Source organism: Fusicatenibacter sp. (assembly GCF_977045365.1).
This window is the reverse complement of sequence record NZ_CDRRUH010000004.1, coordinates 1-85,168: the sequence shown is the minus strand read 5'-3', so window position 1 is coordinate 85,168 and position 85,168 is coordinate 1. Positions and strand designations below refer to the sequence as shown.

Here is an 85,168-nt window from a genome sequence, read left to right as displayed (position 1 = left end):
TTCTTGTGCTGGGCTGCCTTTTCTGTGGGCAGATCATGACGAAGGATCCCTCGTATATGGATCTGAAAAACTGTTCCGTCATGCCGTGCCGGGAATTTCTGTTTGGAACCGATACGATGGGAAGAGATATTTTCTCGATGATCTGGTACGGCGGCAGAATATCGCTGGCGATCGGTCTGCTTTCTACGCTGATTTCCACCGTGATTGCCGTTCTTTTCGGCGCAGTCAGCGGATGTGCACCGGCGTGGCTGGACGCGCTTCTGATGCGGCTGACCGAGATCTTTTTGTCGGTGCCGAATCTTCTTCTTGTCATTTTTCTTCTGGCCGCTGCGGGAAAATCCAATGTGATTACGATTTCTGCCGTGATCGGAATGACAAGCTGGACAAGCATTGCAAAGGTTGTGCGGACCGAAGTACGGCAGATCCGGAACAGTGAATACGTGATTGCGTCGCGCTGTATGGGAGGCAGTTTTTTCTATATTTTATGGCACCATCTGGCACCGAACTTTTTTTCGTCTATTATGTTTATGGTGGTTATGAACATCCGAAGTGCGATTGCAGCAGAATCCACACTGAGTTTTATGGGAATCGGTCTTCCTCTGGAGGTGATTTCCTGGGGCAGCATGCTGTCGCTTTCGGAAAAAGCGCTGATGACAAAGGCATGGTGGATCATTCTGATCCCGGGTGTTTTTCTGATTGTGACGCTGCTTAGTTTTACAAGCATTGGAAATTATCTGCGGAAGCAGGCAAACAGAAAACAGAGAAATCTGTGAGCTGTTCAGAGAGGCTGCGGTCTGTGGGGAATCCCTGCAGACTGCAGCTTTTTTCTGCCGTCTCCATTGACAGAAAATATCCGTGAAAGACAGTCACAGAAATACATAATTATAGTAGACACTTTTCGACATAAGAGATATAATTTGTTATATATGGCTAAAAATTACAAGGGTTTTTACGGTTAGGGAAAAGGACTTCCGCGCTTGCAGGTTCCATTATTCCGGCCAACAGAAAGGCAAAATGATGATAAAAGAAATAACGGATCTTCTGGCTGTGTTCGGCGGAAATCTGCCGCTGATTGCAGTCGGCTGTGTGGAAGGAATTGCCGCAGTCGTACTGCTTGGAACGGGACTGCAGCGGAAACGGAAAAAAGAAAAGCGGCCATCCTTTGGCGGAGCCGAGCGCGTTTTCCTCGATGAAATCGGAAAAGAAGAGGGGGAGGCATGGCTGATGCTGCGCACCGCGGATAAGATGCCGGTTTACCTGACCGAAAATATCGAAGAGATGATCGGCGTAAACCTGCAGAAACTTCAGGAGGATGTGACCTGCCTTCGGAACATGGCAATGGATATCCGCGAAGCAAACCATCTGTGGAGTAAATATCTTGCATGGGACGGGGCAGAGCCATTTACCTTTGAGATTCTGCATAAAAACGGCAACCGCTTCCAGACACGGATCACACGCTGCGGAAATGGAAAATACGATCTGTTTTCCTTCCAGGATATTACCGCGCACTATGAGAAAGAAAAAGAATACCAGAGAAAACTCCTTCTGGCACAGGAGGAAAGCCGTTCAAAAACAACGTTCCTCTCCCAGATGTCGCATGAAATCCGTACCCCGATGAACGGTATCATGGGTATGCTGGCATTAGCGCGCGGAAAGCTGGATCCGCAGAATCCGGCGATGCAGTATCTGACAAAGGCCGGAGAGCTTTCCGACCACCTGCTTTCCCTCATCAACGACATTCTCGATATGTCGAGGATCGAGGCTGGAAAAGTGGAACTGGAGTGCAAAGCGTTCAGCCTCAAAAAACTGGGTGAGCATCTCTACGACATGTTTGCCAAAACGCTGGAGGCACGCAGCGTTCACTACGAAGTCAAATTTGAGGATATGACCGTTGATTACGTCAAGGGCGATGAACTCCGCCTGAGCCAGGTTATCATCAACTTTCTGTCCAATGCCGTGAAATTTACAAAAGAGGGCGAAATCACCGTAACCTTCCGCCAGATGATGCTCCAGAATGGAAAAGCCGATCTGATGATCTGCGTGCACGACACCGGAATCGGTATGAAAACCGAATTCATCAGCCGCATTTTCCGGCCGTTTGAGCAGGAGGGTGAGCACATCACCAAGGAGTACGGCGGAAGCGGCCTTGGTATGGCAATCACCGACAATCTTGTGCGGCTGATGGGCGGCGAGATTATCGTAAAGAGCAAGCAGGGCGAGGGTTCCGACTTTACCGTCTTTATCAGTCTGCCGGTCGCTGAGCCGGAGGAGGCAGCAGCGCCTGCAGCGGTTGCCGCAGGAAACGGCGAAAATGCATTCCGCGGCCGCCGCATCCTGATGGCAGAGGACAACGAGATCAATGCCATCGTTGCTGTGGAATTTTTAAATGAGATGGGAGCCGAGGTCGATGTGGCAGAAAACGGCCAGATTGCTGTCGACAAATTTGCATCCCATCCGGAAAACTATTACGACTTTATCCTGATGGATGTGCAGATGCCGGTGATGGACGGCCGGAAGGCAGCCAGAACGATCCGTGCACTGGACCGGCCGGATGCCGGAAGCATCCTGATCTTTGCGCTCTCCGCCGATGCGTTCACCGAGGACGAACGGCTTTCCATCGAGAGCGGCATGAATGGACATTATACAAAACCGGTTGACTTTGAAGCACTGCAGCGCAGTGTAGGAGGTTTTCTCAGAGAAAAGCATGGGTAGATAATGAAAAAGATTGATAAGAAAAAAGCAGGAATCGCCATTGCGGCGGTTCCGGTGATTGCGGCAGGAACGGTAGCCATGGTTTCTGCCTATAAACAGGGGATGGAATTTACACCGACCGACGGAAGAAAGGATTTCCAGGCAAATAAGGTCGTGTTTGAGAACGATGAAAATGCGCTGGAGCACCAGGATTCCGCTTCCGATGAGGAGAGCCGTCTGCTGCAGCAGAAAAACAGCGAACAGAATCAGGGAGCCGATCTGCAGAACCAGGCGGATTATCTCTTTGAAGATCAGAAAGTTCAGCAGGAGACAGGGAACGAGACGACTGTCGGAATCGATGAGGAGCAGAACGGAGAGGAAACAAAGAAATCCGATGGTGCACCGACGACGGAACTGCAGAATCCGCAGCAGAATCAGCCGGATGAGACGTACCATGTGACAGAAAATCCAAGTGATGCGGACGTGACGATCCGCGGAAACGATGGAACGATCCCGGCGGGAAACAATAATGGAAACACAGATGGAGACAGGAATGGAACCACAACACCGTCCAGCAGCGGAACGCAGGATCCGCTCACGCCGTCAGTGACACCGGCGCCGAGTGTAACGCCGGGAATTCTCCCGAATCCGACCGAGACACCGGAAGAACCGATCATCACGCCGGCACCGACTGAGACACCGGTGCAGCCGACGCGGCCTTCCAACACGGTAAAGGATCCGACGACCTCGAAGGGGCAGCCAAGCGACGGCCTCATCACCGGAACAACGACAAAGCCGTATCAGGACGGTGTCACGCCTTCCAAGCAGCCAAATGAAGCAGAAGCTGACGGCGGCAGTGTTCTGATCAATCAGCAGATCGGAAGAGGCGCAGGCACGTTCTACTGCGGTCAGACCGTTGACCAGGAGCAGATTTACAACGGACTGGATACGTATGTGATTGGAAGCGATGGAACACGGTATGTCTGGGGTGCAGACGATCTGGACAAATATATCCGCATCGATGCCCTTTCCTTTGACGGCGGCGAGACCTGGACCAGCGATTTCCCAGTTACCATTCCGTCCGGCGATGCGAGCATTGCGCAGATGATGATCCGGGTACAGTATCGTTTTTCCACGGAGGATGAGAAGTGGAGTGAGAGAAAAATTAAATATTTTGTCGCGCCAAACCGCGTTTTCATTCTTTCTGAGACAGTGCAGGAGGGAGAAACGGTTCTTGATACGAGCAAAATTCTGAATGAGGAACAGCATCCGGAGAGCGGACAGAAGATGAATCTGTTTCTGTATCAGTTGTATCTGCTTGGAAATGATACGCAGCTTACGAGCCTGTTTCCAGGCTGGGCGGAGGACGGCGAGCTTGTTCCGTGGTTTTATTATCCCACAGACGGACGCCATATTCTCGAGCCGGAAAAGATGGTTTCTCTGGATTCCCACTATACGGTACAGATGCAGCATTTCTGGATGTCGGAGGATATGGAAGTCGGCGATGATTACAGCAATCTTGCCTACCTGCAGACGCTGACCGATTATCAGGAAAGTGGCTTTTCTTCCCTGGCGGCAGTTTCCGGAAGCGGCTGGAAAGAGAAGCACCGCTGCGAGACCCTGACGGTTCCGGAATACGTGCAGGCGATCAACATCGACCCGGATTCCGGTCTTGCCGCCGACTATCTGGCTGTGCCGGATACCGTGTACTACATCGAGACGCTGAATGACGGACTCCGTGTGGACAAGGGATATCAGGTGGATGAAAACAATCCGGTATATGCGTCGAATGAAGCAGGCATTCTGACCAATAAAGCAGGCACAGAGCTGATCGGAATCCCGTATGACGCAGAAAAAGTGACCGCTGCGAAAGAGGTCACGAAAATCCGCATCAGCGCCGAGAATCAGATTAAGGAGCTGCATCTGGAAGCAGATGAGATTGAGGATCTTCCGAGTGCCAATTACGAATACCTGAATCACTGCAAAATCATTGTAAAGGATGAGATGCTGGAGGAATTTCTGCAGACGTACAGCGCCGTACTTGCAAAAAGCGTGGACAACTGCGTGGCATCCGAGGAAGAGCCGGATGTGACTTATACTGTAAAAGACGATACGATCGTCAGCAGCGATGGAGTGCTGCGCCGCGTATTAAAGGCAGACAGAACGAGCATCCAGCTCTCGAATGATGTTAATGTGATTGGTGATTTTGCCTTTGCCAATACCCCGAATATTACCACGCTGATTCTGCCGCAGAGCGGTACAGCGGTATCCCTGGAAGCAGATGCACTGGCAAAGAGCGGCATCGAGACGGTGCGCTGTTATACGATGACACAGTACCGCGTGCTGAAAGAACAGCTCCGGGCGGCCGGCGCAGAAAAAGAGATTACGCTGGAACTCGTCGGCATCTCGAAAGAGGGATACCATTATGCGAGAACGGAGCAGGACGGCATTGTGACCGGCGAGCTGATCAGCGCACCTTCAGATGTGACAGCGTTTGACGGTGCTGTGACGGCGGAGGACGGCACGGAAGTGCAGATTACCGCGATCGGCGATGCAGCGTTTGCAAACTGCACGGGTCTGCAGTGGGTTACGCTGCCGGAGAGCGTAAAATCGATCGGCTATCAGGCATTTTACAACTGTACGTCGCTGCAGGGCATCTTAAGCCGGAGCACCGATACGATTTCGATCGGAAACCAGGCGCTGGACGGCTGTACATCAATCCGTTTTGCCGCATTCAATGCCATGGAGTGTACGACGGCAGAGGGATACAGCCCGGAGATTGTCGATTCGTATGGAACCTCGTATTTCTATGTGCCGACAAATTCCGAAGGCTATCCGGATACGGCGCTCAGCTTTACGGAGGATTCGAACGTAACAGGCTACGATGTGGCGACAGTCGGGGAAAATACCCGTGTTCTTTACGGAACCAATGAAGAGTCCGGCATGTGGCTGGCACTCCGTTCCGGTTTGATTCTGTCGGATACGCTGGAGCTGCCGGATACAACGATTGAGATTTTCCGCCGCGCGTTTGCGGAAACCTTCGCTTACCATGGTTCCTACAGCGTCAACTGGGCAGCGAGCCCGAATCTCTGGGCTATCGATGCGGGAGCGTTCCAGGCTTCCGAGATCGGCGGAGATCTTGTACTGAATGAGAATTCTTATATTGGATCGTATGCATTTGCCGGATGCACAAAACTGGAAAGTGTGGAAGCACCTGGCGTGTCGGTTTGCCTCGACGAGGCAGCATTTGAAAACTGCAGCAGCCTGCGCAGTGCTTCGTTTGGAAATATGGGAGAAACATCGACCATCTTTGCAGGAATGTTTACGGGTTGTGATGAACTTTCTGAAATTACGCTTTCTGATTACTATGCACCGCAGACCGGTATCTACGGCAGTATGGGATTCCAGTTCAACTATAACTGGACGCAGGAAGAAGAGTCCGAACGGCTACGGCTCAATGTGCCGGAGGGCTCTGAGGAAAACTATATCAAAGAGTGGCGTTATCTGTATGCGGGCTATTACGATTTCGGGGATGATTCCGCTTATCAGAACATGTGGACTGATATTCAGTGGAACAACATGAACTGGGAGACCTGGGAGTTTCCGGCGGATGAAACGGTCGATCAGATTCTGAAGGAAACCCTGACGGAGAAAGAAAACTGCATCCGCAGAACGCTCGGTATCGAGACGGTTTCCGAGCCGACCGGTTTTTATCCGTACCGCGTGGATTACGATATGATCACGATGATCGGTGCACCGTCCTCTACGGAATTTGTTTACCTGTCCGGACCGGATCTGGATCTGCCGGACGGCTGGTACCCGGATTACATTGGAACAGGAATGTTCCGTTCCTGCGCAGACCTGCAGGGTGTGATTGTGCCGGATTACATTGCCGGTCTTTCGACCAATGCATTTAACGGAGCGAAAAACAATCGTTTCTATATCTATTTTGAGAGCGGCACACCGATGGAGCTGATGGGATGGTCGAAAGAAGAACCGTTCCGCTTCGGCGATGATGAGAGTAAGATTCAGATTATGGTGGCATTCGGTGCCGAGAATGATTATATCAACGCCTGGATGTATCCGATGGCAGGCTATGCTAATCTGGATGAGATGCTGGCGGATATCCGTGCGGAGCTTTCCGTGGACGGCAAAGAGCCGACAGATCTGGAAGTGTATGAGGAGACCGGAAAACGGCTGCTTGCCGTGGAAAACCGCCTGCGTGCGATGATGGATCTCGCCCCGATTTCGGATGCCTCCGAGCTGGCCGGAGAACTGCCGGGCCTGTTGGAGACTGCAAAGACGGCAGAAGAAAAGACGCAGAAAATCGAAGAGCAAAAAGCAGCAGAAGCACAGCAGAGCGCTGCTGTTGAGATCGAGAATAAGACAGAAGAAAACGGCGGCGCAGATTCCGCGGTTTCGGGATCGGAAGAGCCGGATCAGACACCGGAATCAGAAGAAAAAACAGAGAGCGCATCGGAGGCAGCGTCTGCGGAAACAGAAACAGAAGCAGAGACGGCAGTGCAGTCCGAACCAGAAAGCGCAGATGAGGAGGAAGCACAGGAATGATAGTGGAGCAGTCCAGACAGATTATTGCAGAGGTCAACAAGGCCTTTATCGGAAAAAATGAAATTGTAGAAAAGGTACTGATGACCATCTACGCCGGCGGACACGTCCTTTTGGAGGACTGCCCGGGCGTCGGAAAAACGACACTGGCTGTCACCTTTTCCAAAGTGCTGGGACTTTCCCACAAACGAATCCAGTTCACCACCGACACGCTTCCGTCAGACATCACCGGTTTTAACATGTTCAACCGCGAGACAAACCAGTTCGAGTACCGCGACGGAGCTGCCAACTGCCAGCTTCTTCTGGCGGATGAGATCAACCGTACCTCACCGAAAACACAGTCGGCGCTTCTTGAGGTGCTTGAGGAGCATACGATCAGTGTGGACGGCGTAACGCATATGCTGCCGGAACCGTTCATCTGCATCGCAACACAGAACCCGCTCGGTTTTGCCGGAACACAGCCGCTGCCGGAATCCCAGCTGGACCGTTTCATGGTCTGCCTTTCCATCGGCTATCCGAGCCTGGAAAACCAGATGAAGATCATTCACTCTCAGAAGTACAGCAATCCGCTTGCCGATCTGCGCGAGGTAACGACAGCGCAGAATATTATGGAAGTAAGAGATTACCTGAGTTCTGTCAAGATGACGGACGCTGTTTTAAGCTATGCGATCCGTCTCTGTGAAGCGACGAGAAACCATCCGCTGATCGAGCTTGGTATTTCTCCGCGAGGCGTCCAGGCGCTGGTGCGTATGGCATGTGCGGGAGCGGTTCTTCGGGAGCGCAACTACGTCGTGCCGGAGGATGTTCAGAGAATCTTCTGTGATGTCTGCGCACACCGTCTGGTACTCCGGCCGCAGGCGCAGGTCGACGGACTGACTGCGAGAGCACTTCTCGAGGAGATCATGATGAAGGTAAGACCGGAAGCAGAGAGGTAAACCGCTATGTGGAAAAATCGACTGGGGTATATCCTCACGGCGGGTGCGATGTTCCTGCTTGTCTTTTTCTTCAGTGAGCCGTTCCTTCTTTATGCGGGCACTGCCCTGATCCTGATTGCACTTGTCGTCGGTATCGGCATGCATCAGGAATGCCGGGATCTGGAAGTGAAGCTGAAGGTCGGAAAAGGTGTGCGCGGAGGCGAAGAGCTTCCGCTTGAAATTACGGTCAGAACGCAGAAGAGTCCGTGGTTTCTGCGCTGTATCCAGATGGACCTCACCATCCAGAATGAAATGTTCCAGACGACAGAGCAGACGAGACTGATCCTGCCGCTGTCGGGCCGGGCGAATTGTTTTACCATGAAAGAGACGATTCCGGTCTGCGGAGAAATTGAGGTTACATGCAGCCAGATCCGGGCGTATGACTTCTTAAGACTGTTCTGTACGGAGATTGATACGCTGGAACTTGCGAGTACGGTCGTTTATCCGAAACGCCGCCGGCTTCAGGTGCAGCTTTCCCGCACGGCTGCCGGTATTCCAAAGTACACCGGAATGGTTCAGAACCGCAAGGGAAGTGATCCAAGTGAAATGTTTGATATCCGGGATTATACGCCTGGGGATGACATTCGATCCATTCACTGGAAACTGTCAAGTAAGACGGACAATCTGATTCTGCGCCAGGCGAGCGATCCGGCGCACTACAACACGGTGCTGCTGCCGGATTTTGGACGAAATCAGCTGGAACAGGAGCATGCGGCAGAGCAGATTAATGCGGCGATCGGCTATGCCGTTGCACTCGGAGAAGAACTGCTGCGGCAGAATGCGGCCTTCGGCTTTGCTTTTCCGACGCCGCAGGGCCTGAAAATAGAGGAAGTCAGAAACCGCAGTGCATTTCAGCAGCTTATCGCACTGTGGCTCAGTGTGCCGGTACAGGAAATGAGCGGCACGGGACTCCGCTATTTTGAAATGAATCATATGGAAGAGCGCTTCACAAAACTGATTCTGTTTGCAGCCGGTGATGATATGCCGAATCCTGGCGCACTGAACGGAAAAATCGATGTTACAGTGCTTGCGGCAACGGAAACGGAACACATCAAAACCAGCACGGCCGGAACGTGCGAGCGTCTGGAACTCCCAAGCAGATGGGAGGCCGGGGAATGCGAGAGAATCATATGCTAGGAGCCAGTATGAAGAATTGGAACAATCAAAAACAACAGATTCCCACACTGGAAATCCTTCCGGAGGGAACAAAACTGACCGGTGTCACAGCAGCCATTCCGGTATTTTTTATCGCATTTGGAATCATGGAAATGCTGCAGAACATCTGGGGCGATGCAGCGCCGGGACACCTGGTACTGCTGATCGGACTTGCGTTCGGCATTTTCTGCTGCTGTGCGGCAGAGGTCTTAAAACAGAAAAAGAAAAAAAGTAATGGAATCCAGATCATTTCCTTTGCGGTGGTGTGGCTGCTGGCCGGAATCCCGCAGAGCATCCGCGGCCTGCAGGGCTTCTGGCGGATTACGGCGGAACGGTGGAGTGCAGCGCGTGACGGCGGTACGGCAGCGTACACGGCTATCGCAGGAATCCGTGAAATCCGGGCGGTCACACTTGTTGTATCCGTGCTTGTGATGGAAGTTCTCTGGATGCTGCTGCTGAAAAGAAAGCACCGCACCCTGGGTTCTCTGATCTGTGCAGCCGGCATTCTGATTCCGCTTCTCTTAGATGTATTCCATCCGGTATCGGCAGCATTCTTAAGTGCAGGAATGATCGGCCTCAGGCTTGGAAGCAAGTCACATGCGCAGTGGAAGAGCAACTGTGCAGGACTGCTGGCCTGCCTTCTGGTTTTCCTGCTTCCGGCAATACTGCTGCCGCAGGAAAAAATTCCGTTTTTCACACAGCTTCTGGGCGATACGAAACAGAAGATCTATGAGATTCGATATGGAAAGGACGGGCTGCCGGAAGGAAATCTGTATGAAGCAGACACGCTCCATGCGGGAGAAGAACCGGTGCTGGCGATCCGTTCCGAACAGAAGAAAAATCTGTATTTTAAGGGTTATGTCGGCGGAACGTATGCGAATGGCGTATGGGAGCCGCTTTCCGGCGAATCGTACCGCGGTACATCGTCGGGCATGCTGGAATGGCTGGCGAAAAAGAACTTTGATCCGCTGACACAGACGGCGCAGTATTATGCACTCGGGGATGAGGAAGATAAGCCGGAAGCGAACCGGGTTTATGTGGAAAATACGGGAGCATCGCGCTACTACATTTATGCGCCTGCTTCGCTGGAAAAGATCACAACCCGCGGTGCGGCATCAGAGAAAAAAGATCAGTTTCTGGCCGCAAAAGGCCTGTTTGGAAAACAGAACTACGGTATGACAGAGGTGTCATCCTCCCGTCCGGCGGAGCTTGTTGTGGCCGGTTCCTGGGTGGAAAACCCGGAAACGGAGGAGCAGAAAACGTACAGCGAGGCGGAGTCCGTTTACCGTACGTTTGTTTACGACCATTACACGGCAGTTGACCAGACGATGTACGATAAAATGCAGGAAGTTTTCTGGGAAGAGGATCCATCGGAAACGGACGGCATCTACAGTGCGCTTGGCCGGATCCGAAAGGTGCTGGAGAGCCGCGTAACGTACAGCGAAAATCCGGGAGCGATTCCGGAAGACGAGGATCCGGTATTCTGGTTCCTGGATGAGTCAAAGGAAGGAAATGCGATGCTGTATGCGTCGACCGCAGTGGAGGCGCTTCGTGCGAAGGGCATTCCGGCACGGTATGTGGAAGGATATTTTCTTTCGGAATCGGCTCCGACAGGGGAAAAAGGCCAGGCGGAGCTGACCGGAAACGATGCCCATGCGTGGGTGGAGATTTACTTCGACGGCATCGGATGGCTTCCGGCGGATGTGACACCGGGGTACTATTATAATGTTGCATCTCTTCAGAAAATGGTTGGAAGTCCGGATTCTGTACAGAAGAATGTGGCGCTGGAGAACAATTCGCTGTCGGCGGAGCAGATTACCGGCGTGGAAAACCGGAAGAGCAAGGCAGGAGAAGCCGTTCTTCCAGTACTGCGCAGTGTTTCGCTGTTTCTTCTCGGGCTGCTCGGCGTGCTTCTGATTCTGCTGACGCTGCTTGTGATTGCGGCGGAGGCGGCACGGATCATCTGCCTTGGACCGGCGGCAAAGAAACAGCAGAAGGAGCGGCCGGGCAGGCGGATCCGAAGAACGGAAGCAAGAATTTACCAGTATCTTTGTCTGTGGGGCATAGATGCCGGTCTTGGATGGGAAACGGCAGCAACCGATGCAGAACTCGCCCGCAGGTTTCCGGCGGTCGAGCCAGGCGAATATACGCGTGTCTGCCATCTGATCGAGAAACATATCTACGGCGAGATTCTGCTGTCTCCTTATGAGGAGCGTACGCTGAACCATTTTCTGGAAAAGCTGACGGAGCCGGTACCGGGCTGCAGATGGAAAATGCGGCTGAAGCTTCGCTATGCGTGTCTGCGCCGTGTAAATACAAAGAAAAAGAAGAGAAAGCACAGCGCTTTCCAACAAAAATAAGGGTTAGAAAAACAAACGAAAAGAGGGGTTTTACGATGAAATATGTAACATTCAATATCCGCTGTGATTACGGCGAGGACGGGGACAACAATTTTGTTTACCGCAAACCGCTGATTCTGGAAAAAATCAGCCAGGAGAAACCGGACATCATCGGCTTTCAGGAGGTACGGCCGCATGTGGCTGTCTGGCTGAAGGAAAATCTGCCGGAGTATTACGTTGTCGGCTGCGGAAGAGGAGAGGATCTGGCCGATGAGGCGATGGTGATCGCGTACCGGAAAAACCGCTATCAGATCGTGAGCCTCGAAACCTTCTGGCTGTCGCCGACTCCGTACGTGCCGGGGTCCCGTTATGCGGTGCAGAGCGTGTGCCCGCGCACTGCGACGGACGCCTTATTCCAGGATCTGGAGAGCGGCAAGGTGTTCCGCGTGATCAACACCCATCTGGATCACGAGGGTTCCGAGGCGAGAAAACTTGGGCTGGAACAGATTCTGGCGCATCTGGATGAGGAAAAACTCTTTGGTGATGTGCCGGTGATTTTCGGCGGAGACTTCAATGCCGAGCCGGACAGCGAGGAGATGAAACCGCTGAAGGAGACCGATGGTCTTGTGAATGCGACGGAGGGAATCGGCATTACGTTCCACAATTTCCACAGAGACGATCCGAACGATCCGCAGTGCTCGATTGATTACATCATTCTCAAAGGGGACTGGGAACTGAAAAAGGTGGAAAAATGGACGGAGCAGAAGGACGGTGTGTGCCTTTCCGATCATTATCCGATCTGTGCGGAGTTTATTTAAAAACAGAAAACAGTTATTTGGGAGGCGGCAGCCGGGAGAAAAATCTTTCGGCTGCCGCTTCTTTTCTGTGATCAAGGTATGCGCTATAGGAAAAACTTATAACAAGTCAAAGAAAAAAGGGAATATACAAATGCCGCATTTTCTGTTATGATAGGTTACGTTATAAAACCTATCAGATTAGTATAGAAAAGAAATTTACGAAATAACAGGAGATTATTCATATGGCAAGAGGAATTGACACAAAATGTATCCATTTAGAAGAAGACGAGGGACAGTGCAGCCACTACGGCGCACTCAGCTACCCGATCTATCAGACCGCAACGTATGCGCATCCGGGCGTAGGACAGAGCACCGGATTTGATTACAGCAGACTGCAGAACCCGACCAGAGAGCATCTGGAGAAGATGGTGGCTGCACTGGAAAACGGTATTGACGCATTCGCGTTAAGCTCCGGCGTGGCAGCGATCTCTCTTCTGATGGAAATGTTCCGCCCGGGCGACCACATCATTGCGGACTCCGACCTGTACGGCGGCAGCATTCGTCTGTTCCACAACGTCAACGAGAAAAACGGCGTCGAGTTTTCCAGCGTCGACTGCTGCCGTGATGACGTGGAGAGCTATGTGAAAGAAAATACAAAAGCAATCTACATCGAAACTCCGACGAACCCGATGATGAACGTAACCGACATCCGGAAAATGGCGGATATTGCAAAACGCCACAACCTGATTCTGATCGTGGACAACACCTTTATGTCCCCATATTTCCAGAACCCGCTCGATCTCGGTGCAGATGTTGTCATCCACAGCGGCACGAAATACTTAAGCGGCCACAACGATACGCTGGCAGGCTTTATCGTGACAAACCGTGAAGATATTCAGGAAAAACTGCGTTTCCTGATTAAGACAACAGGTGCAGGTCTTGCTCCGTTTGACTGCTGGCTGGTACTGCGCGGTATGAAAACCTTAGGCATCCGCATGGAACGCTCCCAGGAGAATGCAGAGCAGATCGCCGCATGGCTGCAGCAACAGAAGGCTGTTACGAAAGTGATCTATCCGGGACTGCTGGATCACCCGGGCCACGAGATCATGAAAAAACAGGCGAGAGGCTTCGGCGCAATGCTGACGATCCAGCTCGAGAGCAAAGAGTTTGCCCTTGCCATTCTGGAAAAAGTAAGAATGATCCGTTTTGCCGAGAGCCTCGGCGGCGTGGAGACACTCGTGACGTATCCGACAACACAGACCCATGCCGATGTGCCGAAAGAAATCCGCGAGCGGAACGGAATTACGGAGAGCACCCTTCGCTTCTCCGTCGGAATTGAAAATATCGAGGACCTGATCGGCGAGCTTACGAAGGTCTTTGCAGAAATCGAGGAAGAGAAAAATGGCGGAAAGAAATCTTGATTTTGACAGAATCATCAATCGGAGAAATACGGACTGTTTAAAATATGACTTCGCAGTAAAACGCGGTATGCCAGCCGACGTGCTGCCGCTGTGGGTGGCGGATATGGATTTTGAGACATCCTCCTACATCGAGGATGCTCTGGTGGAGCGTGCGAAAATGGGCATTTACGGATACAGCGATGCGCAGACTCCGTATTTTGGGGCCGTTGCGGGATGGATGAAACGCCATCACAACTGGGAGCCGAAAGAGGAGTGGCTGATCAAAACGCCGGGTGTTGTGTTTGCACTCGCGATGGCAGTCAAGGCCTACACTGAGCCAGGCGATGCTGTGCTGATTCAGTCGCCGGTTTACTATCCATTTTCCGAGGTCATTGCAGATAACGGCAGAAGAGTCGTCAGCAGCACGCTGGTGCTCGGCGACGACAACCGCTATCACATGGATGTGGCTGATTTTGAGGAGAAGCTGAAATCCGAAAACGTGAAGCTTTTCTTCCTCTGCAACCCGCACAACCCGGTCGGAAGAGTCTGGACGAAAGAGGAGCTGACTGTGATCGGCGATCTCTGCGTGCAGTACGGCGTGACCGTTGTAAGTGATGAGATCCATGGAGATTTCATTTTCAAAGGCGAGCATCAGGTGTTTGCCGGAATCAAAAAAGAGTACGAGGATATCACCATTACCTGCACCGCGCCGAGCAAGACGTTCAACCTGGCGAGCATGATGATGTCGAATATCTTTATCGCCAACCCAGAACTCCGCGCAAAATTCCAGAAACAGCTCGATGCTGCCGGAACGAGCCAGCTTGGCGTGATGGGTCTTGTGGCCTGCCAGACAGCGTACAACAAGGGCGAAGAGTGGTATCAGGCGATGCTTTCCTATGTGAAGGCAAATGCGGAATTCACAAAACAGTATGTGGAGGAGCAGCTTCCGGGCGTGAAGATGATCGACCTGGAAGGAACGTACCTTGTATGGCTTGATTTCCGCGGGACGGGGCTTTCGGTCGATGAACTGGAAGACCTGATCATCAACAAGGCGAAGCTGTGGCTTGACAGCGGCAAGATTTTCGGGGACTGCGGACGCGGCTTCCAGCGGATCAACATCGCCTGCCCGCGCGCAACCCTGACCGAGGCACTCGACCGGATCCGGGACGCATTAAAGAACAGATAAAATACGATAATAAACCGCCTTTTGCCGGAAGAAAAGGATTCCGGGAAGGCGGTTTTGCTGTAAAAGTGATCAAATTTGGTGTTATTTTTACATACAATAGAAATTGCAGAGATGCACATTCTGTGATATAGTGTGGTAAAGTGATGCTGTGAAAAACAAAAATCCCGTCGGCAAACGAGACGGGCAGCGCAGGAAAGGGGATCATAACAATGTATATTACATGCCTGGATGTAGAAGGAGTACTGGTACCGGAGATCTGGATCGCATTTGCAGAGGCAAGCGGAATCCCGGAACTCAAAAAAACGACACGCGACGAACCGGATTACGATAAACTGATGAGATGGAGACTTGGAATCTTAAAAGAGCACGGCCTGGGACTGAAAGAGATTCAGGCTACGATTGAGAAGATCGATCCACTGCCGGGCGCAAGAGAGTTCCTCGACGAGCTGCGCACCTTCTCCCAGGTGATCCTGATCAGCGACACCTTCACGGAGTTTGCCGCACCGCTGATGAAAAAACTCGGCTATCCGACCCTGTTCTGCAACTCCCTGGAAGTCGCAGACGACGGAGAGATCACCGGCTTTAAGATGAGAGTCGAGCAGTCGAAGCTCACCACGGTCAAAGCACTGCAGTCTATCGGATTCGAAACGATCGCAAGCGGCGATTCCTATAATGACCTCGGCATGATTCAGGCAAGTAAGGCAGGCTTCCTGTTCCGCTCGACCGATAAAATCAAAGCCGACTATCCGCAGATTCCGGCGTATGAGACGTATGAGGAGCTGCTTGGAGCAATCAAAAAGGCAATGGAGAAATAAGTATAAATACGTTTATAAAAAATGCAGAGAACCGAAAAAACAGGTTCTCTGCATTTTTTAATTATTTTTTTGATTCCGCAGACCGCTGCCCGCTGAGCTTGATGCATTCCTGAATCCACTGCAGCGCAGCTTCTTCCCGGTACACCGCGCCGCGCAGGACGAGATAATCCGAAAACGCGCGGTCATCCGCAGGCGGGATTTCATCAAATTTTTTCTGGTTTTCCAGCAGATGTTCCAGATGCTTCTGATGCTGGGAAAGCTGGTCGGCAAGAAATCGCTGCTGGAAATCCGGTGAGGCGCCGTCGAGGAAGAAGAGCCGCAAACGGGATTCATCCTTGGATGCCGTCTGGATCGGGCAGAGCGTTTCCTCCCATTCCGAAAAATCGCGCCGTCCTTCATCGGTGATCGTATAGACCTTCTTTTCCAGCACATTTCCTGTAATTTCCACCCGATACTGGATCAGCCCCTCGGCGTTCAGTGATTTCAGTTCCGGATAAATCTGGCTGTGTTTCGCATTCCAGAATTCAAATAAGGTTGTCTCAAATTCTTTCGACAGTTCATAGCCTGTCATTTCACTTCGGTTCAAAAGTCCGAGAATCGCATATTTCAAAGTTCCCATTCGCATGAAACTCCTTTATCCAAATAATTTTTCAAAACCGTTTTGCTTTTGTGTTTTTGAGTATAGCACAGCTTCACCGGAAAATCCACAGAAAAAATAAGTAAAATAAAACATGTAAAAGTTGACATGTTTTGCGGTTGGTGATAAGATAACAAAGAATTACAATTATGAGGAAAGGATTTGAACTGCACCTATGACAAACAACAAAAAAGACCTTCTGAAACGTTACCTGATTTTTCTTGCGGGACTGTTTGTAAACTCCCTCGGGGTTGCACTCATCACCAAAGCAAATCTCGGAACGTCTCCGATCTCTTCGATCCCTTACGTATTAAGTCTTAACTTTGCATTATCTCTCGGAAACTTTACGATCATCTTCAGCATCCTGCTGATCGTTCTCCAGATTGTGATTCTCGGAAAGAATTTCAAACCGGAATCCCTTCTTCAGATCCCGGTATCCATTGCCTTTGGATTTTTCATTGATTTCAGTATGATTCTGTTAAACGCACTGAATCCGCAGATGTATGCGGCAAAAGTTGCTTATCTTCTGATCGGATGTCTGATCCTCGGCGTCGGTGTTTACATGGAAGTGCTCGCTGATGTTGTCATGCTGCCGGGCGAATCCTTTGTCCGCGCGGTTGTTGCCAGATGGGAAACGGAGTTCGGTGTGACGAAAATCGCATTCGATGTTTCGATGGCCGTCATTGCCGCTGCCGCTTCGTTCTTCCTGGCGCGTGAGCTGAACGGTGTCCGCGAGGGAACCATCGTAGCAGCCCTTCTGGTCGGATTCATTGCCAGAACGATTGGCAAAAAACTGCATTTCCTTCCGGGGATGCTGTTTGAATAAAAAAAAATGGGGTATTTTACAGATTTAAAAAAGAGGAGGAAGCAAAAATGAAATACGATTACCCACACCTTTGCAGCCCGATTACCATTGCAGGAAAGACCTTCCCGCACCGCATGTTTTCCGCACCGATGGGCGGAACTGATATCACGAACGACGGATGTATCGGACCGAAGTCCGCAGCATTCTATGAGCTTCGCGCAAAGGGCGGAGCAGCAGCTGTCACCGTCAGCGAGTGCATGGTACACCCGGTAACCGATGGTTCCCATGCGTATCATCTGGATACCGCAGTCTTAAATTCCCTGGCATCTGCAACGTACGCTGCCGATGCAATTTCCCGCCACGGCGCTGTGCCGAGCCTGGAGCTGTCCCATTCCGGTATGTATGCCGGAACTTACATGACCGATAAAACGAGACAGCACGAAATGTGCCAGTGGGGCCCGTCCGACACGACACGCCCGGACGGCGTACCGGTCCGCGCACTGTCGAAAGAGCAGATTGATGAGATCGTACAGGCATACGGAACGGTAGCAGGCCTTGCCAAACGCGCCGGTTTCGAGATGATCATGATCCACGGCGGCCACGGCTGGCTGATCAACCAGTTCCTCTCCCCGTATTTCAACCACAGAACCGATGAGTACGGCGGAAGCCTGGAAAACCGCTGCCGCTTTGCCTGTCAGGTACTCGATGCCGTCCGCGCCGCTGTCGGCCCGATGTTCCCGATCGAGTTCCGTTTCAGCGGTTCCGAGCTGTTCGAGGGCGGCTATGATCTGGAAGAAGGTGTCCGCATCGCACAGACATTGGAGTCCCGCATCGATCTGCTTCACGTTTCCGCCGGAACGTATCAGAGAGGCTTCGGCGATACGCATCCGTCGATGTTCAAAGACCACGGATGCAACGTTTACCTCGCAGCCGAGATCAAAAAACACGTTTCCATTCCGGTCGCAACGATCGGCGGTCTGAATGATCCGGCGCAGATGGAAGAGATCATCGCATCCGGAAAAGCCGATGTTGTTTACATGGCAAGAGCCCTTCTCGCAGATCCATTCCTGCCGCGCAAAGTCATGGAAAACCGTTCCGAAGATATCGTGCACTGCCTGCGGTGCTTCACCTGTATGGCAGAGCGTGCGGCAACCGGCACGAGACGATGCACCGTCAATCCGCTGATCGGAAGAGAGATGGAGGGCGATGAAGTACAGCCGGCTCTGGTGAAGAAAAAAGTCCTCATCGCAGGAGGAGGCCCTGGAGGACTGTATGCGGCATGGACTGCAGCAAGAAGAGGCCACAGCGTGGTGCTCTGCGAGAAAGAAGTAGCGCTCGGCGGTATCTTAAAGAGCGAAATTGCCCTGCCGTTTAAACGGGAAATGTTCGCGCTGACCGAGACCTACGAGCGTTTCGCAAGAAATGCAGGTGTGGAAATCCGCTTCAACACCGAGGTAACACCGGAGTACGTCGAGAAAGAAGCACCGGATGCCCTCATCATCGCCGCAGGCTCCCGTCCGCTTGTTCCGCCGATCAAAGGCATGGATGGAGAGCAGGTTGTCGTTGTCAATGAGCTGTACCGCAATCTCGACAAGATTTCCGACAAAGTCGTTGTCATGGGCGGCGGCCTCGCCGGATGCGAGTGTGCGATCTCTCTTGGCATGGAAGGAAAAGAAGTTCAGCTCGTCGAAATGCGCGACGCCCTCGCCCCGGATGCAAACGTCCGCCACCGCCCGCTGCTCTTAAAAGAAATCGAAAAACAGGTCAAAGCCGTCCACACCGGTTACCGCGCCGAGGAGATCACCCCGGAAGGCGTATGGTGCACCGATGCGAATGGGGAGCGCCACCTCGTAGAAGGAACCACCGTCATCTGCGCCCTCGGCCAGAGAGCAAGAACCGACGTTGTAGAGCAGCTCCGTAATACCGCGCCGTTTGTACGCGTGATCGGAGACGCAAGACGTGTATCTACCATCACCAATGCCGTATATCAGGGGTATCATGCGGCGCTGGATATTTAATCAAGAATAGAAATTTTGGAAATGCTGTACCATGGAAAAAGAATCCGTGGTGCAGCATTTTTTAAAAGATAAAGTCTACCAATCCGCGTTTTTTCCGTGTATAATGAATGTATCAGTCAGAAAAAATGTGAACAGGAGGACGCCATGGGAAGATTTTTAAATCCGGGAAATGAAGCATTTTCGGAAGTCATTCATTCGGAAATTTATGTAGATAAAACACCGCTTCTGGAATACACCAATAAAGTAATCAGTACGACATCAAAATTTATCTGCAGCAGCCGTCCCAGACGTTTTGGAAAGTCGATTACAGCGGAGATGCTGTCAGCATACTACAGCAAGGGCTGTGATTCCAGAGCACTGTTTGCAGATTATGCGATTTGCAAGGCTTCGTCTTTTGAAAAACATCTGAATCAGTACGATGTCATTCATTTTGATGTACAATGGTGCATGATGGACGCCGGGAATGCGGATCAGGTTGTGGAATATATCAATCATGGAATACTGCAGGAACTGAAGGAAAAATACGGAGAGTTGATTCCGGATACGGTAAAAACTGCTTATGGTGCGATGTCTTATATCAAGGCTGCCAGCGGAAACAAATTTGTTGTCATCATCGATGAATGGGATGTACTGATCCGTGATGAGGCACAGAATCATAAAGTACAGGAAAAGTATATTGATTTTCTGCGTGGCATGTTTAAAGGGTCAGAACCGTCAAAATATATTGCATTGGCGTATCTGACAGGAATTCTGCCGATCAAGAAATTAAAGACACAGTCCGCTCTCAACAATTTTGAAGAATTTACCATGCTGGATGCAGGAAGAATGGCACCGTATGTTGGCTTTACAGAAGAGGAAGTGCATGATTTATGCGACAGGTACGGACAGATCTATGAGCAGGTGAAATTATGGTATGATGGATATTCTCTGGAAGGGTATCAGGTATATAATCCAAAAGCCGTTGTCAGCCTGATGCTGAATGGAAAATATAAAAGCTACTGGTCCAATACCGGCAGCTATGAAGCAATCGTGCCACTGATTAACATGAATTTCGACGGACTGCGGGCGGCAATTATAGAAATGATGTCGGGGGCCGCCGTGGATGTGGATGTGACATCTTTCCAGAATGATACCGTAAGCTTCGCCAACCGGGATGATGTACTGACGTATCTGATCCACTTGGGATATCTGGCTTACGATCAGGACAGGGAGCAGGTTTTTATTCCAAATGAGGAAATCAGACATGAATTAAACAATGCGGTGAAACGCAATAAATGGAATGAAATGATTACTTTTCAGAAGGAATCCGCAGATTTGCTGGATGCAACCCTGGATATGGATGAAAAAGCGGTAGCAGATGGGATAGAGCGAATTCATCAGGAGTACAGTTCGGTGATCCAATATAATGATGAAAATTCCCTGAGCAGCGTGCTTACGATAGCATATTTAAGCTCTATGCAGTATTATTTCCAACCCGTAAGAGAGCTACCGACCGGACGCGGTTTTGCAGATTTTGTTTATCTTCCGAAACCGGAATACAGAACAAGTTATCCGGCGCTGCTGGTAGAACTTAAGTGGAACAAAAGCACAGATACTGCCATAGAGCAGATCTGGGATAAAAAATATCCGGATTCTATTCTGGAATATACAGGAAATATTCTTCTGGTGGGAATTAACTACAATAAAAAGACGAAAGAACATGAGTGCAGGATTGAAAAGATAAAAAGATAGAAAACCGAATGCTGAGAGGAAAAACGTCATATCATGGACAACGGAATTCATGATATGACGTTTTTGTAAATATTTCAGTCGATACGAAATAGGAATGAACGATTAGATTTTAGAAATTTTTTTAAAAAAGTCCTTGACCGGTAGCAACTCCCGGGTGATAAGCTAAAGCTACAAAGACAGGGAAATAACAAAATATCACACATCAAAATAAAACAGGGAGGTTATGATGATGAACTTTACATTAAGCAATCAGGTGCAGATTCCGGCAGTGGGAATCGGAACCTTTATGATGACACCAGATCAGGCAGAGCAGGCGGTTGTGGACGCATTAGCCTGCGGATACCGCATGATCGACACTGCACAGGCTTACATGAATGAGCGCGCGGTCGGACGCGGAATCAAAAGATCCGGTGTGGCAAGAGAGGACATTTTCATCTCCACCAAAATCTGGGCAAGCCAGTATCTGACAGAAGGAACCGTAGAAAAGAGTCTGGAACTGCTTGGAACCGACTACATCGATCTGATGTTTATCCATCAGCCTGCAGGTGATTTCATGGCAGGATACCGTAAACTGGAAACGGTAGCGATCCGTCCGATGGTAAACCAGATTGAAATGCATCCGTACTTCGCACAGGAGTCTGCATTAAAAGTCATGGAAGAGTACCAGATCGTGCCGGAGGCATGGGCACCGCTCGGCGGAGGACGCCACAATCCGTTTGACAACGAGATGGTAAAAGAAATCGCTGCCGCACACGGAAAGACCGTAGGACAGGTTGTTCTGCGCTGGAATGTGCAGCGCGGCGTTGTGGTCATTCCGAAATCGGTTCACAAAGCGAGAATCGAAGAGAATTTCCAGATATGGGATTTTACACTGACTGAAGAGGAGATGCAGAAAATCAGTTCACTGGATCTTGGCTATCAGGGAACTGCGGTCAAGCATTTTGATCCGGAATTTGTTAAAATGTGCAATATCAGAAAGATCCACGAATAAAACAGGGCGGTTTGGTTTCCAACTGCTGTAAGATCATTTTTGCACAGGCAGACGTTGCGTTCCTGGATCCAGAATATTCGATGTCTGTACCATTCCAGTAGGTCATTTCCGGTGCGTTTGATACCTTAAGCCGTGCAATGGAAACATATTTCGGCAAACCGGAGGAAAACAATCTGTCCGATGATATCAATGAGGCACTTGCGGCAGAACTGCTGAAAGGAAAAACATATAACTCTTAAAATTTCTTGCAGGATTTCACCCTGTGTGGTACATTATAGTTATGAATTGCGGTGGCCGTCTTCGGACAACACCTTGAAAGAGCCTGATGCGTCGGGCTCTTTTTATTATAGGTTTTAGCTTGCTTATTTAATTGAAGTGGCTAACATGGGGCTGCCCTTGGTGTGCAAGAAGTAGAAAGCAATAAAATAAAAACAATAATGACAATATCTAAGCCAGAGGCCTAGGTGTTATTTTTAGCAAGTATTATTGCAGAATATCAGGTGCTTATTATAACAAATAGAAAGAGGAAATGAGACAGGGGAAAAGAATGAAGAAAAAAACAACAATATTATTACTGGCAGGGAGTCTGATGATAGCTGGAATAGCTGCTCTCCTGTACCAGAGCCAGAACAGCAGAAATCAGATCCGTCATTATACGGCCTTTTTTTCAACAACAGGGGAAGAGATCACTTCGGATAATGATATGAAAAAGAAGATCGCTGAACAGATCGGAGCCGATTGTGAAGAAACATGGCTGAAAGGACAGACAAAGGATAATGCACTGAATGCTTATATTGCAGCCGGCGAGTATCCGGATTTTATTTCCGGCGAAAGTAAATTATATGATGCAGGAGCACTGATTCCCATTGACGAATACTGGGACAATTATCCCAATATAAAAAATTATCTGACAGAGGAACAGTGGGACCTGTTTCGGCAGGCAGACGGACATATCTACTGGATTCCACAATTCGGAGTTTCACAGGGACAGGACACGGAAGTAATCCACAGCGGAGAAGCTTTCTGGATTCAGACAAGAGTTTTGAAATGGGCAGACTATCCGGAAATCACGACGGTGGATGAATATTTTGATCTTCTGGAACGGTATCAGGAAGCAAATCCCTGCCTGGAAAATGGAACACCGAATATTCCGTTTGCTATTTTATGCGATGACTGGAGATACTTTTGTCTGGAGAATGTTCCTCAATTTCTGGATGGATATCCGAATGATGGGAGCTGCATCGTAGATCCAGATACACTGCAGGTCATTGACTATAATACAACACCGACAGCCAAAAGATACTATCAGAAATTAAATGAAGAATACAAAAAAGGAATGATCAGCCCGGAAACATTTCTGGATACTTATGAAGAATATCTGGACAAACTATCCACAGGTGCTGTTCTTGGCATGGTAGATCAAAGATGGCAGTTTTATTATGCCATACAGACAGCGTATGATTCCGGAAATCTGCGCAGTTATGGATGTGATTATGTGCCACTTCCGATAACAATAGACAAAAAAGTAAAGAATCAGTGGCATACGGCAAGATCAGCAGAGCTGGATACCGCGTCAGGACTTTCTATTACCATTTCCTGTGAAGACCCGGAAGGGGCAATGCAGTTTGTAAATAACCTCCTTGATCCGGAGATTACGAAATTACGTTTCTGGGGAGAAGAAAATCTGGATTATTCGATAGACGAAAACGGAATATTTTATCTGAATGAGGAGCAGGGCGTAAGGGTAAATGATCAGAAACTGAAAAAGACGCATTTTTGTACATATTCCTATTTTCCAAGGAGTGAAGGAATGCTGTCAGATGGAATCAATGCATTTTCGCCGGAAAATCAACCGGCAGAATTCTGGAAAAGCCAGCCCTGGGATATACAGGAATGTTTTGAGGCGTATGGAGTAACAAACTATGTAGATATGCTTGGGAGAAATGATGCGCCGGGAGTGTGGTATCCCATGTATTCGTATACCAATTCACTGACATCAAATACACAGGCAGGACAGACACTGGAACGGATGGATGAAGTAAAACACCGGTGGCTTCCGCAGGTGATTCTGGCACAGAATTTTGAAGAAACATGGAATTCCTATATGGAAGCATACAACGCATGCGATCCACAGAGCTATTTTGAGGATTTACAGAAAGAGCTCAATCAACGAATGAACAAAAAGAATAGCAATTTTTGCATATTGAATGACAAGAACTAAATAGTCCGAAGGCCCCTATTTGTTTACAATGGTGATAACCAGTAAACAGATGGGGGCTTTTTATAAAATACGGGAGGGAATCCTATGAGAATTTGTCTGGAGCAAAGTGCCTTTCCGGGCGTAATCAGAGTTACGGAAAAGGTAGCACACGATGTGGAACTTGTATCGGGAAAGAAACCGCAGATTCTGGTAGAAAAAGAGATACCGGAAACACTGGAAAGCAGCGGGGAGGACTGGACGATCATTGCCGCGACGAAAGGAAAAAGCAGCTTCCTGAAAAAGCTGGAAGAAGCCGGGAGTGCGGAATTAAAAGAGCTGGAACAAAAGAGAGAATGCTATGCATGGATTTTTCCTGAAATAAAAAACAGGACAAAATCGAACCTTCTTGTAATTGCCGGGAGCGACAAAAGAGGAACGATTTATGGCCTTTTTCATTTATCGGAAATGCTGGGAGTCTCACCGTTTGTCGACTGGTGCGGACTGATGCCGCCAAAGCAGGAAAAGATAGAACTGAGGGAAGACATGGCCTGTATCAGCAAAGAGCCATCCGTCAGATACCGGGGATTTTTTATTAATGATGAATGGCCGGCATTTGGAAACTGGTGCAATCATAATTTTGGCGGCTTTAATGCAAAAGCTTATGATCATGTATTTGAACTTTTACTCAGATTAAAAGGAAATTATCTCTGGCCGGCTATGTGGAGCGCAAGATTTGCAGATGATGGACCGGGTCTCTTAAACGCAGAGCTTGCAGATGAATACGGAATTATTATGGGAATGTCACATCATGAGCCGTGCTTAAGGCAGGGGGAAGAATACAAATATCTTAGGGGAAAGAATTCTGTTTACGGAGATGCCTGGAATTTCAGAACAAACAGAGAGGGGATTACAAAATTCTGGGAAGATGGACTGAAAAGAAGCGGAAAGTTTGAAAATGTGATCACCGTCGGCATGCGTGGAGAAGCGGATACTGCGATCATGGGAAAGAATGCAACACTGGAAGATAATATTCAATTGCTGCGGGATGTACTGAAAACGCAGAAAAAACTGATTCAGGAACATGTCAATCCTGATCTGACCAGGGTTCCGCGTATGATAGCCTTATACAAAGAAGTAGAAGAATTTTTCTATGGAGATGAAAAAACAAAGGGACTGATGGGAGCAGAGGAGTTAGAGGATGTGATTCTGATGCTCTGTGATGATAACTATGGAAATCTCCGGACACTTCCAACAGAAGAGATGCGAAAACACGCAGGCGGCTATGGTATGTATTATCATCTGGACTACCACGGATGGCCGGTTTCCTATGAGTGGATCAACAGTTCTTATCTGCCGAAAATCTGGGAGCAGATGAGTATGGCATACGATTTTGGTGTGCGGGAACTCTGGATGGTAAATGTCGGAGACATCGCCACACAGGAATTTCCACTGAGCTTTTTTCTGGACATGGCGTATGACTTTGATCGCTGGGGAAGCAGGGCGCTTAACTGCACGCAGGAGTACACCAGAAAGTGGGTGAGACAGCAATTCGGTTCTGTGGAAGAAGAGACACAGGACACTATTGCAGACATTTTAGAGCAGTACACAAAAATCATCCACAGAAGAAGGCCGGAAGCACTGAACCCGGAGACGTATCATCCGGTGCAGGAAAAGGAAAGCAGCAGGATCTTCGAAGAAGCAGAGCAGCTTTTGAAAAAACTGCAGGACGTATATGAAACAATTGAAAAAACGAATCCGCAGAATCTGTCCGCATTTATCGCGCTTGTATATTATCCGGCATTTGGGACAATGAATCTTGTGAAGATGCAGATTCTTGCAGGCTGGAATCATTATTATGCTAATCTTGGTGCGGTCTGTGCCAATGATTATGTGGATGAAGTGGAAAGATGCATGGAACAGGATCGAAAAGCTGTGGAAATGTATCATCAGATGGATCAGGGAAGATGGTATGGAATGGGAATGTCACAGCATATTGGATTTACACACTGGAATGAAGATGAATGCAGGAATCCAGTCGTTATGCGGGTCATACCATTAAAGAAAAGATCCATCCTTGTGGCAGCAGACGGCACGGCGCAGCATGCGGAAGGAAGCCCGTGGCTGGATAACACGATGAAATTAAAGGATTTCTTAAATCCGGACTGTACCAGAGCATCCGTCACCCTATATAGCCGGAGTGATTTAAAGGCAGAGTACAAAGTTCTGAAAAAACCGGGCTGGCTGTCTGTGGAGCCGATGGAAGGATGGCTGGATGGCGTGAGCCAGAAGAAAGTGCGGCTGAATCTTACCTCGATAAAACAGAGATTACCGGAAACGAACCAGGATACTATTCAGGATTCGCTCGAGATTGCAACACCGGAAGGAAAATGTGAGATTACAGTGCCGGTTTATACAGGAAATCTACAGGATAAGAAAAATGTATTTGTGGATACAATGGGGTATCTCAGCATCGAAGCGGCACATTATGTAAATTCTGTTCCTGGAAATTACAAAGACAGACAGGTAAAATTTGAAAATCTGCAGGGATATGGAAAGACGAATTCAGCGATGAAGGCATTTCCATCCGATGCCTGCACAGTTCCGGGACAGGATGCGCCGTATCTGGAGTATCAATTTGTTTTGGAAGAAAGCGGAACATATGAAGCAGAATTCTATATGCAGCCATCCAATCCGGTTACCAGAGAGAATCAACTTCTTTATGCGGTCAGGATAAATGAAGAGATGACAGAAACCGTAAACGCAGTGGAGAAAGATTATCAGGTCGGTGATCAGGCAGAGAAATGGGCAGAAGGTGTTCTGAGTCAGATTCGAAGACAAACAGTTTCGATAAAATGCAGAGCAGGGTTCAATACACTTCGGGTCTATCATGTGACACCCGGCTTCGTTCTCGAAAAAATCGTGATTTATCCGATGGGGGAAAAGCCGGAAGAAAGTTATCTTGGACCGGCAGAAACGTATCACGGCAGACAGGAGGAAAAATAAAATATGGCAGGAGCATATGAAACAGGAGTATACCGCAATATTTTTAAAGAGTGTGGATATTCCGAAGAGGAAATTGAAAAAAGAGTGAAAGAAACATTTGAAACAATCTTTTATGGGAGTGAAGAAGAGCGTTTCTATCATGAAGCAGGTGCGGACATGGGATACATGGAGGACACCGGAAATCATGATGTCAGAACGGAGGGCATGTCATATGGAATGATGGTGTGCGTCCAGATGAACCGGAAAAAAGAATTTGACCGTTTATGGAAATGGGTACGGACGTATATGTATATCGAGGATGGTCCGGGAAAAAATTATTTTGCCTGGTCGTGTGCTGTCGATGGTACAAGAAACGCGGACGGACCGGCACCGGATGGAGAAGAATATTTTGCAATGGCGCTCTTTTTTGCTTCAAAGAGATGGGGAGATGGAGAAGGCATTTTCGATTACAGCAGCGAGGCAAGAGCAATTTTACGGGAATGTGTCCATAAGGGAGAGCCAGGGCATCCAGGAGAGCCGATGTGGAATCCGGAAAATCATCTGATCAAATTTGTTACCTCTTTTGAGTTCAGTGATCCATCCTATCATCTGCCGCACTTTTATGAGCTGTTTGCGTTGTGGGCAGATCCCTGCGATCATGAATTCTGGAAAAAGGCAGCGGACGCAAGCCGAAAATATCTTCACACGGCATGTCACTTCCGAACCGGATTATCTGCGGAATATGCAGATTATGACGGAACACCGCATGCACAGCATCAGGAGATTTTCGGCCGTCATGACTGGTACTACAGCGATGCGTATCGTACGATTGCCAATATCGGAATGGATCATCTCTGGTTTGACGCGGATCCCTGGCAGACGGAAAATGCCAATAAGCTGCAGCAATTTTACTGTGAAGAACAGGCGGAACACTGGGATGGGGTATTTCTGACTGACGGCACCAGGCTGGAAGAAAAAGCACTTCATCCGACGGCAATTATTGCGGTAAATGCACAGGCCTCACTTGCCGCAGACGGACCGTATGCAGAGAAATGTGTAAGACGTTTCTGGAATACACCGCTTCGGACAGGCGAGAGACGGTATTATGATAATTTTCTGTATCTTTTTGCAATGCTTGCTTTGTCAGGAAATTACCGGATCTATCGGTAATAAAATCATATATTTTGCAGGAAGGTTTCCTATAGTTTCTCCCGGTGTACAGCACCTGGAGTTCTGTTACAATGGAGTTATCTTGAGTTAACATAGGAAAAGCAGGAGGAATAATAAGGATGGAAGGACCGAAGGCGCCAAGAGATCCGGAAAAAATGAGACCCTATTTTTATATTTTAAAGGACAAAGAAATTTTTGGATCAAAACAGGAAGATGGAACCGGAATCCAGTTCGTGTATGAGAGTGACGGAAGACTGATCAACAGTGCACAGATTGCCGGAAATATCACAGATCAGGAGGAACTGGCCTTACTGGAGAACGTAGAAGGATTTCGAAAACTGGTACACAGCATCGGAATCTCTGTGGAACTGGATGATCCCAGAGAGTCTGTTGAATTTGTGTTTCAGATGTATGGAAAAAAGGATCTCTATGGAGGGGGAACGAATCTGAAAACCAAACTGCCCGGAGATGGAATGGAGAGAAAAATAGATCTGTCCGATTATACATGGACAGAAGATGATGATATTCCGGGGCAGATAAAATTTATCTTTCAGATACCGGAATTGCTGGGAAAAGCAAGTGTAAGACTTTATTTAAATGATGGATATGATGCACCGAAAGAAACCGCAGAAGAAAAAATAGATGTCCGTTCGGAAGAATACAGGGAAATGATACAAAGATCTCTGATGAATTTCGGAAATACCTGCCGGATACAGAGAGTAATTGAAAAAGCCAGAGACGGAAAAGAAGTTACGCTTGCATATATCGGCGGATCTATCACGCAGGGGGCGGGAGCAATTCCGATCCATACAAAATGTTACGCCTATCAGTCCTGCAAATTATTTCAGAAGCGCTTTGCAGCACAGGATAATGTCAGATTGATAAAAGCAGGAGTGGGAGGCACCCCTTCGGAACTGGGAATGATCCGTTTTGACAGAGATGTTCTGCGCAGAGAGGAACAGCCGGATCTTGTAGTGATCGAATTTGCTGTTAATGATGAAGGGGATGAAACAAAGGGGGACTGCTATGAAAGCCTTGTACGTAAAGTGCTGAATCTTCCCTGGAAGCCTGCTGTAGTGCTTCTGTTTTCTGTTTTTGCAAATGACTGGAATCTTCAGGAACGCCTGAAACCGGTGGGATACCGCTATGATCTTCCGATGGTCAGTATACGGGATGCCGTAAGCCCGCAGTTTCAGATGCCAAAAGGACGGGGACGGGTTCTGACAAAAAATCAGTTTTTTTATGATATGTTTCATCCAAACAATATGGGGCACACGATTATGGCGGACTGTCTGCAGTATTTGTTTGAACAATGCGATCTCAGGAATCAATGTGGGGTTGAAACACTGGAAAGACAGATGAAGGCGGAAGAACGACTGAAAGAATGCATGAGCGAGCCACCCGCAATCGGAAAGAGTTTTGAAACAGTTCGTCTGCTGGATCGAAAAGATGGATACAGAGGAGCCGAAATTGATGAAGGTGGATTTACAGCCGTGGACAGGGAACTGCAGAGTGTCGAAATGGATGCAGAACTTACACCTGTGCCGCAGTTCCCGTATAACTGGATGTATGATGGCACCAATTCCGATAAAAACTATTTCGAAATGACGATAACCTGCAGAAGTCTGCTTCTTGTTTTTAAAGATTCCGGTGAAATTTATACGGGAAAAGCAGAGATTTCCGTAGATGGAGGATACTGTATGACAGCGGATCCGCATATCAATAACTGGCTGCATTGCAATGCGGTCATTCTTTTCCAGGAGGAAGAGAGTAAGAAACATATCGTGAGAATTACAATACCAGAAGAAGACAGGAATAAACAGTTTACGATTCTTGGATTCGGGTATGTACAGTAAAGGAGAAAGTTATGGTAACGGCAAATAATCCAATTTTATCCGGTTTTTATCCGGATCCGTCGATTTGCAGGGCGGGGGATGATTACTATATTGTAAATTCAAGTTTTGTTTATGCCCCGGGAGTTCCGATTTTTCGCAGCAGAGATCTGGCACACTGGGAACAGATCGGAAATATTCTGAACCGGAAGGAGCAGCTTCCAGTAGAGGGAAGTGAAATCTCAAGAGGTATTTTTGCACCGACGATTCGTTATCATGAAGGATTATTTTATATGATAACAACAAATGTAAGCTACGGTGGAAATTTTATCGTTACAGCGAAAAATCCGGAAGGCCCGTGGTCAGATCCATATTACCTTGGTGAAGAAGCAGCAGGAATTGATCCAAGCCTGTTTTTTGATGAAGATGGAAAGTGCTATTACTGCGGAACAAGACCAAACCCGGAAGGTGTGCGATATAATGGGGACTGGGAAATCTGGGTACAGGAACTTGATCTGAACACCATGAAACTGACAGGAGAAAGCATGGCAATCTGGAAAGGTGCGGTAAAAGACTGCATCTGGCCGGAAGGGCCGCATATTTACAAAATCGGAGAATATTATTACCTGATGCATGCAGAGGGCGGTACAGGTCCGGAACACAGTATCTCAGTTGCCAGAAGCAGAAAACTGTTTCAGTGGTTTGAAGGATGCCCGAGGAACCCCATTTTTACACATCGCAATCTGGGAATGGATTATCCGGTGATTTATGCAGGCCATGGAGATCTTGTAGATGATGGACATGGAAACTGGTATGTAGTAATGCTTGCTTCACGGCCGTGCAGAAAACACAGCAGTATGGGCAGAGAGACATTTCTTGCTAAAGTGATATGGGAAAATGGATGGCCGGTCATTGCGCCTGGAGTGGGACATCTGGAAGAACAGGTGGAAATCCCAATGGAAGAATATCGCTTTGCACAGGAAGTTACAAAATGTGATCAGATTCATTTCTGGGATAAAGAGTTGGATCAGAGACTGATTGGAATTGGCGGGTGTGATGAAACCATTTATTCGCTGAAAGAAAAAGAGGGAATGCTGCGGTTGTATCCCCGAAAAGAAAGTATTGCAGAAGCAGCCTATTGCTCCTATCTTGGATTACGGCAGAAAAGCTATCGCTTTGAAGCGGAAACAGGAGTTTTCTTTGTGCCGGAAAACGAGAAGGAAACGGCAGGTCTGGTTCTTTACCAGAATCATGAGAATCATCTGAGGATGGAAATCGCAAAAAAGCAGGAACAGAAAGTTTTTCGTGTTGTAACGTGTATCAAAGGAACAGAAACGAAAGCAGCAGAAGTTTTACTGCCAGGAGAGACGGAACAACTGCTGAAAATACGCCTGCAATGCCATGATCAGACGGCAAAAGTATGGATTGCGTCAGAAAATGGCTGGGAATGTGCGGCAGAGGAAATCAGTCTTCTTCCGTACACAACAGAAGAGGCAGGTGGTTTTGTCGGATGTACCATCGGCATGTATGCTTCTTCTAATGGAATGGAAAGCAAAAACCATGCAGACTTTGCATGGTTTACCTGTAGCAGCAGGAATTAGGGATTTTTCTGCAATTTTTCCGGATAAATATACATATCGCGGAATTCCGTAGGCGTACATTGTTTGACAGAACGGAAGACGCGAAGAAAGGTGGAAAGACTGGAGAAACCAGACTGAAGTGCTGCTTCCGTGACAGGAATATCGGGATCGGATAAGAGCAGCATGGCATGATCAATTCTTTTGCGATTAAGGTATTTGTAATAGGTGGTATTTGTAAACTGCTTAAACAGTCTGGTAAAGTGGTATTTGCTGAAGCCTGCTGTTTTTGCAACCTGGTCAAGGGAAAGATCTTCCGTGCAGTGTTCATCAATATAATTGCAGATGGAAAGAAAACGATCCAGATATTCTTTCTGCTTTTGCGGTCCGGCATCAAAACGGCAGGATGCAAAGGCCTGGTATCTGCCGATCAGAGAAAGAATATCAAGCATGCGCGCATAGATAACAGCTTCCGAAAGAAAGGAATCCTCTTCATATTCCGAAAGAATCTGGCAGATAAGATGATAAATATCGGAATAGATGTCAGGAGCGGTCTGAGGAGTAAGAGTGAGAACCGGGGAAATCAGCGCGAGGATGGAATTGAGATCGCGGATTTTTGACACAACCGACCATTCAATCTGCAGAATAATTCGTTTTCCGTTTTCCGGTGCCACAAGAGAGTGAAGGATCCCAGGGCAGATGAAAATAATGTCGCCCTCCTGAAGAAGAACAGGTTTATCCCCGAGGAAAACCGTATAAGTCCCTTCCAGAGGCATAATGATTTCCATGGGAGTATGCCAGTGAATGGGATAGTCCTCGCAGTCTGTGTTTACAAAAAGCCGCAGACTGCTGTTCTCTTTATACGTTACGGTTTCGTGAATCCCGTCTAAATGTTCAATCATAATATTGCCTCCGGAGGACTGCTGTAAATTTGATATTATCATAATACAGTAAAACAGAGATCACAAGAGAAAAAATTGAAAGAAGAGAACTGAAAACAGAATTCCAATCTAAATCTGGATATGATAAGATAACTGTGTGAAAGATGACATTGGAAAATCCAGAAGGGAGCAGGCAGTGTCTGCTCCCTGATTCACGTGAGAGGTTCTGAGAATGAAAGAGTTGCTTCAAAAAATTGAAAAACGGATGGATGACTTTACGGTCAAAAAGAAATTATACATTTTATATATTTTTTGCGTACTGCTTCCGCTGATCATTACGGACAGCGTGGTTTTTTTAATCATAAGAAATTCCGAGATGGAAAAGCAGAAACATGATATGACCAACATTGCAAATGCGGTAAGCTACAACATCAGCAGCGTGGTAAATAATGCAGGAGAAATGGCAAAAACGATCTATACCAGCAGATATATTGATGATTTTCTATCCAGAAAATATGATACCTCTGCTCAGTATATCATGGAATACCAGGAGTTTTTCAAGGATACTTTGTTAGAAAATCTGCTGGGAATGGATCAGATTGTATTTACGATGTATACGAACAATGACACCATTGTGAAGGGAGGAAAAGTAGGTAATATAGAGGATCTGAAAGAAACGCAGGCGTATCAGAAACTGAACCAGAGTGGGGAAACAAAAGGTTTTTTCTTTGTCTATGACAAAAACAGATCCGGAACGGCAGAGGAACGCAAGGTGGTATTTCTTCAAAAACTCGATTTTTTTTCAGGAGATCAGGAAAAAATGCTGCAGTTGGAATTTGACTATGGGAACATGATGCGTACGCTTCAGAAAATGAATTTTGACAACGAAGTTTTGATCTGTGAGGAGAATCAGATTGTACTTTCCAATACGAAACATGGAAGCACAGGTTCAGACTTTGAAGAACTGGATGATAAAATAAAGAAGGGATATCATCAGACGGTCAATCTGTATGGTACGGAACTTGAGGTGTATGTCAGACGTACGGGGGAGAACGCGATTGCGAATATTGCTCATAATTTACCGAGTATTCTGCTTCTGATCCTGATTAATGCGATTCTGCCATTCTTTTTTGTACATATCCTGAATCATTCGTTCACAAAACGTATTACGGAGCTGAATGAAGTGTTTACAAGCGTGGATTCCGAACAGCTTGTACCGATGCGTCATGAAGGCGGAAAAGATGAAATCGGAAGTATGATTCGAAGCTACAATCGAATGGCGGCCAGGACAAATGAGCTGATTCAGACAGTTTATAAAAACAAACTCGTAGAGCAGGATATGCTTGTCAGCCGCAAAAATGCAGAACTTCTTGCCCTTCACAGCCAGATTAATCCTCATTTTCTGTTTAATGCACTTGAGAGCATCCGCATGCACAGCATTTTGAAAAACGAGAATGAAACAGCGGATATGGTTGAAAAACTGGCTGTCATGCAAAGACAGTATGTCGAATGGGGCGAGGACTCTGTGACGATTGAACAGGAAGTGGAATTTGTAAAGGCGTATCTGGCACTCCAGAAATATCGTTTCGGAGAAAGACTGAGTTATCAGATTGAGATTGATGAAGAATGCAGAAAAAGAAAGGTTCCAAAACTTACGCTGGTAACATTCGTAGAAAATGCATGTGTGCATGGAATTGAAAGTAAAGCGTCTCCAGGCTGGATTTTTGTAAGAGTATATGAACAAAACGAGCTGATCTGCATGGAAATAGAAGATACTGGGAACGGAATGGAAGAAGGCAAAAGGCAGGAACTTCTGGAAAACATGAGAAACGCAGACATTGAGATGCTGAAAAAGAAAGGAAGGGTAGGAATTGTCAATGCATGTTTAAGATTGAAAATGGTATCGGAAAATAAAGTGAAGATCGATCTGGATGGAGAAGAAGGGGTGGGTACACTGATAACAATCTGGATGCCCCTGGAGTATATGTAGTGTAGAGCAGGGAGGAGAAAAATGTTAAAAGTACTGTTGGTTGATGATGAACCCTTTATCCTGCAGGGAATTAAGGTCATCATAGACTGGGAAAAAGAAGGATTTGAAATTGCTGCGACGGCAGAAAACGGTCTGGAAGCACTGGAATATTTGAAAAAAGAAAAAGTGGATCTTATCATAGCAGATATCCGGATGCCTGGTATGACAGGTCTGGAATTACTGGAGCAGATACGAAGGGAAGAAATATCGGATGCGTATTTTGTTATTCTGAGCGGTTATGCGGAGTTTGATTACGCAAGGCGTGCCATGCAGAATAAATGTACGGAATATCTGTTAAAACCTGTTGACCGGGAAATCCTGTTAAAACTGTTGCATAAGGTTCGTGCATTATCAGACCGGGAGAGACAGGAATCAAAGGCACATGAGGAAATGGAACATGCCTATTTTTCGAGACATCTGATCTCTTTAATCCATGGAAAATACGATGATGTCAATCTTAATTACGTAAAAAAACACATGAAAGATACGCAGGGAATCCGTTATGTGGAGATTCAGAAAGAACAGCCGAACAATCTGGAAGAACAGAGCGATAAAGACCTGCGGAATTTTCAAAGAGAGCTGTATGACTGCTGCAGAGAATTTTTGAAAGAAGATGCCAAGCACTGTGTATTTGATGTTTCTGCGGATGAAAAAATATATGATATTGGTTTTGTATATTCTGAAAACCTTGCGGAGCGTCTGGGAATGGATGATAAAACATACCTTTCTGCATTCCGGCAATATCTTGTCAATAATACGAAACAGCCGGTTATTATGCTGGTTGGGAAAAAAGTACCAGATATCAGCAATGTGGCAAGATCGTATGGTAATGCCTGTATGATCCGCTCTTTTCAGGGGTTCCGGGCACGAAAAGAAATCTATTATTATGAGGATGAAGTGCAGGTTACAGGGGCTGGAATGGTCTTATGCAAACAGGGGCTGGATCAGCTTCTTACCACCATTGAACAGAATAACCACATGGAGATCCGGAAAGCAGTAGAACAGTTTTATGAAGAAATGAGTCAGATGGGAATGAATGCTGAGAGCATGAATCTGAATATCAATTATCTGCTTTTCCAACTGATCCATCTGGCGAGTGAGCAGGATAATGACGTAAACCAGGAAGAAATCCTGCGGCTGATCAGTGAAAGCAGCTTTGAGAATGGTATTCTGCGTGGCAGTAAGGCGCATATGGCGCGCTTTGCATGTGAATACGGCGATTATCTTTCTCAGCTTCGAAAAAACGTTTCCAGGGGCGTTCTCGGCATGGTAGAAAAAGAAATCAAAGAGAATTATGCCGCCAACCTCACGCTGAAGGGTCTCAGTGAAAAATACTATGTCAACAGTGCCTATCTCGGGCAGCTGTTTCGGAAAAAATATGGTCTTTCCTTCAAGGACTATCTGAACAATTTCCGGATGGAGCAGGCCGCAGGCCTTCTGATCCGCACGGATAAAAAAATTGTGCAGATTGCAGAAGAAGTAGGATATCATGATCTGGATTATTTTGTAAACCGTTTTATTCAGGTGAAAGGGTGCACACCGGCCAGATTCCGAAAACAGATGCAGCAGGGAAGTTAAAGAAAACAGGAAGTAAGAAACAGGGTAAATTATAGTGCGTATCTACGATCTATAATTTACCCTGTTTCTTACTATAGTTCATCCGATTGTTTCAAACCTGCAAACTGATAAAATAAATACTATCAAAGGGAGGTATTACAAGATGAAGAGAAAAAAAATTGTAAGCATGCTGCTTGCCTCGGCAATGGCAGCAACCCTGCTCGCAGGATGTGGAGCAGGAGGAAAGAGTTCCTCTAAGGGAGATTCTGACGGAGAGATAAAAGAATTTACCGCATTTTTTGCAGTCCCGGGATCCGAAATCAATGATGATAATGAGGTTCAGCAGATCATTGCAGAAAAAACAGGCGCAAAGGTAAAAGAAACCTGGCTGACGGGTCAGACGGATGTTGAGGCTATTGGCACCATGATCGCAGGAGGAGAGTATCCGGACTTTATTGAGGGCGGAAACGGACAGATGCAGTTATATGATGCCGATGCACTGGTTGCACTGGATGACTATCTGGATGATTATCCTAATATTAAAAATCTGTTCTCTGATCTTGAGTGGGAAAAATTAAGACAGGATGATGGCCATATTTACTGGATTCCACAGTTTAGCTGCATTAAAAATGAAGAAAAAGTATGTACACATAATGATGAAGCATTCTGGATTCAGGCCAGAGTCTTAAAATGGGCGGGTTATCCGGAAATTAAAACAATGGATGATTACTTTAATCTGATTGAATCCTACAACGAAGCGAATCCGACTATGGAAGACGGAACGGAAAATATTCCATACACCATCCTCTGTGACGACTGGAGATATTTCTGTCTGGAGAATGCCCCGCAGTTCCTCGACGGATATCCAAATGATGGATCCTGTATGGTAGATCCGGATACACTGACCGTTTTAGATTATAACACTTCGGATACAGCGGTTGCCTACTTCCGAAAACTGAATGAAGAGTATCAGAAGGGAATTGTAGATCCGGAATCCTTTACACAGAGTTACGATGAATATATTTCCAAACTTTCTACCGGACGTGTACTTGGAATGATTGATCAGTGGTGGGATTTCTCGAATGCAAATGATGCAATCAAACAGGCTGGACTGGATGAGCAGGGCTGCGATTATATTCCTGTTCCGGTTACGATTGATGGCCGTGACAATCAGTGGCACAATTCAGGCGGGGCATTTAATGAGTCGAGCGGTCTTGCAATTACAACAAGCTGTGAAGATGTGGAAGGAGCATTACAGTTTGTAAATGATCTTCTGGATCAGGATATTCACAATCTCAGATTTTGGGGTGTAGAGGGTACCGATTATGAGGTGGATGAAAACGGAGAATTCTACCGAACAGAGGAAGAGCGGACGAAACAGTCTGATACCGCGTACAAAGCATCTCATACCTGCCCATATTCCTACTTCCCACAGTACACTGGAACCAGTGATGATGGAATTAACGCCAATAAACCGGATGGACAGGCAAGTGAGTTCTTTGACGGATTAAATCAGGATGTAAAAGAAACCTTTGAGGCTTATGGTGTTGAGACTTATGTTGAGATGCTTGGAACAAATGAGGCACCTGGAGACTGGTATCCGATGTGGTCCTTCTCTAACAATTTCACAACAGATACACCTGGCGGAGTTGCATGGAACAAAATTGCAGATGTAAAACATGAGCAGCTTCCGCAGGTTGTTATGGCAAAAGATTTTGACGCGGCATGGGATACCTACATGGATGCTTACAATGCATGCCACCCGGAAGACTTTATCAGTGAACTGCAGACTGAATTAGACACAAGAATGGAGCAGGCAGCGAAGTTCAAATAAAAAATGAAATTTTGAAGCGGGCAGATGTGAAAAATTTCATCTGCCCGTTTTTTTAAGGAGTGAGGTCATGTCTTTAGCGAGAACAAAATCAAAAACAAAAGAGCCCAGAACAAAAATCACATGGAAAGAAATCAAAAGACAGAAAGTCCTGCTTTTCTGGGCAGCAATTATCGTAGCATATGGTGTGATTTTCTATTACCTTCCGCTTGCTGGCTGGGCAATGGCATTTCAGAACTACAAACCGAAACTAGGAATCCTGCATTCAGAGTTTGTAGGATTAGAAAAATTCCGGACACTGTTCTCAGATATGACGTTTATCCGTGTTATCCGGAATACTCTGGCAATGGGAGTTATCAATCTTGTTGTAACTTTCGTAACGGCAATTGCGTTTGCAATTTTATTAAATGAAATCAGAAGCCATATAGGAAAAAAAGTGGTTCAGACCATTTCCTATCTGCCGCATTTCCTTTCGTGGATTATTGTAACCGGTATTCTGCATGATATGCTTTCCGGAACTGGTATTGTAAATGAAGTTCTGGTGAATCTGCATATCATCAAACAGCCAATTAACTTTTTTGCACATACGAGCTACTTCTGGCCTATTGTTGCTTTTGCAAATGTGTGGAAGGAAACCGGCTGGAATGCCATTATTTATCTGGCAGCAATCACAGCAATTGATCCATCTTTATATGAGGCGGCATCCATAGACGGCGCCGGAAGGTGGAATAAAATTAAGTACGTGACACTTCCTGGAATCAAACCGACCATTATGATTCTTCTCCTGATGAACGTAGGCAACGTTTTGAATGCCGGATTTGAAATTCAGTATCTTTTAGGAAACGGCCTGGTACAGAGAGTATCACAGACCATTGATATCTACGTATTGAAATGGGGTATCAGCCAGGGCGATTATGCAATCGGTACGGCAGCAGGTATTTTCAAGAGTGCAGTCAGCATTATACTGATTATGATCGCAAACCAGATTGCAAAACGCAATGGCGAAGAGCGATTGTTCTAAGGAGGTTCATCATGGCAAAAAAAACTGGAAAAAAGACCGGAAAATTGGATCTGTTTCCGATAATAAATGGTATTATCATGGTACTGTTTATAGTCATTACACTGTATCCGGTATTAAATACACTGGCAATATCATTAAACGATGGTACAGATGCCCTTCGCGGAGGAATTTATCTGCTGCCAAGAAAATTCACATGGAAAAACTATATCACCGTTCTTCAGAAGGATAACCTGATCACGGGCGCATATATCACAGTGGCGCGAACCATCATCGGAACGCTGCTGTCACTGGTAGCAAATGCAATCCTGGCGTTTATTGTAAGCAGAAAACGCTTTCTGTTTAAAAAAGAATTATCCTTATTCTGGGTTATCACCATGTATGTCAACGGTGGAATGATTCCTACATTCCTGCTGTACAAACAACTTGGCCTGACAAACAGTTTCGGGGTATATGTAATTCCTGGAATGGTCAGTGCGTTCAATATGCTGGTAATCCGTACCTATATGAACGGAATTTCCGACAGTCTGGAAGAGTCCGCGCAGCTTGACGGTGCAGGATATACCACGATTTTTCTGAAGATTTATTCACCGCTCTGTAAGCCGGTATATGCAACCGTAGCATTATTTGTGGCGGTAGGACAGTGGAACTCCTGGTTTGATGCGATGCTGTACAACAGAATGAACAGCAATCTGACGACCCTTCAGTATGAGCTTATGAAACTCTTATCATCGGTTACGAATCAGGGAACCTCTGTGGAAGCAATGAAAAATGCAGCCGGTTCGGTCACACCGACGTCGGTCCGTGCAGCAGCAACCATTATTACCATGCTTCCAATTATTTGTATTTATCCATTTTTACAGAAATACTTTGTTGCCGGGCTTACTCTTGGCGGAGTAAAAGAATAAAGATACTGCATTTTATCCAGGGTCATGCTGCTTTGGCATGACCCTGAAATATTATATGAGGAGAGAGCATATGAAGATAGCAGGAAAAAATCCAATTACAGAACTGGATTATCCGGATCCAGATGTCATCCGGGTAGATGATACGTATTACATGGTAAGCACTACAATGCACTTTATGCCGGGGTGTGAGATTCTGCGGTCGTATGACCTCATTCACTGGGAACATCTGAGCTATGTGTATGAAAGACTGGACAGCACAGAGGAACAGAGGCTTGTTGGTGAGAAAAACTGCTATGGAAAAGGCATGTGGGCCGCATCGCTCCGATACCATAAAGGGATGTATTATATTTGCTTTGTGGCGAATGATACCGGAAAAACATACCTTTATACTGCTGATGATATCGAAGGACCATGGGAAAAACGCATCATAGAAGGCTTTTATCATGACTGCTCACTTTTGTTTGAGGATGATCATGTTTATATTGTTTCCGGCAATAGAAATATTCGTCTGCAGGAATTGAAAAAAGATCTGGGCGGTCCAAAGGAAGGCGGACTGGATCGGATTCTGGTCAGTGATAGTCGGAATCCGGGGCTTGGTTTTGAAGGAAGTCATTTTTATAAAATCAATGGAATGTATTATTTATTCCTGATTCATTCCCTTCCGGACAGGTGGATGCGGACGCAGGCATGCTATGTATCAGACAGCCTGACGGGAGAATTTAGAGGCGGAGATGTGTTGTGTGATACCATGGGGTATTGCGGCCAGGGCGTTGCGCAGGGAGGAATTGTGGATACGCCGGATCATAAATGGTACGCCGTACTTTTCCAGGACAGAGGTGCTGTCGGCAGAATCCCGGTTCTTGTGCCAGTAAAATGGGAGAAAAATGTCAGAGTTACCTATATGCCGGCGCCGGGCGAACAAAAAGAGCAGATCATAAAAGAAAATTATCCGGTATTGGGTGATTCGGGAAGGGCACTCTGTGAAGTGGAAACAAAAAGCACAAGACCGGAGGAACAGTATCATTCGCTTGTGGAGAGTGATGATTTTTCAGAATGGAATCCGGACCAGAAACGGCTGTTTGGAACGTTTGGATGGAAGAGCTGCTGGCAGTTCAATCACGAACCGGAACTTTCCTGGATTGAGAATGATGCAGAAAAAGGGTGCCTCCGAATGAGCTGTAAAAAGCAGTGCAAAAATGTCACGCAGGCAGTAAATACGATCACCCAGAGGATGAAGTTTCCGATGTGCATAACAGAAGTAACCGTTGATGCGGAAAGACTGAAGGACGGAGATTATGCAGGTATGTGTGCATTACAGGGATGTTACGGCATGGCGGCAGTTACAAAGCGTGATGGACGGATGTTTCTGGTTATGAGATCTCTCGAAGCGGAAAATGACAGCCTGGAAGGAAATCAGGGCAACAGCGAAGAAATCGAATGGGAAGCAGTGTCGGTTGAATCATCGAGAATAAGAATCCGGCTGGAAGCAGATTTCCAGAACCAGCACGATAAAGTCCGGTTTTTATATTGGAGCGATGAAAAATGGAAACAGATCGGACCATGGCATCAGCTCTATTTCAAAATGGATCATTTCACAGGATGCAGAGTTGGACTGTTTGCCTATGCAACGAAAGAAGCAGGGGGAATCGCAGAATTCGGCAGATTCCGATATTTTTAACAAAAAGTTCCCGCCCCGGCATTTATGGTACTGGAGTGGGAACTTTTTTGCAGAATTTTCAGCAAGCGTTATTGTAAAAATATCAGGTAGTTATTATAATAAAGTTAAAAGAAAAGAGGTGAAGGATTCGTGAATGATAAAGGATTAGAAAATCTGGAAATGGCGAAAAAACGCGATCATAAAATTATGATCACAGAAGAAGCAATTAAGAAAGTACCCTATATTCGATATCGTGAAATTCCAGAAGAAGAATATGAGATTATACACCGGCTGGTACAACAAGTGCTGAAGATTTCAAAAGAGGAGAATGATTCCAATGAGGTGGCGATCACATACAGCTTTGATCCTGAAAAAACTCTTGCAAATGAGGATGTGGTAGGAATTCAATTTGGAGATGAACATTCGGTGAATCCTTTGGCAGATGCATTGACGTATCACCTGATTATGTCATCAAGGGAATGCATGGTGGTGTCGATGCATAATCATCCGTCGCTATCTCTGATATCTGCAACAGATATTCGTTTTTTTCTACAATATGGAAGTATTCGATTACTGGTGGTGGTAACAAATCTTGGAAGTATTTCTTATATGGTAAAAGGTAAAAACTTTGATTATGTGAAAGGCGTAAAATTACTAAACGAGACAATTCGAAGATATAATGAGGCGTCGGAATTAAAAGGCTATCAGGATGCAACAAAATTTTTTATCAGCAACTGTTACCAGGCCGGAATTATATACGAGGACAGATAGGAGGAATGCTTTATGTTCTTTGGTCAGGCAATGTTGGGAGAAACTCCTGAATTATTTAAGGAAACGGAAGAATGGACAAAATCAGAAATGAAAAGAATTGAAAAAAATGAAAAAGCCAGAAAACAGGTTATGGAAAGCATTCGACCGTTGCTTGAAAAGAAAAAAGAAAAATTGATTTTGGGTCAGGAATAAAAGTCTAAAATAAGAAAAGCCAGAAACGCTGCATATCGTTCGTTTCTGGCTTTTTTGTATAGAAACAGTTTTACGTCCGAAACACCTGCACCGATATCTTCGTCACGTATTCTTTCGCCGACGCCGTAGCCAGTTCATCAATCACTGCTTCTTTATAGGAATACTGCCCCGTCGAAAAGTGGTTCTGGTCGATCCAGGCGAAGAGCGTTTTGTAGGTGTCTTTGGAATCATAGTAGTCCCCCATCAGATAAGCGACAGCGTAATCCCCGGCTGGTTTGATATGAAAAGGGTGATGCTCCGGCTTTTGAATTACTTTTGTAAAAAAGCAGGCATACGTATCCAGAAGATTTGCCCTGAGATCTGCGACATCGAGCATGGCGCCGTAAGGGTGGCCGGCGTTTAAATCGTGTTTGTTGCAGTATCCGACATGGCGGCAGAGGGTCTGGATGATTTTTTCGTGTTCATTTGTATGCAGCGGATCGCTGACAATCAGATACTCCTCCGGCGTTTTTTCGAGAAAAATATGACCGGCCGGACTTCCGGAGCGGAAGAAAAGTTCGTCATCGGCCAGAGACGACTGGCGGTTTTCAAGTGATTCCTGAAGCGATACGAGAGATAATTTCGTTTCCACCACTTCTTTAATTTTCCGAAGATGTTCTTCCTCTCTTCGAATCTTCTCCTGCTGTTCCAGAAGCAGCGTTTTCAAAGACTGCGGACTTCGCTGCTCCAGAAACGCCCCAATCTCCTTCAACGGCATGCCAAGCTCCTTCAGACACGTGATCGTAAAAAAAACATCAAACTGATTTTCACTGTAATACCGATACCCTTTCTCGTCCGTGCGGGCCGGTTTGAAGAGTCCGATCTCATCATAATGAATCAGCGTTCTCTTATTTGTTCCGCATAATTTCGCAAAATCCCCCGTTTTTATGCATGCATTACTAAATTTTTGCATAAATATCCAATCCTTTCTTGACTATACCGTTACGGTATACCTTATTATATAGATGTTTTAAAAAAAAGACAAGAACAGACAACCTTTTCATAGAAAAAAAGAAAGGAAGTATCACAACAGATGCCGAAATTAAGCGACCGCGTCAACACCTTTACCGACTCCGTCATCCGGCGCATGACAAGAATCAGCGATGAATACGGGGCAATTAACCTGTCCCAGGGATTTCCGGATTTCGATCCGCCGAAAGAAATGATGGATGCACTGGCAAAAGCAGCCTACGAAGGACCGCACCAGTATTCCATCACGTTCGGAGCAGAAAATTTCCGGGAGGCTCTTGCAAGAAAGCAGGGAAAGGCCATCGGAAGAACCATCAATCCGGATACCGAGATTGTTGTAACCTGCGGCGGAACAGAGGCCATGATGTGCGCCATGATGACGATCTGCAATCCGGGCGACAAAGTCATGGTATTCTCCCCGTTTTATGAAAACTACGGAGCCGATGCCATTTTATCCGGAGCCGAGCCAATCTACATCCCGCTTGTGCCTCCGACCTATACCTTTGACATTGATCTGGTGGAAAAAGGATTTCAGGCAGGTGCGAAAGCAATCATTGTCTGCAACCCGTCCAACCCGTGCGGAAAGGTCTTCACAAGAGAAGAGCTGACCCGGATCGGAGAGCTTGCCGTAAAATATGATGGCTTTGTGGTAACGGATGAAGTCTATGAGCACATGGTTTATGCTCCCAACCAGCATGTCTGCATGGCATCCCTCCCGGGAATGTACGAGCACACCATCACCTGCAATTCTCTGTCCAAGACGTATTCCATTACGGGATGGCGGCTGGGCTATCTGATCGGACCGGAAGAAGTGATCGAGGCGGCGAAAAAGGTACACGATTTCCTGACCGTCGGAGCAGCAGCACCGCTTCAGGAAGCAGCCGTTGTGGGCCTGAACTTCCCGGAGTCCTACTATGAAGATCTGCTGGCGCTTTACACAAAGAAAAGAGAGCATTTCTTAAAAGGGCTCGATGAAATCGGCCTGAAGCATAACGTGCCGCAGGGAACCTATTTTGTCATGATTGACATTCAGGAATTCCTGGATCTTCCGCAGTTCGCAGGCTTTACCGATCTGGAATTCTGTGAATGGATGATTAAAAATATCGGAGTGGCAGCCGTACCGGGTTCAAGCTTCTTCCGGGAAGAAGTAAACCATCTGATCCGTCTGCATTTTGCCCGTGAAGAGAAGACAATTGACGAGGCGCTCGCCCGCCTGAAAAAACTGAAGGAGCTGTTGTAAGATGACATATTCGGTGAATTTTGCAAACTACACGATTGGCAAGGATGCGTATCAGCAGGTAACGGAAGTGTGCAGCAGATTCGGAACGAAAGCGCTTCTGATCGGCGGAAAGCTTGCACTGAAGGCAGGAAAAGAAAAGCTGTTACAGGCGATTTCTGCCGGCGATCCAAAGATCACGATTGTGGACACCGTTTTATTCGGATCGGACTGCACCTATGAGAAAATGGAGGAACTGGCCGTATACGCAAAAAGCTGCGGAGCCGAGATGATTTTCGGAATGGGAGGCGGCAAAGCGCTGGATACAGCGAAGGGAACGGCAGAAAAAGCCGGTCTTCCGGTCTTTACCTTCCCTACCATTGCGGCAACGTGCGCGGCAACAACGGCGCTTTCCGTTGTGTACCGGGAGGATGGAAATTTTGACAGCTTCTATTTCTACGACAAACCGGCGCGCCACAGCTTTATCGACACGGAGATTATCGCCGAGGCACCGGAGCGCTATTTAAGAGCCGGAATCGGTGATACGCTGGGAAAATATTTTGAGTGCCATTTTGCGGCAAGAGGAGACAGACTCCTGCACAGCTCCGCGCTTGGCCGGGAAATCAGCAATATGTGTTATCTTCCACTTCGGGAATACGCCGAAGAGGCCTTAAAGGAATGCCGGGAAAACCAGGCAGGAGAAGCGCTCGAGCAGGCAGTTCTGGCCAATATCGTAAGTACCGGCCTGGTATCCCTTCTTGTCCTGGATGAATATAACTGTGCGATCGCACATTCGGTTTATTATGGGCTTGTGCTTCTGCCGGGATTCGAGGAAGAGAATCTTCACGGTGATGTTGTCGCGTATGGCGTTCTTGTCCAGCTGATGGTGGACGGAGAAAAAGACAAAGCCGGAGAAATGAAGGACTTTCTGCAGAAACTCGGAATCCGCACGACACTGGCCGAGATGGGAGCGCCGACCGGGCGGGAGGCACTGTCTGCCGTACTGAAAGAAACCGTAACCGGTCCGGATATGGAACACATTCCATACGAGGTGACGGAAGACATGATCTACGAGGCTATGTGCCGGGTAGAAGCATTATAGAACTGTCCGCGCAGCAGGGAAAACGCTTGCTGTTTCGACACGTAAGAAAGTAATGCGCGCTTTATCATAAACATGAGGAGAGAAGAAATGGAAAAATCACATATCACCACCGGGAATCTTTTAAAATTCCTGCTGGGCTCTGCGTTCGGTATTCTGATGTTTCTCGTACCGATTCCGCAGGGAGAATCGTTTACGACGCTACTCGATTTCCTGAAGAGCTGGATCAAAGGACTCTTCGGAGGCAGCCTGCCATACCTGATTATGGTGATCCTGATTGTATCAGCGATCATGAGTCTTTATGACTATGTTGCAAAGCCGGACTGGATCCGGAAGAACCACTACCTGTCCAGAGCATTTTCTACAACTCCGCTGTATCTGGTATCCAAAGTCATCGGAGCCATTTTCGTCGTGATGGTCGTATTTAAGATCGGACCGGAGCAGGTCATTTCCGCAGACACCGGCGCAACGATGGTGGATCTCTGCGGAACCCTGTTCAGCATTGTCATTGCATTCAGCTTTATTATGCCGTTTCTGACCGACTGCGGAATTATGGAATTCTTAGGTGTCCTTGCAAGACCGGTTGTCCGCCCGCTGTTCCATGTGCCGGGCAGAGCATCTGTGGATCTGATTGCATCCTGGTTCGGCGCATCGAATGCAGCCGTTATCCTGACACGCGAGCAGTACATGAAAGGATATTATACGAAACGGGAAGCCGGATACATCATGACAAACTTCTCACTCGTATCTATTCCGTTCTGTCTGATGGTCGCAGACACGATGGGAATTGCCAACCTGTTCCCGTCCTTTTATCTCTGCATCTGCCTGCTCGGAATCATTCTGGCAGTCATCATCGCACGGATTCCGCCGATCCGTCTGATCCCGGATACGTATCGGGAAAGTGTCGGAAAACAGATCAATGAGGACATCCCGCAGGAAAAAGGAATGCTCTCTTATGCGCTGGAAATGAGCTGCAGACGTGCGGAAAAATTCACGGCAAAAACGGTCTGCGAGGGCGGCTTTGAGGTTATGGTCGGCATGTTCTTCGACCTGATCCCGATCGTTGTTTCCTGGGGAACCATCGCGCTGATGATTGCGACCTATACCCCGTTTTTCAAATGGATTTCCTATCCGATGGGACTGTACTTAAATGCCCTCGGTGTTCCGGAAGCCTTTGCGGCAGCACCGGCAACTCTCGTCGGCTTCACCGATATGTTTATCCCGGCGCTTCTGTCGGTCGGACTTGTATCCGTAAAGACCAAATTTGTCATCGGTGTTTTATCCCTGATTCAGATTATCTATCTGACCGAGGTCGGAACGATTATCATCAAAAGTGAAATTCCGTTGAATTTCTGGAAACTTCTGGTAATCTTTTTAGAGAGAACCATCATTGCAATTCCGCTGATCGTATTGTTTGCAAATATGATCGGGCTGTAAATACAGAAAAATAACAGATCCCCGATTTGGCATTTTCGTGCTGAATCGGGGATTTTTTCGCGTAAAAACGCAGGTAAAGGATTCGTAGATTGACAAAACAGCCTATTTTCCCCTATTCTGAGACTGTAAAAACGCTCCGCTGGGCAACATGAGGCGGGCGGGAACAGCAGGAGGAAGGGACACGACGTGGAAGCGAAAGAGTTCGGGCAGTTCATTGCCGGAATACGAAAAGAGAAAAAGATGACGCAGGCAGAGCTTGCGGAACAGATTCATGTGACGGATAAAGCCGTCAGCCGGTGGGAGCGGGGACTTGGATTTCCCGATATCCAGACGCTTGAGCCGCTGGCTCAGGCACTCGGGATTTCCGTGCTGGAGCTGATGCGCTCCGAACGGCAGGGGCAGACGAAGGAAGAGGCGGCGCCGGAAATTCAGTATACTCAGAAGGAGGTGGCAGAGATGCTGCAGAACGCAGGTGACATTTCAAGGCAGCAGAAAAAACAGGACCGGAACGCAAACGTGATCGCGGGATTTCTGGTGATCGGTGTGGCAGCGGCAGCGTGGGCGGCAAAGATCGTAAACGTGGGCGGCGGCCTGATTCTAGGCGGTCTGGTGGCAGCAGCGTTTGTATCGCTGTGGTATTTTTTCCAGAATATGGATGATGAAGAAAGCCGGAAAGTCTATGGGGCAGCATCCATTCTGTCTATCGGCATTCTGGCATCCCTGGTAAATTTCGTCTGGGGTGATCAGCTGGCAGAATTCATTCCCGGCGGCCTGGAACGAAAAGAGCAGATCTTCTGGACCCTGTGGTATCTGTTTGTTCTGGTAATGATGATGATCGGAACCATTCGATGTATCCGCCGGCAGAGACAGAAAAAAGAAAAGAAATACAAAACCGTTCTTTTCACGGCAATTATGGCGTCAATCATGTTTGTAACACTGTGGCAGTATCAGAACACCATGCAGAACCGGTACAAAAACACAGGAATCTGGAGCGGAGCACAGCAGTACGCCGAGGTGCTGCTGAAAAAAGAAAAAAACCTTGAAAACGACTGGCTGATCGGCGATGAGTCCTGGCGCGAAGGAAACAAAAACACGTTCGAGATTCGCCTTACCTACTACGCTGATGCCGATGCCGCAAAAGAGGGACGCGAAAGCGAATATCAGTACAAGATTCATTTTGATGATGTTGACGGCTACGTCATCAAATCCGAAGGCATACCGGAGAAAGAGATTGTTTTCCCGGAAAATAAATGAGAAGTCACAAAATCAAGCACAGAAAGATTCTGAGAGAACATTGTATGGAAACGATGAAATAAAAATAGTAATCCTTACTATTTTCTCTTGCTTTTTCCCCCATCATAGGATAATATAAGAATATACGGTTCGGAGCAGGTTCCGGGCAGGAAAAACAAGATGGAAAGGATATGGATTTTTATGAAGATTACAGAGGATATTATCTACGCGGGAGTCAATGATCATCAGGTAGACCTGTTTGAAGGTCAGTACAGAGTGCCGAACGGCATGGCATACAATTCTTACGTAATTCTCGATGAGAAAACGGCAGTTATGGATACTGTAGATGCAAATTTTGCGGATGAATGGCTGGCAAATGTTGCGAAAGCACTGGATGGCAGAAAACCGGATTATCTGATCGTGCAGCATATGGAGCCGGATCACTCTGCGAATATTGAAAACTTCGTAAAAGCATATCCGGAAGCAACTGTTGTTGCAAACACAAAAACCTTTGCCATGATGAAAAATTTCTTCCCAAAGATGGATCTCGCCGGAAAGAAACTGGAAGTAAAGGATGGTGAGTCCCTGACGCTTGGAAAACACGTTCTGACCTTCGTGTTCGCTCCGATGGTACACTGGCCGGAGGTTATGGTTACATACGACAGTACCGACAAGGTTCTGTTTGCAGCAGACGGCTTCGGAAAATTCGGCGCACTCGACCGCGAGGAACCATGGGATGATGAGGCACGCCGTTACTTCATCGGCATTGTCGGAAAATACGGTTTACAGGTACAGAAGCTTCTGAAAGTGGCAGGTACGCTGGATATCCAGAAAATCTGTTCCCTGCACGGCCCGGTTCTGACGGAAAATCTTGGCCACTACATTGAAAAATACGATATCTGGTCTTCCTACCGCCCGGAAGAAGAAGGCGTTGTGGTTGCCTACACATCTGTTTACGGCAATACAAAAAAAGCTGCCGAATTGCTTGCAGATAAGCTGAAAGAAAAAGGATGCCCGAATGTCGTTGTTTACGATCTGGCAAGAGACGATATGTCCGCTGCCGTAGCGGATGCGTTCCGTTACAGTAAGCTGGTTCTCGCAACCCTGACCTACAACGCAGGCATTTACCCGTTCATGCAGGATTTCATCAACCGTCTGACAGAGCGCAGCTTTCAGAACCGCACCATCGGTCTGATCGAAAACGGAAGCTGGGCACCGACCGCAGCGAAAGTGATGAAAGGCATGTTTGAGAAGAGCAAAAACATCACCTGGACAGAGAATAATGTAAAAGTAATGTCCGCTGTGAAGGAAGAGAACGTAAAAGAGATCGAGGCACTGGCCGAAGAACTTTGCAAATAAGAAATCAAGAAGAGAAGAAAGAATACGAGAAAAATGCTCCGCTGGACTTTGCGAAAGGCAAAGACAGCGGAGTCTTTCGTTCTCCTCTTTTGGAAAGAAGATTCTGTGGAGTTCCGGAGGGAGCAGGATCGCCCTGCGGTGGGTCACAAAGAGTCAGAGGTTGAATTTTGCGAAAGCCTGCGGATGCTTCTTTGTAGTGAGCCTGCATCAGGTTTCTGATCTTTCGGCTTTAATGTCATAATATTCTGAAAATAATAAAATACAAAATAAATTAAAAGAAAGTATTGACAAAATATAGAAGATGAGTTAATATAAGATCAACAAAAGAAAAGAGAACAAAAACAAGAAAGAAACATCAAAACGAAAAAGAAACATCAAGACGAAATCTAAGAAAGTAAGAGGTACAGTCCAATGGCATAGTTAATCTGAACATCAAAAAAATCTCTGAAGAGTTTATATATAGAACCTAAAGGAGATGATTCCAATGAAAGGCAGAGGCCCATAGGGAAAAAATAAAAAACAAAAAATCCAGGAGGTACGGTCCAAAAGGAACATAACGAAATACCCCGAAATCAATGAAAGCAGCAGGTGTATAAAATGAAATTACTGGAAATTCATTAAAAGCCCGGTCGAGAGAAAAAAGAATCGATCGGGCTTAATTTATGTCTGAAAAAGCAAAAATTCGCGCCTCCTGGTTTCGGATGCAATATCCTGAGAAATTCACAAAGCAAAAAGATAAATTGTATTTTGAAAAGGCTTTTTTCTTTTAAGAATCAGTGTAATACTTGTACGCATGTGTTTACGAGTTGCTTTTTACAAAAACGATTCTTTTCCGGATGTCTGGTTTTGGCAAGGTAAGTATGGTAGAATAATAAAAAATGGAACTGCTGATGAAAAGACAGACTGGAAGGGAAGTGATCAGAATATGGGAAGATTTGTTAATCCGGACAACAGTGCTTTTCAGATTATTGTAAATTCAGATATTTATGTAGATAAAACAGAATTGCTGGAATATACCAACAAAGCAATGAATACGGACCGCGCCATGATCTGCAACAGCCGTCCGCGCAGATTTGGGAAATCCATTACGGCCAATATGCTGGCAGCGTATTACAGCAGAGGCTGCGACTCCGAAGCGATGTTTCAGAACTATGCAATCGGAAAAAATAAAGATTTCAAAAAGCATCTGAACCAATATGATGTGATCCATTTGGATGTGCAGTGGTGTATGATGGATGCGGGAAAACCGGAACTGACGGTAAGCTATATGAATCGACAGGTATTAAAAGAACTGCGGGAGCTCTATCCTGAGGTGGATCTGCAGGAGGCGGAAACGATTTATAGTGCATTGTCCTGTATCAATGCGGCAGTCGGGAAAAAATTTATTGTGATTATTGATGAATGGGATGTTTTAATCCGTGAAGAGGCGGAGAACCAGTTCGTACAGGAAGCGTATATTCAGTTTCTGCGCGGCATGTTCAAAGGCAGTGAACCCACCCGTTTTATTCAGCTTGCGTATTTAACGGGAATTCTCCCGATCAAAAAGCTGAAAACCCAGTCGGCGTTGAATAATTTCGATGAGTTCACGATGCTCGATGCCAAAATATTTGCACCCTATATTGGTTTTACGGAAGAGGAAGTAAAATCACTTTGCAAAACGTATGAACAGGATTTTGAAGAAGTCAAGCGGTGGTATGACGGCTATCTGTTGGGGGATTACCATGTATACAATCCAAAAGCGGTTGTCAGCGTGATGACCTGGGGAGATTTTCAGAGCTACTGGTCCAATACGGGAACTTATGAATCCATCCTGCCGTTAATTAATATGAATTTCGATGGACTTAAAACAGACATTATTACCATGATGTCCGGGGAACGAGTGAAAGTAAAAACGAAATCATATCAGAATGATATGGTGACATTTAAAAATAAAGATGATGTTTTAACTGCGTTGATTCACTTAGGGTATCTGGCGTACGATCGAAGAGAACAGATGGCGTATATTCCCAATGAGGAAATCCGCAGTGAGTTCACGGATGCGGTAGAAGAACACCAGTGTATCATTGAAAAATATCAGAAATAAAAGGAGTATGAAAAAATGTATTACGTACCAGACGGAACCAAAACATGTGGTTATTATGAATGCAAGAAATGCGGCAACCGCTTTTTGTCTCTCCAGACGATGGAAAAAATCCCATGCCCGGACTGCGAGGCGGAGGTGGATTATGAAATCGGACCTGGTGAATCGCTGGAGGATGTGCTGGATACCGCAGTGCTGCTGCAAAGAATTGAGGGCGAAGAGGAAGTGGAGAAGATGGATGCACTTTTAAGCCTTGCAATTACCGGCGGGGATTTTGACTGGATCTGATATACCGGAGTGTTTTTCAAACAGGCGCCGGACAGATGACGGATATTTGATGAACGCAAAGTCTGGCGTTCGCTCTGAATTTTCACAGAATTTTGCCGGAGTTTTTCCTCGATTTTAAAAGAAAACAAAGAAATTTCAAGGACTCATGAGAAAAATGTTCAGAAACGGCCGAAAAATTATCGGCGAAATTGTGTAAAATTGACAGAACTGACGCAAAAGACCGAAAATCATCAAAAAATTTAAGGATTGACAAAAAGTGGGAATTCCGCTAGAATGTGCCTATGTTGAAAAACAGCAGAGAAAAAGAATAGAGTAAAGATAACGCAACGGAGCGGTTCTAGGAATAGAATCACTCCGTTTGTAATTTTCTCCCTTTCTCCAAGGTTTTATTTCTCCCAAAACACTCTCAGAAAACCAGAAAATGATCTGCCTGTTTTTCAAGATAAACTCCATATAAGTAATGGATTCGCAAAGGCGCGGTACGAAGGGAAAGCTTCGTGCCGCGTTTTTCAATCCAAAGGAGAAACGTCAGGAAAGAGTTCGCAACGGGGCGATCTGGAAGGAAGACTTCCAGGTCGCTTTTTGATTTTACCAGAAACAGGGCAGAAAAAAATGCAGAACCGGAAAGGAGAAAGTCCGATGGAAAACACAAACGTTTTATTTGACCGAAAGCGTCTGGTCCGGCTGATCGTGCCATTGATTGTGGAACAGGTGCTGGCCGTTACCGTCGGTATGGCGGACATGGTGATGGTATCCGGAGCCGGTGAAACGGCTGTTTCCGGAATCTCACTTGTCAATACGATCTGTGTACTGCTGATCGTGATTTTCACATCGATGGCAAGCGGCGGTTCCGTTGTCGGAGCCCAGTTCCTCGGAAGCGGGGATAAGAAAACAGCGTGTCACGCAGCCGAACAGCTCGTGATGATCTGCGGACTGATTGCACTTGTCATCTGCGGCATTTCCTTTTTCGGAAACCGCTGGATTCTCCGGGTAGTCTACGGATCAGTGGAAGAGCAGGTTATGGCCTATGCGGTGGAATACTTCTTTATTACATCGCTTTCGTTTCCGTTCCTTGGTATCTACAATGCCGGGGCAGCGCTTTTCCGGGTTATGGGAAACTCAAACATTTCAATGGTTACCTCCATCGTGATGAACGCGCTGAATATCATCGGAAATGCCATTTTTGTTTTCGGCTTTGGCATGGGAGTTGCAGGCGTGGCACTTTCCACTCTGATCTCCAGAGCATTTGCCAGTGTTGTGATTCTTGTACTGCTGCATCAGGAAAAATACGAGATCCACTGTACGAAGTGGTTCCTGGTCGGATGGGATAAGGAGATGCTGAAAAAGATCTTTTCCATCGGTGTTCCGCAGGCGTTGGAAAACAGTATGTTCCAGATCGGAAAGCTGCTGACCCAGAGCATGATTGCCGGATTTGGAACAGCCTCTATCGCAGCTAATGCGTGTGCGATGACCGTCGAACAGCTCGCATTCATGCCGGGCTCGGCGATGGGCCTTGCGATGACAACCGTTGTTGGACAGTGCGTCGGAGCAGGAGATTATAAGCAGGCGAGAAGCTATACAAAGAAGCTGATCACAGGAGCCTACGCATTCCTTTGGATTCTGAATATCCTGCTTCTGGCAGCAGCACCACTGTTTGCCGGAGCATATAACCTTTCCGACAGTGCTTACCGGATGGCAGTCATCGTGATCCGATACCACAGTATCTGCTGTATGATGATCTGGCCGCTGGCCTTTACCCTTCCGAACACGATGCGTTCCGCAGGCGATGCCAAGTTTACGATGACGGTCAGCATCCTGTCCATGTGGTTCGTCCGAATCGCACTGGCTTATCTGATCGGTGTTTCCCTCCATGTGGGACTCCTTGGTGTCTGGATTGCACAGACCCTCGACTGGGTAGTCCGTGCAGGATTTTACATTGTCCGGTATCTCGGTCATAAATGGGAAAATAAATCCGTTGTAAGGCAACAGGAAAAGAAAGTTCTTACAGAATAAAAACCGAAGAATCAACTTGGCGGCATACCGGAAATTCATCCTTAAATCGGAACATAAAAAGACAGAAGTACAACAGGAGGCGAGGCGTATGAAAGAAAAAAACTATGAAGTAGTCGTTTTTCAGGGAGACCCGGGAACCATCGATCTGACGTACGAAGAAATGGAAGCAGAGTGGAATAAAATGCTGCAGAGTGTACCACAGATCGGAAAATTCCGTATCATCCATCAGGAGAAAAAGAGGTACACCTTCGAAGATTACAGCAGCCAGATCGGGAACGCCGACGCAGCATTTGGTATCTGGGTCCACAAAGGAGTGATCAACGAAAAGCTCTTTGAAGCGCATCCGAATCTGAAATATATCGCAACGCTGGGACATGGATTTGAAGATTTCGATGTGGAAATGACAAGGCGCCGGGGCGTGACCATAACGAATACGATTTACGGCGATGTCACCATTGCCCAGTATGCGATGGCACTGCTCATGAACATCTGTCATAACGTGACGGTACAGAGCGACTATACCAAAACAGGGTACTGGAAAGAAAAAGAAACGAATCCGCAGGCAAGCTACAACCAACTGTTCGTGCCGCAGATTGAGCTCTACCAGAAAACGATGGGAATCATCGGACTTGGCGCGATCGGCCTCTGGACGGCAAGAATGGCAAAGGGCTTTGGCATGAAGGTCATCGCAAACAGCCGTCACAAAAAGACGGGACCGCAGTATGACGGCATCGAGCAGGTCAGCATGGAAGAGATTTTCGAACGGTCGGATGTGATCTCCATTCACTGTCCGCATACGAAGGAAACAGAAAACCTGCTGAACCGCGAAGCATTTGCCAAAATGAAGGACGGTGTCATCATTATCAACACCGCGCGGGGAATCATCATCGATGAGGAGGCGCTTCTTGAGGCGCTGGAATCGAGAAAGGTTTATATGGCAGGACTCGATGTTGTTGCAAACGAGCCGCCGCAGTATCAGATTCCGCTGATGCAGTCGCCGTACACCTTTATTACTTCCCATATCGCCTGGCAGCCGAAGGCAGCAAGACTCCGTGCAGTAGATCTGGCGGTGAAAAACTTCCGGTCTTACCTGGAGGGAATGCCGACAAGTGTGATTAATTAAAAGAAGCAGCGGAACAGTACAGGCATGATGAAAGAGGTTAGAAAATCTGTCAGAAAACAGATTTCTATATAGAAGCAGCAGAGCCGGTAAATGAAAAGATGAAACTTGTACAGGAGCCGGTTCGGAAAGGGAGGGAAAATCATGAAAAAGCTGGAAATTGTAATTCGTCCGGAGAGCCTCGAAAACCTGGAGCTACTCCTCGAGGAGCAGAAGGCAAACGGTATGATGATCACAAATATCCTTGGATATGGAAACCAGAAGGGATATCGTCAGATGTACCGTGGAGCGGAAATCGTGGCCAAAATGCTTCCGAAGGTTAAGGTGGAAACCGTTGTGGAGGATGACAAGGTTCCGAAAATCGTTGATTTTGTTGTGAAAAACCTGTCAACCGGAACTTATGGCGATGGAAAAATTTTCGTTTACGATGTCGAAGATGCAGTGCGAATCCGGACAGGTGAGCACGGCGAACAGGCACTTTAAAAAATTTGAAAGCTGCCGTTTCAGAGATGACCGTTTCAGAAGATCTGCAGACGGGAACAGGTAAGATGGGAATGAGGAGGAACTTATTATGGAAAACACACAGGTATTACTCAATATCGTATGGACCATGGTCGGAGCCTTTCTGGTGTATTTTATGCAGGCCGGATTTGCCATGGTGGAAACAGGATTTACAAGAGCGAAAAACTCCGGAAACATTCTGATGAAGAATATGATGGATTTCGTGCTCGGCTCTATTTTCTTCTTTATCATCGGATTTGCGCTGATGTTCGGAGGAAGCAATGCCTTTATCGGAACATCAGGTTTCTTTCATCCGAAAGCGCTGGCAGATGCAGATGGCATGTTCAACGGACTGCCGATCGGCGTATTCATGATTTTCCAGACCGTGTTCTGTGCAACATCGGCCACGATTGTATCAGGTGCTATGGCAGAGAGAACTAAATTCATCTCTTACCTGATTTACTCCGCAGCCATCAGCATTTTCATTTATCCGATCACCGGACACTGGATCTGGGGCGGCGGCTGGTTAAGCCAGATCGGATTCCATGATTTTGCAGGATCTACTGCAGTTCATATGGTCGGCGGTCTGTGCGCCCTTGCCGGTGCAAAAATGGTCGGACCTCGTATCGGAAAATACACAAAAGAGGGAAAACCGGTTGCGATTCCTGGTCATAACCTTCCGCTTGGAGCACTTGGTGTCTTTATCCTCTGGTTCTGCTGGTTCGGATTTAACTGTGGATCTACCACAGCAGCAACCTACAATCTTGGCGACATTGCCATGACCACAAACCTCGCAGCAGCAGCAGCAACACTGGTTACCCTGATTGTTACCTGGGTACGTTATGGAAAACCGGATATCAGTATGACAATGAACGGCGCACTGGCCGGACTGGTAGCTATCACAGCAAGCTGTGATGTAGTCAATGATTACGAGGCACTGTTCATTGGAGCAGTTGCAGGTGTTGTCGTTGTATTCGCAGTTGAATTCTTTGATAAAGTCGTAAAAATCGATGACCCGGTTGGTGCAATCAGTGTACACGGTGTCTGTGGAGCACTCGGAACCTTATTCACCGGTATTTTTGGTGAGGGATGCAGCTTTATCACCCAGCTGATCGGTTTTGTAGCAGTTGCGGTATATACCCTGATCCTGGCGTTCATCCTGTTCTTCGTCCTGAAAAAGACCATCGGACTTCGCGTAACCGAGAAAGAAGAGATCGACGGACTGGATATGCACGAGCACGGATGCAGCGCTTATGCAAACTTCCACTTCCACAATGACAAATAAAAAGGTGGTGCGGATATGAAAAAGCTGACAGTTATTGTCAAACCCGCGAACCGGGAGGATGTCATCGACATCATGGAATCGTGTGCCGTTTACGGCGTGATGGAAACGGATATCACCGGATATGGAAACCAGAAAGGCTATCGGGTGATGTACCGCGGAACCATGAGCGGACCGAATGTACTGATGAAATGCAAATTCGAGACCGTGGGTGATGATAAGACAATTGAAGTATTAAAAGGCTTCCTGGAAAAGAAGCTGTGTACCGGAAATATCGGAGACGGAAAGATTTTTGTCGAAAAAGTGGCAGATGTCATCCGGGTTCGTACCGGCCAGCGTGGCGAGGAAGCATTATAAAAACAAAAGACAGAAAAAAAGGTGCAAAGAGGCAGCCAGAACAGATCGTTCGGCTGCCTCTTCTGAGCTAAAAAAGCCGGAACGGGAGGAATGCTGCATGGTAAGATACATTATAAAACGTTTATTTATTGGAGTGGTGACGATCTGGGCACTGATCACCATTACCTTTTTCCTGATTCGGATTATGCCGGGCAGCCCGTTCGAGGCAGACAATCTTTCCCAGAGCGCGATTGAACAGCTCGAATCGACCTACGGACTGGATGAGCCCATGTGGAAACAGTATATTCTTTACATGGAAAATCTGATGCACGGAGATCTCGGCATTTCCTACAAAAAGAACGTTTCTGTTAATACACTGATCGCAAGAGGATTTCCGTACACGTTAAGCATCGGACTTCTCTCGATCGCGGTATCCGCTTTCATCGGTATTCTGATGGGCATCTGGATGGCGACGAGCAAGCGGCTGGCAGTCAAAAACACGCTGCTTGGAATTGCGACGCTGGGGGTCAGTATCCCGGGATTCGTCACAGCGATCCTGCTGATGATGGTTTTCGGTGTCTGGTGGCCGGTACTCCCGATCGTCGGTCTTGGTTCTCCGGCCAACTACATTCTTCCGGTGGCGGCACAGTCATTCGGACAGATCGCTTCGATTGCCAGACTGACCAAGAGTACCTATTCCGAGGCGATCCAGATGGATTACGTAACGATGGCAAGAGCGAAGGGACTTAGCAATCTGTACATCACCGTACGTCACGTCCTCAAAAATGCACTGATCCCGGTTGTCACTTATTTCGGACCGGCCATCGCATTTCTGATCACAGGAAGCTTTGTTGTAGAATCTATTTTTTCTATTCCGGGAATCGGACGTGAATTTACGAATGCCATCACAAACCGTGATTACACCGTAGTCCTTGGATTTAGTGTTTTCATCGGTGTGATTATCACCGTTGCCAACCTGGCAGTGGATATCATTTGTTCCCTCATTGACCCGAGAATCAAACTGACAAACTAGGAGGTGACTGTTATGGACTGGTTTTCACCGATTGATCCATCCAAAAAGAACAGCGAGTTTATTGCCGTGGAGAGCAAAAGCTTCTGGAAAGCGGCGTGGGGAAGATTTAAGAAAAATCCAATGGCAGTCCTCGGACTGGTCGTCATCCTCCTTATGGCAGTGATTTCTATTTTCGGACCGATGATCAGCCCCTATGCATACGATGCACAGGACGCAGCCAATCAGTATGCGGGCTTTTCGGCACAGCATATTTTCGGAACCGATAAATTCGGACGTGATGTATTTACAAGACTCTGTTACGGAGGCCGCATCAGCCTGGCAATTGGTTTTGGAGCAGCCGTCATCAACACCGTTCTCGGTGTGGTGATCGGTGGATTGTGCGGCTACATTGGTGGAAAATTTGACAACTTTGTCATGCGTATTGTGGATATCATCTACGCGATGCCTTCTATGATCTACGTTATCCTGATCATGATGGTTCTTGGATCGAATGTACGAAGCATTCTGATCGGTATCTGCATTCCGGGCTGGATCGGTATGGCGCGTCAGGTAAGAGGCCAGCTGATCGCCTTGAAGGAGCAGGAGTTTTCCATGGCAGCACTCGTCATCGGAGCAAGCGATGCGCGGATTTTGTTCCGTCACCTGCTGATCAATGCCATCGGACCGATCATTGTACAGATTACCTTCCTTGTTCCGAATGCCATTTTCACCGAAGCCTTCTTAAGCTTCATCGGAATCGGTATTTCCGCTCCGATGGCAAGCTGGGGTTCCATGGCACAGGATGCCCGGCAGGTGCTCACGATGCACCCGGGACAGCTTTTTCTGCCGACCATCTGCATCTGTATCACCATTTTCTCCCTGAACTTCCTCGGTGAGGGAATCGGCGATGCCTTTAATCCAAAGAAAACCAGGGGGTGAAGCGTATGAGTTTACTCGAAATCAGCCATCTCACAACAAAATTTGAAACGCAGCAGGGAACCGTCAGTGCAGTACGCGACGTTTCCTACCATCTGGAAGAGGGCGAGGTACTCGGTATTGTCGGCGAGTCCGGTTCCGGAAAAAGTGTCGGTATGCTGACCCTGATGGGTCTTCTGGCATCGAACGGCAGGGTAGAAGAAGGAGAAATCCTCTTCGACGGAGAAAACATTTCTCCGCCGCACACGAAGGACCGGAAAGAAAAACGGGCTTATGAAAAGAAAATGCAGCAGATCCGCGGAAACCGCATCGGCATGATTTTCCAGGATCCGATGACATTTCTGAATCCGATCCTGAAAATCGGAATTCAGATGACAGAGGGAATTCGAAAGCATCAGAATTGTTCCAAAAAAGAGGCGGAAGCGAAAGCCATTGAGCTGATGCGGCAGGTCGGAATTCCAAGTCCGGAAAAACGGCTCGATCAGTATCCATTTGAATTTTCCGGTGGTATGCGGCAGAGAATCATCATTGCGACGGCGCTGGCATGTGATCCGAAGCTGATTATCGCAGATGAGCCGACAACCGCACTGGATGTAACCGTACAGGCACAGATCCTGGAGCTTTTGAAAAAGCTGACGAAGGAAAAAGGAACCTCCGTTATTATGATTACCCACGACCTCGGCGTTGTCGCTTCTATGTGTGACCGGATTGCCATTATGTACGCCGGCCAGATCGTAGAAGAGGGAACCGTCGATGAGATTTTCTACGAACCGCATCATCCGTACACGAAAGGTCTTCTGAACAGTATCAACAATTCGGCAAAGGATAACGACGAACCGCTCGTTCCGATTCCGGGAACACCGCCGGATCTCTTAAAACTCCCGAAGGGCTGCGCATTTATGAGCCGCTGTCCTTACACCATGAAGATCTGTGAGGTACAGGCTTCTCCGGTGACAACCTACAGCGAGACGCACTGCTGCAGATGCTGGCTGGAATGTATGGATGAAACAAAGATCACAGTTTCCGGGGAGGAGGCGGCTGCCAATGAGTGAAAATGTACTGGAAGTAAAAAATCTGTGTAAATACTTTGATGTGAACAGAGGAATGAAGGGAGCACAGAAGGTCATCGCCGTAGATGGTATTTCCTTCGAGGTAAAAAAGGGGGAAACCTTCGGACTGGTCGGAGAATCCGGCTGTGGAAAAAGTACACTTGGCCGCACGATTTTACGGATTTATGAGCCGACAAAGGGCGAAATCGTTTTCGAGGGAGAAGATATCTCCAAGCTTTCCCGGAAAAAGATGCTTCCCTACCGGCAGAAGCTGCAGATGATTTTCCAGGATCCGTATGCATCCTTAAATCCCCGTTTTACCGTCGGTGAGATTATTGAGGAGCCGATGGTAATCCATCACATGTACGATGAAAAAAAGCGAAAAGAACGTGTGCAGGAGCTGCTGGAAACGGTTGGATTGAAACCGGACCACATCCGGAGATATCCGCATGAGTTTTCCGGCGGCCAGAGACAGCGAATCGGAATTGCGAGAACGCTGGCACTCGAACCCGACTTTATCGTCTGCGACGAACCGATTTCGGCGCTCGACGTTTCCATCCAGGCACAGGTCATCAACCTTTTGGAGGATATTCAGAAAAAAGAGGGCATCAGCTATCTCTTTATCGCACACGATCTTGGCATGGTAAAGCATATCAGCCACCGGATTGGTGTCATGTATCTGGGACACATGGTAGAAATCGGAGAATCCAATGATGTTTACCGCCGTCCGCTTCACCCATATTCGAAGGCACTGCTTTCCGCAGAGCCGATTCCGGACCCGAAGACCGCAAGAAGCAGAAAACGAATCCTGCTGGAAGGCGAAATTCCGAGTCCGATCCATCCGCCGAAAGGATGCCCGTTCCACACGAGATGTCCCTACGCTATGGAAGAATGCAGCCAGGCCCGCCCGGCAACGTATGATGTTGAGGGCAGGAAAGTGGCTTGCTTCTTATATTCCCCGCGGTATTTGAGACAGAGGGAGGGTCTGGCAATCGAACCGTTGCTGGCCGGAGCAAAATAGAACCATTCAGGTGCGGCAGGTTCCGGAACAGAGGTTCCAAAGACCGTAGCTGTGTTTCAGACAAGCATCAGCAGCAAAAGGAGGAGAACATTATGAAAAAATTATGGAAAGCAACAGCGACAGTGGCAGCGGCTGTTCTTCTGGCAGGATCCCTTGCCGGATGCGGAAGCAGCGGAGGAAGCAGCAGCTCTTCCGGAGGAGGAAAAAGCGGCAGTACTTCCGATATGATTGTGACAACGATGAATACAGAGTCCGGATCTTTGGACAGTGCAGGAGAAAGCTCTCTGTGGTGGTGGTCCTACGATGATGTGTGTATGGCGCCGATCATGGAAATGAAAGAGGACGGTTCCTGGGATTACATTCTGGCAGAAAGCGTTGATGTCAATGATGATATGACACAGTACACCGTACACCTCCGCAGCGATGCAAAATGGAGCAACGGAGACGATGTGACAAGCGCCGATTTCAAAAACACCATTGTCCGCGCACTGGATCCGAACTGCAAGAGTGGTTATTCCTCAATGCTTTACCCGATTGCGGGAGCCGAGGAAATGTACAACGGAACCGGCGATGAGAGCGGCCTTGGCGTAGACACCAGCGATGACAAGACCATCGTGTTCAACTTAAAGGAGCCATGCGCTTACTTCGAACAGCTCTTTGTACTTCCGGTTTACATGCCGACGCACCGTGAGCTTCAGACCGAGACCAACGGCGACTGGGCAATGGGAAATGACATGGATGCGCTGGTAAGCTGCGGACCGTACTACCTCGCAGAGTATGTACCGAACCAGTACAGCGTTTATAAGAAAAATGAAAATTACGTTCAGGCAGACCGGATCAAAACCGATACGATCAAAAAAATGGTTATGGACGATACACAGTCTATCATCAATGCGTATAAATCCGGTGAGCTGAACTTTATCTCAGCAGATTATACTGTTATGGATGAGTATAAAGACAGCGATGAGCTGATTACTTCTCCGGCCATGACAAGCTACTATGTATTATTTAATGTAAATGAAGCTCCGTTTGATGATGTCCGCGTCCGCCAGGCATTCTCCATGGCGGTCAACCGCGATGAGGTAGCTTCCGCGTGCGGTTCCTCTTATGAGGCAAGTGATTTCTTCGTAGCAAAACATCTGAAATCTTCTGCAAGCGGCAAGGACTGGGCAGAAGAAGTAGAAGAAGATCCGATCGGCTTTGATCCGGACAAGGCAAAAGAGCTTCTGGCAGAGGCCGGTTACCCGGATGGAGAAGGCTTCCCGGCCATCACCTACAAATACCCGAGCCTCCAGCTTGACAGCGATATGGCACAGGCCCTGCAGGCACAGTGGAAAACGAACCTCGGAGTGGAAGTAGAGCTTCAGGCAGAAGAGCAGCAGGTACAGGTGGCAGAGAGAAGATCCGGTGATTTCCAGATTGCCCGCATGAGATGGACCGCAGACTTTACCGATCCGTTCACCTTCCTTTCCATGTACCGTTCCAACGACAGCTACAACGATAACAAGACCAATTGCCCGGAGTATGACGAACTGATGGCACAGTCGAATGAGGAAAGCGATCCGACCGCCAGATTTGAGCTGCTGCACCAGGCTGAGAGCGTACTGGTAAACGACTACTGCTTCGGCGTACCGGTACTGAATTCTTCCAATATTTATTTGGTAAGCACCGATATCACAAACTTTAAGATTGACCCGTCCAGAAACATGATCCGTACCAAATATCTGGTATTAGGAGACAGCTCTTCTGAGTCTTAAGCAAAAAATCGGAAAACGGGAAGGCTCCGCAGATGGCTTAGCAGCTGTTTCGAGGGGAGCCGTAAAACGGTAATTTTCCGGAAAAAAACAATAGAAGCCGCGAAAACAGGAGGAAATGGATATGGAAGTAAATAAAATCATCAGCCACGCATTACAGAGCATGCCGCCGAGCAAACGTCAGAAAGCATTTGCGAAGGACACCTCAAAACTGATCCATATGGGATTAAACGAAAATAATTACGGAATGTCACCGAAGGCAGTGGCGGCGCTGGAGGACTCTATGGCGGGAAGCCATTTTTATCCTGATTTTGCAGCAGTACTGCTGAAACAGAAGGTAGCGGAGCAGTACGGATTAAAAGCAGAAAATGTACTGACAGGCGCCGGATCGAGTGCGATGATCGATATGATCGGACTGACCTTTCTGGACGAGGGAGATGAAGTGCTGTTTTCCGCTCCGACCTACGGGGCATTTGCCGATATGGCATATTTAAACGGCGGTGTGCCGGTTTCCGTACCGGTTACCGAAGAGCAGAAATTTAATCTCCCTGCCATGAAAGAAAAAATCGGTGAAAAAACAAAAATCGTGGTGATCTGCAATCCGAATAACCCGACCGGAACGTATGTGCCGATCGGGGAGCTGGAAGCATTTGCAGATACCCTTCCGGAGGACGTTCTGCTGGTGATGGACGAGGCATACATGGAATTTGCCACCGAGCCGGACTGCTGCAGTATGGTCGATTATATGAAAGCGCATCCGGAAAAACCGATTCTGGTTCTCCGCACCTTTTCCAAATATTATGCGATGGCAGGCCTTCGTGTCGGCTATGCGCTGGGCTCCGAAGAGCTGATTGGAATCATGCGGAAATGTTCCGCTTCCTGGAACCTGAATGTCTGTGCACAGAAAGCGGCAGTGGCAGGCCTGGCAGACCAGGAGTATTACCAGGCGCAGAAAGCCAAAATCGTGGAGGGAAGAGAATATCTGGAAAAAGAGATGGCAGCGCTTGGATGCAAGGTTTATCCGTCCCAGTCGAATTTCATCTACTTTGACACCGGAAAAGATCCGGCATGGATCCAGGAGCAGCTGATGGACAAGGGCATCCGCATCGGCGCCTTCGAGATGAGCCGTGTCAGCGTGGGAACGATGGAGGAGTGTAAACTTTATATCAAAGCATTAAAAGAAATTCTGGAAGCGGCAGAGTGAAAAGGTTTTACGGTAAACGTTAAAAGATAGAATGAAAGAGAAAAAGACCGGATGAGAAGTAAAAAATCCGGTCTTTTTCTGCTGGTATGAGAACAGAAAAAGCGGATCAGCAGGTTGCATATTTCAGGTAAAAAAGGTATACTTATAAGTGATAAAAAGAGAAATATGTTAGCAGCAGCTAATAAGAAAAAAACAGAGGAAAAACATGGTTTTTGCAAATTAGTGCTTGCCATTCCATGAAAATTGGAATATTATATGTGCAAACGCCTATAGATGAAAAAAGATGTATCACATCCTGAAAGGGGAAAGAAAATATGCTTTTTAAAACATACCAGAAGATCACGACGTTATTTAAAGAACATCATGGATATATGAGCTTCGCAGACCTCAGAGATCATCAGGTGACCGTACTGCAGCTGGCAGAAATGGAAGAGGAAGGAAGTCTGGAACGATTTGCACGCGGCTGGTACTGGTGCAAGGACTGTGGTTATGAAAAACCGGAAGACTATCAATATATCGAAATTGCGAAAGTAAACCCACGCGCAGTCATCTGCATGGACAGTGCCGCATGGCTTGCCGGAATGCTGAAAGAAGAGCCGGCTACGATTGCAGTTGCAACAGCACGGACAGACCGGAAAAAAATGGATCTGGAAAATTTTGAAATCAGACGTTTTTATTTCCAGAATGCCGATGTCCCGGGCGAAATCTGTGAGAAAAAGACAGAGTTTGGTTCCTACAAATATTATTCTCCGAAGAGAACCTTCTGTGACTGTCTGCGCATGAACAACAAGATGCCGGAGGAAGTAAAAGAAGAAATCCTCACCTGGTGCCGGAAACAGAAATATTCCAAAGAAGAGATGCTGGAATACGCGAACAAGCTCCGTGCGGTAAAAAATATCGAGGAAGAGTATCAGAAATAAAATTTCACAGGAATAGATAAGGGAAACTCCCGACGGAAGATCTTATACGAGAAATTCTGCCGGGAGTTTCTGCGTGTATATCGGATGGTTACGCATACACGATTTCCCCGTATGTTCCCCTGTGTCATTCGCAAAAATCGCATAAAATGAGAAGCAAAGAGCAATACTTGACTAGCCGAACGGGAAAAGCGGCGATACAATAGAGGCAACAAATTTCGGGAGGATTTTATCTATGAGTAAAGAGACAAGAGAGTATGCAAAACAGCTGGTTTCCCAGATGACGCTGGAAGAAAAAATGAGCCAGATGGTCTATCAGTCACCGGCGATCGAGCGTCTTGGCATTCCGGCATACAACTGGTGGAATGAAGCGCTGCACGGCGTGGCAAGAGCTGGTGTGGCAACGGTATTTCCGCAGGCTATTGGCCTTGCAGCAACGTTTGATAAAGAGCTGCTGCAGGAGATCGGTGATGTTGTTTCTACCGAGGGACGTGCAAAATTCAACGAGTTTTCGAGAAAAGGCGACCGCGGCATCTACAAAGGCCTGACCTTCTGGGCACCGAACGTCAACATTTTCCGTGATCCGAGATGGGGCCGCGGCCATGAGACATATGGTGAGGACCCGTATCTGACCGGTGAGCTCGGATGCGCCTACATCCGCGGATTACAGGGACCGGACCCGGATCACCCGAAGGCAGCGGCGTGTGCCAAGCATTTCGCCGTCCACAGCGGCCCGGAGGCGATCCGCCATGAGTTTGACGCAAGAGTCAGCAGACATGATCTGTATGACACCTATCTGTATGCCTTCAAACGCTGTGTCAAGGATGCAAAAGTCGAGGCAGTCATGGGCGCGTATAACCGTGTCAACGGTGAACCGGCATGCGGAAGCAAGACATTGTTAAAGGACATCCTGCGCGATGAGTTCGGCTTTGAAGGCCATGTTGTCTCCGACTGCTGGGCAATCATGGATTTCCATGAGCACCACAGAGTGACCAAAAATGTAGAGGAGTCCGCAGCGCGCGCCGTCAACAACGGCTGTGACCTGAACTGCGGCGTTGCTTTCCTGCATCTGCCGAAAGCATACGAGGATGGCCTGGTATCCGAAGAGGCAATCACCGCGGCAGTTGAGCGCCTGATGGAAATCCGCATCCGACTCGGTATGATGAAAGAGTATCCGTCACCGTACGAAGATCTGTCCTACGATCTGGTCGAGTGCAAGGAGCATGTTGATCTGTCCGTCGAGGCAGCGAGAAGAAGTATGGTTCTGCTGAAAAATGAAAACAACATGCTGCCGCTCGATGTGAAGAAGATCCGCAGTATCGCCGTGATCGGACCGAACGCGAACTCGAGAGCAGCGCTGGTTGGAAACTATCAGGGAACATCGTCCAGATACATCACACCGCTGGAAGGAATTCAGCAGTATGTCGGTGATGATGTGAGAGTGACATACGCAGAGGGCTGCCATCTGTATAAAAATAAAGTCGAAGGACTCGGCGAGGACAAAGACCGTTTCAAAGAGGCTGTCATTGCCGCTGAGCACGCAGACGTTGTCGTTCTGTGCCTTGGACTTGATGCAACTGTTGAGGGCGAGGAAGGCGATGCCGGAAACGAATACGCGAGCGGCGATAAGCTGGGCCTCAATCTGCCGGGCTTACAGGAGGAACTGCTGGAGACGATCACAGCGGTTGGAAAACCGGTTGTCCTCGTTCTTTCGGCAGGAAGTGCCATCGACCTGTCCTGGGCAGAGGAGCATGTACCGGCTATTCTTGACAGCTGGTATCCGGGTGCGCGCGGCGGAAAAGCCGTGGCAGAGGCGCTGTTCGGCGATTATGCACCGAACGGAAAACTGCCGGTGACTTTCTATCAGGGAACAGAAAATCTGCCGGAGTTCACCGATTACAGCATGGCAGGACGAACCTACCGCTATACTGATAAAAATATTCTGTATCCATTTGGATATGGACTGACGTATGGAACAATTTCCTACAGCGGCGCAAAAACGGAGCAGGAGACGAGCGCGGTGCTCGACGATGTGACCGTGTGCACGAAGGTGAAGAATGAGAGTGCATATCCGCTGCATGAGAGCGTAGAGATTTATGTGAAATACAAAAACGCACAGCCGGGTGAGCCAGGCTTCCAGTTAAAAGGCATCGCGTGCGTGGAACTGCAGGCAGGAGAAGAAAAAGAGGTTTCCGTGACACTGCATGCAAGAGATTTTGCTGTTATCACAGAGGACGGCGGATGTGTCGTACGGCCGGGCGAGTATGAAATCTCCATCGGCGGACAGCAGCCGGGCGAAAGAAGCCGCGCGCTGACAGGACGTGAGACAGAGATTCTGACAGTCAGAAAAGAAGGAAATGAAGAGAACGTCGAGTATTAAGTATTAGATAGAAATTGAAAAACGAAGAGGGAAGTGGAATCGTCTGCCTCCCTCTTTTGGTGACAGAATGGAGAGACAGGATATGAGTACATTATGGTATACAAAACCAGCCGCAGAGTGGGAGGAAGCACTGCCGCTCGGCAATGGACGGCTTGGTGCGATGATCGCTGGAAATCTGCGCGAGGAACGGATCCAGGTTAATGAGGAGACGATCTGGTACGGCGGATGGGAAGACCGCCTGAACCCGGATGCGCGGGAAAATCTGCCGAAACTGCGCGAACTGGTCCGGCAGGGACGGATTTCGGAGGCAGAGCGTCTGATCCGTCTGGCGTTCATCTCGGGACCGGATGGACAGAGAGGCTATCAGACACTTGGCGATATCGAGATGAAATATTTAAATGATCCATCACAGGAGGAATGCACCGCGTACCGCCGCGAACTCGATCTGGACCGCGCGGTCTGCCGTGTGCAGTATGAGAATGCAAAAAAAGAAGCATTTGAACGAACCTGCTTCATTTCCAGACCGGCGGATTGTATGGTGCTGCATCTTCGTGCACCGAAGGGAAAAGTGTCGGTTGAGGTGATGCTGAACCGTGCAAAATATTTTGACCGTACAGGAAAGGTCAACGATCACACGATTTATCTGAGCGGAAACCTCGGAAAAAATGCCCTGGAATTTGCCATGTGCCTGTCGGCAAAAGCAACGGGCGGCCGTGTGTATACCATGGGTCATACTCTGGTGATCGAAGAGGCAGATGAGGCCGTGCTGTACTTCGGCGCGGACAGTACGTTCCGTTATGCGAAGGAAGAGGCTGCCGCATGGGAGCCGCGTGTGCAGGATGTGCTGGCAGAGAAGATTACCGAAAAGCTGGAGCGCGCGATAGCGCAGGAGTACGGGGACCTGCTGGCGGAACATGAAAAGGACTACCGCAGTTTTTACGGCCGTGTGGCATTATCCCTGCCGGAGAAAGAGGAAAATGCCGCACTTCCGACGGATGAGCGTCTGCAGAAGATGATTCACGGCGGTACGGATGAGGGACTTGCGAAGCTGCTGTTTGATTACGGACGGTATCTGCTGATCGAGTGCAGCCGCCCAGGCGATCTTCCGGCGACGCTGCAGGGGATCTGGAACAAGGATTTCATGGCACCGTGGGACAGCAAATATACGATCAACATCAATACAGAAATGAACTACTGGCCGGCAGAGGTCTGCGCGCTGCCGGAGTGCCACACGGCGCTTTTCGACCTGATTGAACGGATGCGGGAACATGGCCGGAGCATTGCACGGCGGATGTACGGCTGCCGCGGCTTTATGGCGCACCACAACACGGACATTTACGGAGACTGTGCACCGCAGGACAACTGGATTCCGGCGACGATCTGGGTTATGGGAACGGCATGGCTCTGCACACATCTGTGGATGCATTATTCTTATACGCAGGATCTGGAATTTTTGAAACAGGCTTACCCGGTGATGGCGGAAGCGGCGTTGTTTTTCGTGGATTTTCTGGAGGAGAAGGACGGCTATCTTGTGACGAATCCGTCGCTGTCCCCGGAAAACGTCTACATTCTGCCGAGCGGCGAGCAGGGCTGCTGCTGTATGGGCGCGACGATGGATATGGAGATTCTGCGCGAGCTGTTCACTGGCTGCAAAAAGGCGGCGGAGCTTCTCGGGGACGCTGTGGATGCTGTAGAAATTCCAGATGTTTCGGATGTGCGGGAATTACAGAACGAGATCAACGCGGCACTCGAAAAACTGCCGCCGATCCGCATTGATTCCACAGGAAGAGTTATGGAGTGGATGGAAGAGTACAAAGAAGCAGAGCCGGGACACCGCCATGTGTCACAGCTGTATGGCCTGTATCCGTCCGATCAGATTACGATGGATGGAACACCGGAGCTTGCCGCAGCGGCTGCAGAGACACTGCGTGTGCGCCTTGCCAATGGCGGCGGCCATACGGGCTGGAGCCGGGCATGGATCATCAACTTTTATGCGAAGCTGTGGGATGGCGGGAAAGCGTGGGAGAATATCTGTCAGATGCTGACAAAATCCACCTACGCCAACCTGTTTGACCGCCACCCGCCGTTCCAGATCGACGGAAACTTCGGCGTGACTGCGGCCATCGCACAGATGCTGGTGCAGAGCAGAGAACACAAAATCATTCTCCTTCCGGCGCTGCCGAAGGCGTGGGATCACGGTGAAGTGAATGGTCTGCGTCTGGTTGGAAATGCATCGATTGCACTTGCGTGGGAGAATGGAAAACTGACACGGTGTGCGGTTACAGCGGATCAGGCGTATGAAGGGGAAGTTGTGTATGGCGAGATGCGTCAAGCGGTAAAACTGGAAAAAGGTGAGACAGTTATGCTGGATGCGGTATTGCAGCTGCTTGAATCATAAACATGAAGATAGAAAATGCCGGGCAGAGAAAAATCTGTCCGGCGTTTTCAGCATATGTAAAGATTATAAGGCGATGGAGGAAAAAGAGGCTTCTTCTGCCAGCAGCAGGTGATAATAATGCTCGGAATAGCGGCAGAGATAACCAGGCATTCCCCGATAAGAACTGGTTTCTAAAAACGCGGCTGCGACGCAGGTGCGGCATATCGGCTGCAAACGGCATTGACAGCATTGGGAACTTAGGGAAATCTTCTGTGCAGCGGCGGAAACTTTTTCCCAGGCGGAAATAAATCCAAGATCAAAAACAGGTGCGGAGATTTCGGATAACATCACACAGGGGAAAAGAAAGCCCTGCCAGTTGATGAAGAAGGAGCAGTTTCCGGCAAGACAGGAGATATGACCATTGCCCCGTGGAAAAGACGGATTGTTGACGCGGTGGATGGATTCATGAACGTACTGCCGGAAAATATCGCTGGTCAGCTGCAGTTTCAGTGTCTGCAGGGCAAGCGCAGCGGCGTCTTCCGGGTTCAGGCGGACCTGACCATCAAAAGGAAGGGAGCGTTCCCGGACGGCGGGCATCATATAGTGATCGGCATGAACGGGGACTCCAAGCTTTTCTCCGAGAACAAAGATTTTTGGAAAATCATGTGCGTTCTTTTTAGTGACGCTACAGCTGATTTTGACATCAACGTTTCGTTCGCGGAGCAGACGGATGGCGCGGACGGTCTGATCAAAGCCCTGAGGGTAATGGCAGAGACGGTTATAGGAAGCGGCATCGGCACCGTAGAGCGTGATGTTAATGCGGCGCGGCCTGTACTCAGCAAAAAAATCAGCCCAGGATTCGTCCAGCAGGGTTCCATTGGTGTTGATAGTAAGAATCATGCCCATGTTTCGAAGCTCAAGATATAGTGTTTTGAAATCAGGAAAGAGAAGTGGTTCACCGCCGGTCAGAAGAAGAAAAAGTGTACCGGCTTTTTGCATCTGCTGTGCAAGCAGAATCCATTCATCAACTGTGCGGAGTTGTCCCTGACATTCCATTTCTGAACGGGACAGACGGACATAACACATGTCGCAGTTCATATTGCAGAGTGGCAGGAGTTCAAGCGCGCCGGTAATAGGAATGTGCTGCTGGCGCGCTTTCTGGAGAAAAGAACGCTCGAAGGTGGAAGCGTCGTCCATGTAGTTCATAAAGATTCCTCCGAAAAAAGTGGTTTGATGAACCAATTATTAATAGGTATAGTAAAGGATCGAAACGAGTGGGTTCGATCCTTTTGCTGTGGTTTGAAAAGTTATTATTTAGTGGAAAAATCAGGATTTGGCGGTTTCCCAAGTATTGATGTCTAATCTGGTAGTACAATGAACGTTTGTACCATTTTCGGTCCAGATGACAACGGGGGTTGCTTCCTCCTCGCGGGTAGACTGGTCATCTATAAAACCACTGATAAATCCACTGTCAGATTCCGCTTCATGAGTCTTGTTACAAGGATGATATCCAGAAAATTGAGCTTGAGAGCCCCAGTCTCCCCATGAGCCTTCTTTTGCGATATATTTTTTTTGCCCAGATCCATCATAATAATAAACATTATAATTATGACCGTATTGTCCGGCATCGCAGACAAATTTATAAACTTTCCCGCTATCCCCGCAGGCCGCCACATATTCATTTGCAGCAAATTCCTGAACCTCAACAACAGGTTCCATCCACTCTTTCTTCATAACGATATAACCTCCTCTAATAATGCATACCTTAAAGTATCATGCACAAAATTTAAAGCAGAATTTTGAATCGTATCTTCCGCAGCCTCATATTCCTCTAACGCCTGTGCAACGACTTCCGAAATGGTACGTGGCTGCTGAAAAGCATTCCAGAGAAATGCGGCGGTATCGTTTGGAACCATCACTGCATTCGAAATCTGACAGGCAGTCCCAACGGGAATAATCGCATATTCCCCTGCAATTTCACGCAGCAGATAATCGGAATTGACATGATATTTTTTTTCATTTATCTTTTGTAACAAATCCGACCGGGTCGGAGAAGCAATCGGTTCCATCACAAATTCCCCTCTTGCAAAATGCTGTGCCTTTTCAGGCAGAAAGTATTTCTGCAGTAAGAAAGAAAAATAGGTAGAATGTTCGCAGAAATAAATTACATTTATCATTACAAAATGATTATAAAAGAAGAACCAGGAAAAGTCAAGTAAAAACTGGAAAAAGATGGGAATGCTATAGTATAGATACCATTACGTCACTGTACCTGCTGTATATCTTTTCGTGGACGATTACCGGTGCGGCGGAGATTCTGTATTTCCGGCATGGCTATAAAACGCTGCAGATCAGTCAAAATAAAATTACGTATTTAATTACAAAAGAGACTCTGAAGATTGACGGAGTCTCTTTTTTTTGTTATCATAAATGCGGAAAAAGGAATCGTGATACGCTGCGGAGAGACGGGAAGATCATGGGGAGAAAGAGGAGTTTTTGATGGAAAAAACATTTCAGACAGGGAGTTTTTCCTTCCGGCTGAAGTTTCCGGAAGAGCTGATACTTCCGGCAGATATGGAAAAATTTTCGGTGGAAACGGATTCTGCGGATTATACATATATCATTACGGCTGTCGATATATTGCCGGAAGCGGAGGGAGAGCTGATTGTGGATCGGGTCGATCTGCAGGTGTTTCATACAAAAGAAGGATTGGAGAGCCGCCGGATCGGTGTGAAAGGAGAAGAGCGTCCTTATGCGCTCTACCGTGAGACTGCGCGAAATCGTGCGGAGATTTTCGTCGGCAGATGGTATCTGGATGGAGTTGCAAAATATGAGGTTGTATTTCTGTCTCTTCTTGCACTGGAACGCCGCCTGTCGGAGCGTCCATGCCTGATTCTGCACTGTGCATACCTGGAGTACCAGGGGAAGGCCATGCTCTTTTCTGCACCATCGGGAACGGGCAAAACCACGCAGGCGGGCCTCTGGGAGCAGTACCGGGGAAGCCGCACCGTAAACGGTGATAAGGCACTGCTCGAATATGACGGAAAAGCGTGGACAGCAAACGGCTGGCCGGTCTGCGGAACGTCGGAGGTCTGCGAGAACAAAAAACTGCCAGTCGGATGCATTGTGATGCTGAGCCAGGCGAAGCTGAACCAGGCATGGCGGCTTCGCCCGGCAGAGGCATTTACAAGCCTGTACGGACAGATTACCATGAACCGCTGGGATCGGGAGGGGCTGGTGAAAAACCTGGATCTTCTCGAGCGTCTGGTGGGAAAGGTGCCAATCTATCATCTGGCATGTGACATTTCGGAGGATGCGGTGAAAACGCTGGAGCAGGAGCTTATGAGGGATTCGTCCGAGGAAGCAGCAGCTGCGGCTTTCCTGCAAAAAAATGCGATGCGGAAAATGGAGAAAAAAGCATGAGGCTGGTAGACACCCGCGCCTATGTCGGAATGCTAAAAGAGCTGGTAGAGCAGGGAAAAGAAGTGCGGATGGTGATTTCCGGGAGCAGCATGGCACCGTTTCTGATCCACGGACGGGACAGCATTTTTTTTTGTGCCCCGGAGCGGGAGCTGCGAAAGGGAGATATCGTATTTTATGAGCGGCCGGGCGGACAGTTTGTGGTGCATCGGATCTGTGGTGTTCATGGAGAAAGCTACGACCTGATCGGGGATGGACAGACAGAAATAGAACATAACGTGCGGCGGGAGCAGATTTTTGCACGGGTGACACAGGTGGAACGAAAAGGAAAAAGGCTTGCGCCGGGAAGCTTCTGGTGGGGCTTTTTTGAGAAGGTCTGGATTCGCATGATTCCGCTTCGACCGATGGGAAACCGGATCTATCGCCTTTTACAGGGGAAAAGACCCGCACACAGGGAAAACGAAAGGGAAAAAACATGATTACAGAAACAGAAACCGCATTCCTTGCGGTGGTTCGTGCGTTTTTGACGGAAGAAAAAGCAGCATTGGAAGAACTTACAGCACTGACAGAGAAACAATGGAATCATCTGTTTGTCCTCGCGGCACAGCATTCGCTGCTGCCGGCGGTCTACGATGTTGTGGGCAAAACACCGGAATTTGCAGAGCTTCCGGATGAGCTTCGCAGACAGGTAAAAACGCAGGCGATGCAGAGCATTTTGCAGCAGGTTTCGCGTACCGCGCTGTTTCTTACGGATGAAAAGGAGCTGGAGCAGCTGGGCGTGCAGCCGCTGGTGATGAAAGGGATTGTGTGCAGAAGTCTCTATCCGAAACCGGATCTGCGCCCGTCCGGGGATGAGGATCTGCTGATTCAGGCAAAGGATTTTGCGGCAGTGGATACCTGTTTTATGCGGAAGGGCTTTGTGCGGGACAAAGAAGCCGCAATGCCAGATGGTGCCAATGGCGGTACTGTTCCGGAAGAGATGGGCTACATTCATCCGAAAACAGGAGCCTTCTATGAAATACATACCAGACTGTTCAGCACGGAATCGTCTGCCTATGGTTATCTGAATCGTGCATTTTCCGATGTTTTTGCGCATCCATCCCGGGTGGAAGTGCAGGGTCAGAGCATCTTTACCTTAGAAGAAACGCATCATCTTTTCTATCTTCTCTGTCACAGCTTCAAGCACTTTCTTCACGGCGGCGTCGGGATCCGTCAGATCTGTGATATGGTACAGATGATTCGTGTATATGGAAGAAAAATAGACTGGGAAATGTTCTGGCAGCTGTGCGAAGAGTATCACATGACGTGCTTCTGCATCAATCTGCTGGATATCGGCGAACGGTATCTGGGCTTTTCTTATGAAGCAAGTGGGGCAGTCCGTGCCGCAAAGAAGCTTCGCCCGGATTCCGAAGCGCTTCTGATTGATATTCTCGATGCCGGTTCGTTCGGGAAATCGAGCGCGGGACGGATCCACAGCGCAAACATTACCCTGTATGCGGCAGAGACCGGTGCGGAAAAACACACGGCGGGGGGAATCTGGAAATCGTTGGTTCCGGAAGCTTCCTATATGAAAAACAAGTATCCCTATGCGGCGAGGTATCCGTTTCTGCTTCCGGCTGCATATGTGCAGCGGATCCTGAAATGGCTGGGACAGGGAGGCAAAGAACAGAAATCGAGCATTGAAGTGGGTGAGGGACGTGTCGAGCTGCTGAAAAAATACGATATGATCCGTACCGCAGACGGGAAAAAGAGAGGAGACGCGCATGCAGGAAGAATCCAAAGAGAAAAGTAAAGACGCTTCCTTTGAGTCTCTCCGCATCCTGTCGGAGCGATGGAAAAACGGAACGTTCTCGGAAATTATCGATGACTGGAAATGGATTTTTGGCTACAGCGCGCGCTATAAGGGTGCGATCGTTTTTTACACGATTCTCGGTATCTTAAGCACTTCGCTTGGACTTGTCGGCAGTGTGGCAGGAAAATACCTGATCGATATCATCACCGGCTATCAGATACAGAAGCTCCCGCTGCTGCTTTGCATCATGATCGGAAGCACCGTGTTCAGCCTTGGATTTGAGAGTGTCATCAACCGCATTTCAACGAAGCTTGGTATCGCCATCAATAACGACATCCAGGCGGATATTTTTGATAAAATCGTCGATGCGGACTGGCTGGAAATCAGCAAATACGCAAACGGTGACGTACTCAACCGCTTCAACGGCGACATTGGAACGGTCAGCGGTAACGCAATCAGCTGGCTCCCGACCATTATCATTGCCGTGTATCGGTTTATTGCCACCTTTTTCGTGATCCTGCATTATGACTGGGTCATGGCGCTGATTGCTTTTTTAAGCGCACCGTTCCTGCTTCTGATGTCGCGGTTCATGATCCGCCGTCAGCGGGAATACAGCAAAAAAGTGCGCGAGATGAGCAGTAATCTGATGAGCTTTGAGGTAGAAGCGTTCTACAATTTTGATACGATCAAGTCGTTTGGCATCGCACCGTATTACAGCCAGAAGATGCGCTGGTGGCAGGGACTTTTCAAGGACATCAGTCTGAAATATAATCTGTTTACGATTAAAACCAATATTGTGATGTCCATTCTCGGGAGCGCGGTGGAGTTTACCGCATTCGGATACTGTCTGTTCCGTCTGTGGACGCACGACATTACCTATGGAACTATGACGCTGTTTCTGCAGCAGCGGAGTAACCTTTCCGGCGCGTTTGGAAACGTGATTTCGATTATTCCGTCCTTCCTCAACAGCTCCGTCTCGGCGCACCGGATCCGTGAGCTCGTAGAGCTGCCAAAAGAAGTCCATATCCCGGAGAGTGCAGAGCTTGATCCGCTGGCCAAGGATGGCTTCCGGGTACAGATGCACGGGGTAGAATTTTCTTATATAGAAGGAAACAAAGTAATCACCAGATCGGAGTTTCAGGCCGCTCCAGGAGAGATCGTAGCGCTGGTTGGCCCGTCCGGAGAGGGAAAAACAACGATGATCCGCCTGATTCTCGGCCTCATCCGCCCGCAGGAGGGGGAAACCGTGATCATTGCCTCAAACGGAAAGACGGTTCCCATGAACGCCGAAACGCGTCATCTCTTCGCGTATGTTCCGCAGGGAAATACGATCCTTTCCGGCACAATCGCCGAAAATATGCGCATGGTAAAAGAGGATGCGACCGACGAGGAGATTATCGAAGCACTCAAAATCTCCTGCGCCTGGGATTTCGTCCAGCATCTGCCGGATACCATCAACAGCCGCGTCGGGGAACGTGGCCGCGGTTTCTCCGAAGGCCAGTCCCAGCGGCTTGCCATCGCCCGTGCCGTCCTCCGCGATGCACCGGTGCTGCTTCTCGATGAAGCCACCTCGGCACTGGACGTTACGACGGAACGAAACGTTCTTCGCAACATCATCCGTCAGCGTCCCAACAAAACCTGTATCGTTACGACCCACCGTCCGAGCGTTCTCGGCCTCTGCCAGAGAGTCTACCGTGTCATGAATGGAACCGTGACCGAGCTCGATGAGGCAGAAGGGGCAAAGATGGTGGAAGACTTTTGACAGAATATGGCTTTTCCTTCACAAAACAGGTGGAGGAGGGGCCATTTTTTCGTTGGATGGGAATAGCAGAAAAAAGACACAAAAAGGACACAAAGGTCGGAAGAGTGATACTTCAAAGTCAAATCAGTTATAGAGTTGCAAGTCAAAAGCCTGCTATAATACAACCATCAAAGGTCACACAACACGATACGTGAAAAGGAGAAAAAGTATGAAGAAAAAAGTGTTAGCAGGCATTCTTGCAGCAACTATGGCATTTTCCATGGCAGCATGCGGAAGCACAGGATCCAGTTCTGATTCCGGTTCCTCCGCAGCTTCCGGAAGCACAGCAAAGACAGAGGAAAAAGGCGAGCCGTACACTGTAACTATGGTACTGCAGGGCAGCCAGCAGCAGGATGAAGAGAGAATCGAAGAAAAAATCAACGAGATTCTGGAGCCGGAGCTGAACGCAAAGCTCGATATCGTTGTTCTTCCGTGGGCAAGCGCAACACAGCAGTTACAGCTGATGCTTTCCGGCGATGAGAAAATCGATCTTCTGTATACAAATGCAACAACAGCCATACAGTATATGCACTCCGGACAGATCATGGATATGTCTGAACTGATTGACAAATATGGCACAAACCTGAAAGATATCTATGGCGAGGATATTGCAAAAACAAATCAGATTGATGGGTTTGTCTATGGCGTTCCGAACCAGATTGAACGAGGCAGCATTCCAGCCATCTTCATGAGAAAAGACCTGGTAGAAAAGTATAATATCAATACCGATGAAATCAAAGAGCCGAAGGATATGGAGAAAGTATTTGAGACCGTACAGGCAGGCGAGCCTGACATGACAATGCTGTATTCCATCAACGAAGGTGATACCCCACTGACCCGTCTGTTCCGTGGTGATGCACTTGGCGATGCCAACACGGGCGTTCTGATGGATCAGACCAACAGCACAACCGTAGAGAACTTCTTTGCGACCGACTGGTTCAAAGATACCGCAACGATGCTGTATGACTGGTATCAGAAAGGCTATATCAGCAAGGATGCCGGAACAAACACAGAAAACTGGAGAACCGTATGCAAAGCAGGAAACCTGTTCTCCCTGTTCTTCGCCTATCATCCAGGTACTCCGGTTGAGTTCCAGAGTTCTACCGGATATGATTTTGAAATCGTACCGTTCTATGATGCACCGATAATCAACTCTTCCTCCTACAGCGGAATTATCTTCTCTGTAGCACAGAACTCCGAAAATCCGGAAAAAGCAATGCAGGTTCTGGATTATATCTATGGCAGCCCGGAGGTCATGAACCTTCTGAACTGGGGCGAAGAGGGAACCGACTACGTAGTAGAAGATGAAGAAAACGGAATCATCAACTACCCGGATGGCGTAACAGCAGACAACGTAGGCTACAGCTTTAACTGTGGATGGGAGCTTCCGAACCAGTTTATCGCATACAAATGGAACGGATCTGACCCGCAGCTCTGGGACAAAATGCAGGAGTTTAATGATTCCGGTATCGAGTCGAAAGCACTTGGATTTATCTTTGATAACAGCGAATATACCAATCAGGTATCGGCTCTGTCCAACGTTGTAAAACAGTACAGCGGAGCACTTTACAGCGGTTCTGGTGATCCGGAAGAATTGATTCCGCAGTTCCTGGAGGCACTGGACGATGCGGGAATCAATGATGTTATTGCTGCAAAGCAGGAGCAGCTGGATGCATTTCTTGCAGCGAAATAAGCACCATAATTTGTAAAAAGAACACGACCGGGGCAAAAGAAAATCCGGTGTGATACAGTAACCGAAAGCTCCACTCTTACCCGAAAAGATGTGGAGCTTTCTCTGTGAAAGAACCTGAAAAAACAGCCCTCATAAAAGGAGACACGCTTTATGAAAAAAGCAGAGGTTAAAAAAGGAAAAAAGAAAAACGTGCTGAAGGAATACTGGCCGCTTTATCTGATGATGCTTCCGGCACTTCTGTATCTGCTGATCAACAACTATATCCCGATGGCAGGTATGGTGATTGCGTTTAAAAAACTGAATTTTGCAAAAGGTATCTGGGCAAGCCCGTGGGCAGGACTCGACAATTTTAAGTTCCTGTTTTCCTCGAAGGATGCATGGATCATTACAAGAAACACGCTGCTGTATAACGTTGCATTTATTCTTGTAAACATGGTAGTCGGAATTGCCATTGCGATTCTGATTACGGAGGTAAGAAACACAAAGCTCAAAAAAGTGTACCAGAGTGCAATTCTTCTTCCGTTCCTGATGTCCATGGTTATCTTGAGCTACATCGTATATGCACTGCTGAGTGCGGAAAATGGTCTTGTCAACAACTCGATCCTTCCGTTCTTCCATATTGACCCGATTCAGTGGTACCAGAAACCGAAATACTGGCCGGCGATCCTGATCATCGCGAACTGCTGGAAGGGTGTAGGATACGGATGCCTGATTTATATCGCATCCCTGATCGGTATCGATCCTTCCTTCTATGAGGCCGCCAGACTGGACGGCGCAAGCAAATGGCAGGAGATCACAAAAATCACACTGCCGAGCCTCGTTCCGACCATCATTACCCTGCTGCTTCTCAGCATCGGAAGAATTTTCTATTCCGATTTCGGTCTGTTCTATCAGGTACCAATGAACTCCGGTGTTCTGTTCCCGACCACAAACGTTATCGATACCTATGTATACCGTGCCCTGATTGAGCAGGGAAATATCAGTATGTCATCTGCAGCCGGTGTATACCAGTCTCTGGTAGGCTTCTGTGTCGTAATGTTGAGTAACTGGATTGTCCGCAAAGTAGACAAAGACCAGGCATTATTCTAGGAGGATGGAAGTATGACAAATTCAAAAAAAGCAAAACGTTTCCAGTTCTGGATTAATGTAGTACTCATTCTGATTACGTTATCCATTGTGCTGCCGTTTATACTCGTATTTATTTCCTCGCTGACCGATGAAAATACGCTGATCCGCAACGGATATTCCTTCTTCCCGGAGAAATTCAGCTTCTATGCTTACTCCTATATCATCCGTCAGGGCGAGAAAATCCTGAGAGCATACGGAATTACCATTTTTGTAACGATCGTTGGTACCGCTGCAAATCTTGCGATGTCCTCTCTGTTGGCATATCCGCTTTCGATTAAAAAGCTGCCGTACCGCAGAGCAATTACCTTTTTCGTATTCTTCACGATGCTGTTCAATGGCGGACTGGTGCCGACCTACTTGATGTATGTAAATTATCTTCACATCAAAAACACGATCTGGGCATTGATTGTTCCGGGCTTCCTGTTAAGCGCAAACAACGTGCTGATGATCCGAAGCTACTTTAACACCAGTATCCCGGACGCGTTGTTCGAGGCTGCCAAGATCGATGGCGCCGGACACATGAAAATTTTCACCAGCATCACACTGCCGCTTGGAAAACCGATTCTGGTAACCATGGGACTGTTTTCTGCACTTGGCTATTGGAATGACTGGACAAATGGTTTATACTATTTATCAGGAAATGACGGCCAGAAGCTTTACAGTATCCAGAACCTGCTGAACCAGATGATCACCGATATTCAGTATCTGTCAAGCGGAAAAGTAACCGGAAACATCGGTGCGGAGGTGGCAAAGCTGCCGACAACCTCGATCCGTATGGCAATCGCATTTATCGCCATGCTGCCGCTGTTTATCATCTATCCGTTCCTTCAGAAATACTTCGCAGAAGGTATCACACTTGGCGCGGTAAAGGGATGATTTTCCATGCAGGAATAAAAAAGAGAAACATTTCGGTGTTTCCGACATAAATCAGAAAAACAGTACAGACTCATGGAAACATGAGGTGTACTGTTTTTCTGCTGTATTATATTCAGAAAAAAAGATCAGTTCGTAAAATCAAACACGGAAAAATTTCGAGTGTACCGGAACAGAAAAAGGAGGAAACTTCATGCGTATTTCAAAACAGACGAAAAAAACAACACTGGCGCAGCAGGGGCGTTATCTTTTGATCTGCCTGCTGAGTATGCTGCTGCTTTTTCTGGCTGGGAGCGTGCTTATTCTGAACCGGACGCAGCGGCAGGTATATGAGCAGCTGGAAGAGATTTCAAAGCTGTATACGGATGAGCTGGACAACCGTTTTTTTCGAATCAGCCGAAACCTGTTCTCGACTGTAATGGACAGCTCCAACCCGGATTCTGCTTTCTGGAAATATATGGATCTGATGGAGAAGGATCAGTATGAGGAATATGTCATTACGCAGCTGCGAAGGAACTATGTATCTGCAGCGTGGGATTTTGGAACGGATTACAATGTTTTTCTCTATACGAAGAAGGATGACAGCTTATATCAGCTGAGCATTTCCTCCGACGGGCTTTACGCCGTTGATCCCTATTTGCAGGAAGCGCTGAAGCGCAGGATCAAAAGCCTGTCGCAGCAGACGTATGCAGTTAAGAAAAAATGGACCGTGATGTGCCAGGGAGACGATGTTTATATGCTCAAGGTAGCGCAGAGTCAGGGCGTCGGACTCGGCTGCTACGTCAATCTGAAGACAATTCTGGAACCGTTCTCCGAACTGTCTCTCGGAAAGAGCGGCTATGTCAGTCTCGTTGACCAGAACGGAAAAAGCATCGGAACACTGACGGAAAAAGGAATTGTAACGGACAATTCGAAAATTAATACCGACAATTACACCTTCCGGCAGGAGCTTTCGCAGGCGCCGTTTGAAATCCGGATTAAAATCTCCTGGACGGGAGTCTTAAATCTGATGACGGGAAGTGTGTTTGCCCTTCTTGGCGTTGCTTTTCTGATGGTGCTTGCCGGTTCCGTGCTGTTGTTCCACCTGGAAACAAAAATCCTGAAGCCGGTCGGTATGTTTACGGAAAATCTTCAGAAATATGACAATGGGGACCTCACCTATCAGATGTCGGAAGGAAATCTGGTAGAACTGGAGCAGATTGACGATAAATTCCGAAATATGATCCACCAGATCCGCCGGCTGAAGATCACGCTGTATGAGCAGGAGCTGGAAAAACAGAAAATCGAGATGGACTACCTGAAAATCCAGATCCGTCCGCATTTTTACATGAACTGTCTGAACTTTATCTACAGCATGATCGACTTCGGTCAGTACGACCATGCCAAGTCGATGAGCCGCATTACGTCCGACTATCTTGCGTATATTTTCCGCAATACAAGCGAGATGGTGCCGGTAACGGCGGAGACGAACCACTGTGAAAATTACCTCAAAATTCTGCTGCTGCGCTATCCGGAAAAATTCACCTATTATTTTGAGGTCCATGAAGAGGTGGAAAACGCAGTAATCTTCCCGTTCCTGATTCAGGTGTTTGTAGAGAATGCGGCAAAACATGCCCTGACGCTGGAGACGGTTCCGCTGATTTCCGTGACGGTTTACCCGGAGGATCGCGGAGACGAAAAGTATGTCAACATTTATATTTCGGACACCGGAAACGGCTTTCCGGAGGAGACGCTGCAAAGGCTGAAAGCAGGGGAAGATATTTCCGAGCATGGAAAGCATATCGGGATTGAAAACTGCCTGAAACGATTCCGCTATTATTATGGCGATTCCGGAGAGATTCATTTCGATAACAGTCCGCTCGGCGGAGCGATTGTAGATATCCATATTCCATACAGGACAGGGGGAGAAGAACATGAAACTATTGCTCGTGGATGATGAAGAGTACGTGATTGAAAGTATCAAAAGAAACCTCGATCTTACAGAGACCGGGGTGAACGAGGTGTATACCGCGTTTTCCGTACAGCAGGCGAAGAACATCATGGGAATGGTGGACATTGATATCGTGATCAGCGATATCGTGATGCCGGGCGGAACGGGATTCGACTTTGTGGAGTGGGTCAGAAAAGAGGAGCTGAAGGTCCAGGTCATATTCCTGACAAGCTATGCGGAGTTTGACTATGCCAGAAGAGCGATTCAGCTGAACAGTGTCGATTATCTGCTAAAGCCCATCGATTTTGACAAGCTGAAGGAGGCCGTACAGCGTGCGGCGGAATCCGCTGCGAAAGAAAAGAAAATACAGGATCTCAGGCAGGAAAGCATCAAGTGGAACCAGAACAGGAAGATTCTGCAGCAGGATATCTGGAAAAATGTGCTGAAAGACGGCTTTTCCGAGGAGAAGTTCTGCGAAACGGCAGCACAGCGCCAGCTGCCATACGGACCGGGCCACTATTTCCGGCTGATTTGCCTGATACCAGAAATAAAGAGCAGTAAGCGGGAGATGTGGGATACCGCGACCATGGAATTTGTGATCGAAAATGTGCTGTCGGAACTGTATGAAGAAACGGATATTGCGGTAGATACTGTTTTTTACCAGGAACCGGGCATCTACTGGATTGTTACACAGTCAAAGGAAAAAGCATTCCCGCAGGACGGCGGGCGGGATTGTGAAATTCTGCGGCAGTTTGTTGCGTGGATGAATGAAAAAATTTATCCGGAGCTGTGGTGCGGTGCCGGACAGTGGGAATCTGTACCGGGGCTGCAAAAGCAGAGCCGGAATCTTCAGAAAATGCGGGAGGGAAGTCTTTCCGTGCGGAACGAGGTGCTGTTCCTCTCCAAATTTCAGGCTCCGCGGACCAGCTACGAAAATAAGGAGCTGGATGTGTGGAAAGCTCTGCTTTCGGAGGAAAAACCGGAAGAGCTGCTGGAGCAGCTGCAGAAATACCTTGACCGGACGGAGCGGGAAGGAATGATTACCAGGGAGTTTCTGGTAGCCCTCCGTACCGATCTGACCCAGGTGGTGTATGCATGGCTTTCGGAACGGGAAATCAAGGCGTATGCACTGTTTGCAGATGCGGATATGGAAAATCTGCATCGGAATTCCCTTTATGGCAGAGAAGAGATGATGGAATATGCCGGGGTACTGGTTCAGAAAGCAGTTCAGTACAGACAGTACATCAACAAATCAGATTCTGTTACAAGTCAGGTATGCGCTTATATCGATGCACATTACCGGGAGGAGATTCACAGGGAGGAGCTTGGGGAGCTTGTCTTTTTGAATACGGATTATCTGTCCCGGATTTTTAAAAAAGAAAAGGGTATTTCGATCAGCAATTATATCATCCAAAAGCGGGTGGAGGAGGCAAAAAAGCTTCTGACACAGAGCACGCTGCCGATCAATACGGTGTCGCTGTATGTGGGGTACAGCAATTTCTCGTACTTTACGAAGATGTTCAAGGACAATACGGGGTACGCACCGCTGGAATACAGAAGAAGCTTTAGTGAACAATAGCGGAACAGCAACAAACAGGTCGGAATAGTGAAAGAAAAAGGTCGGATCAGTAGATGTTTTTTCGGATCAGATGTGATAAAATTTCAGTATAAGATTCAGAAAAATAATGGGAAAGTGATATTTTTCTGACATTTTAGGGGTTTCTGAAGGAGAAGATACAGCAAAACAAGGTATGGAGGAGAAAAAATGACCGAGCAGAAATTAAAAGAGCTTCTGGCCGATATGACGCTGGAAGAAAAAGTAAACCAGATGAGCCAGGTAGTGGGCGCATTTTTCAACAAAGATATGGATATCACAGCGATGGGACCGATGGCGGATAAAGGCTTTACGCCGGAAAATGTAGCGCTTTCCGGTTCGATCCTTGGTTCCATGGGTGCAGAGACGTTAAAGAAAATCCAGAAGGATTTCGTGGAGCAGCACCCGCATCACATCCCGATGCTGTTCATGCTGGATGTCATCAACGGTTTCAAGACCATTTTCCCGATTCCGCTGGGACAGGGCGCAACGTTTGAGCCGGAGCTCTCCGAAAAGTGTGCGGCAGTTGCTGCAAAAGAGGCAGCCGTTTCCGGCCTTCACGTAACCTTCGCACCGATGACCGACCTGGTTCGCGATGCAAGATG

General features: G+C 47.7%; 62 protein-coding genes and 2 pseudogenes. 58 read left to right on the top strand and 6 right to left on the bottom strand.

Annotation, left to right across the window (positions count from 1 at the left end):
• From ACY2VW_RS02180 to thrH, 10 genes are all read left to right on the top strand, one after another.
• On the top strand, positions 1-773 hold a 773-nt coding region (locus ACY2VW_RS02180; protein ID WP_461876822.1), incomplete at its 5' end, for an ABC transporter permease.
• Positions 774-1,017: 244 nt separating this feature from the next.
• Positions 1,018-2,712, top strand: a complete 1,695-nt coding sequence (locus ACY2VW_RS02175) for an ATP-binding protein (RefSeq protein ID WP_461876821.1) — start codon at positions 1,018-1,020, stop codon at positions 2,710-2,712.
• Positions 2,713-2,715: 3 nt separating this feature from the next.
• On the top strand, positions 2,716-7,260 hold the full coding sequence (locus ACY2VW_RS02170; RefSeq protein WP_461876820.1) for a leucine-rich repeat protein: 4,545 nt from the start codon (positions 2,716-2,718) through the stop codon (positions 7,258-7,260).
• Positions 7,257-8,192: an AAA family ATPase gene (locus tag ACY2VW_RS02165; protein ID WP_461876819.1), complete on the top strand. Its 936-nt coding sequence runs from the start codon at positions 7,257-7,259 to the stop codon at positions 8,190-8,192. Before ACY2VW_RS02170 ends, ACY2VW_RS02165 begins: the two co-directional genes overlap by 4 nt.
• A 6-nt stretch (positions 8,193-8,198) precedes the next feature.
• Positions 8,199-9,368 (top strand): DUF58 domain-containing protein, encoded by a 1,170-nt coding sequence (locus ACY2VW_RS02160; RefSeq protein WP_461876818.1) that lies wholly within the window; start codon positions 8,199-8,201, stop codon positions 9,366-9,368.
• A gap of 8 nt (positions 9,369-9,376) precedes the next feature.
• Positions 9,377-11,746, top strand: a complete 2,370-nt coding sequence (locus tag ACY2VW_RS02155; protein WP_461876817.1) for a transglutaminase-like domain-containing protein — start codon at positions 9,377-9,379, stop codon at positions 11,744-11,746.
• Positions 11,747-11,781: 35 nt separating this feature from the next.
• Positions 11,782-12,543, top strand: a complete 762-nt coding sequence (locus tag ACY2VW_RS02150; RefSeq protein ID WP_461876816.1) for an endonuclease/exonuclease/phosphatase family protein — start codon at positions 11,782-11,784, stop codon at positions 12,541-12,543.
• A gap of 221 nt (positions 12,544-12,764) precedes the next feature.
• A complete protein-coding gene (locus tag ACY2VW_RS02145) occupies positions 12,765-13,943 on the top strand; it encodes a trans-sulfuration enzyme family protein (protein ID WP_461876815.1) in 1,179 nt (392 codons plus the stop codon).
• Positions 13,924-15,108 carry a MalY/PatB family protein gene (locus ACY2VW_RS02140; RefSeq protein ID WP_461876814.1) on the top strand — a complete coding sequence of 395 codons (1,185 nt, stop codon included), beginning with the start codon at positions 13,924-13,926 and terminating at the stop codon, positions 15,106-15,108. The genes ACY2VW_RS02145 and ACY2VW_RS02140 overlap by 20 nt, the downstream gene beginning before the upstream one ends.
• Before the next feature lie 209 nt (positions 15,109-15,317).
• A complete protein-coding gene (gene thrH / locus ACY2VW_RS02135; RefSeq protein WP_118601267.1) occupies positions 15,318-15,923 on the top strand; it encodes a bifunctional phosphoserine phosphatase/homoserine phosphotransferase ThrH in 606 nt (201 codons plus the stop codon).
• 61 nt (positions 15,924-15,984) lie between these two features.
• On the opposite strand, the gene ACY2VW_RS02130 is transcribed toward thrH, so the two are convergent.
• Entirely contained in the window at positions 15,985-16,542 is a 558-nt protein-coding gene (locus ACY2VW_RS02130) for a PadR family transcriptional regulator (RefSeq protein ID WP_461876813.1), read from the bottom strand.
• Between the two features lie 193 nt (positions 16,543-16,735).
• Here ACY2VW_RS02130 and ACY2VW_RS02125 point away from each other — a divergent pair, with 193 nt between their 5' ends.
• The 9 genes from ACY2VW_RS02125 (at position 16,736) to ACY2VW_RS02085 (ending at position 31,890) form a co-directional block, all read left to right on the top strand.
• On the top strand, positions 16,736-17,386 hold the full coding sequence (locus ACY2VW_RS02125) for a YczE/YyaS/YitT family protein (RefSeq protein ID WP_118601265.1): 651 nt from the start codon (positions 16,736-16,738) through the stop codon (positions 17,384-17,386).
• A gap of 47 nt (positions 17,387-17,433) precedes the next feature.
• Positions 17,434-19,383, top strand: coding sequence for an oxidoreductase (locus ACY2VW_RS02120; RefSeq protein WP_118697310.1), 1,950 nt, complete (start codon positions 17,434-17,436; stop codon positions 19,381-19,383).
• A gap of 144 nt (positions 19,384-19,527) precedes the next feature.
• Positions 19,528-21,114 (top strand): AAA family ATPase, encoded by a 1,587-nt coding sequence (locus ACY2VW_RS02115; RefSeq protein WP_118601263.1) that lies wholly within the window; start codon positions 19,528-19,530, stop codon positions 21,112-21,114.
• Between the two features lie 229 nt (positions 21,115-21,343).
• Complete coding sequence (locus tag ACY2VW_RS02110) at positions 21,344-22,105, top strand: aldo/keto reductase (protein ID WP_226906347.1); 762 nt, start codon at positions 21,344-21,346, stop codon at positions 22,103-22,105.
• 547 nt (positions 22,106-22,652) lie between these two features.
• Positions 22,653-24,326: a type 2 periplasmic-binding domain-containing protein gene (locus ACY2VW_RS02105; RefSeq protein WP_118601262.1), complete on the top strand. Its 1,674-nt coding sequence runs from the start codon at positions 22,653-22,655 to the stop codon at positions 24,324-24,326.
• A gap of 84 nt (positions 24,327-24,410) precedes the next feature.
• Positions 24,411-27,308, top strand: coding sequence for a glycosyl hydrolase 115 family protein (locus ACY2VW_RS02100; RefSeq protein ID WP_461876812.1), 2,898 nt, complete (start codon positions 24,411-24,413; stop codon positions 27,306-27,308).
• Between the two features lie 3 nt (positions 27,309-27,311).
• Positions 27,312-28,457 (top strand): glycosyl hydrolase family 8, encoded by a 1,146-nt coding sequence (locus ACY2VW_RS02095; RefSeq protein ID WP_118601260.1) that lies wholly within the window; start codon positions 27,312-27,314, stop codon positions 28,455-28,457.
• A gap of 119 nt (positions 28,458-28,576) precedes the next feature.
• A complete protein-coding gene (locus tag ACY2VW_RS02090) occupies positions 28,577-30,313 on the top strand; it encodes an SGNH/GDSL hydrolase family protein (protein WP_118601259.1) in 1,737 nt (578 codons plus the stop codon).
• An 11-nt stretch (positions 30,314-30,324) separates the two neighbouring features.
• Complete coding sequence (locus tag ACY2VW_RS02085; protein ID WP_461876811.1) at positions 30,325-31,890, top strand: glycoside hydrolase family 43 protein; 1,566 nt, start codon at positions 30,325-30,327, stop codon at positions 31,888-31,890.
• On the opposite strand, the gene ACY2VW_RS02080 is transcribed toward ACY2VW_RS02085, so the two are convergent.
• Positions 31,887-32,768, bottom strand: a complete 882-nt coding sequence (locus tag ACY2VW_RS02080) for a helix-turn-helix transcriptional regulator (protein WP_118601257.1) — start codon at positions 32,766-32,768, stop codon at positions 31,887-31,889. The two genes, ACY2VW_RS02085 and ACY2VW_RS02080, sit on opposite strands and share 4 nt — an antisense overlap.
• A 355-nt stretch (positions 32,769-33,123) precedes the next feature.
• Between ACY2VW_RS02080 and ACY2VW_RS02075 the strand changes: the two genes are divergently transcribed.
• The 8 genes from ACY2VW_RS02075 (at position 33,124) to ACY2VW_RS02040 (ending at position 42,710) form a co-directional block, all read left to right on the top strand.
• Entirely contained in the window at positions 33,124-34,737 is a 1,614-nt protein-coding gene (locus ACY2VW_RS02075; protein ID WP_461876810.1) for a sensor histidine kinase, read from the top strand.
• A 21-nt stretch (positions 34,738-34,758) separates the two neighbouring features.
• Complete coding sequence (locus ACY2VW_RS02070) at positions 34,759-36,354, top strand: response regulator transcription factor (RefSeq protein ID WP_461872918.1); 1,596 nt, start codon at positions 34,759-34,761, stop codon at positions 36,352-36,354.
• 142 nt (positions 36,355-36,496) lie between these two features.
• Positions 36,497-38,167, top strand: coding sequence for a type 2 periplasmic-binding domain-containing protein (locus tag ACY2VW_RS02065; protein ID WP_118595816.1), 1,671 nt, complete (start codon positions 36,497-36,499; stop codon positions 38,165-38,167).
• 67 nt (positions 38,168-38,234) lie between these two features.
• Positions 38,235-39,185 (top strand): ABC transporter permease, encoded by a 951-nt coding sequence (locus tag ACY2VW_RS02060; protein ID WP_118595817.1) that lies wholly within the window; start codon positions 38,235-38,237, stop codon positions 39,183-39,185.
• Between the two features lie 11 nt (positions 39,186-39,196).
• Positions 39,197-40,090, top strand: coding sequence for a carbohydrate ABC transporter permease (locus tag ACY2VW_RS02055; protein ID WP_461872916.1), 894 nt, complete (start codon positions 39,197-39,199; stop codon positions 40,088-40,090).
• Between the two features lie 70 nt (positions 40,091-40,160).
• On the top strand, positions 40,161-41,768 hold the full coding sequence (locus ACY2VW_RS02050; protein ID WP_461872915.1) for a glycoside hydrolase family 43 protein: 1,608 nt from the start codon (positions 40,161-40,163) through the stop codon (positions 41,766-41,768).
• A 129-nt stretch (positions 41,769-41,897) separates the two neighbouring features.
• Positions 41,898-42,518: a hypothetical protein gene (locus ACY2VW_RS02045; protein WP_461872914.1), complete on the top strand. Its 621-nt coding sequence runs from the start codon at positions 41,898-41,900 to the stop codon at positions 42,516-42,518.
• Between the two features lie 12 nt (positions 42,519-42,530).
• Complete coding sequence (locus tag ACY2VW_RS02040; RefSeq protein WP_461872913.1) at positions 42,531-42,710, top strand: hypothetical protein; 180 nt, start codon at positions 42,531-42,533, stop codon at positions 42,708-42,710.
• Between the two features lie 70 nt (positions 42,711-42,780).
• Here ACY2VW_RS02040 and ACY2VW_RS02035 read toward each other — a convergent pair whose 3' ends face one another.
• Positions 42,781-43,662 carry a MerR family transcriptional regulator gene (locus ACY2VW_RS02035; protein WP_461872912.1) on the bottom strand — a complete coding sequence of 294 codons (882 nt, stop codon included), beginning with the start codon at positions 43,660-43,662 and terminating at the stop codon, positions 42,781-42,783.
• A gap of 120 nt (positions 43,663-43,782) precedes the next feature.
• On the opposite strand from ACY2VW_RS02035, the gene ACY2VW_RS02030 reads away from it, so the two are divergent.
• The 21 genes and pseudogenes from ACY2VW_RS02030 to ACY2VW_RS01930 all read left to right on the top strand — a co-directional run bounded on the left by ACY2VW_RS02030 (position 43,783) and on the right by ACY2VW_RS01930 (position 70,353).
• On the top strand, positions 43,783-44,958 hold the full coding sequence (locus tag ACY2VW_RS02030) for a pyridoxal phosphate-dependent aminotransferase (protein ID WP_461872911.1): 1,176 nt from the start codon (positions 43,783-43,785) through the stop codon (positions 44,956-44,958).
• A 1-nt stretch (position 44,959) separates the two neighbouring features.
• On the top strand, positions 44,960-46,036 hold the full coding sequence (locus ACY2VW_RS02025; RefSeq protein WP_461876809.1) for an iron-containing alcohol dehydrogenase family protein: 1,077 nt from the start codon (positions 44,960-44,962) through the stop codon (positions 46,034-46,036).
• An 87-nt stretch (positions 46,037-46,123) separates the two neighbouring features.
• Positions 46,124-47,470 carry a YjiH family protein gene (locus tag ACY2VW_RS02020; RefSeq protein WP_461876808.1) on the top strand — a complete coding sequence of 449 codons (1,347 nt, stop codon included), beginning with the start codon at positions 46,124-46,126 and terminating at the stop codon, positions 47,468-47,470.
• Positions 47,471-47,656: 186 nt separating this feature from the next.
• A complete protein-coding gene (locus ACY2VW_RS02015) occupies positions 47,657-48,724 on the top strand; it encodes a helix-turn-helix domain-containing protein (protein WP_461876807.1) in 1,068 nt (355 codons plus the stop codon).
• 180 nt (positions 48,725-48,904) lie between these two features.
• A pseudogene (locus ACY2VW_RS02010) lies at positions 48,905-50,059 on the top strand (FprA family A-type flavoprotein); the annotation flags it as partial.
• 928 nt (positions 50,060-50,987) lie between these two features.
• Positions 50,988-52,118 (top strand): annotated as a pseudogene (locus ACY2VW_RS02005) (AAA family ATPase); the annotation flags it as partial.
• 42 nt (positions 52,119-52,160) lie between these two features.
• Positions 52,161-52,430, top strand: coding sequence for an FmdB family zinc ribbon protein (locus ACY2VW_RS02000; protein WP_022462435.1), 270 nt, complete (start codon positions 52,161-52,163; stop codon positions 52,428-52,430).
• A gap of 639 nt (positions 52,431-53,069) precedes the next feature.
• Positions 53,070-54,443, top strand: a complete 1,374-nt coding sequence (locus tag ACY2VW_RS01995) for an MATE family efflux transporter (protein ID WP_461876806.1) — start codon at positions 53,070-53,072, stop codon at positions 54,441-54,443.
• A gap of 88 nt (positions 54,444-54,531) precedes the next feature.
• Positions 54,532-55,566, top strand: a complete 1,035-nt coding sequence (locus ACY2VW_RS01990) for a 2-hydroxyacid dehydrogenase (RefSeq protein WP_461876805.1) — start codon at positions 54,532-54,534, stop codon at positions 55,564-55,566.
• Between the two features lie 141 nt (positions 55,567-55,707).
• Entirely contained in the window at positions 55,708-56,046 is a 339-nt protein-coding gene (locus tag ACY2VW_RS01985; protein ID WP_461876804.1) for a P-II family nitrogen regulator, read from the top strand.
• An 88-nt stretch (positions 56,047-56,134) separates the two neighbouring features.
• Positions 56,135-57,349: an ammonium transporter gene (locus tag ACY2VW_RS01980; RefSeq protein WP_461876803.1), complete on the top strand. Its 1,215-nt coding sequence runs from the start codon at positions 56,135-56,137 to the stop codon at positions 57,347-57,349.
• 15 nt (positions 57,350-57,364) lie between these two features.
• On the top strand, positions 57,365-57,703 hold the full coding sequence (locus ACY2VW_RS01975) for a P-II family nitrogen regulator (RefSeq protein WP_022462439.1): 339 nt from the start codon (positions 57,365-57,367) through the stop codon (positions 57,701-57,703).
• A 97-nt stretch (positions 57,704-57,800) separates the two neighbouring features.
• Entirely contained in the window at positions 57,801-58,715 is a 915-nt protein-coding gene (locus ACY2VW_RS01970) for an ABC transporter permease subunit (protein WP_177268434.1), read from the top strand.
• 12 nt (positions 58,716-58,727) lie between these two features.
• Positions 58,728-59,633, top strand: a complete 906-nt coding sequence (locus ACY2VW_RS01965) for an ABC transporter permease (RefSeq protein WP_461872901.1) — start codon at positions 58,728-58,730, stop codon at positions 59,631-59,633.
• A 5-nt stretch (positions 59,634-59,638) separates the two neighbouring features.
• Positions 59,639-60,682, top strand: coding sequence for an ABC transporter ATP-binding protein (locus ACY2VW_RS01960; RefSeq protein ID WP_117761474.1), 1,044 nt, complete (start codon positions 59,639-59,641; stop codon positions 60,680-60,682).
• Complete coding sequence (locus tag ACY2VW_RS01955) at positions 60,675-61,700, top strand: ABC transporter ATP-binding protein (protein ID WP_461876802.1); 1,026 nt, start codon at positions 60,675-60,677, stop codon at positions 61,698-61,700. Before ACY2VW_RS01960 ends, ACY2VW_RS01955 begins: the two co-directional genes overlap by 8 nt.
• Positions 61,701-61,792: 92 nt before the next feature.
• Positions 61,793-63,457 (top strand): peptide ABC transporter substrate-binding protein, encoded by a 1,665-nt coding sequence (locus ACY2VW_RS01950; protein ID WP_461876801.1) that lies wholly within the window; start codon positions 61,793-61,795, stop codon positions 63,455-63,457.
• Positions 63,458-63,578: 121 nt separating this feature from the next.
• Positions 63,579-64,658, top strand: a complete 1,080-nt coding sequence (gene hisC / locus ACY2VW_RS01945) for a histidinol-phosphate transaminase (RefSeq protein WP_461876800.1) — start codon at positions 63,579-63,581, stop codon at positions 64,656-64,658.
• A gap of 314 nt (positions 64,659-64,972) precedes the next feature.
• Positions 64,973-65,578, top strand: a complete 606-nt coding sequence (locus ACY2VW_RS01940; protein ID WP_461876799.1) for a type IV toxin-antitoxin system AbiEi family antitoxin domain-containing protein — start codon at positions 64,973-64,975, stop codon at positions 65,576-65,578.
• A 199-nt stretch (positions 65,579-65,777) separates the two neighbouring features.
• Entirely contained in the window at positions 65,778-67,955 is a 2,178-nt protein-coding gene (locus ACY2VW_RS01935) for a glycoside hydrolase family 3 C-terminal domain-containing protein (RefSeq protein WP_461876823.1), read from the top strand.
• A gap of 82 nt (positions 67,956-68,037) precedes the next feature.
• Positions 68,038-70,353, top strand: a complete 2,316-nt coding sequence (locus tag ACY2VW_RS01930) for a glycoside hydrolase family 95 protein (RefSeq protein WP_461876798.1) — start codon at positions 68,038-68,040, stop codon at positions 70,351-70,353.
• Between the two features lie 63 nt (positions 70,354-70,416).
• Here ACY2VW_RS01930 and ACY2VW_RS01925 read toward each other — a convergent pair whose 3' ends face one another.
• The 3 genes from ACY2VW_RS01925 to ACY2VW_RS01915 form a co-directional block, all read right to left on the bottom strand.
• Positions 70,417-71,538: a radical SAM protein gene (locus tag ACY2VW_RS01925; protein ID WP_461876797.1), complete on the bottom strand. Its 1,122-nt coding sequence runs from the start codon at positions 71,536-71,538 to the stop codon at positions 70,417-70,419.
• Between the two features lie 120 nt (positions 71,539-71,658).
• The gene (locus ACY2VW_RS01920; RefSeq protein ID WP_461876796.1) at positions 71,659-72,066 is read right to left on the bottom strand and encodes a hypothetical protein; all 408 of its coding nucleotides are present in this window, start codon (positions 72,064-72,066) and stop codon (positions 71,659-71,661) included.
• Positions 72,063-72,401 (bottom strand): PqqD family protein, encoded by a 339-nt coding sequence (locus ACY2VW_RS01915; RefSeq protein WP_118659990.1) that lies wholly within the window; start codon positions 72,399-72,401, stop codon positions 72,063-72,065. The genes ACY2VW_RS01920 and ACY2VW_RS01915 overlap by 4 nt, the downstream gene beginning before the upstream one ends.
• 430 nt (positions 72,402-72,831) lie before the next feature.
• Between ACY2VW_RS01915 and ACY2VW_RS01910 the strand changes: the two genes are divergently transcribed.
• The 10 genes from ACY2VW_RS01910 to ACY2VW_RS01865 all read left to right on the top strand — a co-directional run.
• Positions 72,832-73,755 (top strand): hypothetical protein, encoded by a 924-nt coding sequence (locus ACY2VW_RS01910; protein WP_461876795.1) that lies wholly within the window; start codon positions 72,832-72,834, stop codon positions 73,753-73,755.
• A complete protein-coding gene (locus ACY2VW_RS01905) occupies positions 73,752-74,231 on the top strand; it encodes a S24/S26 family peptidase (RefSeq protein ID WP_173827109.1) in 480 nt (159 codons plus the stop codon). The genes ACY2VW_RS01910 and ACY2VW_RS01905 overlap by 4 nt, the downstream gene beginning before the upstream one ends.
• Positions 74,228-75,544 carry a nucleotidyltransferase domain-containing protein gene (locus tag ACY2VW_RS01900; protein WP_461876793.1) on the top strand — a complete coding sequence of 439 codons (1,317 nt, stop codon included), beginning with the start codon at positions 74,228-74,230 and terminating at the stop codon, positions 75,542-75,544. Before ACY2VW_RS01905 ends, ACY2VW_RS01900 begins: the two co-directional genes overlap by 4 nt.
• Complete coding sequence (locus tag ACY2VW_RS01895) at positions 75,516-77,306, top strand: ABC transporter ATP-binding protein (RefSeq protein ID WP_195997485.1); 1,791 nt, start codon at positions 75,516-75,518, stop codon at positions 77,304-77,306. Before ACY2VW_RS01900 ends, ACY2VW_RS01895 begins: the two co-directional genes overlap by 29 nt.
• Before the next feature lie 208 nt (positions 77,307-77,514).
• Positions 77,515-79,038 (top strand): ABC transporter substrate-binding protein, encoded by a 1,524-nt coding sequence (locus tag ACY2VW_RS01890; RefSeq protein ID WP_461876792.1) that lies wholly within the window; start codon positions 77,515-77,517, stop codon positions 79,036-79,038.
• 150 nt (positions 79,039-79,188) lie between these two features.
• The gene (locus tag ACY2VW_RS01885) at positions 79,189-80,127 is read left to right on the top strand and encodes an ABC transporter permease (RefSeq protein ID WP_461876791.1); all 939 of its coding nucleotides are present in this window, start codon (positions 79,189-79,191) and stop codon (positions 80,125-80,127) included.
• A 12-nt stretch (positions 80,128-80,139) separates the two neighbouring features.
• Positions 80,140-81,042: a carbohydrate ABC transporter permease gene (locus tag ACY2VW_RS01880; protein WP_461876790.1), complete on the top strand. Its 903-nt coding sequence runs from the start codon at positions 80,140-80,142 to the stop codon at positions 81,040-81,042.
• Between the two features lie 190 nt (positions 81,043-81,232).
• Positions 81,233-82,975: a cache domain-containing sensor histidine kinase gene (locus ACY2VW_RS01875; RefSeq protein ID WP_461876788.1), complete on the top strand. Its 1,743-nt coding sequence runs from the start codon at positions 81,233-81,235 to the stop codon at positions 82,973-82,975.
• Positions 82,953-84,548 carry a response regulator transcription factor gene (locus ACY2VW_RS01870; RefSeq protein WP_461876787.1) on the top strand — a complete coding sequence of 532 codons (1,596 nt, stop codon included), beginning with the start codon at positions 82,953-82,955 and terminating at the stop codon, positions 84,546-84,548. Before ACY2VW_RS01875 ends, ACY2VW_RS01870 begins: the two co-directional genes overlap by 23 nt.
• Before the next feature lie 186 nt (positions 84,549-84,734).
• Positions 84,735-85,168 (top strand): glycoside hydrolase family 3 N-terminal domain-containing protein (locus ACY2VW_RS01865; RefSeq protein WP_461876786.1); only part of this gene is annotated, 434 nt, incomplete at its 3' end.

Bases quoted from the DNA above. Each gene is read 5' to 3' on its own strand.
- ACY2VW_RS01985 (WP_461876804.1), top strand. From the start codon at position 55,708: ATGAAAAAGCTGGAAATTGTAATTCGTCCGGAGAGCCTCGAAAACCTG.
- ACY2VW_RS02095 (WP_118601260.1), top strand. From the start codon at position 27,312: ATGGCAGGAGCATATGAAACAGGAGTATACCGCAATATTTTTAAAGAG.
- ACY2VW_RS02040 (WP_461872913.1), top strand. From the start codon at position 42,531: ATGTTCTTTGGTCAGGCAATGTTGGGAGAAACTCCTGAATTATTTAAG.
- ACY2VW_RS02145 (WP_461876815.1), top strand. From the start codon at position 12,765: ATGGCAAGAGGAATTGACACAAAATGTATCCATTTAGAAGAAGACGAG.
- ACY2VW_RS02080 (WP_118601257.1), bottom strand. From the start codon at position 32,768: ATGATTGAACATTTAGACGGGATTCACGAAACCGTAACGTATAAAGAG.
- ACY2VW_RS02170 (WP_461876820.1), top strand. From the start codon at position 2,716: ATGAAAAAGATTGATAAGAAAAAAGCAGGAATCGCCATTGCGGCGGTT.
- ACY2VW_RS02150 (WP_461876816.1), top strand. From the start codon at position 11,782: ATGAAATATGTAACATTCAATATCCGCTGTGATTACGGCGAGGACGGG.
- ACY2VW_RS02085 (WP_461876811.1), top strand. From the start codon at position 30,325: ATGGTAACGGCAAATAATCCAATTTTATCCGGTTTTTATCCGGATCCG.
- hisC (WP_461876800.1), top strand. From the start codon at position 63,579: ATGGAAGTAAATAAAATCATCAGCCACGCATTACAGAGCATGCCGCCG.
- ACY2VW_RS02030 (WP_461872911.1), top strand. From the start codon at position 43,783: ATGCCGAAATTAAGCGACCGCGTCAACACCTTTACCGACTCCGTCATC.
- ACY2VW_RS02110 (WP_226906347.1), top strand. From the start codon at position 21,344: ATGAACTTTACATTAAGCAATCAGGTGCAGATTCCGGCAGTGGGAATC.
- ACY2VW_RS02020 (WP_461876808.1), top strand. From the start codon at position 46,124: ATGGAAAAATCACATATCACCACCGGGAATCTTTTAAAATTCCTGCTG.
- ACY2VW_RS01990 (WP_461876805.1), top strand. From the start codon at position 54,532: ATGAAAGAAAAAAACTATGAAGTAGTCGTTTTTCAGGGAGACCCGGGA.
- ACY2VW_RS02175 (WP_461876821.1), top strand. From the start codon at position 1,018: ATGATAAAAGAAATAACGGATCTTCTGGCTGTGTTCGGCGGAAATCTG.
- ACY2VW_RS01890 (WP_461876792.1), top strand. From the start codon at position 77,515: ATGAAGAAAAAAGTGTTAGCAGGCATTCTTGCAGCAACTATGGCATTT.
- ACY2VW_RS01875 (WP_461876788.1), top strand. From the start codon at position 81,233: ATGCGTATTTCAAAACAGACGAAAAAAACAACACTGGCGCAGCAGGGG.
- ACY2VW_RS02035 (WP_461872912.1), bottom strand. From the start codon at position 43,662: ATGCAAAAATTTAGTAATGCATGCATAAAAACGGGGGATTTTGCGAAA.
- ACY2VW_RS02155 (WP_461876817.1), top strand. From the start codon at position 9,377: ATGAAGAATTGGAACAATCAAAAACAACAGATTCCCACACTGGAAATC.
- ACY2VW_RS02105 (WP_118601262.1), top strand. From the start codon at position 22,653: ATGAAGAAAAAAACAACAATATTATTACTGGCAGGGAGTCTGATGATA.
- ACY2VW_RS02100 (WP_461876812.1), top strand. From the start codon at position 24,411: ATGAGAATTTGTCTGGAGCAAAGTGCCTTTCCGGGCGTAATCAGAGTT.
- ACY2VW_RS02120 (WP_118697310.1), top strand. From the start codon at position 17,434: ATGAAATACGATTACCCACACCTTTGCAGCCCGATTACCATTGCAGGA.
- ACY2VW_RS02055 (WP_461872916.1), top strand. From the start codon at position 39,197: ATGGCAAAAAAAACTGGAAAAAAGACCGGAAAATTGGATCTGTTTCCG.
- ACY2VW_RS01880 (WP_461876790.1), top strand. From the start codon at position 80,140: ATGACAAATTCAAAAAAAGCAAAACGTTTCCAGTTCTGGATTAATGTA.
- ACY2VW_RS02050 (WP_461872915.1), top strand. From the start codon at position 40,161: ATGAAGATAGCAGGAAAAAATCCAATTACAGAACTGGATTATCCGGAT.
- ACY2VW_RS01920 (WP_461876796.1), bottom strand. From the start codon at position 72,066: ATGAAGAAAGAGTGGATGGAACCTGTTGTTGAGGTTCAGGAATTTGCT.
- ACY2VW_RS01960 (WP_117761474.1), top strand. From the start codon at position 59,639: ATGAGTTTACTCGAAATCAGCCATCTCACAACAAAATTTGAAACGCAG.
- ACY2VW_RS01915 (WP_118659990.1), bottom strand. From the start codon at position 72,401: ATGGAACCGATTGCTTCTCCGACCCGGTCGGATTTGTTACAAAAGATA.
- ACY2VW_RS02160 (WP_461876818.1), top strand. From the start codon at position 8,199: ATGTGGAAAAATCGACTGGGGTATATCCTCACGGCGGGTGCGATGTTC.
- ACY2VW_RS01905 (WP_173827109.1), top strand. From the start codon at position 73,752: ATGAGGCTGGTAGACACCCGCGCCTATGTCGGAATGCTAAAAGAGCTG.
- ACY2VW_RS01965 (WP_461872901.1), top strand. From the start codon at position 58,728: ATGGACTGGTTTTCACCGATTGATCCATCCAAAAAGAACAGCGAGTTT.
- ACY2VW_RS02060 (WP_118595817.1), top strand. From the start codon at position 38,235: ATGTCTTTAGCGAGAACAAAATCAAAAACAAAAGAGCCCAGAACAAAA.
- ACY2VW_RS01885 (WP_461876791.1), top strand. From the start codon at position 79,189: ATGAAAAAAGCAGAGGTTAAAAAAGGAAAAAAGAAAAACGTGCTGAAG.
- ACY2VW_RS02025 (WP_461876809.1), top strand. From the start codon at position 44,960: ATGACATATTCGGTGAATTTTGCAAACTACACGATTGGCAAGGATGCG.
- ACY2VW_RS02130 (WP_461876813.1), bottom strand. From the start codon at position 16,542: ATGGGAACTTTGAAATATGCGATTCTCGGACTTTTGAACCGAAGTGAA.
- ACY2VW_RS01950 (WP_461876801.1), top strand. From the start codon at position 61,793: ATGAAAAAATTATGGAAAGCAACAGCGACAGTGGCAGCGGCTGTTCTT.
- ACY2VW_RS01925 (WP_461876797.1), bottom strand. From the start codon at position 71,538: ATGAACTACATGGACGACGCTTCCACCTTCGAGCGTTCTTTTCTCCAG.
- ACY2VW_RS01940 (WP_461876799.1), top strand. From the start codon at position 64,973: ATGCTTTTTAAAACATACCAGAAGATCACGACGTTATTTAAAGAACAT.
- ACY2VW_RS01870 (WP_461876787.1), top strand. From the start codon at position 82,953: ATGAAACTATTGCTCGTGGATGATGAAGAGTACGTGATTGAAAGTATC.
- ACY2VW_RS02075 (WP_461876810.1), top strand. From the start codon at position 33,124: ATGGAAAAGCAGAAACATGATATGACCAACATTGCAAATGCGGTAAGC.
- ACY2VW_RS02070 (WP_461872918.1), top strand. From the start codon at position 34,759: ATGTTAAAAGTACTGTTGGTTGATGATGAACCCTTTATCCTGCAGGGA.
- ACY2VW_RS01995 (WP_461876806.1), top strand. From the start codon at position 53,070: ATGGAAAACACAAACGTTTTATTTGACCGAAAGCGTCTGGTCCGGCTG.
- ACY2VW_RS01895 (WP_195997485.1), top strand. From the start codon at position 75,516: ATGCAGGAAGAATCCAAAGAGAAAAGTAAAGACGCTTCCTTTGAGTCT.
- ACY2VW_RS02065 (WP_118595816.1), top strand. From the start codon at position 36,497: ATGAAGAGAAAAAAAATTGTAAGCATGCTGCTTGCCTCGGCAATGGCA.
- ACY2VW_RS01975 (WP_022462439.1), top strand. From the start codon at position 57,365: ATGAAAAAGCTGACAGTTATTGTCAAACCCGCGAACCGGGAGGATGTC.
- ACY2VW_RS01910 (WP_461876795.1), top strand. From the start codon at position 72,832: ATGGAAAAAACATTTCAGACAGGGAGTTTTTCCTTCCGGCTGAAGTTT.
- ACY2VW_RS02140 (WP_461876814.1), top strand. From the start codon at position 13,924: ATGGCGGAAAGAAATCTTGATTTTGACAGAATCATCAATCGGAGAAAT.
- ACY2VW_RS02115 (WP_118601263.1), top strand. From the start codon at position 19,528: ATGGGAAGATTTTTAAATCCGGGAAATGAAGCATTTTCGGAAGTCATT.
- ACY2VW_RS02125 (WP_118601265.1), top strand. From the start codon at position 16,736: ATGACAAACAACAAAAAAGACCTTCTGAAACGTTACCTGATTTTTCTT.
- ACY2VW_RS01970 (WP_177268434.1), top strand. From the start codon at position 57,801: ATGGTAAGATACATTATAAAACGTTTATTTATTGGAGTGGTGACGATC.
- ACY2VW_RS02165 (WP_461876819.1), top strand. From the start codon at position 7,257: ATGATAGTGGAGCAGTCCAGACAGATTATTGCAGAGGTCAACAAGGCC.
- ACY2VW_RS01955 (WP_461876802.1), top strand. From the start codon at position 60,675: ATGAGTGAAAATGTACTGGAAGTAAAAAATCTGTGTAAATACTTTGAT.
- ACY2VW_RS01900 (WP_461876793.1), top strand. From the start codon at position 74,228: ATGATTACAGAAACAGAAACCGCATTCCTTGCGGTGGTTCGTGCGTTT.
- ACY2VW_RS02000 (WP_022462435.1), top strand. From the start codon at position 52,161: ATGTATTACGTACCAGACGGAACCAAAACATGTGGTTATTATGAATGC.
- ACY2VW_RS02090 (WP_118601259.1), top strand. From the start codon at position 28,577: ATGGAAGGACCGAAGGCGCCAAGAGATCCGGAAAAAATGAGACCCTAT.
- thrH (WP_118601267.1), top strand. From the start codon at position 15,318: ATGTATATTACATGCCTGGATGTAGAAGGAGTACTGGTACCGGAGATC.
- ACY2VW_RS01930 (WP_461876798.1), top strand. From the start codon at position 68,038: ATGAGTACATTATGGTATACAAAACCAGCCGCAGAGTGGGAGGAAGCA.
- ACY2VW_RS01980 (WP_461876803.1), top strand. From the start codon at position 56,135: ATGGAAAACACACAGGTATTACTCAATATCGTATGGACCATGGTCGGA.